78 protein-coding genes (1 of these 78 running past the window's edge) are annotated in these 115,343 nt (G+C 47.7%); 24 read left to right on the forward strand and 54 right to left on the reverse strand.

Going from position 1 to position 115,343, the window contains the following annotated elements:
- Positions 1 to 16 precede the first annotated feature (16 nt).
- The 6 genes from KCTCHS21_RS29410 to KCTCHS21_RS29435 all read right to left on the reverse strand — a co-directional run bounded on the left by KCTCHS21_RS29410 (position 17) and on the right by KCTCHS21_RS29435 (position 8,088).
- On the reverse strand, positions 17 to 388 hold the full coding sequence (locus KCTCHS21_RS29410; protein WP_157994151.1) for a sensory rhodopsin transducer: 372 nt from the start codon (positions 386 to 388) through the stop codon (positions 17 to 19).
- On the reverse strand, positions 378 to 2,534 hold the full coding sequence (locus tag KCTCHS21_RS29415; protein WP_130616041.1) for a hypothetical protein: 2,157 nt from the start codon (positions 2,532 to 2,534) through the stop codon (positions 378 to 380). The genes KCTCHS21_RS29410 and KCTCHS21_RS29415 overlap by 11 nt, the downstream gene beginning before the upstream one ends.
- Before the next feature lie 19 nt (positions 2,535 to 2,553).
- On the reverse strand, positions 2,554 to 4,503 hold the full coding sequence (locus tag KCTCHS21_RS29420; RefSeq protein WP_130616042.1) for a beta-galactosidase trimerization domain-containing protein: 1,950 nt from the start codon (positions 4,501 to 4,503) through the stop codon (positions 2,554 to 2,556).
- A gap of 29 nt (positions 4,504 to 4,532) precedes the next feature.
- Positions 4,533 to 5,411 (reverse strand): carbohydrate ABC transporter permease, encoded by an 879-nt coding sequence (locus KCTCHS21_RS29425; protein WP_130616043.1) that lies wholly within the window; start codon positions 5,409 to 5,411, stop codon positions 4,533 to 4,535.
- A gap of 16 nt (positions 5,412 to 5,427) precedes the next feature.
- Positions 5,428 to 6,321 (reverse strand): ABC transporter permease, encoded by an 894-nt coding sequence (locus tag KCTCHS21_RS29430; RefSeq protein WP_130616044.1) that lies wholly within the window; start codon positions 6,319 to 6,321, stop codon positions 5,428 to 5,430.
- A 93-nt stretch (positions 6,322 to 6,414) separates the two neighbouring features.
- Positions 6,415 to 8,088, reverse strand: a complete 1,674-nt coding sequence (locus KCTCHS21_RS29435; protein ID WP_130616045.1) for an extracellular solute-binding protein — start codon at positions 8,086 to 8,088, stop codon at positions 6,415 to 6,417.
- Positions 8,089 to 8,348: 260 nt separating this feature from the next.
- On the opposite strand from KCTCHS21_RS29435, the gene KCTCHS21_RS29440 reads away from it, so the two are divergent.
- Positions 8,349 to 10,592, forward strand: coding sequence for a helix-turn-helix domain-containing protein (locus KCTCHS21_RS29440; protein WP_130616046.1), 2,244 nt, complete (start codon positions 8,349 to 8,351; stop codon positions 10,590 to 10,592).
- 104 nt (positions 10,593 to 10,696) lie between these two features.
- Here the strand turns inward: KCTCHS21_RS29440 and KCTCHS21_RS29445 are convergent, their stop codons facing one another.
- The 5 genes from KCTCHS21_RS29445 to KCTCHS21_RS29465 all read right to left on the reverse strand — a co-directional run bounded on the left by KCTCHS21_RS29445 (position 10,697) and on the right by KCTCHS21_RS29465 (position 16,007).
- Positions 10,697 to 12,820: a putative phage tail protein gene (locus KCTCHS21_RS29445; RefSeq protein ID WP_130616047.1), complete on the reverse strand. Its 2,124-nt coding sequence runs from the start codon at positions 12,818 to 12,820 to the stop codon at positions 10,697 to 10,699.
- Positions 12,798 to 13,550 carry a twin-arginine translocase subunit TatC gene (gene tatC, locus KCTCHS21_RS29450; protein ID WP_130616048.1) on the reverse strand — a complete coding sequence of 251 codons (753 nt, stop codon included), beginning with the start codon at positions 13,548 to 13,550 and terminating at the stop codon, positions 12,798 to 12,800. The genes KCTCHS21_RS29445 and tatC overlap by 23 nt, the downstream gene beginning before the upstream one ends.
- Before the next feature lie 27 nt (positions 13,551 to 13,577).
- Positions 13,578 to 13,787 (reverse strand): twin-arginine translocase TatA/TatE family subunit, encoded by a 210-nt coding sequence (gene tatA, locus KCTCHS21_RS29455; protein WP_130616049.1) that lies wholly within the window; start codon positions 13,785 to 13,787, stop codon positions 13,578 to 13,580.
- A gap of 369 nt (positions 13,788 to 14,156) precedes the next feature.
- Positions 14,157 to 14,981, reverse strand: coding sequence for a sugar phosphate isomerase/epimerase family protein (locus KCTCHS21_RS29460; protein WP_130616050.1), 825 nt, complete (start codon positions 14,979 to 14,981; stop codon positions 14,157 to 14,159).
- A gap of 12 nt (positions 14,982 to 14,993) precedes the next feature.
- Positions 14,994 to 16,007 carry a Gfo/Idh/MocA family protein gene (locus KCTCHS21_RS29465; protein WP_130616051.1) on the reverse strand — a complete coding sequence of 338 codons (1,014 nt, stop codon included), beginning with the start codon at positions 16,005 to 16,007 and terminating at the stop codon, positions 14,994 to 14,996.
- A 157-nt stretch (positions 16,008 to 16,164) separates the two neighbouring features.
- On the opposite strand from KCTCHS21_RS29465, the gene KCTCHS21_RS29470 reads away from it, so the two are divergent.
- A complete protein-coding gene (locus KCTCHS21_RS29470) occupies positions 16,165 to 17,040 on the forward strand; it encodes a helix-turn-helix domain-containing protein (RefSeq protein WP_130616052.1) in 876 nt (291 codons plus the stop codon).
- Positions 17,041 to 17,115: 75 nt separating this feature from the next.
- Here KCTCHS21_RS29470 and KCTCHS21_RS29475 read toward each other — a convergent pair whose 3' ends face one another.
- A complete protein-coding gene (locus KCTCHS21_RS29475; RefSeq protein WP_130616053.1) occupies positions 17,116 to 18,087 on the reverse strand; it encodes an alpha/beta fold hydrolase in 972 nt (323 codons plus the stop codon).
- Between the two features lie 245 nt (positions 18,088 to 18,332).
- Here KCTCHS21_RS29475 and KCTCHS21_RS29480 point away from each other — a divergent pair, with 245 nt between their 5' ends.
- Positions 18,333 to 19,343: an ABC transporter substrate-binding protein gene (locus tag KCTCHS21_RS29480; protein ID WP_157994152.1), complete on the forward strand. Its 1,011-nt coding sequence runs from the start codon at positions 18,333 to 18,335 to the stop codon at positions 19,341 to 19,343.
- A gap of 179 nt (positions 19,344 to 19,522) precedes the next feature.
- Positions 19,523 to 21,028 carry a helix-turn-helix domain-containing protein gene (locus KCTCHS21_RS29485; RefSeq protein WP_162309405.1) on the forward strand — a complete coding sequence of 502 codons (1,506 nt, stop codon included), beginning with the start codon at positions 19,523 to 19,525 and terminating at the stop codon, positions 21,026 to 21,028.
- 113 nt (positions 21,029 to 21,141) lie between these two features.
- On the opposite strand, the gene KCTCHS21_RS29490 is transcribed toward KCTCHS21_RS29485, so the two are convergent.
- Complete coding sequence (locus KCTCHS21_RS29490; RefSeq protein WP_130616056.1) at positions 21,142 to 22,482, reverse strand: LLM class flavin-dependent oxidoreductase; 1,341 nt, start codon at positions 22,480 to 22,482, stop codon at positions 21,142 to 21,144.
- A 566-nt stretch (positions 22,483 to 23,048) separates the two neighbouring features.
- Between KCTCHS21_RS29490 and KCTCHS21_RS29495 the strand changes: the two genes are divergently transcribed.
- From KCTCHS21_RS29495 to KCTCHS21_RS29515, 5 genes are all read left to right on the forward strand, one after another.
- Entirely contained in the window at positions 23,049 to 24,329 is a 1,281-nt protein-coding gene (locus KCTCHS21_RS29495; RefSeq protein ID WP_130616788.1) for an ABC transporter substrate-binding protein, read from the forward strand.
- A 2-nt stretch (positions 24,330 to 24,331) separates the two neighbouring features.
- Positions 24,332 to 25,204: a carbohydrate ABC transporter permease gene (locus KCTCHS21_RS29500; RefSeq protein ID WP_179952652.1), complete on the forward strand. Its 873-nt coding sequence runs from the start codon at positions 24,332 to 24,334 to the stop codon at positions 25,202 to 25,204.
- A gap of 25 nt (positions 25,205 to 25,229) precedes the next feature.
- Positions 25,230 to 26,045 carry a carbohydrate ABC transporter permease gene (locus KCTCHS21_RS29505; protein WP_130616057.1) on the forward strand — a complete coding sequence of 272 codons (816 nt, stop codon included), beginning with the start codon at positions 25,230 to 25,232 and terminating at the stop codon, positions 26,043 to 26,045.
- Positions 26,046 to 26,714: 669 nt separating this feature from the next.
- Complete coding sequence (locus KCTCHS21_RS29510; RefSeq protein ID WP_232058002.1) at positions 26,715 to 27,263, forward strand: RNA polymerase sigma factor; 549 nt, start codon at positions 26,715 to 26,717, stop codon at positions 27,261 to 27,263.
- Positions 27,247 to 28,026, forward strand: coding sequence for a hypothetical protein (locus KCTCHS21_RS29515; protein WP_130616058.1), 780 nt, complete (start codon positions 27,247 to 27,249; stop codon positions 28,024 to 28,026). The genes KCTCHS21_RS29510 and KCTCHS21_RS29515 overlap by 17 nt, the downstream gene beginning before the upstream one ends.
- A gap of 126 nt (positions 28,027 to 28,152) precedes the next feature.
- Here the strand turns inward: KCTCHS21_RS29515 and KCTCHS21_RS29520 are convergent, their stop codons facing one another.
- The 3 genes from KCTCHS21_RS29520 to KCTCHS21_RS29530 all read right to left on the reverse strand — a co-directional run bounded on the left by KCTCHS21_RS29520 (position 28,153) and on the right by KCTCHS21_RS29530 (position 32,620).
- Positions 28,153 to 29,688: a histidine kinase N-terminal 7TM domain-containing diguanylate cyclase gene (locus KCTCHS21_RS29520; RefSeq protein WP_130616059.1), complete on the reverse strand. Its 1,536-nt coding sequence runs from the start codon at positions 29,686 to 29,688 to the stop codon at positions 28,153 to 28,155.
- Positions 29,689 to 29,771: 83 nt separating this feature from the next.
- On the reverse strand, positions 29,772 to 30,890 hold the full coding sequence (locus tag KCTCHS21_RS29525) for a response regulator (protein ID WP_130616060.1): 1,119 nt from the start codon (positions 30,888 to 30,890) through the stop codon (positions 29,772 to 29,774).
- A complete protein-coding gene (locus KCTCHS21_RS29530; protein WP_130616061.1) occupies positions 30,887 to 32,620 on the reverse strand; it encodes a sensor histidine kinase in 1,734 nt (577 codons plus the stop codon). Before KCTCHS21_RS29530 ends, KCTCHS21_RS29525 begins: the two co-directional genes overlap by 4 nt.
- Positions 32,621 to 32,825: 205 nt before the next feature.
- On the opposite strand from KCTCHS21_RS29530, the gene KCTCHS21_RS29535 reads away from it, so the two are divergent.
- Both KCTCHS21_RS29535 and KCTCHS21_RS29540 read left to right on the forward strand, forming a co-directional pair.
- Positions 32,826 to 33,194, forward strand: a complete 369-nt coding sequence (locus KCTCHS21_RS29535) for a DUF6864 domain-containing function (RefSeq protein WP_130616062.1) — start codon at positions 32,826 to 32,828, stop codon at positions 33,192 to 33,194.
- Positions 33,187 to 33,504: a hypothetical protein gene (locus KCTCHS21_RS29540; protein WP_130616063.1), complete on the forward strand. Its 318-nt coding sequence runs from the start codon at positions 33,187 to 33,189 to the stop codon at positions 33,502 to 33,504. Before KCTCHS21_RS29535 ends, KCTCHS21_RS29540 begins: the two co-directional genes overlap by 8 nt.
- A 99-nt stretch (positions 33,505 to 33,603) precedes the next feature.
- On the opposite strand, the gene KCTCHS21_RS29545 is transcribed toward KCTCHS21_RS29540, so the two are convergent.
- Entirely contained in the window at positions 33,604 to 35,106 is a 1,503-nt protein-coding gene (locus tag KCTCHS21_RS29545) for a malate:quinone oxidoreductase (RefSeq protein ID WP_130616064.1), read from the reverse strand.
- A gap of 321 nt (positions 35,107 to 35,427) precedes the next feature.
- Here KCTCHS21_RS29545 and KCTCHS21_RS29550 point away from each other — a divergent pair, with 321 nt between their 5' ends.
- Positions 35,428 to 35,892: an HAD family hydrolase gene (locus tag KCTCHS21_RS29550; RefSeq protein ID WP_130616065.1), complete on the forward strand. Its 465-nt coding sequence runs from the start codon at positions 35,428 to 35,430 to the stop codon at positions 35,890 to 35,892.
- A 90-nt stretch (positions 35,893 to 35,982) separates the two neighbouring features.
- Here the strand turns inward: KCTCHS21_RS29550 and KCTCHS21_RS29555 are convergent, their stop codons facing one another.
- A complete protein-coding gene (locus KCTCHS21_RS29555; protein ID WP_130616066.1) occupies positions 35,983 to 36,417 on the reverse strand; it encodes an Lrp/AsnC family transcriptional regulator in 435 nt (144 codons plus the stop codon).
- Positions 36,418 to 36,573: 156 nt separating this feature from the next.
- Between KCTCHS21_RS29555 and KCTCHS21_RS29560 the strand changes: the two genes are divergently transcribed.
- Positions 36,574 to 37,032 (forward strand): VOC family protein, encoded by a 459-nt coding sequence (locus tag KCTCHS21_RS29560; RefSeq protein ID WP_130616067.1) that lies wholly within the window; start codon positions 36,574 to 36,576, stop codon positions 37,030 to 37,032.
- A gap of 793 nt (positions 37,033 to 37,825) precedes the next feature.
- Here KCTCHS21_RS29560 and KCTCHS21_RS29565 read toward each other — a convergent pair.
- The 12 genes from KCTCHS21_RS29565 to KCTCHS21_RS29620 form a co-directional block, all read right to left on the reverse strand.
- Positions 37,826 to 39,280 (reverse strand): L-fucose/L-arabinose isomerase family protein, encoded by a 1,455-nt coding sequence (locus KCTCHS21_RS29565; protein WP_130616068.1) that lies wholly within the window; start codon positions 39,278 to 39,280, stop codon positions 37,826 to 37,828.
- Positions 39,281 to 39,323: 43 nt separating this feature from the next.
- The gene (locus tag KCTCHS21_RS29570; protein ID WP_130616069.1) at positions 39,324 to 41,891 is read right to left on the reverse strand and encodes a beta-mannosidase; all 2,568 of its coding nucleotides are present in this window, start codon (positions 41,889 to 41,891) and stop codon (positions 39,324 to 39,326) included.
- 91 nt (positions 41,892 to 41,982) lie between these two features.
- Positions 41,983 to 48,081 carry an Ig-like domain-containing protein gene (locus KCTCHS21_RS31530; RefSeq protein ID WP_130616070.1) on the reverse strand — a complete coding sequence of 2,033 codons (6,099 nt, stop codon included), beginning with the start codon at positions 48,079 to 48,081 and terminating at the stop codon, positions 41,983 to 41,985.
- A 32-nt stretch (positions 48,082 to 48,113) separates the two neighbouring features.
- Positions 48,114 to 49,703 (reverse strand): ABC transporter substrate-binding protein, encoded by a 1,590-nt coding sequence (locus KCTCHS21_RS29580; protein WP_130616071.1) that lies wholly within the window; start codon positions 49,701 to 49,703, stop codon positions 48,114 to 48,116.
- Between the two features lie 75 nt (positions 49,704 to 49,778).
- A complete protein-coding gene (locus tag KCTCHS21_RS29585; protein WP_197726493.1) occupies positions 49,779 to 50,540 on the reverse strand; it encodes a carbohydrate ABC transporter permease in 762 nt (253 codons plus the stop codon).
- Positions 50,541 to 50,698: 158 nt separating this feature from the next.
- Positions 50,699 to 51,589 (reverse strand): ABC transporter permease, encoded by an 891-nt coding sequence (locus KCTCHS21_RS29590; protein ID WP_232058003.1) that lies wholly within the window; start codon positions 51,587 to 51,589, stop codon positions 50,699 to 50,701.
- 212 nt (positions 51,590 to 51,801) lie between these two features.
- Complete coding sequence (locus tag KCTCHS21_RS29595) at positions 51,802 to 54,138, reverse strand: helix-turn-helix domain-containing protein (protein WP_130616074.1); 2,337 nt, start codon at positions 54,136 to 54,138, stop codon at positions 51,802 to 51,804.
- A gap of 103 nt (positions 54,139 to 54,241) precedes the next feature.
- Entirely contained in the window at positions 54,242 to 55,015 is a 774-nt protein-coding gene (locus KCTCHS21_RS29600) for a sugar phosphate isomerase/epimerase family protein (protein ID WP_130616075.1), read from the reverse strand.
- 17 nt (positions 55,016 to 55,032) lie between these two features.
- Entirely contained in the window at positions 55,033 to 57,489 is a 2,457-nt protein-coding gene (locus tag KCTCHS21_RS29605; RefSeq protein ID WP_145988999.1) for a hypothetical protein, read from the reverse strand.
- Complete coding sequence (locus KCTCHS21_RS29610) at positions 57,459 to 58,622, reverse strand: SGNH/GDSL hydrolase family protein (protein WP_130616077.1); 1,164 nt, start codon at positions 58,620 to 58,622, stop codon at positions 57,459 to 57,461. Before KCTCHS21_RS29610 ends, KCTCHS21_RS29605 begins: the two co-directional genes overlap by 31 nt.
- A 12-nt stretch (positions 58,623 to 58,634) precedes the next feature.
- On the reverse strand, positions 58,635 to 59,816 hold the full coding sequence (locus KCTCHS21_RS29615) for a Gfo/Idh/MocA family protein (RefSeq protein ID WP_232058004.1): 1,182 nt from the start codon (positions 59,814 to 59,816) through the stop codon (positions 58,635 to 58,637).
- Between the two features lie 353 nt (positions 59,817 to 60,169).
- Positions 60,170 to 63,199: an SGBP N-terminal domain-containing protein gene (locus tag KCTCHS21_RS29620; RefSeq protein ID WP_130616078.1), complete on the reverse strand. Its 3,030-nt coding sequence runs from the start codon at positions 63,197 to 63,199 to the stop codon at positions 60,170 to 60,172.
- A gap of 279 nt (positions 63,200 to 63,478) precedes the next feature.
- Here KCTCHS21_RS29620 and KCTCHS21_RS29625 point away from each other — a divergent pair, with 279 nt between their 5' ends.
- Genes KCTCHS21_RS29625 through KCTCHS21_RS29640 form a run of 4 tightly spaced genes read left to right on the forward strand, consistent with a single transcriptional unit; the run spans position 63,479 to position 67,475 of the window.
- Positions 63,479 to 64,963, forward strand: a complete 1,485-nt coding sequence (locus KCTCHS21_RS29625; protein WP_130616079.1) for a spore germination protein — start codon at positions 63,479 to 63,481, stop codon at positions 64,961 to 64,963.
- 9 nt (positions 64,964 to 64,972) lie between these two features.
- Positions 64,973 to 66,178 carry a Ger(x)C family spore germination protein gene (locus tag KCTCHS21_RS29630; protein ID WP_130616080.1) on the forward strand — a complete coding sequence of 402 codons (1,206 nt, stop codon included), beginning with the start codon at positions 64,973 to 64,975 and terminating at the stop codon, positions 66,176 to 66,178.
- Positions 66,175 to 67,275: a GerAB/ArcD/ProY family transporter gene (locus KCTCHS21_RS29635; protein WP_130616081.1), complete on the forward strand. Its 1,101-nt coding sequence runs from the start codon at positions 66,175 to 66,177 to the stop codon at positions 67,273 to 67,275. Before KCTCHS21_RS29630 ends, KCTCHS21_RS29635 begins: the two co-directional genes overlap by 4 nt.
- Positions 67,272 to 67,475 (forward strand): hypothetical protein, encoded by a 204-nt coding sequence (locus KCTCHS21_RS29640; RefSeq protein WP_130616082.1) that lies wholly within the window; start codon positions 67,272 to 67,274, stop codon positions 67,473 to 67,475. The genes KCTCHS21_RS29635 and KCTCHS21_RS29640 overlap by 4 nt, the downstream gene beginning before the upstream one ends.
- A 117-nt stretch (positions 67,476 to 67,592) precedes the next feature.
- Here the strand turns inward: KCTCHS21_RS29640 and KCTCHS21_RS29645 are convergent, their stop codons facing one another.
- From KCTCHS21_RS29645 to KCTCHS21_RS29670, 6 genes are all read right to left on the reverse strand, one after another.
- Positions 67,593 to 69,113, reverse strand: a complete 1,521-nt coding sequence (locus KCTCHS21_RS29645) for an ABC transporter substrate-binding protein (protein ID WP_162309406.1) — start codon at positions 69,111 to 69,113, stop codon at positions 67,593 to 67,595.
- Positions 69,114 to 69,252: 139 nt separating this feature from the next.
- The gene (locus KCTCHS21_RS29650; protein WP_130616084.1) at positions 69,253 to 70,452 is read right to left on the reverse strand and encodes an MFS transporter; all 1,200 of its coding nucleotides are present in this window, start codon (positions 70,450 to 70,452) and stop codon (positions 69,253 to 69,255) included.
- A gap of 33 nt (positions 70,453 to 70,485) precedes the next feature.
- Positions 70,486 to 71,616: a Gfo/Idh/MocA family protein gene (locus KCTCHS21_RS29655; protein ID WP_130616085.1), complete on the reverse strand. Its 1,131-nt coding sequence runs from the start codon at positions 71,614 to 71,616 to the stop codon at positions 70,486 to 70,488.
- A 29-nt stretch (positions 71,617 to 71,645) separates the two neighbouring features.
- On the reverse strand, positions 71,646 to 72,437 hold the full coding sequence (locus KCTCHS21_RS29660) for a sugar phosphate isomerase/epimerase family protein (protein WP_130616086.1): 792 nt from the start codon (positions 72,435 to 72,437) through the stop codon (positions 71,646 to 71,648).
- A 171-nt stretch (positions 72,438 to 72,608) separates the two neighbouring features.
- Positions 72,609 to 73,490: a carbohydrate ABC transporter permease gene (locus KCTCHS21_RS29665; RefSeq protein WP_130616087.1), complete on the reverse strand. Its 882-nt coding sequence runs from the start codon at positions 73,488 to 73,490 to the stop codon at positions 72,609 to 72,611.
- 15 nt (positions 73,491 to 73,505) lie between these two features.
- Positions 73,506 to 74,438: an ABC transporter permease gene (locus tag KCTCHS21_RS29670; RefSeq protein WP_232058005.1), complete on the reverse strand. Its 933-nt coding sequence runs from the start codon at positions 74,436 to 74,438 to the stop codon at positions 73,506 to 73,508.
- Between the two features lie 394 nt (positions 74,439 to 74,832).
- Between KCTCHS21_RS29670 and KCTCHS21_RS29675 the strand changes: the two genes are divergently transcribed.
- Positions 74,833 to 75,957, forward strand: coding sequence for an ROK family transcriptional regulator (locus tag KCTCHS21_RS29675; protein ID WP_130616088.1), 1,125 nt, complete (start codon positions 74,833 to 74,835; stop codon positions 75,955 to 75,957).
- A gap of 111 nt (positions 75,958 to 76,068) precedes the next feature.
- On the opposite strand, the gene KCTCHS21_RS29680 is transcribed toward KCTCHS21_RS29675, so the two are convergent.
- Genes KCTCHS21_RS29680 through KCTCHS21_RS29690 form a run of 3 tightly spaced genes read right to left on the reverse strand, consistent with a single transcriptional unit; the run spans position 76,069 to position 80,391 of the window.
- On the reverse strand, positions 76,069 to 76,986 hold the full coding sequence (locus KCTCHS21_RS29680) for an aldo/keto reductase (protein ID WP_130616089.1): 918 nt from the start codon (positions 76,984 to 76,986) through the stop codon (positions 76,069 to 76,071).
- 5 nt (positions 76,987 to 76,991) lie between these two features.
- On the reverse strand, positions 76,992 to 78,632 hold the full coding sequence (locus KCTCHS21_RS29685; protein WP_130616090.1) for a response regulator: 1,641 nt from the start codon (positions 78,630 to 78,632) through the stop codon (positions 76,992 to 76,994).
- Positions 78,604 to 80,391, reverse strand: coding sequence for a cache domain-containing sensor histidine kinase (locus KCTCHS21_RS29690; RefSeq protein WP_130616091.1), 1,788 nt, complete (start codon positions 80,389 to 80,391; stop codon positions 78,604 to 78,606). The genes KCTCHS21_RS29685 and KCTCHS21_RS29690 overlap by 29 nt, the downstream gene beginning before the upstream one ends.
- 203 nt (positions 80,392 to 80,594) lie before the next feature.
- Here KCTCHS21_RS29690 and KCTCHS21_RS29695 point away from each other — a divergent pair, with 203 nt between their 5' ends.
- The 4 genes from KCTCHS21_RS29695 to KCTCHS21_RS29710 all read left to right on the forward strand — a co-directional run bounded on the left by KCTCHS21_RS29695 (position 80,595) and on the right by KCTCHS21_RS29710 (position 84,927).
- Positions 80,595 to 82,022: an ABC transporter substrate-binding protein gene (locus KCTCHS21_RS29695; RefSeq protein WP_197726494.1), complete on the forward strand. Its 1,428-nt coding sequence runs from the start codon at positions 80,595 to 80,597 to the stop codon at positions 82,020 to 82,022.
- 114 nt (positions 82,023 to 82,136) lie between these two features.
- Positions 82,137 to 83,078, forward strand: coding sequence for a carbohydrate ABC transporter permease (locus tag KCTCHS21_RS29700; RefSeq protein ID WP_130616093.1), 942 nt, complete (start codon positions 82,137 to 82,139; stop codon positions 83,076 to 83,078).
- A 15-nt stretch (positions 83,079 to 83,093) separates the two neighbouring features.
- On the forward strand, positions 83,094 to 83,936 hold the full coding sequence (locus KCTCHS21_RS29705; protein WP_130616094.1) for a carbohydrate ABC transporter permease: 843 nt from the start codon (positions 83,094 to 83,096) through the stop codon (positions 83,934 to 83,936).
- 55 nt (positions 83,937 to 83,991) lie between these two features.
- Complete coding sequence (locus KCTCHS21_RS29710) at positions 83,992 to 84,927, forward strand: dihydrodipicolinate synthase family protein (protein WP_130616095.1); 936 nt, start codon at positions 83,992 to 83,994, stop codon at positions 84,925 to 84,927.
- 100 nt (positions 84,928 to 85,027) lie between these two features.
- On the opposite strand, the gene yidC is transcribed toward KCTCHS21_RS29710, so the two are convergent.
- The 6 genes from yidC to KCTCHS21_RS29740 all read right to left on the reverse strand — a co-directional run bounded on the left by yidC (position 85,028) and on the right by KCTCHS21_RS29740 (position 93,774).
- Complete coding sequence (gene yidC, locus KCTCHS21_RS29715; RefSeq protein WP_232058006.1) at positions 85,028 to 85,861, reverse strand: membrane protein insertase YidC; 834 nt, start codon at positions 85,859 to 85,861, stop codon at positions 85,028 to 85,030.
- Positions 85,862 to 86,633: 772 nt separating this feature from the next.
- The gene (locus tag KCTCHS21_RS29720) at positions 86,634 to 88,205 is read right to left on the reverse strand and encodes a response regulator transcription factor (protein ID WP_130616096.1); all 1,572 of its coding nucleotides are present in this window, start codon (positions 88,203 to 88,205) and stop codon (positions 86,634 to 86,636) included.
- Between the two features lie 2 nt (positions 88,206 to 88,207).
- The gene (locus KCTCHS21_RS29725; RefSeq protein WP_130616097.1) at positions 88,208 to 90,025 is read right to left on the reverse strand and encodes a sensor histidine kinase; all 1,818 of its coding nucleotides are present in this window, start codon (positions 90,023 to 90,025) and stop codon (positions 88,208 to 88,210) included.
- 168 nt (positions 90,026 to 90,193) lie between these two features.
- Positions 90,194 to 91,867 (reverse strand): extracellular solute-binding protein, encoded by a 1,674-nt coding sequence (locus tag KCTCHS21_RS29730; protein ID WP_157994153.1) that lies wholly within the window; start codon positions 91,865 to 91,867, stop codon positions 90,194 to 90,196.
- A gap of 86 nt (positions 91,868 to 91,953) precedes the next feature.
- A complete protein-coding gene (locus tag KCTCHS21_RS29735) occupies positions 91,954 to 92,838 on the reverse strand; it encodes a carbohydrate ABC transporter permease (protein ID WP_130616099.1) in 885 nt (294 codons plus the stop codon).
- A 15-nt stretch (positions 92,839 to 92,853) separates the two neighbouring features.
- Positions 92,854 to 93,774: an ABC transporter permease gene (locus KCTCHS21_RS29740; protein ID WP_130616100.1), complete on the reverse strand. Its 921-nt coding sequence runs from the start codon at positions 93,772 to 93,774 to the stop codon at positions 92,854 to 92,856.
- 147 nt (positions 93,775 to 93,921) lie between these two features.
- Here KCTCHS21_RS29740 and KCTCHS21_RS29745 point away from each other — a divergent pair, with 147 nt between their 5' ends.
- Both KCTCHS21_RS29745 and KCTCHS21_RS29750 read left to right on the forward strand, forming a co-directional pair.
- On the forward strand, positions 93,922 to 94,665 hold the full coding sequence (locus KCTCHS21_RS29745) for a glycoside hydrolase family 16 protein (protein ID WP_130616101.1): 744 nt from the start codon (positions 93,922 to 93,924) through the stop codon (positions 94,663 to 94,665).
- A 174-nt stretch (positions 94,666 to 94,839) separates the two neighbouring features.
- Complete coding sequence (locus KCTCHS21_RS29750) at positions 94,840 to 95,535, forward strand: response regulator transcription factor (RefSeq protein WP_130616102.1); 696 nt, start codon at positions 94,840 to 94,842, stop codon at positions 95,533 to 95,535.
- Positions 95,536 to 95,545: 10 nt separating this feature from the next.
- Here KCTCHS21_RS29750 and KCTCHS21_RS30995 read toward each other — a convergent pair whose 3' ends face one another.
- The 9 genes from KCTCHS21_RS30995 to KCTCHS21_RS29790 form a co-directional block, all read right to left on the reverse strand.
- Complete coding sequence (locus tag KCTCHS21_RS30995) at positions 95,546 to 95,707, reverse strand: hypothetical protein (RefSeq protein WP_157994154.1); 162 nt, start codon at positions 95,705 to 95,707, stop codon at positions 95,546 to 95,548.
- 89 nt (positions 95,708 to 95,796) lie between these two features.
- Positions 95,797 to 97,734, reverse strand: coding sequence for a sensor histidine kinase (locus tag KCTCHS21_RS29755; RefSeq protein ID WP_130616103.1), 1,938 nt, complete (start codon positions 97,732 to 97,734; stop codon positions 95,797 to 95,799).
- Between the two features lie 37 nt (positions 97,735 to 97,771).
- Positions 97,772 to 99,802 carry a sensor histidine kinase gene (locus tag KCTCHS21_RS29760; RefSeq protein WP_130616104.1) on the reverse strand — a complete coding sequence of 677 codons (2,031 nt, stop codon included), beginning with the start codon at positions 99,800 to 99,802 and terminating at the stop codon, positions 97,772 to 97,774.
- A 137-nt stretch (positions 99,803 to 99,939) separates the two neighbouring features.
- Positions 99,940 to 106,689: an SGBP N-terminal domain-containing protein gene (locus KCTCHS21_RS29765; RefSeq protein WP_130616105.1), complete on the reverse strand. Its 6,750-nt coding sequence runs from the start codon at positions 106,687 to 106,689 to the stop codon at positions 99,940 to 99,942.
- A 281-nt stretch (positions 106,690 to 106,970) separates the two neighbouring features.
- The gene (locus KCTCHS21_RS29770; protein WP_130616106.1) at positions 106,971 to 107,813 is read right to left on the reverse strand and encodes a DUF5666 domain-containing protein; all 843 of its coding nucleotides are present in this window, start codon (positions 107,811 to 107,813) and stop codon (positions 106,971 to 106,973) included.
- Positions 107,794 to 108,291: an RNA polymerase sigma factor gene (locus tag KCTCHS21_RS29775; RefSeq protein WP_130616107.1), complete on the reverse strand. Its 498-nt coding sequence runs from the start codon at positions 108,289 to 108,291 to the stop codon at positions 107,794 to 107,796. Before KCTCHS21_RS29775 ends, KCTCHS21_RS29770 begins: the two co-directional genes overlap by 20 nt.
- A 266-nt stretch (positions 108,292 to 108,557) precedes the next feature.
- Positions 108,558 to 109,151, reverse strand: a complete 594-nt coding sequence (locus tag KCTCHS21_RS29780) for a YdeI/OmpD-associated family protein (protein ID WP_130616108.1) — start codon at positions 109,149 to 109,151, stop codon at positions 108,558 to 108,560.
- A gap of 887 nt (positions 109,152 to 110,038) precedes the next feature.
- Positions 110,039 to 114,217 (reverse strand): hemoblobin-interacting domain-containing protein, encoded by a 4,179-nt coding sequence (locus tag KCTCHS21_RS29785; RefSeq protein ID WP_162309407.1) that lies wholly within the window; start codon positions 114,215 to 114,217, stop codon positions 110,039 to 110,041.
- Between the two features lie 143 nt (positions 114,218 to 114,360).
- Positions 114,361 to 115,343, reverse strand: partial view of a hypothetical protein gene (locus tag KCTCHS21_RS29790; protein ID WP_197726495.1) — the 3' portion only. The gene runs 352 nt beyond the window's last position; the window shows 983 of its 1,335 coding nt (coding positions 353-1,335); its start codon lies beyond the right edge, outside the window — the gene reads right to left on this strand; it ends in the stop codon at positions 114,361 to 114,363.

Raw genomic sequence — 115,343 nt, forward strand, 5'->3', positions numbered from 1 at the left:
TCTCTTCTCCTCCTGATTAGACGCTTAATCCCATTGTCGTATAGAAGGCCATATCAGATTGCCTCGTATCGAGTCGCCCGTATTGCACGACGACCGGCACGTTGCTCACTAATTTGACCGCGTACTGGGTTTCCTTCGGAACAACGTAGCCGCCCATATCCTCAGGGTTATCCAGCCGGTAGCACCGAACTCTACTAGCCTCAACGAGAGAAGGGGCTAACTTGATCGGATCGCGGTCCGAATAAAAGAGCGTCATCTCAATGCTAGCGAGATCGTCGTTCATATTGAGTACGATGATCGATTCATGTCCCTTGAGCAGTGATTCTCCAGGGGGCGGCAGCTCGCAGTCGGGAAATACCCACTGCAGCTTTCCATTACTATTTTCCATACCTTGCACTCTCCTCATCTGTCCGGCCCGTCAGCCCAAGCGATGCCCGCCAGCCTGGAAACTCATTGTCGATGACGCTTCTCACCTGATTGATCTTCCATTTCAGATGCTTCGCATCCGTCATATATTCCATGCTTGGCTCCCAACCGAGACGGGAATCCGCCTCAGCAAGAGGGATAACCGCTTGAGCGTTGGCGATCTCGCTCTCGGCCAGCGTCTCCATCTCTTCCAGAAGGGCAAGCGCTCTATCAGAATCCGGCTCTATCAACAGCCGTTGCTTGAGCAACCACCATTGCTTTGTATGAATCGCCGTTTGGACCGCATGCTCGATGAATTGGCCGATTCCTCTCATCCTCTGTACCTGCTCCCGCTTCTTCTCAGGAGTAAGCTCAATCGCCTGCTTCATTGCTTCGTTCCCTTGGATCATCAGCTCATGCATTCGTTGTAGGCTGGCGATCTCTACGGGATACCGTGAAGCTCCTAACGACTGCCTCGGAGTGTCTTCCGGCTTGTAAGTCGTAAAAATAATTTCGTTGCCGAACATCGCATGCCAGGCAGCCGGCATCTTCACCCCAATCTGAAAGACGAGCGGGTAGGAGGAACCGATTCGGAAAGGGCCGTACTGGTCCTCAATGGTCGGAATATAGTGCTTAATAGCTTCGCTCCAGCTCCGCCAAGCTTCCAGAACGTGACTAAGCGCTTCCCTGCTGAAGTCGCGAATGGCAATTGCTTCGAATATGTCTTGCCGCGAAGGGCTCGGGTGCCAATAGGTCCACTTGGCGATATCGCTGACGAAGGAAGGCCACCAGCCGTAGTGATGGCTCTCCATCAACCCTGACAGTCCCCAATCCTCATTCGCTTTAAGTAGCGCATCATGACGATTGGCCCATTGGTATGGCACGGGCTGATAGGGGATAACTCCGATATCCCAGGTGAGTCCACCCGTATTGCTCATCGCATAGAGCTTGATTCCTCTTTCCTTGGCGACCTTCGCCTCGCTGCTGAAATATTGGCCAGGTCCTTCGAAGGAAATCGTATAATCCACGCATACGTTTGTGACGTTCCCATGCTTGATTTGCTCGAACATCTCGAATGTCACGAGCACGGTAATATCATCTGGTATATCCCTCAGCAGCTTAAGGCGATCCTCCTCAGGAGCCCACCCCCAGTTGTAAGTCCAAAAAACAATGTCTGCCTCCCGGTTATGCTTGTGGACGACCTTCTTCAACAGATTCAGCCATTGCGGATAGTCTCGGCACGGCCACCAGCCAGGGCTCGGCTTGGTCTGAGGTTTGTCAGCCGGCCATTCCAGCCGGAGAATGCCCGTCGTATTGGGGTCCTTACTCGGAAATTCGCACGATTCGCCGACGAGAATGACGCCTTTAAAGCGCGGGCAAGCTTCGAAGATCTTGCCATAAACGTCGTCGTAATACTGCTCTGCATCATGCTCATCCGGATGCTTACGCGAGGTTAGATAGCTGTACACATAGACATCGAGACCATAGAGAGCAGCACGGTCGACCAAGTAATTGAAGTCCTGATAGCCCTCCGTCGTCCTGTCCACATCTTTGACGAACACCATAATTGCATCAAGCCCCGCATGAGCCATGGCGTTCAGATGTGCGTCCGGGTACCGATCTAGTCCCCAACCCGAGTGCGCCATTCGCGGTGAGAAAATCGGCTCCCTCTTCACCTCTTGAATAGAAAGGAAAGGCGCTTCCCGCAAGTTCATCAAGTCTTCTAAGTAATAGCTTCCTTGCCCGACTCCTCGCTCATCATTCCCGCAGACAAGAATTCGTTCCTCGGTAACGACAAGGCAATAGCTTCGGGGGAGCTCCAAAGCTTGCCCAGCTTCCGGAAGCTCTTCCTTCGTAGCGAGAACAATGACTCGATTCGTCGTTAACGTATATTCCCGAATATCTTTCACGATAAGAAGCCTTAACGACACATTCATGCTCGTGAGAAAATAATCCTGAAGATCTTGAGCGACGCTTCGGATCAGAGGGGTTGCCTCTACTCCGATCGCGATGCTCCATTCGCCGTCAATGACGACTTCATTCGGCAAGGCGACCGCTTCTGGATCCCGCCGATCGGGTTGGTGAACGACTTCCAGCCGTTTGCGAAACTCATAGTTTTTTTCCGTCATCTTCCCAAACCCCCTTCCTCTAGTACTCGATCGCGATCATTTGATGACATTCGATCGTAGGTACTTGATACCGAATGGCTGATCCATCCTGCTCGAACGGGATCTCCTCCAGCTGAGGAACTGTATAGATGCGGCGAACGGTTTCAGGCAATAGAAGCTGGACGTCGACCCGATGAATCGGCGTAATATCTTCGATAACCTCCTTGTCCTTCCCCCGCTTCACCGGGAAAGCGTACAAGAGATGATTCACGTAACGGGAATCCTTCTTCTGATGTTGAAGCGTCGCGATACCTTGTGCAGGCAGATTGGTGGAAAGGGTCTTTCCTTCTCCCAACAATCTGTCCAATGCATCCAACACCACTTCCTTCACGAACAAGCTTCCGTTTTCCGCGTAATCCTCGAATGCGTTCCAAGCCAAATAGATGCCGTTACCGCTTTCGATCATACCCGGCCCCGCATCATTGCGGCTGTTTGGGGTATGGGAGAAATAATAAGCGTGTAAGCCGCGGTTGAAATAAGGATCTTCCCGGTTACCCAGCTCCTTGCCGCCTTTTAACGATACCTTCTGACCCTGCGAATAGAACACGAACGAGCCATCCCCGAAGCTAGGCAACGGATAATGCGGCTTGTAGAAATCAGGCTTGTAGGAATTTACTCCGATCCACTCCACTCCAAGATCCAGAGCAAAAGCGTCACCCGCCGGGTTTAATCCGGACTCTCCCGTCGCGAATAACTTGCCGCCATTGTCCACGTAACGCTTTAACTTATCGCCAAGCGAATCCGCTATTCTAATCTTGTCGGGTAAAATAACGACTTTATAAGCTTGCAGATCTGATTCCGTATCTACGATGTCGAACAGAATGTTCCCTTCCTGAAGAATACGGTAAGCTCCCGTATCCGATAGACCCATCCGGTCTTGCTCCGGTCCGATCGACTCTAGCGCCAGCAGGGCGACGTCGGCGACGTTGTCCACGTCCGCGCACCAAGCCTCCTTGGCCTCCACTTCCTTGTAGGCCTCGCCCACCATTCGGTAAACGATGGGATCCATAATGCCATCTGGATGCAAGTGATCGCCTACGGAACAATGCGTTCCATGCGCAAGGGCCAGTGCCGCTTCGAAGCGAATGGCATTAGCATGCTTGTATCCGCCGAATTCGCCCCAATTCATATGAAAACGTCCGGTCATCCCGACGACTTTTTTGCCCAATTGTTGGAAGTACCTTGCCGATATCGGAAAATAATCGTAGCCCCAGCCGCCGGAAGGCAGCGATTCCACTTCGATATGGCCGTTCATCGCGACCATGTCCCGGCGGCCGCAACGGATTCCGCTGTTATGGAAAATATCGAGGCCGGGCTTGATCTTCCATGCCGTCTCGTTTAAGCGGCTCGTGTAATTCGCGTATACCCGTTCAGCCAAGTCCATCACATCGGTCTTGTTCAACGGATCCTTTCCTTCCCGCAGAAGCGTCGCTCTACAGACATGACAATAACAAGCTTTCGGAAACACGATATCCAGAAATAGCCCATCGGCGTCGTATTTAGAAACGACTTCCTCCGTCATCTGCAAAATATAATCCAAGTAAGGGGAATTGAAGCAGAAAACGTGAAGACCCGGCTGCGTGAATCCCGGATCCCAGAACGTATGGTCATTCTCGTCGCGGGCCAGCCACTCCGGATGCTCCAAAGCCAAGTTCTCACTGAGCCCGACATTGATATACACCGGAGTCTTGACGCCGATCTCATGCGCAGCCTCGATCATCTCGCCCAGGAGATCGAACTTTAATCCGGGGTGCTTGTTGAACTTTTCTGTATCGTAGTAGGCCCATCCGTGAAAACATTTTGCGAACACGTTAATCGAATCGACCCGACCGAGCTGAAGCATCTCCTGAAATTGCCCCTTAGAGAATTGCTCCCCGATCGGAACAGAGCCGTGGTTATGAAAATCGAGATGTATTTGTCTGAATTGCATGTTCCTTCTCCACCTATTCGTCGATTTTTTTATTCTTTAACGCTCCCCATCACGATGCCCTGCATGAAATACTTCTGCAGGAAGGGATACAAGAGGAGCACGGGCAAGGCGCCCAAGAAAATTTGCGCCGCTTTCACAGTCCGGTCCGAAATATGCTTTAACGCCTCCGTATTAAGATCCGTTATTCCGGAGAAGCTTTTCTGAATGACGATGGTCTGCAAGTAGCTCTGCAACGGATAACGCTCCGGCGAATTCATGTAGATCAGTCCATCAAACCAACTGTTCCAATGTCCGACCGACGACAACAGTAGAATTGTCGCGATCGCCGGAACGGAGAGAGGGAGATAGATCCGGAACAAAGTCACGAAATGCCCCGCCCCGTCTATAAAAGCCGCTTCCTCCAATTCCTTCGGCAATCCCCTGAAAAAGTTCAGCAGCAAGATCGCGCTGAATACCGGAACGGCTCCCGGCAGGACAAGCGCCCAGATCGAATCCAGCAAGCCCGTCGTCCGGACGACCATATACGTCGGGATTAGACCTCCACCGAACAGCATAGTGAACACGAATATCCAAGCATAGACTGTCCGCGATTTGAATTTATGCGCCTCCTTGGACAGAGGATAAGCTAGTAAGACCGTAAGCAGAATATTGATCGAGACGCCGATCGCAACCCGTTGCAAAGTAATCACAATTGATTTGATAAAAGCAGCCTGCTCCAACACGTACTCGTAAGACATTGTGTTAAAGCCAACCGGCCACAACCGGACGACCCCCGCGGAAGCCGCGGCATTCGAGCTCAGTGACAGCGCAAGAACGTGAATAATGGGAAGCACACAAGAAATCGCGATTAATCCGAGAAAAGCATAGTTGAATATTTGGAAACCTATTCTCCAGCCAGATTCCCGCACGTCCGTTCCCTCCTTCCTAGAAAATGCGGTATTTAGCGAAACGGTAGGCCATGTAGTAGGCTACGGCAATCAAGATAAAAGAAACGATCGAATTGAATAGACCGATTGCAGTGGCAGGTCCGAATTGCGCGCTGATCAAGCCCATTCGGTAGACAAAAGTATCGATGATGTCTCCGCTCGCGTAGACTTGCGGGTTGTAGAGTACAAACACTTGGTCGAAGCCTGCATTTAGAACACTCGCTAGACTGAGCGTAGCCAGTAAGATGATGATTGGCCTCATTCCGGGCAACGAAACGTGCCAGGTTTGGCGCAAGCGATTGGCACCGTCCACTACAGCCGCTTCGTATAGCGCCGGATTTACGCTGGTCAAGGCTGCTAGATAGAGGATGGTGCTGAACCCAACTTCTTTCCAGGCATTGGTAGCGACTAGGACATAAGGAAACCAATTGTTGTTACCCAGAAAATAAATCGGCTCGAAGCCGAGCATTTTCACGATTTCATTCACTATCCCCACGGAGGGAGACAAAATATCGACCAACACACCACCCAAGATCGTCCATGACAAGAAGTGGGGTAAATAAATCAACGTCTGAATCGAGCGCTTCACGAATTTCCGCGCAATTTCGTTCAGCAGCAAAGCGATCGTAAGTGGAAAGACGAGACCAGTCACGATTTTCATCAAAGCGATATAGACCGTGTTCTGCAATACCTTGTAGGTATCGGGCAAGCTCATAACGTATTTGAAATTGCCCCAGCCTATCCATTCGGAGCCTGTAATCCCTTTGGCGGGAATAAATTTCTGAAAGGCAATGACGATCCCAGCCATCGGGCCGTAGTTAAAAAGCAGGACGAGAACCAGACTCGGCAAGATCATCAGATGCAGCGGCCAGTTCGCCAGTTTTTTGGACATCGTCCGTTCACCTCCGCTAACTTAAAAATGGCATCGCGAAACAAGGGGGCAAGAAGCACAAGGGATTCTCCCCCCTTATTCCGGTCTATCCGTTTATTTCTTCTTTAAATACCATTCATTTGCATCGGCCAACATTTCTTTGCCGCCAAGCTCCAGCCATTGCTTCGCAAAATTATCGAACTCGTCCGGCGAAGAATGTCCGAGGATAATCTTAGTGAAAGCCTCCATCTGCAGCTTAGTCAGAACCGGCCCCTTCTGGACCATCGATTCCAGCGGCGAAGTCGTAAACTCATCATTCACATAAAGATCATTGTCTCGATAATAATTGGATACCGACATCGACCCTCCATCATCGAATATCCGGCCCCAACCCCAATTGGTAAGATCTCCTTCTTTGAACTTCTGAACCCTCTCGTACACGCCTTTATTCTCGGGGTTTAGCTTAGAAGTATCACCCGTCTTGAGAGCATCAATAATCTGCAAGCTTGCATCGCTGTTCTTGAATGCTTTATAAGCAGCAATATTATTGAGAAGCCAGACCTGGTTGCCGCCATCAGGGGATGTATTAAACTTCTCATGGACCTCTGTAGATAAATTCTCATAGAACGTTTTGTCCCAGAAGTTAAGCATTTTAACAACTGCTTCAGGATGTTTAACTTCCTTCTTCACTACCCAATAGCCTAAGACGCCTAAGGCCGTCTGGGACTTAGCAGGCTTGTCGTCGATCGACATAATCGGAAATGCTTTCCAATCGACAGTAGGGTCTTTGTCTACGCCAGCTTGCATCGGGTAGAGCGGACCATAGTAGGGATAGAACATAATCCCGACCTTGCCGTTAGCTACCGTCTCGAATACTTTGGTAATATCCTTCGCTCCGAATTCAGGGTCGATCTGCTTTCCTTTAAACATTTTCTGCAGCGTAGCTAGGGCGGTTTTCATTTCCGGTTGAATCAATCCGGAAGTCAGCTTACCCTCGCCATCCTTAATCAAAATGCCCGGATAGGCGTGGAAGCTGTTGAAGAATCCGTTCATCAGAGTAAAGTCTTTGTCTATCGCCAAACCGTAAGTGTCTGGCTTGCCATTCTTATCCGGATCTTGCGTGGCGAATGCCTCGCTGATCTTCAAGAGGTCTTCCATCGTCTTCGGCTCAGGAAGATTAAGCGCCTTGAGCCAATCAGCACGGATATAAACCATTGGCACGCCTTCCCTGCTTGGATTCGTAAAAGGAATAGCCATCAGCTTGCCATCAATGGTTGCTGATTCTATCGCCCCTGTCCCCTCTTCGGTCAGTAGGCTTTTGACTCTATCGGAAGCATGTTCATTATAAGCATCGGTCAGATCAGCAAGCATGCCGGCTTCGGCAAGCTGCTTGAACTGCGTTGCGCTTACCCGGAAGAAATCCGGAATATCGCCGGAAGCGATCGTCAAATTCAATTTCTGCTCCCATTGACTGACATCTACTGCCCATAAGGTTTTCACTTTAATGCCGTATTCCTCTTCATAAGCTCGCGTCCAGACGTTGTTCTCCATAGAGTCCCCGTCCGCGAACTTGACAGTGGATTCCACCGTTCTTACCGTCGTCAACGTAATCGGCGGATCGTACTTCCCATCCTGGGCCGGCTTCTTCGATTCCCCGGTCTGAGATGCTGTTTCAGAGCTGGTAGCGGAAGGTTGCGTTTCTTTCCCCCCGTTATTGTTGCAAGCCGTCAATACCAATAAAATCGCCGCGAGCGTGAAACCGATCAAACGTCGTTTCCCTTTTTTCACTTCAGATTCCCCCTGTATCGATAATGACCGTTCGGAATTGCGAGTGTTCCCGGCGGTACCATCCGGGCACAACTTAATTATAGGGGAGCGCTTTCATAACTTAATAGAAGCAATACCCGTACTCTTATTCCCATAAGGGCATTAGTTCAGCTTTGCGATCAGCAAAGATCGTCTAAGGAATAAATGTACGGTTAATGTGGGTTCGCATGGAACAAGAAACGGATTATAATGGGATTACCCATCAATGAGGAGCGTGGAAGATGATTACTTATTGGCAATCTAAACGAAACTCCTTCTTCTTCAAGCTTCTATTAAGCTTTGCAATTATCGTCCTGATTTCCTTCATCTTTAATCTGGTCTCATTTAATTTCTTTCAGAACACCCTTCGGACGGAAATCATCAAGTACAACAAACTCAACTTAAGCAACTCCGTCAATAATTACGAGAAGCAATTCCGGTTGCTCGACAATATTGCATCCAATTTGTTCTTCGGCGCCAATATCCCCTTGCTCAAAAATAATCGTTCCAATTTCACCGCTATGAACGACCTGACCAGCGAGATCAAGACGATTTTGGGCAACTACAACAATCTAAACGTGGACAACCTTTTCTTCTATAACGACAGTTATTCCTTCATTATCGAGAAGGGGGGAATAGCGGAAATTTCCGATATGTTCGAACAACACTACATCAGCCCTACCTACAACACCGAGTTCTGGAAAAATCAGATTAAGGAAGAATATCACATGAGAATTTTTCCAGCGGCCCAGTTCGAGAAACAAACTATTAATGGAACGATCGAGCCTGCGGGTCTCTACTTCCCCGTCATCGTCAAAAATAAGCTTCAGAGAAACAGCTATATCGCTGCCTTTATCGATGCTAACAAGATCTACGCCAACTCGCACTTCGCGGATAACGATCTCTTCTATATCGAGAACGGAGACGGAACCCGATTTTTTGGAAACCTAGATATTAAAGCGCTTTCAGAGTTTCGGATCTCAGGGGATGGAGAAGCTTACGATTCTAATAATAACAATTACTACTTCTATCAGAAAGGAGAGAGCTCCCAGCTGACCTATGTCAGCGTCACCCCCAACCAGCAGATCGCCTCCACGGTATCCCGCTTAAGTTGGTTGCTGTTGTTCTTATTCGCCTTATCTCTGGTGGTCAGTCTGATTATTTCCATCCTGTTCAGCCTCCGGTTCAAGCTTCCGGTGCAACGCATGCTGGAATCATTGCAGAAAATGAATCCCAACTTCAGCGTCAACAGCACAATCCGGGAATATATCCAGATCGGGGACAAGCTGAAGTCAATCATCGTCTCCAACGAGAAGATCAACCAGGATTTGCAGATGAAGGATTCCCTATTAAAGACGTACAGCTACTGGAATAAGGTTAAGAACATTCCCTTGGAGCATCAGGAAATGCAAAATCTGATCGATAACACCAAGCCGTTCTACTTCGTAATGTACCAGCTCCAGCCTGTGCGCGGTGCTCAGTCGCTCCCTGCTGAAGAGACGACGAAGGCGCATTTCGCGGAGATTCTCAATTCCGCCATCCTGTCGCGCTTTAAACAATCCGAGACGCTGCAGATCGAGAAGGATCTGATTGTGTCCATTATTTTCGACGACGATCCAGCTCCTAATCAAGATTTACTATCCGCGACTTTGCAGGATCTTGTCAAGCTATTCGACGATCACGGCGGGTTCTATGTCACCATTGCCGCCAATCCGCAGCTGAGAAATCACGGCGACTTCACAATCGCCTACGAGGAAACACTGCAAATGATCCACGAGCGCAAGCTTAACCCGAGAACGCAGCTCATTACCGAATCGGATGGGGACACTCGCATCCTCCCGGTTCCTCCGTCCGAGCTTAAGAAGCTATCCGCTCATGCGGAAGCAGGAAATACAACCGAAATGATGCAAATCATTCATCGAATGCTTCAACGTCTTAGTAAAAAAGGCAGAGCGTTGGAATACAAGAAGATGGCGAATGACATCCTTGCCGAAATCTTAATGGTGCTGATGTCGCAGAAAATTGATGTAGGAGATTTGCTATCCGAGCTTGCCCCTTATGAACAGCTGAAGGAAATCACGACGGAAGAGCAGTACTATTCTTTCTATAATGAATTAATCGAGGGGGCCGTCGCCTTAATCAACGACAAAAAAGCCGACAAAGATCCGATTGTCGACTACGTGCTAGCTTATATGGAGCGTCACAGCGGAGAAGATATTAGCCAGGAGGATATCGCCGGCAAACTCAATATTTCAATCGGTTATATGGGCAAATATATCAAGAACAAAACCGGCAAAACGTTTAATGAGTACCTTGAGGAAATTCGTATTAGCAAAGCCAAGCTAATTCTGACCGAAACCGATGACAAAATCCATGAGGTTGCGAACAAAGTCGGTTATCAGAACGCGAATTCCTTTACACGGATGTTCAAGCGAATCACCGGGGCTACCCCCGGTGAATACCGCTTGGGAAAACGAGCGGAGTAGAAGGTCGGCTGCCGGTTCCGACTCGGGATACATTCTGGTTGTGCAAGAAACCGCCATGGGGAGGAGCCCATAGCGGTTTCTTTTGCTTTAGTACAATTCGTCCTTTAATTACCGGTCAGAATCCTTTTTTCAAGCCAGTCTTGGTTTAGAACGTTCGACTTGCCATTCGTAATCCGATGCCAACCAACAACCATATACTTGTTCGGAGCCGTACCTGCTTGTACGGGGGAGCCTGCTATTGCGACATCGCCAATCTTCCACCCCGACTGCGCGGGCAAAGCTGCGAAGGTTACCGCTTGTTCACCTGACCTCCGACCGCTGACGACTATACTGTCCGCGATAGTGGAAGCTGCCGATGCATCTACTCGATTACCTTCCATGTGTAGATATTCTAATACGGCAGGCGCTCCGTATTCGCCAAGGTAAATACCTTGATCGGTCGTCCCACTTCCTCCACCTATTTCATTGAAGGCTAGCGTCACTCCGCCCTGCGTTCCGGACACATGAATACCTTCCGTCTGCGGATAAACGGTAGATCCCTGAAGATTGCAAATCGTATTGGACTTAATCGACGTATTAGAAACTTTTCCCGTTGCCCCCAGTCCGACGCAAATCCCTTTGCTAAAGCCGTTGACCAAATTATCTGAGATCGTCGTATCGAACAGCGAAGCCCCCGCGGCGGCGCACACTAGCACGGCGATATTGGAAGACCTGTCCGTACAGTACAGTTGATTGCCTGTGACCGTTATGCGATCCCCTCTGCCATGATGCATGTTCAGAAATATGGCCGTCTTAGGAAAAGCCATTCCGGGATTTAGAATTTGACCGGGAAGAATCTGTACTCGGTTATTGCCGATCAGAACGTCTGATAAGCCTAGATCAATTGGCGCAATACTGAACAGCCCCACCCCGAACCACGAGACGTTAAAGGAATTTCCGGTTACGGTGATCCCTCTGGACGGCGTCTTCTGGTTACCAGTGATCCATAGGCCTTGCGAGTAATTGTTGACCATATTGTTCACAAAATAATTCTCGGACCCATGAAGCTCGGCCGCAACCACCGGGCCAGCGACGCCCGTGGAAACCGTAGGGTGATCGAACACGCAGTCATGAACGTTGATGACGTCTCCCCACATGTAGATCGAGGAGTGATCGCTGCTGTCGATCCCGTTATTGTAAAATCTGCAGGAGCTAATCTCTACGTTACGACTGTGCGTAGCGGGAGCTTCTTGCTGTCCCGTCGCTATGCATGTCACGCCGGGAGAATTGATAAATTCGCAATTCGTAATTTTGGAATCGTACAACCTGGCATCGACACCGGAAGTGGCCACGGTACCGGAGATAAATATACCCGCGCAGTTGACGGCGCTATAAGTGCCGCTGCCTCTGCTGGGGCTAATCTTATTGTTTGCCCCGTTGATGTCGAAGGTAATTCCTTCAACATACAGGTTATTGATAACGGTGTTTCCGGCAATGAGATTATAATATTTCGGGCTGGCGTCGGTAGATTCGTTATTCTTGAGCTTCAATATCGTCCGCCCAATGCCTGACCCCACCAAATTCATCTTATCCTTCGCGATCAGCGAGCAGACCGAGGCTCCACCAGCCAGCGCGATCGATTGCGACAATGTTAGTAAATAGGTCCCTTCTGGAAAAAAGAGAGGGCTTCCAGAGTCGATTGCCGCTTGGATGGAAGCCGTATCGTCGTTCGCGCCGTCCGCCAGCGCTCCGAACGAGAGCGGAGTCAACCGTTCCTCGTTCAGACGAACTAAACAGCCGGTTCCCTTCGGGTTAGTCTCGCCTGTTCTATTCAGGAAACCCCGCAGACCGGATACCTTTCCGTTCCAAGGAACGGTCGGCGATATGATGCTACCACCATTGTGGGCCGATTTGCTGCGGTTTTTGTCCACATAATAGATGCCTCCCCCGATCGTTTTATTGGGATGATAGCTGCCTATGATGAAGGTCTGACCGTTGTCTAGCGAATTGAGCTTAAGAGATTGAATATCCGCAACGCTGCTCAGATATTCAGGATCGGCAGATTTCTTATTAGCGGCAACCATTCGTGGGCCGCTCAGCAACAAGCTACCAGTAGCTACAACCGCCCCCATGCTGCCCATCGCGGCCAGAAACTTTCTCCGGCTAAATGGGGACGAGGAAGCGACCTTCCCCTGATCTACTTCCATTCCTTTTATTTCCTGCCCATTACTTTCCTTGGAATGATTCATGTGCTTTTCCTCCTATTGGTCTGTAATATCGCTTTTGCATAGCTGAGGACAACAAGACGCTTACTTCGAACAAAATAAGTAACGGAGCAAGCACGAGTAAATTGGAGATCAAGTCCGGCGGTGCAACCATCGTGGACAAGATAACCATTAAGAGATAGCAATATCGTCGCCATTTTCTCAGTAGCTCCGGAGTCACTATACCGATCGCCGTCAGAAACGCGATGACGACGGGCATCTGAAATAAGAGTGTGCATGGTATGACGATGTTGAACATGAACGAGAAGTATTGTAGGACTCCATAGGTTTCCTGAAGCCCCATTCTCTCGTTTAAGCCGGTAAGAAATGCGGTAGATAGCGGGAAAACCAAGAAATAAGCGAAGCAGCTTCCCAGTGCCATAAGCGCTACCGACAATGGAATGAATTTAAGCGTCGCCCGCTGCTCTGTTTCCGTCAATCCAGGCTTGGTGAACTGCCATAGCTGGTACAGCACATAAGGACACGTAACCGCCAAGGCGAACAGCAACGCGAATTGCATGTATACCTGAATGCCGTCCCACGGGGAAAGCGCATGCCATTCTAGCCCAACGGCGGGCGGTACTCCTTTTAGATAGGAGATCACGGGAACGGCTAACGACAAACCACCAGCAATCGCAACGACTAGAACGACGGAGATTCGGATGACCCGCTTCCGTAGTTCAGTAAGATGGGCGACCAACGTCATGTCAGGCATCCGCGTAGACCCCCTCTTTCATTCGGCTTAAGTGGACTTGCCGTTCGTTTCCGACTCTGTAACTGAGCCCTTCGGCAGCTCTACCGGGCCATCGCCCATGATATCCTTGGCTCCATTCTTGAATTCCCTCAGCGTTCTTCCGAATGCCTTACCAAGCTCAGGCAGCTTGCTTGGGCCGAACAACAATAGCCCTACCAGTACGATTAGCAATATCCCTACAGTTCCAGGTGCGTGCATATGATCCTCTCCTTTACCCTATTTTGAATCCGCTTTCATTTTGACGTTTGAAGCGTTCTTCTTTTTACACTTGCCCTCTTACCTTCCTTGTACGCTTCCTCCCCCTCTTAGCATTCTAATAAGTCGGTCGGTATTCCGGATGCTTCAGAGCTTTTCCATCTTCGTACACCTCGATTATATAGACCTCCTTTTTCTCCTCGAAAGACGCAATAATCGTACTTGTATTCCCTTCGCGACATTTGGCCCGATTTAGATCGGTTTTGGAATAAATGTTTGTTTAATGCGTGCGGAACCGGTCCATATCGCGCAAAAAACCGCCGGAGCTAGCGCCCCGACGGTTCAATACGCTTTGAATATGGAGATTTGTGCCTAATCTGCTTGCATCCACAGCTTCAAATCATTCGTCGTCCTTAGAATGTCTTGTCGCTGCTCCTCGCCCGAGATTTCTCGTTCAATAATGTATTCGCCCGCGAATCCGATTTCCTTAAGCTTGCGCATGAACGCAGGGTAGTTAACATTCCCCTCGCCGGCGCGAACTTCTTCGCCCAGTCGGTCGCCATCTACGGGATACAATCCATCCTTCACGTGGATATTGCGCACGTAAGAGCCGAAAGTGTCCAGTGCGTCGATTGGGTTTCCCTTGCCGTACAATATCAAATTCGCTGGATCCAGGTTAATGCCCAGATTAGACAAACCTAGCCGCTGAATGGTGCGAAGCAGTACGATCGGCGTTTCCTGACCAGTCTCGAACCAGAAGCCGATCCCTTTGCTCTCGCAGTACTCTGCGACTTCGCGTATCGCGGCGACGACTGCCGGATATTCCGGGTCCGTCAGGTTCTCCGGGATGAATCCGCAGTGGGTAATGATCGCAGGCGCACCGATCCACTCCGCGAAATCCGCCCATCCCTTCAGCACCTCGACCCGTTCCTCGCGATAAGCCTCGGGGACCAGACCCAGCGTGACGGGTCCTTCCGTGAAATTCCATACTGCTGGCCCAGGAACGCCTGCCCATACCGCACAGATGCGGACGTTCGCCTCTCTTGCATCCCTAACTACTCGTTCGGCCACTTCTGGCGTGCACAGCTCGCGGTCCCAGCAGCAAAGCTGGCAGACAGGAAAGCCGTAATCGCTCACGACTTGAAACATGTTCCCTTTAACACTTACGTCGAGCATATGAATGACTCCGATTTCCATGTTTACATCCTCCTATCGATCACCGATTTGCACGAATTGTCCACCCTCGCTGGAGGAGCGCCGCTCAGCTTCGACGATCCGTAGCGCGAGAAGAGAAGCCTCGGGCGGCGATGTCGCGATAGCTTCTCCTGAGATCAAGCGTTCCGCGAAATACTTAATTTCCCGATATACGCCAAGATCCCCCGCATGCTCATAAACCCATGAAGCCCCCTCTGCCGGATAGACGGTTAACTGGCCGTACTTAAATACAAGCGTCGCTTTATCCAGATGAACGCGATAGCTCATCTCGAACGGGACTTCTCCCGGTAGCGATAGATCCCCTTGCGCTTGAATGATTTTCCCGTCCGGGTACCGAAAATGTGCAGACACGATATCGTAGTTTTCACTACATAGGGCCGATACCGCTTCCGGCTCTCCGAATAGCCAGTTAATCATGTCTACATCGTGAATATGTAGATCCACAAGAGCACCTCCACTCTTGTCTACTTGAAGCATCCAATTTTCGTAGGACCAACCAGGCTCGTTGCCGCCCCTATAGAAATTAGCAGCCTTTACTTTGCCGAATTCGCCGCTATCTACCACGCTCTTGAGATACTCGTATTCCGGCCAGAAGCGCAGGCAGTGCCCGATCATCAAGCTTTTCCCCGTCGCCGCGGCAGCCTCAACCATGGACGCTCCCCTGTCCGAATCCAGTGCGATTGGCTTCTCACACAAGACATGAAGACCCTTGTTCAACGATCGGATCGTAAATGTATCATGTAGAAAAGTAGGCAGCGTAATATCTACCATATCCATCTCTTCCTTATAAAAAAGCTCCGCGTCCGTATACGTATTAATCTTGGACAAGTCATACTCCGGATTCAATTCGATAAGATTGCTCTCTTGGGTAGCCCCATTGAACTTCCGCTCATCGATATCGAAGACAGCTACCAGCTTAATCGGAAATCCCTCGCGCTCCAATCGTGCGTAGACGTCCAAGTGTGTTCGTCCCATCGACCCCAAACCAACTAATCCTACCTTTATCATCGTACTGTCATCTCCCTATTCGAAATGTCTTCTGACAGCACCATCATATCGTTTCATTCCTTCTCTTGATTTAGATAATGAGTCGCTTTATTTGTACTTCTATTTGCATTATCGGATGGATTATTTATACTTTATTTAGAGCGGAGGGAAGCGAAGAATGGAGTTCGTACCTTACAGACTGAACGAGCGGATCGTCGTCAACAACATCTATACCTGCTATTATTTTGAATTTTCCAATCGAGAACGCTATAACGGGGAAAGCCACGACTTCTGGGAAATCGTCTACGTGGATAAAGGCGAGGTGAACGCGAATACCGAATCGGGCTACTACCGACTAAATCAGGGCAATATTCTCATTCATAGTCCGAACGAGTACCATCAGCTGGAGAATACCGGCAGTAAACCCCCAAATCTTTTCATTGTTACGTTCGGGTGCGACAATGAGGCGATGAGATTTTTCGACGAACATAAGCTGTTTCAAATCGGACAGGCCGAGCACGCGGTGCTGGCGCAATTGATGAAGGAGAGCCAGAACGCCTTCGGACTGAATCTGTTCCCGATTACTCCTAGGTCGGAAGCATCGTTCGCTGCAGAGCAGCTATTCAAAATCTACTTGGAACAGCTGCTGATCCTGATCATTCGCAAGGAGCAAACCGAACTACCGTATACGGCACCTTTATCGATGACAAAGGAAAACCAAAGCGCGCGTCTAAGCCAGCTAATTCTCGAATATCTCGAGCGGAATCTGACTAACAAAGTCACGCTGGACGACTTATGCACACAATTCAACATGAGCAGGACGCAGATGAACATCCTATTCAAGCGCACAGTCGGCGTCGGGATTATTACTTATTTCAACCAATCGAAAATCGATCACGCCAAAAAATACATCCGCGAAGAGATCTACAATCTAACGGAAATCTCGGATCTACTCGGCTACAGCAGCGTTCATTACTTCTCCCGACACTTCAAGAAAACGGTCGGCATGACGCCGTCGGAATATGCCAGAACGATTAAAGCGCGTAACGAGTGAGCGGTGCCCCAAAACATAAATAAAGCGTTGGTCCAGGAACTAATCCTGAGCCAACGCTTTTCTTATAAAAGTTGCTTATTTCTTAGCCAAGGCCAAGATTTCATCTGTAACAAGATCAGGACGATATTGATGAACATAATGCTCGGTATCCTTAATGACTAATTGCTTCGCTTGCAAGGACCAGGAAGTAAACTCCTTTTCAGATTTGTTCCAAACTTCATCGGTAACCCCTAAATAGTCGGATGTCAGCACGGTAAGCGGGAAAGGGAAGGGCTTTTTATTATCCAATACAACCTTCGCATTAGCACGAGATTGACGTAGCTCGTCATCTATATTGGCATTTTTAAGCTTAAGCAATGAGGCTGTCAAATCAATCTTCTTCAGGTCATCGGGCACGAACTCCAAGCCATTGCGAGCTGCGCGTGCGCCTTCGATAACAGCGTCGGTGTTAAAAAGCATCCGAATCACGCCTGTTTTGATGAGCAACTGATTCACAAAGCCCCCACTTATTGGCGGCTCAGCATCATTATAGTAATATTCTGGACTACCGCTATCAATCGTAACGATGCCTTGTACCTCATCCGGGTATTTCTGTGCAAATCGGAGCACTTCCAGTGATCCTAACGAATGTGACACCAACACGTAAGGAGGCTTCTGACCAGCTGCTTGCAGCACTTCGTGAATTTCATTCGTTATCGTATCGATATCACGCTTCTTGTCCGTTGTATCGCTGTACCCGTAGCCAAACCGATCATAAACTGCGAATTTAACGTGTGGGGCTAGTTTGTCATACAGTGGGGAAAAATCTACATAAGGGTTAGCTGTGCCCCACCCCGAAGCCAATACAACCGTTACATCCCCTTGTCCTCCGGTATATAAATGCATCTTTTTCCCCTCTATATCATACAGCTTTCCACTAGGGGTATAAGCTTTCAGATCCTTCCGAACGCTCACCTGCTCATATATCGCTCCTGCCCCCAGAAGAACAAGAACAGCCAGTAATCCGAAAATAACTATCTTCAATAATCTTTTACGCCATTTTTTCATCTATTACACTCCCCTTTTAAGTTATCAGATACACTCTTGGTGTCTCCTTCATTATAAATGCTCAATCTTATTTCCGATCAAACAGTATCTTAATTCTAGCTTAATTATATATTTTGACCGTAAGCAGCTTTATAAATAAGGCTTAATTTTCTATACCATATGGCTTAATACGACATGGAATGAGGGAAATGGATTTGCTATCATTGATAATGGTTATCATTCACAATCGAAAAGAGGAATTGGATATGCGTCAACAAAGTAATAAATTATGGGCTACAGTGGCTCTTGTCATGGTTTTTGTTTTATTGTCCGCTTGTGGAAAATCAAACTCTTCGCCTTTGGCTTCGGAATCAGCATCCCCATCACAGACCGCTGTAGAATCACCATCCGGAGCTTCGGAAGAAGCGTCTACTAGAGTGTACAAAGACAGTACAGGCCGAGAAGTAACGATCCCGACCCATCCTCAAAGGGTAATCACGTCTCAGTATTTGCCGCAAATGCTGGCTGCTGGCTTAAAGCCGATCGGAGCCGCGACTCATTTACTTAACAACTTCACTGCTGTTAAAGATCAGCTAACCGGCATCGAGGATGTTGGTCAGGCTAATGAGATGAATCTAGAGAAGGCGTTAACCTTGAACCCCGATTTAATTATTGCAACGGAGTGGAATGAGGACAAGCTTGATCAGCTAAGCAAAATAGCTCCTACAGTCATCGTCAAATGGGAAGGTAAGGACCCGTTCCAGCACTTTACGGATGTTGCAGATATTCTGGGCAGAAGCGATGAAGCGCAGCAGTGGATTCAAGCCTATGATAAGAAGGGCGAGGAAGCCCGGGCTAAATTGAAAGACTATGTAAAAGAAGGAGAAACCTTTGGAGTTGTCGTCATCGGAGGCTATGAGAAAGGACAGCTTAGAGTCTATGGTACTGGCAATGTAGGGTATACTTTGTTCCAAACTCTTCAATTTCCGATGACAGACTTCGTGAAAACCGAGTGGAACAAGGGCGATAACAACCAGGGGCTAGCTATCTCCTTGGAAAAGCTGCCGGAGTACGCTTCCGCTGATCGGTTGTTCGTCGTTAAGTTCGACAATGATCCGGAATTTCTAAAGCAGGTAGAAGATAGCCGCCTGTGGAGTGACCTTCCTGCTGTTAAGAATAACAAAGTTTACGTCGTTGACGCTTCATTATGGTTCTCCTATGATATTATGTCCTTTGAAGCACAATTGAATGACGCCGTCAGAATGCTTGCGAAATAAAGATCTAAACAAAATGATGCAGAGGAGTTCTTCAACAATCGTTGGGGAACTTCTTTTCTACGATTAGAAAGTCTACACTTCTATGTGTTAAGGGGGATGATATGATGTTCGACTCTATATCAACGCGACTGACGAACATATTCCTCTGGGCGGATACTTCGTTATTGACATGTGAAGCTTTGTCTGAAATTTTAGAGATCACTCATAGCCGTCATTTGCTTGTCGTGTGCCGTGATGGCTCGGGCTTATTATGGGCGGGCGGAATGGAGTATGAGCTGGAGCTTGGTAAATGCTTTATTTTCAAGCCGGATACGGCTCTGCAGATTAGCAATGCCTCAGAGTATCCTTTAAGTGCATATTTGTTGGAATTCAATGCTTTGACACTGTCGGCAAATCGTGGTCAGCCTTCCCCATTGCTTGAGGGAGGAGAATTTCGCGTCATTCCATTTACAAGATTAATCGACCTGGCCCGTTCCTTGTATGAGAACAAAGAGGTAGAAGGGGAGGCGGGTGAGTACGGAAACCATGCGCTTTTTCAGGAAATCGTGCATCTGGTATGGCAATCGGAAATGAAGGACAAGGATGACGATGCCACGCAGTCAGTCAAACGAACGATTGAATATATGAAAGAGTCTTATACGCTTGATTTGACGCATAGCCAGTTGGCGGAGATGGCGGGACTGTCTCTGCGGCATTATTCTCGGTTATTTCTCAAGCTGACGGGGAAAAGCCCGATTGAATTTCTGATTGAGCAGAGATTGAATCGAGCTAGACAGCTTCTGCTCACTTCCCGAGACACGATTCAGGAAATTGCCGGAAGTGTCGGTTTTCGCGACCCTTTTCATTTTAGCCGTAGCTTCAAGAAGCATATGAACGTTTCCCCTCGGCTTTATATTCATCTAAGGAAAAATAATATCCGTGTCATCTCCATGCAATTTCTAGGGGAAATGCTGACCTTGGGGATTAAGCCGGTTGGGGCGCCTGGATTATTACTTCAAGGCGGTTTTTTGGGCGAAAAAGTGGATGGGATCCAAGAGGTCTCGCCTTCTGTCATCAATCCAGAGATGGACAGACTTGAGGCATTAAAGCCAGATGCTATTCTCACCTTTGACGGTCATCATTACGAGAGCTATTCGAGAATCGCGCCGACGCTCAGTGTGCCTTGGTCACTCCCTTGGTTTGAAAGGTTTCGTAGGTTGGCAGAATGGATTGGCAAAAGTGAAGAGGCGGAACATTGGATATCGGCTTATTATCGACAAGTAGAGGAAGTTAAGGAGCAGCTCATGCAGCGCCTTGTGGGACAACCGACCGTATCTTTCTTCTGGAGTAGAGGACTTCCACAAACCTTGCAGGTTTATTATGATATGGCGGTTTTCTATCGTGATCTTGGAATGAAGGCGCCGCCCTCCGTGAGCCGTATTCAAGGGCTTGAAGGGCATCCATTCAAGGCCAATATTCCTGTGGAGGAAATAGCTGATTATGCAGGAGACCATCTTTTCATTGTCGTATCGAGAGATCAGGACTCTCTCCGAGCCATGCAACAGCTGGAAAACACCAAGGAATGGAAGAGCCTCCCTGCAGTCCAGAAAAGGCAGGTCTATCAGGTATCGGACGATTGGTTGATGGAAGACCCCATTTCTCGGCTGGGGCAGCTGCGGAGTGCGGTACAATTCATGAAGCCTTGATTGGCATTTTATATAGATGGGGCTTTCCCACCAAGTTTTTTAGTCTTGATAGGAAAGCCCCTACGTATGTTCATACCGCCATTAAGACGTCGCGATTTACCTACTTACCGATTTTACCGCTGTGCGGCAGGATGGGGCGGGCGTGACAGCTCCAGATGCTCCCTGAGCGTACGTCCGGTATATTCTGTACGGAACAAGCCGCGGCGTTGCAGCTCGGGCACTACTAGATCGACGAACTCTTCCAGACCGCCGGGCATGTACGGCGGCATAATATTGAAGCCATCCGCAGCTCCCTGCCGGAACCAATCTTCTAGCTGATCGGCAATCTGGACCGGTGTCCCTTTGATTTCCCGATGTCCACGGGCACCGGCGATACGCTTGTATAATTGGCGGATCGTCAGCCCCTCGCGCTCCGCCAAATCCTTCAGTAAGGTGAACCGGCTTTTTACACCGTTAACCTGCTCCAGCTCGGGCAATTTCGGCAAAGGGCCATCGACTGGGTATGGAGATAGATCGAAGCTGATTAAGGTTGAGAGAAGCCTAACCCCCGCCTCCTGTGGAATCAGCTCCTCCAGCTCCTTCTGCTTCTCGTCCGCTTCGGCCTCCGTCCTTCCGATAATCGGGAATACGCCCGGCATAATCTTAAGATCATCCGGCGAACGCCCGTGCTTAACTACGCGCCCCTTAATATCAGAATAGAACAGCTGTGCCTCTTCTAGCGTTTGCCACGCCGCGAAAATCACATCAGCCGTTCGTGCCGCCAGCTCCTTGCCGGGCTCCGATCCGCCGGCCTGAATAATGACCGGGAAGCCTTGAACTGGACGTGGCAGATGAAGAGGACCACGAACAGAGAACCACTTTCCCTTATGGTGCAAGGTATGGAGCTTACTGCTGTCCGCGAATCGCGCTTCGTCCTTATCAACGACAAAAGCGTCGTCCTCCCAGCTGTTCCATAACCCTTTTACAACATTAAGAAACTCTTCGGCCCGCTCGTAGCGCAGCGCATGTAACAAATGCGCATCGGAGTGGAAATTCATCGCCTCTGCCTGATCGGCTGAAGTGACAACGTTCCATGCGGCGCGGCCTTGGCTTAAGTGATCGAGAGAGCCGAACTTTCTAGCAATATGAAACGGTTCGTTATAGGTAGTCGAAGCCGTAGCGGCCAAGCCAATATGCTTCGTAACCGCCGCCAAGGCAGACAGCAATGTAATAGGCTCGGGCCGAATAGGTACGGTTTGGGCTGCCGCTTCGGGAAAGCTTTCCGCGAAAGCATAATTGTCCGCAAAAAACAGCATATCGAACTTGCCTCGTTCTGCGGTTTGCGCTAGCTTATGATAGTAATCGAAGCTCATTAGCTCCGATGAAGCCGTGCTTGGATATCGCCATGCCGCAAGGTGGTGCCCCTGCGGGGCAAGAAACAATCCTAGTTTTATCTGTTTTTCCTTCTCGCTCATTTGTAGCTACCTCCTTGTATCCGCATGCTCTATGAATGCCGTCGCCATTCATGATCAAATAGAAATAACGGCCGCCCGGCCTGTTGAATTCGCGAATAGAAGGAATACTGCTTTGCACACACCCCATCTTAATAACCAATTCAGGGTATGTCAATAGAAATTATGTGTTTTATTCCAAGTTTGGCAATGAAAGCAGCGCTTCTCCATTGACACACCTTCCCCATCATGCTAATATTTGGTACATCAAAATCCGATATGTTTAATCGGATTATCGACCGGTCCACCGGAGAACTACACATAGCCGATTTACTCGGCAGCCACCGCATGGCTAAATGCGTAGTTGGAGCCGTCGAACAGTTTCATTCTCACCGCCCGGAAGAAAAATAGCTGGTATCTGTATATTGCCCCGTTTGCCCGGATCATTTTAAATTCTTAAATTGATCTGTTATTTTTCATGCGCCGTATCAAGATTGGGCGTTATTCGCCGTGAACGAACGGCGTCAGCCGTTTATGCTTGCAAAAGGCCTTATGACATAAATTGAATTTTTGGAGGAAGTAACGTGTCTATTAAATCAAGCTTGAAAATAATCATCTCTTCTTTACTTGTATTAGCTTTACTGACGGCCTGCGGCAATTCATCCGAGAAGGCGTCCACCGAGCCTTCTGTTTCAACTCAGCCAGAATCACCAAAGGTTAAGCTCAATTTCATTCACTTCCGCGGTGAGGATGTTAAAGCCTTCGACAAGCTCATTAAGAAGTTTGAAAACGATAATCCGAATATTACCGTAGAGATGCAAGCTTTCCCTTCGGATCAATATAATACTGTCCTTCAACCAAAGCTGCTCGATGGCTCTTCAGCCGATGTATTCGCCGTATTCCCCGGCTCTCAGTACGAAGCGGTAGCCAAAGCTGGGCTTTTTGCCGATCTGACCGGAGCTCCGCTTCTCAGCAACTATGTGCCATCTCTCATTGAGGCAGGCCAGAAGGATGGCAAGCAATTAGCTGTTCCTTATCTTCTCGTCTACAACATTCCAATCTATAATGTGAAGCTGTTCGAAAAGTATAATTTAACGCCTGCCAAGGATTGGGAAGGCTTCCTCGCGCTTTGCGAGAAATTTAAGCAAGAAGGCATTATCCCGATCGCTTTCGCAGGAGCCGGTATGGGACCTGCTCAGTTCATGAATTCGATGGTCATGAACAACGCACCAGACCCACAAATCTTCGACAAGCTGGATGCGGGTGAGACGAAGCTGACGGACGAATGGTGGGTCAAAACGTTAACCCAATTCAAAGAGCTGAATGACAAGGGATACTTCCAGAAAGATGCTGTCGGCACGAAGGATGAAGGGGCTTCCGCCTTGTTTATCCAAGAAAAAGCAGCCATTCTGGCAACCGGCTCTTTCCAGCTGGTGCAGAACAAACAGCAAAATCCGCAATTAGAGCAAAAGCTACTCGCCCCTATTACCGTACCTGCAGAATCCGCAGTATTCGAGGGCATCCATACAACATCATTCCTGCTCGGTGTTAACGCAAAGTCGAAGCATCCAGATGAAGCTAAAAAGTTCCTTGAATTCCTTAGCGGTAAAGAAGAGGCCGGTCAATATGCTAACGAAACCGGGCAAAGCTCGACCGTCAGTAATGTCCTATATGACAACGAGCTTCTGAAGAGTATTACGGATGAATGGACTCAGAAGAAAACACGATTTAATCCTCGTTACACCATTAAGAACGGCGATGTTCAAAGCGCAGTGCTAGGATCTATCCAAGCCGTTTTGGGCGGAAAATCACCTGAAAAGGCCGCCAGCGAAGCACAAGCCATCGTTGAGCAACAGACTGGAAATAAGTAACGATGCGAAGGTATAAGCGGTTAATTATCTTTTTTGTACCGGGGACTCTCTTATATTTGGGGTTGTTCATTTACCCGTCCTTGACTGGCTTACTCCATTCTTTTACCGATTGGGACGGCTTATCGCCGTCCTATCGTTATATCGGTTTGGACAATTATAGGACATTATCGGAAAATATCGTGTTTAGTAAGTCGCTAGGCAACAATATGAAATTCATGCTTGCCGTCGTGCTGGTGCAAACCGTTGTTTCACTCATACTGGCTTTACGGCTATCCAAGGAGACGAAGACGAGCATCGTGCTTCGCTCCTTGTATTTCGTGCCTACGGTCATCTCTTCGGTTGCCGTAGGCTTCATCTGGACGTTCGTATACGATCCTACACTTGGTGTTATTAATCAGGCGCTGGAGCAATCAGGCTTCGGCAACCTTACGCAAAACTGGCTAGGCGACATTAATCTCGCTATTTTCTCCATCGCGCTCGTGCAGGCATGGGCACATATCGGACAGATGGTCATTCTTTTCGTCGCAGGGCTACAGGCAATCCCGACAGAGCTAATCGAATCGGCAAAGCTGGACGGCGGTTCTCGCTGGCAAGTGTTCACCCGCATCACTTGGCCACTACTAGCTCCCGCTGCAGCAATCGTTGTCGCCTTCACTACAATTCAATCGCTTAAGGCGTTCGACCTGGTGTTCACAATGACTGGCGGCGGTCCGAATTATGCGACGGAAATTTTATCTACGTTTATTTACAGCACGGCATTCTCTAGCTATAAGTTTGGTTTGGCTTCAGCAGCCTCTGTGCTTTTCTTAGCATTGATCTCGCTGATCACCTTCCTACAGTTCCGCATTCTTCGGACGGATCGGATTTCTTACTAACATGGCTCACAAAGGAAGTGCCCTCATGTTGCTGAAGCTGCTCAAATGGCTGCTTCTAATCGGTTTCGCGCTTGTCGTGCTCATACCGCTAATGCTCGTTGTATTTACGGCGTTCAAGTCAACGCCGCAATTTTATGCTAACCCAATCGGATTTCCGACTAAGCTTTTTACAGGTAACTTTCGCACGCTGTTCGAAGAGCAGCCAATTTGGCGTTATGCTAGAAATAGCGTTCTAGTAACCGTCTCCACTGTTTTTTTTGAATTATTATTAGCCAGTATGATCGCTTATGGCATCATTCGCTCAGGCCGGGTTTTCGGAAAAGGCATGTACGCGCTATTCGCAGTCGGGCTGATGATCCCTTCTCAGGTAAGCATCATCCCGATCTATTCTCTGCTGCACAAGTTGGGATGGACGAATAGCATAGCCGGGCTGGTCGCGGTTACGGTATCGGTACTGATGCCGTTATCTGTCTTCATGCTTGGCGGATTTATGCGGACGTTACCTAAAGAAATTATGGAGGCAGGCTCCATCGACGGACTTGGAGAGTGGGGCATATTGCTAAGAATCGCGTTGCCGCTATCCGCTCCCTATCTAGCAGCAACGTCAGCCTTCCTATTCGTCATTGTATGGAACGATCTCCTGTTCCCTATGCTACTGGTCAATACCAAGGAGAAAATGACGTTACCGATCGCGATGCTCCAATTCAGGGGCGAATTCGTAGCCAACTATCCCATGCTTATGACGGGTGTGCTGGTCACTTCGATCCCGATGATCGTCCTATACGTGTTTCTCCAGCGCTTCTTCATTTCCGGCGCATTGGCTGGGTCGCTGAAAGGCTGATCGCGTTCTGTGGGAGTGTACAGAGCAATAGCTATAAATTTTATGGTTACCGCTCCCGGTGACGTGTGATTTGGGGCATTAACTATAGAATGTATGGTTACTACTCACTGCGGCGTGTGATTTGGGGAATTAACTATAGAATGTATGGTTAATGCTCACTGCGGCGTGTGATTTGGGGAATTAACTATAGAATGTATGGCTAATGCTCACTGTGACGCGTGGTCTGGGGAATTAACTATAGAATGTATGGTTACTACTCACTGCGGCGTGTGATTTGGGGAATTAACTATAGAATGTATGGTTAATGCTCACTGTGACGCGTTGATGGAGGTATTAACTATAGAATGTATGGTTAATGCTCTCTGTGACTCGTTGTTGGAGGCATTAACTATAGAATGTATGGTTAATGCACAATTGAAAAAGTCGTTGTTATGTTGCTTCACGCAAACATAGCAACGACTTTTTTCCTATATATGGTATTAGAGCTTCACCAGCAGTTAGGCATTTAGTACAATTACCGCTAGGACGACGTATTCCCATACACCATACACCATCCGCACACATCACCTTACTTACTACTAGCTATTTTTCAAAAAATGTAAATGAGAGCCTGCTAGAAATGAACCGCAAGCCCACCTATCTTGTCTATTCTTTAGGAGGTGATCACCGTTGGGCTATGATTACTTGAAACACGCCGAATTCATTGACGCCGCAACGCTGGAATCGCTAATGAGCGAATACGGCCAGGAAGTATGGAACTATGCCTATTTGATCTGCCGCAGCCGCAGTATAGCAGACGATATCGCGCAGGACGTATTTCTAAAGGCATACCGCCACTTTACCTCGTTCCGTGGAGAGTCATCCGTGAAAACTTGGCTACTCCGAATTACGCGCAACCTAAGCTACAACTACAGAAATTCAGCATTTTTCCGAAAAGCGCTATTGCTCGATCGTATCATCCCTAGCGGACATCATCGATCTGCTGAGCAAGCGTTCCTTGACGATGAAGCTACCAACGAAGTTTGGCGTCAGGTGTTCAGTCTGCCTGCCAAACATAGAGAGATTTTACTCCTTCATGCGAGGCATCAACTGTCGCTAGGCGAGATCGCCTCGTTACTTGGCATCCCCGAAGGAACCGCTAAGTCGAGATTGTTCGGTGCTCGTCAGAAATTATCAAGGCTACTGAAGGAGGAAAAAACCCATGAACAGTTTATCTAATCCCGACTGGTACGACGCTTTGAAGGACGACCAGCCACTACGAACCCGTACTTTCACGGAGGAACTGGCCACTGACATTTATACGAAGGCGTTGGCTTCACCTGCCCGGAAAACCTTTTTCTTTCACAAGCGGAGGATACTTGGAGCAGCGATAATTGCCGTTGCCGCATGCATGGTCTTCCTGTTCACTAACACGCTTGAATCGAACGTTGCCCCAGCCTCTCCACCTAAAATCGGGTCAGAAGCCGGCCCGCTTGATCCGCAAATCCGTGACACATTGATAAATTCTCGCCTCATCCGGGAAGGAAAGAAAGAAATTCTGTTGGAGAAACGCATCAACGGCAACCATGTATTGATCTATTCCGCACCCCCCGCTTCTGCGGAGAGTGCATCCTTGATTATCGACATTTTGAAATGGACAGATTACGGCGATGATCACTCTGTCGGTACCGGTCTAGATGGCTGGTCTCAGGCCTACAGCGGTCAAGGAGAGGACAAAGCTTCCATGATGCCTGGGGTAACATGGGGGGGTGAAATTGGATACGGTGACCTTAAACTGTTTAACGGGAATATTACCGAATCTAATATATCTGGCATCCGAGTTGTCGACGGGTCCGGCAAGCAATGGGATGCACACATCTTTCCGAGTTCAGACGGCTCACGTTATTGGTTCGTCGATATTGCTGAACTGGTTAAAAACTATAAAATCGAAGCCCTCGACGCACAAGGAGCCGTGCTCTCCTCTTTCTCTCCTAATTTCTGATAGTGGGGCAAGCTCCGCAGTTCCTTCACTAATCTTCCCACACAATAAACCGTGTACCGCCATCCTCAGGACGGCGGTACACGGTTTATCGAGCGACAAGGGATCATAGAACATGCGACCCACCACCTAATCACCCGCGAGAGTCGTTTTGTTTCTCCCGTTATGCTTAGAAGCATACAAACACATATCAGCTTCATGATACCAGCCCTCGAGCGTCATATCGGAATCCAAAAGCTCTGCTACACCAATACTGATCGTATAGGCGATTTCATAAGCCGGATCAGCTGATTGCACCGTTTCTTGTTGCACGCGTAGACGCAGACGTTCCGCTATTTCGTAGGCCGCTTCGCCGTTAAATCCCGGGAGGATGATCGCGAATTCTTCACCGCCAATCCTTCCAGCCACACCTGTCCCCTCAATTACTTCCTCCAATAGTTGAGCAAAACACTTAAGCACACGGTCACCTGCCAAGTGCCCAAAGCGATCATTAATCTTCTTAAAATCATCTAAATCCATTAGGAGCAAGCTTATGGGCTCTTTGACTGAACGGGAATTCTTCATTCTTTGATCCAAGAGATCCAGAAAGTGTTGCCGATTGTACAGCTGTGTTAATCCATCCCTTGCTGCTTTTTTTATTAGTTGGTTCTCATATAATTTACGTTCGGTAATATCAGAAATGATTAGAAGAGAACCGGTACGTTTGTGACGCACTTGAAGCGGAATCAAGCGGAATGCATGCTGTCTCCCACAGCTTTCCACCTCAATCTCTCCTTGTTCCTTAGCTTCATAGAAGACCTTTAGGGAAGGGTGCCCCTTCAGCAGAGGCGGCAGGAAAGTACCTACCAATTTAACTTCCCCCCATAAACGCTCGGTGATCGGGAGAGCTGCCGGATTCGCATCGATAATTATATCTTGATCATCAACTATCAAGATTCCCTCTGTCATATGCTCAAGCACTTTTTCTTTAGCTAGTGGACGGACTTGCAGAAATTTATGCATGAATAAGGCATAGAAAAGCAGGAAACCTGTCGGCAGCATCGATACCGAGACACTAATCTTCCAACCGATAAAGTCGCCCGCATTAGTAAAGACATAAGGGGACAGAGTAGCCAGCATCAATAAGATGTGCTGCATTCTGTTGATTTTCGGTACTTTTCTGATATTGATTAACAGCATCCCAAGTCCCCAAAGACCCATGAAATGGTGAAACAATAGGAACATAAAGCCGAAATTAGTTCGTTCTATTTTGATACGCTCAGTCTGCCCGAAAGCCTCTAGAGTAACCGATTCTCTTATTAAGTGCAGCTGTGAATCTGCGAACAGCAAGATCCAATAAGTCACTATAATGATACTTAAAATAACAATCCGTCGGAAGACAACCTTAGAGCTAGTCCCGATAAAGGACATGATCATTCCTAGCAGCATAATTGGAGAGGAGTATAGAGGAATCTGTTGTATATTACGCCATAACAGTTTGTCCTCTAAGCTGCTTGCATGAAGCTCTAATAGGCTGGCCATTGCTTGAATGGACAACAGGGCTACCATTAACATGAAAAAGATTGATTCCGGAGATTTACGATAGCGAAATGCATAGAGAAATAAAAACAAAAAAACAATGCAGCTTACCAAGATAGAAAACGAATAGCTGTCTTGTAAAATCATCACTTAGCCTCTTATCTTCCGGTTGGAGGATTTGGTCTATATATGAACAATTAAGTTTAAACATTTGGATATCGACTCGCGCTCTATGACTGATATTGTTCATATAACTGATGAATACGCGACGAAGGCTGCAAACCCAGCTCTTGAAGAAGCAATTGGGTGTAGTGCTCATAATAGTTATGAAGCGATTGTTGGTCTCCCATGGCTCCATATATATTTAGTAGCAGCAGAGTTGACTCTTCTTCAAATTCGTTGCGTGCTACCATTTTTCTCGCAATTTGTGCGCCTTCTCTATATCGCTTCATAGTCAGCAGCCAATTCGTAAGACGCTTCGCGTAGGAATCGTACATGATGGCCAACCGCTCACGTTCAGCAGCTACCCATGCATAAGATTTATCCTCGAATAGCTGGCCTGCAAACTGTTTCTCTAGAGCTATTGCAGCCACTTCATTTGCCGTATTAATATCGGATAATTCCTCCACAGCCTGCTCAAACTGAATAAAATCTACTTCTACTTGCTCCAAGTCTAACCGATACTGTTCCTGCGCTGATATGACCATTTCCTTGACCCCATGCAGAGACAAAGCTTTTCTAAGCTGATACACAGCTGTATTGAGATATATTTCGGCGTTTTTAAGCGGCATCTGCGGAAAAATTTCTTCCAAGATTCGGGCTTTGGTTACACTCCGATCTCGATTAACGAGCAAATATGCGAATAGCTCCATACTTTTTTTGGATATCCATTTAACTGCGCCTGTTTGCTTGCTGCTAACATCGAAGCCACCCAGTCCCCGAACGGTAAGTCGATTACTTTTGAGATTGCTAGCTTCATCAGAAGATCGGCTGCGTCTACTAGCAGCGCGAATAATTGTCTGGGTCAACCGTATTCTGGAAATCGGCTTAACCATATAGTCCAATGGATAAACATCATATGCATTAATCGCAAATTCTGAATGGGAGGTAGTGAACACGATATCCAGATCAGCCCGTACCGAACGCAAACTGCGGGCTAGCTCTAATCCATCGTCCTCAGCAATTTTAATGTCTAAGAATGCAAGATCCACATCCCTATCCCGAACGAAGTCCAGTGCTTCCGCAGCACTCTGGTAGCTTCCCACAAGCTCCACGTCTTCCATATTCGATAGCAGCCGCTTCATGGCGAGGAGCATGCCAGGCTCATCGTCAACTATGAGAACTTTCATTGCTCTCCTCCGCCTCTCACGGTGAAGTGAAATACACTTCCTTGCCCTACTTCACTTTCCACCCATAGACTCCCGCCGCTTAGTTGTACAAACTGCCGACTGACAAGTAGCCCCAGTCCGGTCCCTTTTTCCCCCAAAGTACCCGCTAATGAGTGAAGCTGCTTCTGCTCAAATAGCTCTCGAACCTGCTCTGCTTCCATACCTACCCCATTATCACGAACAGAGACGATAACCATGTCGCCGGAAAACTGTGCATACACTTGGATTAAACCGCCTAATCCAGTAAATTTAATGGCGTTGGATAACAAATTCCGAATGATTAACCCAAGTGCTTCCCGGTCAGCATACACTCGAGTGCCTAGGGCAACAGAATTGTTTACACTAATATGCTTCGCTTCACTATTAATGTGTAGCATATGACAGCATTCCTCTATAACCTCTGATAACTCCAATACCTGTGGACGAAGTGTCATGTCTTCCCGTTGGCTGCGGAACCACTCTAACAAATTATTAGTCATCCCAAGTGAATAACGAATCTGTTCGCCTAGCGTTTCAATGATTGCTCTATGATCAGGATCGAAACGATCTCTGTCTTCCTCTAATAATTCAACCAGCTGAAACTGCAGCGCCAAGGGACTACGGATATCATGCGACACTATTGTAAACAACTGATCCTTTAACTTGTTGAGATGTGCTATCTGCTCCAGATGCCTTTCTTTCTCTGTAATATCAACAATAAGGGAAATGCTACCTTGTCCTTGCTTACGCAATATACGTAACGGATATACGCTCACACTGTATATCTTTCTTTCACCATCTAGCCAGGTATCAATTTCTACACGTCCCTGTTGCATAGAGCTGCACAAGTTATGCCATTCTGGCCAAGGCTCCAATAGCTCAGACATATTTCGACCATTAATAACTGTAGAGCCCATCTTTGAAAACCACTGAGAAGCCTGTTTATTACTGTCAATGATCTTTCCTGAAGCGTTAGCTATCACAATACTTTCTTGAAGCGTATCGAGAACAATATTCCTAGCAATCGGAACAGTAGAAAAAAACTTAATTCGAAGTGTAATGACTAGCATTATCGTCCCTATAAATCCGCAATACACCGACAACGGAAGCATCCAGGACGACCATTGGGGATTCGTGAATTTTACAATCTCTAGAATAATAGGAAATGAGCTCAGAAACAGTACCCACAGTCCCGGCGTGCGAAAATCGTTACGAATATTCCATATATACTGAAATAGAAAATAAAAGCATACTGCCAAAGCACTATAACAAGTAATGGAGAAAGCGGCTGAATAGACGGTCCTCGTCCCAATTAAAACGCCGTTATGGAGCTCAATCATGCGATAAATCATATGTAGCTCTGGATCTAACCACGAGAGCATTGACCAAAGGGCAAATCCCGTAAACAGCATAATCTTCCATCGGGGCTTTAATAATCTGTCGCGACCGATTAACTGATAAGTGAAAAGGATAAAGAAAGGCACCATTAGATTAAGCGCTGTTGTCTGAATATTACGAAAAAACAACTTTTCCATTAATAATAAGCTGTTTTTCTCCATAATGACACCGCTAGAGTAAACAATCCGGCACACGATCACGCCGATAAGATAACTTACTCCACGTTCTCTTCTAAATCCATATACAGAGAATAAGATGATGCCCATCATGAGCAACGAAGCAATCATAAAGATAAGCTCTATAGTGGCATTCATGACAGATTCCTTTAGGTTTGACGTAAGAAGATAACTAGCTTTATTTCGTTCCTCTCAATATAGTATACGAAATTTTAGGGGTGCAAGGCGTAATATTCCATATTTCGACAAATAAAAATATCCGGTATTGTCATGAAACGATCACCACGTTCGTAAAATAGAAAAAAAGCTCGTACGGATGATAGTCTGCATTGGGGGGATGTACATGAAAATAACGTCCGGTGGATTCGAAGTTGTTTATCACGGTAGAGTATTCTCCTATGGGATGAGCCCGATCGAAATCACATTATCCGAAGAGAATGATCCTTTGACGTTCGTATTCTGTATTGAACACGAGCCGGAACGGGATGACTTCACGACGGACATCCGCCTTGTCCGACACAATGAGGTCCGAATTGCATGCATCAACTTTCCAAGAGGCAAACCTACCGGCAACCAGGACATGATCCATCTCGGGGTTCTAAACAACCGCAAACTGTCTCTACGTTACGAGGTGACCATCAATTTCGATTTGACAGCTTGGTTGCTGAACTTTACATTTTTCGCGGGGGAAGGAGTCTCGGATAATGAATAAAATCGAAATCCAAGACCAAGACCCTAAAGTCGCCAGTAAGATCATCGCAGCGAACGCGGAGAGCGAGAAACGCAAAGCCGAGCTCGGTTTCCTCGGTAAGTTCTTCGGCTCGGGGGACTACGTCCGCTTATACATCGTAGGCACGATTGCTCTCGGCATTCTCCTCATCGCGCTGGTCTATACTCTAACTCCAGACAAGTTCCGTTCGGCTGATTTCGGATTAAAGGAATTGTGGTCACTGGTGCTTCCCATCGAAATGACGATTATCGGATACTTGATAGGATCACGATCGAAGGAAACCGGTGGTTAAATCTCGCCTGATACGCACACTAAGGTACTTTAAAAATCAAAAGGAAGCATAAGTTTGCTAAGCAGCAAATCATGCTTCCTTTAAATTACGGATTATCGGTTATACTAGTACGGCTTGTTTTTCACCCGATAAGCCAAGCGTCTGAGCCGTTGAAGTATGAATTTCTTGGATAAGCTCTGGGTTTTTTAACAATGACACGCCGTAAGAAGGAATCATTTCTTTAATTTTCGGTTCCCACTCTTTAATATGTTGAGGGAAGCATTTCTTAATGACTTCTAGCATGACGTGAACAGCAGTAGAAGCACCCGGAGAAGCACCGAGCAATGCTGCTATTGAGCCATCCGCTGCACTAATAACTTCCGTACCAAATTGAAGCGTTCCTTTGCCGGCATCCGTGTCTTTGATTACTTGTACACGTTGACCTGCTACAACCAAATCCCAATCATCGATGCTTGCGTTGGGGATAAATTCACGTAGCTCCTCCAAGCGCTTTTCTTTCGATAACATCACCTGCTGAATCAGGTATTTGGTCAATGACATGTTTTTGGCGCCTGCAGCCAACATAGTTACGACATTATTCGGCTTTACAGAAGTAATCAAATCAAACATAGAGCCGGATTTGAGAAACTTAGGTGAGAAGCCAGCAAAAGGGCCAAATAGCAACGATTTTTTATTGTCGATAAATCTTGTATCAAGATGCGGCACGGACATTGGAGGAGCGCCAACCTTAGCTTTTCCATACACCTTTGCATGATGCTGCTCGACAATATCCGGATTATTGCACACCATGAATATCCCGCTTACCGGGAATCCTCCAAGACGCTTTCCTTCAGGAATACCCGATTTTTGCAGCAAATGTACGCTTCCGCCTCCGCCTCCGATAAAGACGAATTTGGCAGTATGGCGTTCAACGTTACCACTATCGACATTTCGTACTTTTAGTTGCCACGAGCCATCGCTAGTACGTTTAATATTATCAACACTTTGCTTATATTTTATATCAACGTTTTTACTCTTTAAGTGGTCAAACAGCATGCGCGTTAAAGCACCAAAATTGACGTCTGTTCCAGAGTCTATTTTGGTTGCTGCAATAGCCTCATTCAATGGACGATCTTGCATAATAAGCGGGATCCATTCCATCAGCTTCTCAGGATCATCTGAGAACTCCATCCCTTGAAACAGTGGATTGTTTGACAAGGCTTCAAAACGCTTCTTCAGAAAAGCGACATTTTGTTCCCCTTGTACCATACTCATATGAGGCAATGGCATAATAAAATCCTGCGGATTATTTACCAGCTTGCTGTTTACAAGATAAGACCAGAACTGCATGGATAGCTGAAACTGTTCATTTATATTTATAGCTTTACTAATATCTATAGATCCGTCTGGTTTTTCGACGGTGTAGTTAAGCTCGCACAGTGCCGCATGCCCAGTTCCTGCATTATTCCATTCGTTGGAGCTTTCCTCGCCTGCATTTTCCAGCTTTTCAAACACTTTAATTTCCCAGTCCGGTACTAATTCCTTCAGAAGTGTCCCCAATGTCGCACTCATGATTCCGGCACCAATCAAGATAACATCTGTTTTAGTTTGTCCGTTGCTCATTTTTACCGTCCTTATTCCCTACGTTTTGCAGAAAGGATGTAGACGATCCTGCTTAGGCGCCACAGCAAGCCAGAGCGCGACCTTGTCACACATCTTTTCTGGATCAATTATTACCCTATCACTTAGTGTATCACTATTAATAATAGATTAAAATATTTATTACTATTATATGATAGTTATTAGTTACCAGTGCATCTAATACTTAGCTTTCCGCAATATAAAATGGCCGATTCCATAAACTTGGCGTGGAGTATAGATGGCATTCTAAGTTCTTTAAGTGGTACATTTACAAACAACATGTTTATTGAGAGGAGTAACACAATGCAAATAAATATTCCTGGACGAGAAAGCCTTACACTTACTCACCTCGTTCTAGATTTTAATGGAACAATTGCTCTAGACGGGCTGATTCTTCCGAGTGTCAGAGAAAAGCTTGAAGAGCTTAACCCATTATTAAAAATTCATGTATTAACTGCTGACAGTAATGGGAGTGCGGCTACAGAATGTGAAGGTTTTCCCGTAGAGCTGCATGTTATTGGTAAAGATAATCAGCGGGAGGAAAAGCGGAAGTTTATTAGCCAGCTTGAACAAGGCGTTGCTGTTATTGGCAACGGTGTGAATGATGAGCTCATGTTTCGAGAAGCTGATCTTTCGATTGCAGTAATTGGAAAAGAAGGCTGTGCAACGGTAACGTTAATGTCTAGTGATATAGTCGTGACAGACATAATTGACGGATTAGACTTGTTAATCAATCATCATCGTCTTATTCCTACACTTAGAAATTAAATAAAGACCGATCCGTTCCGTCATGAAGAATGACGGATCAGACCGACCCGAATCAACACATCTCTAAAGCACCTTATATTCGCTTCGTTATTAGAGCAAAATTCTGTTTTCCAATATATTTTTCATACTGATATGAGACTTTGATGGTCCGAACTTTATAAGTGTATCTTGAAATTCAGCGAGCTCCTCAATAGAGGCGGTTTGTACCTTAATGAGATAATTATATTCTCCACTAATGCGAAATAAATCAGTTACTTCCCTAGCCTGTTTACAAAAATCGGTAATTTCTTGGCAATGCTCTGTTTTTAATAGAATAAACGTGGTCGTGCCTCGATTCATATCCCGTAAATTAAAAATGGTGTTATACCCGGAAATGATATTTTTCTCTTCCAGCTTAATCATTCTTTCTTTAACGGATGGTTGCGACATCGAAACCTCTTTGCTGATTTGAGAAACGGACATTCTTGCATTGTATTGAAGTAAAGCCATAATCTTTTTATCAATCTCATCCATAAGATGTTCCATATCAAGAGCCTCCTAACCTTATTTATAAAATAAACCAATTTAACTAAAATACCTTTTATTATGCAAGCATACTACTATAAAGCACTTATCTCTTGTATATATCTCATATTTTAATGCAATTATAATAAATATAAATGAGATAAGGGAGCGATATAGATGAGCGTTAAAGGTCTCTCGCATGTAGCGATCCAAGCAAAAGATTATAAAGCAACTATTACATTTTACATTGAGGTTTTAGGGTTCAAGCTAGGTCATCATTGGAGTTTACCATCCTTTCAAATTAAAGAAGCTTCCATGCTCATTTCACCTGACCAAAGAACCTGCATTGAGATCTTTGATAACGATGCCGTCATCCCCGCCCAGGGGAAGAAGGCATTGTCTGAAGAAGATGTAGCTCACGGAGCTTTATTACATTTCGCCTTCTATGTGGATAATGTAGATGAAATATTTCAAAAAGCCCTTGCTCATGGAGCAAGGGCTTTTGTACAACCGGATTACCTTTCTCTTGGCGAGCCGCCTCTTCTAGTAAAAAATGCTATCATCCACAGTCCCAATGGGGAAATTATCGAATTTATTGAAGATGTTGATTTTGATATGTCTACTAACACTATGTAAATTAAGCCGATGTTCGTGTTCCTAGGGTCGGAATTTTGTCTCTAGCTTCCTTCAGATTCCACCTAACGATGGACACCCTTGCTCTTGGCTAGTGGTTGGCAACTACAAGCCCCCACAGCGGACTTTCACCACCTAGTTAATCGCCATGCATGGCATACTGAAAATGGGGCTATCCCATAAGTGAGCTTATGGGATAGCCCCTGCTTTGACCTCGTTGCTCGAAATATTCGAACAACACCACTTAATCGCGCCTCTTCCGGTCCTCGTTGCTCGATATATTCGAACAACACCACTCAATCGTGCCTCTTCCGGTCCTCGTTGCTCGAAATATTCGAACAACACCATTCAATCGCGCCTCTTCCGGACCTCGTTGCTCGAAATATTCGAACAACACCACTCAATCGTGCCTCTTCCGGTCCTCGTTACTCGAAATATTCGAACAACACCACTCAATCGTGCCTCTTCCGGACCTCGTTGCTCGAAATATTCGAACAACACCATTCATAGTGCCTCTTCCGGTCCTCGTTGCTCAAAATATTCGAACAACACCACTCAATCGTGCCTCTTCCGGACCTCGTTGCTCGAAAATATTCGAACAACACCACTCAATCGTGCCTCTTCCGGTCCTCGTTGCTCGAAATATTCGAACAACACCACTTAATCGTGCCTCTTCCGGACCTCATTGCTCGAAATATTCGAACAACACCACTCAATCGTGCTGGGTCATGCCCTGCTAGAGTTGTAATTCCCTCTCCAACGGTCGGTGTCTTGTTACTTATGGAGGCTATTTCCGCTATGTTCCGATGACCATTTCCAGCTCCATGCCAAGCACGTTGGCCAATCGCTCGATTTGTTTTCCCGTATGGCCAACGCCCAATGCAAAATGGTGGGTAGGTCCGGCTGCGCACCATCTCTCGATAAAGTCAGCGACACTGCAATTGAAGCTGCAACGGGTATTGGTATTGCCGGTTTGCGGAATTTCGCCTTTGATCGATTCGCCTTCGGCAGCAATCATCTTGTAACGGCCATCCGCGGTCTGGGAGATTCCCAGCAAGGTAACTGGCCCCGCTTGGATGCTGAATTCCACGCCGATGCCGGAGCCGCTTTTGCCGTGGAACAAATCCAACCCTCGAATGATCGGACGGCTGTCGCTGATCTTGACGTTATGCGGGCCGTCATGCCCAACGAGTACGATCTCGTCCACGAAATCGCAAGGATGCAGCTCGGCGAAGGAACCCCCGGCGTCTAACCGATCCATAATCAGCATGGCCGCGCAAGTCTTAAGATCCGCTTCTCCCGCGAGTGGAATCCCCTTGCCGGTGAGGAGCGAATTTCCTAGGACCATGTTCGAGCCGATCCGTTCGTATTCATTGTTATCCAGCCCGCGATAGTAATAAGCAAGACCAGTCAAACCGTTCTCCATTATCAGCTTGTCGAGTCCGACTGCCACCTTGGCCGACCATTCCAAGTCCTCATGCTTGATCGGCCGTGTCACCGGATCGATGAACGGGTCGGCGATTGTGAATACGCTCTTGATTTCTTCTATTTTATCCGCGATCTCGCTAACCTTCGCGTCATTCACTAGCTTGGCAAGGTCGCACATCTCCAACATTTGGACATGGGAGCCGAAGGCAGCCGTGAACGCTGTCGGATCGGAATTCATATCGTACATGCCTTCGTAGGTATGGCCCAAATAGCCGATCCGCGCGTACTTAAACGCCCGCCGGGCATTCGCGACCTGGCACCACGATTTCAATTCGCGGACTACTCGCGGATCTTCATGTAGCGTCCCCACGATCATGCCAGCCGCCGGCTTTCCGGCGCGAACGAGCACCCCGCTGATCTCAGGCAACGAGCAGATATTATCATTCGCCAACTGCATATATGTCGTCGTGTTCCGGTAATCCAACCGTTTGAGCGGTTGCAAGGCGACCAAGACGGTAGGCACTCCGAGGTTCATAATGGCAGTTGCAGCCGATGACGACGTGACGTACGTACTCAGATTACAGAATAAGAAGTCTACATCTTGGGCTCTCAGCCGAGCGGCCGCTGCGAACGATTTGTCCACGTTATCTACAAAACCCGCCGATACGATCTCCACGTCGTAGCCGCTAAGCATCTTCTCGAACTCACGACCGTAACCCTCGAGTTCCTCCCGCAACCCCGGAAATTGTCCCCAATACGGCTCGTGACCAACCGTTATAACGCCAATGCGAGCTTTAGCCCTTGTAAACAATGGTATACTCATTTCCACTTCCACCTTTTCGCGATTAGTGCTATTGATTGTCAATCTAATTCCAACTGATCAGTTCGATCTCCCCGTTGCCCCCGGCACCGGCACTAGCCCCCGTAGCCAATCTTCGATAATCGATCGTTCTGCGCTCGTCTGGCAACAGATCGAAGTAATTGTCTGAGAAAACATACTCGCCGTGGAGCAAGACGGCTTTGGCATATCGATCCGCAGTAATGATTAGGCGGCCTCCTTCGGTCCCTTCCTGCCGAGACTCAATGCGTACGCCGGAAGCTTCAAGCTCCATGTCCGCCGGAATACCCGTAAAATAAACGCATCGATCCTCGCCGAACGGACCCGAGATATCCATTACCAGCAAGTGAGAGTCGTCCAACAGCGCGTCCAATTCCTCCAATGGCACCGTCTCAATGGCGGAAGATGTTCCTCCCCCTACCCCGAAGCTGAACTCCCGACTCCACCGAGAAGCATCGTCGGCTTTGCCGTCCAGCTTCAACACTCGCAGTCTTGCCGTCCCCAGAATTGCTTCAGGCTTGTCGTTGCATACCCAGAATGTATACCCGCCTTCCTTTTCCTGCCGATCGATCGAAGCGATAACCGGACGGGCGGCTTTCTTGAACCCGTAATAACCGCCCTTCGGATACCCGTAATAATCGACGAGGCTCCATCCGCTCGCCGGCCAGCAATCGTTAAACATCCAGAACAGAATGCCGCCCGTATAAGGCCGGTTGCGTCTGTACGCCTCGAGGACGAGGCGGGTAATCTCATGTTGAGCGTAGGACATGTGCCTAATCTTCTCGACCGTCGAGACGGCCGGAGGCATCAGCTTATCGGCAAGCGTCTCAAGCGCGCGGAAGAGCGTAAAGTCGACTAGCCCGGGATGGTTCTTCGTATGATACTCTAGCATGTCGAATGAAGGATCGTTCAGATCCTCCTCGCTCATGAACCGCCTCAGCGTATGAATCTCCGGCGTGCCGAACATTGGAAACTCCGGGCAGAACCGGCTGAGCAAGCCTGCGAAGTAAGCTCGGTAATCCCGCATGTCCGTATGGCGCAAGTAGTCGAAAATATCGAACAACGCACCGGTGTAATGCGCGGTGCCGATCGTGAATGAATTATTCTTGTTGCCGCCGAAAGGGCTCGTCGGCAAGAACGAACGGGACGGATCGAGCTCTGCGCACAGCCTGCCCGTAATCCGCTCGGCAATCGCCCGTCCGGGGTAGTCCGGATCATCTTCGCCGTCGAACATGCCGTTCTCGTTGTCGCCGTTCCACATGATCAGGCTCGGGCGGCTGCGAAGCGAACGGATGACGCCTTCGGCCTCTACGGCCAACGAAGCAGCCCATTCCCCGTCTTCTTCGGGATACGTACCGCATGCCATCATGAAATCTTGGAAGACGAGAATCCCTAGCTTGTCGCACCCGTCCCAGAAGGGCTCCGGCTCGTAGATACCCCCGCCCCAGCAGCGAAGCATCGTCATATCGGCATCCCGGGCGAGACGAAGAAGATTCTCGTAATGCGAATCCGGGATACGCGACGGAAAGGGATCGCTCGGCACCCAATTGGCTCCTTTGCAGTAGATGGGGACGCCGTTCACCAATAGCGTGAACCCGCTTCCGGGCCGCTCCCCGTTCATGTCCCACTCCGCGCTTCGAGCTCTCAACTCCTCGGTCGTACGCGCCTCGGCGCTCCCGGGCTTATCCGGAAGCTGCTCGATTCGCGCCGTGCGAACGCCGAATGAGCACTCCCGCTCGTCGACGATTCCCGTTTCTCCGTAAAGCTTCGCGACCGCCTTATACAACGGCTGGCCGCCGTATCCCGCGGGCCACCAGAGCTCGGGTTCGGCCAAGTCCGCCGTCAGCTCCAGCTTGTTCCCGAGCAGCTTGCGCGACGCCTCCCATACGATGCGGCCGGAAGGATCGAGGATGGCAGCCTCGACTCTGAGCGGCTGCCCGTCATGCCGGATCGTCTCCAATGCGAAGCCGATGGCCGCTCCCCTTCCGTCGATCGCCTTCGTATGGACATAGAGATCTTCGATCGCCGCGACGTCTTCGAAGACGAGCCGGACAGGACGCCAGATGCCATAGCTGACGAGACGTCCGACCCAATCCCATCCGAACGTGCACTGCATTCGCCGCACGTAGAGGCGTTCGCTCGTGAATGCCGCTCCGCGACCGCTGTAGGGCTTATTCTCGACTCCTTCCGCGATGGTACGGAACCGGACTTCTAGCTCGTTCGTACCCTTCCGCAGCAATCCCGATACGTCGAAGCGGTAGCGGACGAACATGTTGTCCGTCCGCGCTACCCGCGTCCCGTTCAGATATACGTCCGCGAAAGTATCCAGCCCCTCGAATTCCAGCACCATGCGCCCCGCGTCCAAGCGTTCAACCTCGAATTCGCGGGAATACGTCCATCGCCAATGCTCGACCCATGCGCAATCTTCCGCCTGCTTGCGATAACCCGGGTCCGCGATACATCCCGCCGCGAGTAAATCCTGATGCACGTGTCCGGGCACGCGAGCATCGATATCGATGCTCGTCGGACCGCCCTCGGGTCGTTCGCCTTCGCCCTTTAACTTCCAATATCCATTCAACATTATCGTTCGTTTCATCGTCGTTGTCCCTTCTTTGGTTCGTGCCGCCAACCGGTAACGGTAACGGCTAAAGTTACGGTTGCTGTATCGTTAAAGCTACCACCAGCGCTTACGGCAATTGAAAGACGACCGTCTGATCCGTCGCGGTATCCTTCTGAATATTCGCGAGCGCCGTACCGTAGGTCATGCCGAACGTATAGGACGCCGGCAGCAGTTCCTTGCGAATCTCTCCATTAGCCGTGGCGCCGATCGTCTTCCAAGCACCTCCCGAATACACTTTGGCGATGCCTCCGTCGACCGGCGCTCCTTGCGCGTCCTTCAACTGGATAAGAATGCTTGCCGTTTGGAAGACGACCGCCGGATCTTCTCCGACGTCCCACGCTTGCTGGTTGTAAACGCCCTCGTAAGTCATGCCGAACGTATAAGACCCCGCGAACACTTCCTTGCTTAATTCGCCGCTGCCGGTCGTGCCGATCGTCTGCCAGCTGCCGCCTACGTATGCTTTTGCGGTTCCGCCGGACAAATCGTTCCCTAGACTGTCCTTCAACCAGATGTTCGCCTTGACGGTCTGGAAGACGACCGTAGCGTTCGACGCCGTATGCTGCGTCGCTTGTTTTGTTACCCCTTGATAGGTCACGGAGAAAACATAACTTCTTTCCGGTAGCGACTTGGTCGCCTTGCCAGAGGCGTCCGTCGTCCCCAAGTCCTTCCAAGCCCCGTCGTAATATTTGACCGTTCCGCCGCTTAGCGGATTACCCGCGCTGTCCTTCAATTCAACGACCGTGGAGGTCGCTGAGAGCGCAAAGCTCGCGCTTTGCGCCGTTTCTTCGTTGCCCGCCTTGTCGATCGATTTGTAAAGCACCGCGTAAGAACCTTGCTTATCGAATACCAATGCGTTCGTATAGGGAGTCCAAGTCGTCCCATTATCCCGGCTGTAAGAAACCTGCTGAACGCCGGATACCCCGTCGGTTGCCGTCAACTCAAGCGTGACCGGGCCGATGTAAGTTCCGCCCGGACCGTCCGGAGACGACGGACCGAAGACGGCAGCGGTTACGGGAGCGGTAGCGTCCACGTAGACGGTCGCCGATTGCGCAGCACCTCCCGGATTGGTCGCGGTGATAACGGCTACGCCTTCGCCGACGGCAGTGACCGTTCCGCCGGCATCCACCGTCGCGACCGCCGGATTGCCGGAGCTCCAAACGACGCTCTTGTTCGTCGCATTACCCGGCAATACCGTCGCTTCCAACGTTTCGCTTTGCCCGATCGGAAGAGTAATCTCGCTTTTGTTTAGTGTAATGCTCGTTACGCCGTAACTCACCTCGCGAACCTCTATGTCGTCAACGTAGAAATCCTGCAAATCGCCTAACTGCTCGGTATATAGGTACACCCTCGTATCGGTGACGACCCCGGCATCCTGAATTTCGTAATAACCTTGAGCCTGAACCCAACCGCCGTAACCGAGAGCCGTGCTGCTGAATAAAATCTTCTGCTGCACGACGCCGTCCAGCTTATATTGAATGCATATCCGAAGCAGCGCCGGGCTGGCCGGCGCGGCATCCAGCTTGCCCCAGGCCGAGTAATAATAAAGCTTGCCTTTTTCGATCGTCGTAGGCAGGAATACCGCTCCGTACCGGTTGTTGCCGGTCTTGGTCACCCTCAGCGATTGCGCGCCATTCCGATGCTCGGCGGCGTTAAGAGTAAGCGTCGCGCTCGAACCGTAATACGCCGAAGGCACCGCGCCGCCTTCCATGCCGGAATCGACGATCAGGTTGCTTCCGAGTAACTCGTTGGACGGAAAACCCTGTCTGAGAGCTACCGTGACCTCGGTCGTCGCCGTGTGTCCGCCATCCAGAGACATGGCCGAGACACGTGCCGTCCCCGTGCTTTTCCCGTAGACGATGCCGTTGTTGTCGACGGTCGCCACAGCCGGATTATCCGAATGCCAGATGACTTCCTTGTTAATGACGCCGGTTGCCGGCTGGAAAGTCGGCACGAGCGTCAACGTTTTCCCGTAATAGACCGTCGCCGCGGCGTCCATACTTAAGCCCGTAGCGCTTATCCATGCCGGACTCGCCGAGTAGGAGATCGGTCTGACTTCGACGTCGTCGACGTAATAGTCATGACGGTTAGCGTCGACCTCGGTATAGACGTATAAGTATACGTCGGTGACGGTGCCCGTCTCCGCGATCGCGTAGTTCCCCTGAACTTGAGTCCACGACTGATTGCTTAAACCCGCGCTGGTGAAAATAATGAGCTGCTTAATCGTTCCGTCAACCCTGTACTGCAAGCCTACCCGCAACGGCTCGGTCAGCGTGGGGGCCGTAGCGAGCTTCGCCCAAACCGAATAGCGGTATTCCTGACCCGGAACGACGCCGTTTAATTTGAACATCGCGCTGCTGTACCTTCCGATTTTGGCGACCTTCAAAGACTGGTGACCGCTATGGGCCTGCGATATATCCAATCCGAGCACGGTATTGGTCGTTTGCGCTTGAATCACGTTTCCTTCCATCCCCGGATCGACAACGAGATTATCCCCGATGATCGGCAACGCGACGGCCGTATCCATGTGCACGGAATCGATCACGAAAGTTCCAGTCTCTAACGTCGGAACGACCTTGATCCGCCGGATCGTTCCCGTCCAACCGGCCGCGTTCGTCGCGTCGAACACGTATTCGCGGAATAACGGTTCGTTCGGCAGGATGTACGACGACAGTTTTTTCATCTCGTTCCACGAGGAATCTCCCTCTGTCTGATAGTAGACCCGGGCCTCGTTGCCGGCAGTCTCGTTGCGAAGCTTCACTCGAACGCGTTTCACGGACGAGGCGGCCAGATTTAATCCGTCCGGCGATTCGATCGCCGGCGCGACTCCTCCCGATACGCCCAAGGAACTTCCGCTGAATACGCCGCCTAATACCGCGCCGCCCGCGATCTGCCCGTTTGCCGTCCAGCCGTCCGCGAATTCGAAGTCCCAGATCTTTCCGGCCGGATAAATTTCGATTTTCCGCACCGTCTCGTCCCAGCTTACGGTCGCTCCGAAAGCATCATGGACGTAAGAGAGCGGGACAAGAACCGTTCCGTTCGCAAGCAGCGTAGGCGCATGCTCGAGCGTAAGCGGTTGACCGTCCTTATGGGCCGTGGCGCTGCCGACCGTCAAGTCGTATAGGGCACTTCCCTTCAAGGCGATGAACTTCTGCGCCGCGGCGTCCCATTCGGATTTGACGCCCAACTGGAGCCAAATATCCTTAATGGGAACCATGACGACCCCATCTTGAACGAGAGGTGGCTGGCTTAACGTTCTCCGCTTGCCGTCCACATACAGCTTTATCTCCATAGAATCGTTCGCGACGGCGCGAATGTAATCGATGTCGACCGTTCCCAAGGCCGATACCGGGTCGATCCGGATTTGCCGGATGTTGCCTACCCAGCTTTTGTTTCGCCACATCTCCACGTAATAATCGGTATACCCGTCGTCTTGCGGATTAACGAAGAAACCCATCGCTTTCGTCTCGTTCCAATCCCCGTCGAGCTCCGTCGTGAAGAAAACTCTGCCTTCGATATCGTTGGCGTTATTCTTCATGCGGATCTTGAGATAGGGAGCATCCTCCGCTTTGATCCCAAGGTGGTCGCCGGAGACGATCCCCGGATCCGTGTTGTTGAAGACGGCCGTCAAGCTGCCTCCCGAGACGCCAACGGAATCTACCTCCCTCAGCGCGGTCCACCCTTCCTCGTCGCCGGCGGTATTGAACTCCCACGACGCAACGAAGTTGTCCGACACGGCTGGCGGCGTCAAAGTTCGGTTAGGGACGACTCTGCCCGCCGGATACAGAACGCCGATTCTATCCTTCTGCGCCTGCGTCGGCACGATATCGTCGTGAGCTGCGGAGCCCGCGAAGACGTCGCGGATCGCGTCCACGTACCCGAATCCGGCCAGTCCGGCAGGCATGAGGAAGTGGCCTTCCCCGAATTCGTTCCAGTTGTCTAGCATGACGAGCTTCTTGCCAAGGTTACCCGCGGACAACGAAGGGATATACGTATCCTTCGTCCACTGCGCGAGTGACTGGAATTCCGACGGCGACGCGTAATACCCGAAGTGGAGTCCCCAAGCGGTGTCGTCCCGGCCCATACTCAATCCAGGGATAACATCCAGTTCCCCGAATCCGTTCTCCAACGTCAGCTTAAGCTTCTGATAATCCGGATGTCCGCCGAACGAACCCCACGAATAGGCGTACACCGCATCGAAGCCTGCTGATCTGCGATTGATTAGATCTTGAGCGTTCGTACCGTTGTACACGTTCAGAATGATCAGGTCATCAAATCCGACCGCAATCGCCGCGTTCCGCAGATAATCGATATCGGCCTTAGCTCCTGCGATGGAACCCGATAGTTTAACGAATTGATCGTAATGGTAGATCGTGAATACCGGCTTGTTGTCGATCTTCAAGTACCGGGGATCCTTGAAGTAATATTCGACCCAATAGGGGACCAGATTGTTACGGAAATCATTGCTGTCGGCCGCTTTGGAGTTCAAGTTCTCCCACATAATCGCGAAATCTACTTGATCGCTATACTCCGAATTGAAGTAACCGTCGTGTAGGGCGGAAGACAGGAAGGGATCCTTGACCGGGGCGTTCTCGCCGCCGATCGGCCTGAACCAGCAGGAAATCTGGAAGCCGATGCCGTGCTCGGCCTGCCATTTGGTCTCCCAATCCGCCGTCTCCGGATTTCCTTCGTCGTAGAATCCGAGCAACGGCGTACGATCGGGATACGGATTGATCATATCCCAGCCCAAGTGATGACCTTCGCGCCACATCGGGCAGCTCTGAACGCCGACGAGCTTGTCTCCGGTGCTTACTTTTACTGGCGGCGGGACGTAGTCGGAGGGCAAAGGCGTATCCGCGAAAGCGAGAACGTCGTCCAGCCACATCGTGCCTTTGTCGGCGGCGGAAGTTGAGAAGCGGATGCCGTCCACGGAAGAGATACCAGAAGCCAGCACGACATTGTCCGCGCTCAGCTTGCCGTTAATATAAATGTCTGCCCGGGAAGAAGCCAATCTTAGCTTCACCTTGAGGCTGTACCATAGATTTTCCCGGTAATCGTATAGCTCGACCGAATTACCCGCCGTGTCGACGTAAGCCAGCTTCCCGTTCGTCGTGACCAGCTTTAACGCGGTTCCGGTCCCGCTTTTCAGTTCCGCGGCGAGTCCGTTCTTCTTGACGGGTACGTAAAATTTATACTCCGCGGTCACGTCTCCCGAGAGCGGAGCGAAGCTCTTCGACAGCCCCATGGCTCCCGTGGCGTTCGCGGCGTCCATCTTAAAGCTGTAGATGTCCGGCTTGGGAGACATGACGTAATACCGGGTGCTCCCGTTTACTTGCTCGGACATCTGCTCGACCTTGATAGTGCCGCCCGACGGGCTCGACGTCCAATCCTGGGGCACGGCGCCGTTCGCGACCGATAGCAGCCTTTCGTTGACGGCATAGCCCTTATAAATTTTGAGAGGTGTGAAATAAAAATCCCCCGTAGAGGCTACCCCCGTCGTCAGTTCAAATCGATTCAATGCGTCGACCGAATTTTTGAAAGACTGCGCCGCAGCTTTCTTGACGCCGTTAATATACACGTCCGCCTTGCCGGCGGCCATGTCCGCGATTACTTTCACGCCGTATTCCGTGTTAGACGCGTAAGCCTGCAACGTAACCTTTCCTCCGCCGGACGTCTCCAGCACGAGATCGCTACCGCTCGTGGCGATGCTGACGCCCGCGGTATCTCCGTCGAGCAGTTGCCACTTCAGGCCATCTATAATCGTTAACGGCTTAAAGCGGTATTCCATCGTGATGGTACCCTCGGTCTGCTCGGGGAACTTACGGCTCATCGATACGGGAAGAACCTGACTCGTATCGCTCACTTTCAGCGTATCCGCATACAGGCTGACGAGCGCGCCGCCGGCGGAGCGAACGTCCCAGCCGGAAGGCCGGCTCTCGCCGGGGACCAGATTGGAGAAAAACGTGAAGTCCTCGTCCACTAGATAAGAGGTTCCCGCGGGAGCGCTTTCACTATCGGCGAGAACGGTACGGGAATAAACTACGATCATAAATGCGCATAAAACCATCGAAATGCTTAAAACGGTCCATCCAAATTTGATCTTGAACATATCAATCGGATTCCCCTTCGCACCGGAATTATGAACGTTTGAAAAAAACGGCGACCCCACTACTACGTAGCAGAGCCGTCGGATCGATCTGATTAGCTATTAGCCGTTTTCCAAGCGTCGAATTGTTTTTGGGCTTCTGCCAGAATCTTGTCCATACCGGCATCGTCCAACCGTTTTTGCAGACCCGTGTAATATTTCTCGAAGTCGGGCATGGAACCCGTCGTCAGAATCGGATTCGCTTCCTTCTGAATAGCGCTCACTTGCGCGATCTCGTTCTTTACAGGCTCTGGATTAAAGATGAAGCCGAGAATTCCCGATGCTTTGCCGTTCTCGTTGTTCTTCCTCATTGCTTCCAGCGCGGCCGTGGAGTTCCAATTGGAATCCCATTGATCCCATAGAGGTCCAAGCCAGTTGTGCCAGATCGCCCACGTTTGTTCCGAGCCGCTCTTAGCTTCGATTGTCGGATTGCCGTCTTTCACCGTTCCGGATTTTACCGTGTAGTTCTTTCCTTCGACGCCATAAGCCAGCGTGTTCAACAAGTACTTGTCGCCCCAGATCTCGTTGAGCAACATCATCGCTCTTTCCGGATTTTTGGACGTGGCGCTGATGGCCGAAGCGGCCGAAGTCATCGAATTCGTCGAGATGGTCGGATAACCGGACAACGTTTCTACCGTCGGGAACCCGTAAGTCGCGGTCGACTTCGAACCATCCTCGGTATAACCGCCGGAATCACGCATGACGGCGTATTTGCCCGATTTGGCTTCGGCAAGGTAGTCCGTCTTGATGGCCGCATCCTTGGCGATGTAACCCTTCTTGTAGAAGTCGTTGATCGTTTGGTAGTTTGCCTTGTTCTGGGCGACGCCCAGAATCTTGACGATCTTGCCATCCTGCTCGCTATAAGAAATCCCCGGGGAAACCGTCGTATAGTCGTATAAGGTAACCCCAGAAGCCGTCCCATTTGCGGTAGCTAAAAGAGGAATCATATCGGGCTCGTTCTTCTTGATCTCGGCTAGGAAGGGTTCCAGATCCTGAATGCTCTTGACGCTCTTATAATCGAACTGATACTTCTCGACCATATCTTTCTTGAATACATGGGCGCCAGCCGGAGAGTACGGAGTCTGCGCCGGAATCGCCATAATCTTCCCGTTGTAGGTCACTGCTTTCCACGCGCGGGGATCGACCTTGGCCAGAATGTTCTGTCCATACTTCTGAAGCAGTTCGTCCAGCGGCAATAAAGCGCCCTTCTGCACGTTATCGCTGATCCGATTAGTCGCGAAAGTCGAGAAAACCAGATCGTAAGGCTCGCCCGCTGCCGAAATCAGCTTCATTTTGTCTTCCCAGCCGGCATTGTCGATCAGATTGAGTTGTAATTCAGCATTCAACTTCTCCTTGATAATCTTGTTCGCTTCCGCCAATACCGCATCCTGATCCTTCATGTTGTCGATCGGCTTCGGCATGTACCAGCTGAGCTTGACGAAATCCTTCGTTTCGCTACCTGAATCCTCCGGAGATGCGGTCTGCGAGGCTTGAGATGCCGGTTGCGACGACTCGGGGTTGCCACTCGGACTGGATGCTGCATTCTCCTTCGAATTACAACCGCTTACGATGAACATTGCTGCTAGCATTGCGGACGTTCCTGACAAGAGCCACTTCTTTGATGTTTTCGTCTTTACACGACTCACTTGGATTGCCTCCCTTTTATTTGCATTTCATCTATAATTAGCATCCATAAGCTGGTAAGTCTTATGGAGTAATTATCATCCTTTAACAGAGCCAACCGTCAAGCCTTGTACGAAATATTTTTGAAACAGTGGGAATACGAGCAGCATAGGACCCGCGGCAAGAATGCACATCGCCATTCGCGCGCTGAGGGAAGGCACGAGCATTCCTGGCTTGACCAGTCCGTATTCGATGGCTTCCGCCGAATTCAAGTACTCCATGTTCTTCAAGACGCGGATGAGCAAGTATTGCAGCTTCATCAGGTTGTCGTGTTCGACGTAGAGCAAGGTTAGCCACCAGTCGTTCCAATATTGAAGGGCGAAGAACAGGCCCAACGTCGCGAGCGCCGGTTTGGAAATCGGAAGGACGATCTGCGCGAAAATTCTCAGTTCGCCCGCTCCGTCGATTTTGGCGGATTCGATGACCGCTTCCGGAATCGTCTGCAGGAACCCCTTCATCAGCATGACGAACCATCCGCTAATTAGATAAGGCAAGATAAGCGCTAGCGCGGTGTTCTTCAATCCCAGCCACTTAACCATCAGAATATAAGAGGGAACCATCCCTCCGTGGAAAAGCATCGTGAAGAAAATGAAGAAGGCGAGGAACGACCGGAAGCGGTAATCCTTGCGTGAGATGGCATACGCATAGGAAGTCGTCACCCACATTCCGACGATCGATCCGACGACGGTCGTCGCTATTGTCACGAAATAGGATTGAAGCAACGTCTGCGGACTGTGCAGGATAACCCGGTAGGCATCCCAGGTGAAATTCTTCGGGATTATGGAATACCCGAATCTCACAATATCGTTCTCGCTCTGAAAGGAAGTTCCGATAATGACCAGGAACGGAAATACGCAGACCGCGCAAAGAGCGATGAAGATAAAGTGGATAATCAGCTTCCCGACGGGCAGCGGTCTTCTTGCGAGTGACGTCGAGTAATCTTTCATGGTTTGGCCCCTTAGAAGAGAGAGTTTTCCGGATTTATTTTCTTGACGATGGTATTCGTAACGAGAACCAGGCAGAATCCGACGATCGATTGGAAGAACCCCGCCGCCGATGCCATCCCGATATCGCCCAAATCGATCAGCGAGCGGTAGACGAACGTGTCGATAACATCCGTTGTGCTATAAAGCAACGACGAGTTCAGCGTTACGTTGTAGAACAGTCCGAAGTCGCTGTAGCAGATGCTGCCGATCTGCAGGATGACTAGCATGATAATGATCGGCTTGATCATCGGCACTGAAATGGAGAACGCCTGCCGGATCTTGCTAGCTCCGTCGATCTTAGCTGCATCGTAATATTCCGAGTCGATGCCCATCAGCGCCGCGTAATAGATAACGGAGCTGTAACCGAGACCTTTCCATACCGCCGCTATCACGATAATGTAAGGCCAGTATTTCGGATCGCTGTACCACAGGATCGGCTCTTCGCCCAAGGAGACCAGGAAGCGATTGATGACGCCGTATTCCATATCGAACAACGAGCGAAACGCGAATCCGGCCACGACCCAAGAGATGAAATAAGGAATGAACAGAATCGTTTGATACGCTCTCACGAATCGCCGGCTCAACTCGTACAGAAGCAATGCGACCACCACCGAGAGCGTCGTGCCGAGTACGATAAAGGTCATGTTGTAGAGAATCGTATTCCGCAATACCCGATAGAGCACGTCTCCGTTAAAGAGGAAACCGAAGTTGTCGAACCCGACCCAAGGGCTGTTCCATATCCCCAAGTTGTACCGGTATGACTTGAAGGGCAGCAGCAACCCGTAGAGCGGTAAATAATTGAAAACAATGATGAGCAGAAATCCCGGCAGCGCCAACATCGACAGCCCCGCGTTCTTTTTCATAATCCTGATCATGCGTCCTGCACTTCCTTTTCGTGTTGCGTTTCGTTCTACCCCAACTTTAGGTGCGGAAGGCGGAACTGTATATTTTAAAAACGGTCTTTTCCTTCAAAAACACGCATTTGCCGCCTGAAATCGGAGCTTAAACGAAAAAACAGAGCCCCGGCGGTTATCGCCGGAAGCTCTGGGTCTCGAATGATATCTTTGCAGCGTTATTAATTAATCTTGTTTACGTTCCTTTGCAGGGCATATTCCTTCGGCGTTACCTTGTACTTCTTCTTGAACAGGCTGAAGAAGTAGGTTTCGTTCGTAAACCCAACCTTCTGAACGACCTCGTAGACGCTCAGATCCTCTTGGATAAGAAGCTCCGCGGCTTTGGTCAGCCGCACCCCGTTGATCATATCCGGGATCGACAGATTCGTCGCCTCCTTGTAAATTTTGCTCAGGCTCCGGGAAGAAATCTTCATCATGGATGCGATCGAAGGCATGCTTAAGGATAAGTCCTGATAATTATTATGAATATATTCCGTTACCGCGTCTACGACGAAAGAGTTGAGCGTATCCGTATTCTCGGCCGGTTCCTTGTTAATAGAATCCTGAAGTCCGCCCCTTATGATCCGATGGATCTCGGCCATCGTCTCCTTCTCAAGAATGCGGCGGCCAATAGAGGCGATCTGGAGCGAAGGCGCAGCGGGTATTTTCGCATCTTCCAACGCTTCGATCGCCGTATTGACCAGTCTAATGATCGAGACCAAGGCATTGTGATAATTCAGCGTCTCCATTTCCCCGAACAGATTCGCAAGCACTTCCTTCATGGCGGCGACATTGCCCGACTTGATCGTCTCCACTAGCCATTCTTCCAATTCCTTCGAATAACCAGATTTTTTACTTTCGGCGTTTTTGCGAATGCGCGCGTACGTAATGATGGAGCCATGCCCGAGATGCAGCCGATACATGGCTTGATCTAACGTCTGATTGTATAGAGAATGCAACCCGCTAAGCGTATCTGTCTTGTCGCTGATCGAAGCCGTGAAAGTAACTTTGAAAAATCGGGAGAAGTTTTCCTGCGCCTCGGTAAGTAGAGTAACAAGCTCCGAGGGATAAGCGCCGTCTTGCTCCGGAAGACTCACGATCAGCAGCACATGATCCTCCTTCATATCGATTCCTTCGTTCGGATACGTTCGGGCTACGATCTCTGAGGCGATGTTGAGCAGCGCGAACCGGAACATCTCCTTATCCTTGGCGCTGAAGGCTTGCTGGAACTCCTTATAATTATCGATTTTCAACATACATACCGCATACGAAGCCTCCGGAGACAAAGAAATTCGCATCTCTTTGAATAAAACCAGAAGCTCGTCCCTAGAAATCGTAAAGCGCTCGTCGAGCAGCCGACTCAGCCAATAATGCCTCATCACGTCCTTGTTGTCGTGCTTCTCCTTATAGAACAGTTCGAGCTCTTCCATCGATTGCCGATAGACGTTATTCAAATACGAGATCTCGTCGATGACTTCGTTCTCCCCCGCTCCGCGAGGTCTATCTCGCCTGATCGCATTCACGAGGTTGCCGAACGGCCGATAAATCCTGCGGGAGATCAGAATCGAGATGAAGAATGCCAGAATCAAGGCAATCAGCGTGATGACAATAATACTGGTTCGTAGACTCGCGATATATCGATACACTTCGAGGATGGGCTGCGTCTTCAGCAACGTCATCCCGGCGCTCTCGACGCTCGAATAGGTGACTAAATAGGGGGTTCCGCCGTGCTTGCTTTCAAAAAATCCGTCAGCGCCCGCATCCTGATGGGTAGCCTTATAGTCCGCTAGATCGGACTTCAACCACTGCATCATCCCATTGTCACTCGTTCCGTCGGCCAAATACTCACCGGATTGGTCCAAGAGGAAGATATTGTCGCCTTTGCGCTTGTCGATCATATTAATCAGCCGGATGTTGTCGAGCAACCACTCCGACCTGACGTTGATGACGATAACGCCTTCGGGCTTCAGACCGTCCGTCGAAGTTTCGTACATCATATAAGAAAACACATGCTCGGGCTTCGACTCTCTGTTCACCAACTTCCCGATGTTGCGGAAGATCGGCTTCATCTTCGGCGGTAGCTGTTCCGAATGGTACATAGTATCTAGTAACTGATCTTCGAAGAACACGGGACTTCCCGCATTGTAAGTCTGGTCCAAGTTCCGGTTGTAGATCGTTATGGAATGAATGTACGGATTAGTCGAAGTTATTGAGCTCGTTACTTTATTCAAGCGAGTGGCCACGTCGACCATATTCTCCTGCGTTGCATACATCACTGCGCCTACGTCGCTGTTCAAATAGAGAGATTTGCACAAGCTGCTGATCGTATCGTCCATGAACGCCATATTGTATTTCACTTGGAAAAGGATTTTCTGATTGGAGGCATACTCATTCTTCACCAGTAGTTTCTGGGTGTTGATATAGACGACCGCCGACAGCGCGGTGATGATGAGCAGGATTGCGATGCTGATCCAGAGTACCATCTTGGCATAGTAAGCTTTGATCCCGAATCGCTTCATTCGGTTGTCCTCCTCCAATTCGTCGCGGCGTTAGCTAGAAGCTTCCGCCGCCTTGTATGCACAATGCCGAAGAGACTGGCATTAGCCAGTCCCTCGTACGATCTTATTCCGATATGGCCTCCAACTGATCGGCCAGCGCGTGCAGGTTGTCCAAGCTGATCCTCACGCTGTCGAGCGCTTCGCCCTCGCAAATATCTTGTTCCACGACATACCATTCCACGCCGTTCCTCTCTCCCCATAGGAGCAGGGGCTCGAAGTCGATTATTCCCGTACCGATCTCGGCATAGGTCCTGCGCTCGTCGCCAGTCATATCCTTCAAGTGCATCGTAGGCATTCGGCCGCTGTAGGGCGTTAGGAATACCACAGGATCATAGCCTGCTTTTTTTACCCAGTATACATCAATTTCCGCCAGCACGGCATTATCCAACACCGGTTCTATAAGATAACTCAGAGCATCCCTGCCGCGAACGCTCGTATCGAACTCGAAGGCATGGTTGTGGAATGCGACCGTGAAGCCCTCGGACCTCAACTCGGCAGCCGCCGCGTTCAGTTCCTCCCGCAACCTTACGTAGCCTTGCTCGTTGCGCCATTCATGAGGCACAGACGGACAGATCAGACGATTTGTGCCTAGTAGTCTCGCTTCGGCCATGACGCCCTCCGTATCTGATCGCAATCGTTCTACCGAGACATGCATGCCTGCCGTTTTCAGCCCGGTCTCCCTCAGCACTTCGGCAATCTCCTCCGGGGCATGGCCATGAAGGCCAGCCGTTTCCACCCCGGCCCATCCCATGCGGCCAAGCGTTCTCAGCGTTGCGGGAAAATCACTCTCGCATTCCTTGCGTAGCGTATATAATTGAACGGCGAATTTGTGCTTCAATTCGACTCCCCCTCGGTTCACCATGTGACTTCCATCTCTCCGCTAATATTCGAGATGACCAACCTGTCGCCGAATACGCAATCTTCCAAATTGAGATATACATTATCGGCTCTTACTTCTACTTCTCCCGCGATCAAGCTGGCTAACGGCGGGTAGATCGTGACCTTTGCCTCGCGCAGACCGGTAACGTGGATGAACCGTACCGTAACTTTCCTAGGCGTAGGATTCGGCATGTATTCCCGGCAGAAGACGGTTGTCGTCTCCCGCTGATCGACGAAGACGCGGCACTCGTCGTGGAACGTCCGATCCAACGAATAGGCGGCTTCGCCTTGTCCTGCTCTGATCGTCTGACCGGCGATCACCGGAACCCCGTCGGGAAAGCGCATGCTCAAGGCAACCGAAGTATCCTGCCGCCCTCCCGTGAAGTAAAAGCCGTTGTCGTGTCGAGAGACGAACAGAAGAGCCGGCTTATTCGTTTCTTCATGCTTGATCTGGTTCAGCTCGTATCCGAATTCAGCGAGCAACAGCCGGACTAGAATCGAGATGTCCGAATAGGCATCCGGTTGCCGTACGGGCAGCTGCGTCACTTCCCCGCCTTCGAATGGCAGTGACCCCCGCACCCAGCCGACTTTGCCGCCGTTCCACTCCGGCAATTCCCTTGTCAAAGCAAGGATTCGAACTTGATTATCCCGACTCGCTGTCGCACATACTTTCGTGGCCCAATCGTCTGCATCGGCTAGAATCTCATTCAGCACGCCCCCTCCAATCAGCGGATCGTGCTTGAATATCCTGGAGGCAGCGGCATCGCCGCGGATCGTGTCCGGCTGTAACGTGGAAGCAAGCTCCAATTCTCCCTCAAGACCGCTATCCTGCCGGATGTTGAGCAGTTCTTGCCACTGCGGATCGGTAACCGCCCCGTAGATAATCGCCCTGCCGCCTTCCCGCACGAAGGCTTCCAGAAGCCGCGCATTCGCTCCTATTAATCCGGAAGCCGGAACGAATAAGATCGTTTCCCGCAGCTTGCCCTTACCTTCCCCCGTCATTGCCGCGAACTCATCCGTGCTCAGTACGGTATTCAGAGGCAAACCCTGATTGACCGCATTACGCACGAACCACTCTTCGAAGAAAATCGTGTTCGCTTCGTTCTCCGATGCCGCGACAGCCTCGTGATATTCCTTGAACGGATACAACCAGGTCAGAATGCCCGCTTGATCGGGGAAGTCTTGAATCGCTCTGCGCAGGTGGGGGATAATCTCCGCCGGACAATCCGGGTTCAACTCACCCTTCTCCGTATCGATCGTCAACAGCTCGATGATTCCCGGGTTTTCAAGCTCACCTTCGCCGTTCATCCGGGCGACGGTCAACGGACAATAGATGTCGTGCGGCTCCCGATCGTAGAGATCCCACCAAGGATTCTGCCAGAACCATGGGTCGTTCGGATAGAAGCGATAAGGGTACGTCTCTCCGGGCAGAACCGCGATTCTGGACATGTGCGAGGCGATCTCCAGACCGAAGTCGAAGTTGAGGGCACCCCATGGCGAATTCGGCGGCGGAAACTCGATGTATTTTCTCCGGTACAGCTCCGCAAGCGGAATGAAATCTTTGGCGATATCCATTCCCGTCCCGAAGTTGGTGCCGCGCACCTCCGTACGGTACCCTGGGCATTCCCGTTTGAAATGCTCCCAGAATGACAACGTTTTGCCCGTCAGCTCTTCGTAATTCGCCAGCGGCATTGAGGTTCCGTCGTAATTCGCTCCCAAGTACGTCCAAGGAAAATACGAGAAACCGAAGCCGTTCGAGAACCAAATATAATCGAAGCCGAGCTCCGGCAGGAAACTGGCGCATTGTCGTCCCAGAAATTCTCCGAAAGGCGTGCCTTCGGATATGCCATCCGGATAAGCCGCATAAGCGGTCTGATCCCCGTTCAACTTGGACCATGTGCAGATCACGGTGTAATCCGCCTTCAGCGCGACTTCTTTGCCGCCCAGCTCCGCATGGTTGATCTCCAGATGATGCTTGTATTTAAAATCCGAATAAGCGAATTCTGGGCCGGCGTCGAACGTCGCACCGACTTCCATCCGGATACTGAATTTCTCTTCGGCGATCCGCTTAAACGCGGCTACGATGAACCGGAGGTCAGCGTAGGTGATCGAACACGCATCGGACCGATAAAGCTTGGCTACGCGTGGATCGTTCTTATCGGTATGTCCGAATTTATCCTCGTTCGCGAAGCCGATATAGCGTCCCCATTCGATCTCGCGCTCCCAGTTTCCGTCCCAGACGAGAATCTCGCTGCCGTCGGCCACCCATAGGAGCATCGAGCAACCGTCGGCCATGCCGATCAGCGGCATCCATTGCCGAATCGCCTCCTCGCATACCGCTTCGATGGCGGATGGTTCCATACTCGTAAAAGGCTTCAAACTCATTTCCAGCGTTACTCGATTTAGTCGCTTACTCGATTTTGCTCGTCCCATTTCCCGTCGTCCCTTCTCGTTCGTTGTTCGATGACGGCATTCAGCAGTTCGGCAATGACGGGCCGAAGCGTCGTCGCTATGCGGGCATAGCCCAGATCGGATGGGTGTATGCCGTCCGTCGTGCAATCTTGGGGATCCTCGCCCAGCAGCAACGCGCCGTCGAAGAAATGAACGTTGAGATCTCCCGCGGCTCGTTGCCGATCAACCTCTTCCCGCTGAATCCGCTTGCGCTCCTCCCTGCGAGAAACCAGTTCTCCGTCGAATGCCTCTCTCGCCAAACGTATTTGCGATAGCACTAGAATCGGAACGTCGGGATGACGATCGCGGTAGATCCGGATAAATTCGGGCAACGACTCGCGGAGTCGCTCTGTACTCGGCGTATTGGCTTCATAATCCAGAATCAGCAATCCGGGCGCCTCGATCTGACTGATCAAATGGGCGAGCTCCGGCTCCCCTTGCGCGTTGCCGGAGAATCCTAGATTCACGAATTCCAGCGGAAACATTCGGCTTAGAATGTTGGGGTAAGCCATGCCTGGCCTTGTCGCGCATGCACCGTGCGTAATCGAAGTTCCGTAGAGGAGTACCTTCTTATCGACGGGGAAACCCGGGAAAGCCGCGATCTCCGAAGAGGGAGCGACGCCGATGTGCAGTTCTGCTACTCCTTGATATAAGGGAAGATTCAACGTAATTTCGCGCATCTCCCGCGTAAGCGAATCGAACAGTACGGATTCATACTCCTCTTGGGTAAAGTCGAACCGAGAAGTATTGATATACTTCTGGTTTCCGATCGCACCGATATAACAATCCACGCCACATTGGCCGGTAGCCGCCATCTGATACATGCTATATTTGTCCGCTAGCTTCACCCGCACGTATAGATTTGGGGAATCCGTCCGAAAACGGACTTGCACGCCGGTCGTATTATTCGCCAATCGATCCACTTCTGGCCGAATCTCATGGCTAGGATGTACGGGCAACCTACGGTAGACGCCATCCCGATCCAGCCACGGCAAGCCCGTCACGCGAAACGGCGCTTCGAGCGCCGACACCCATTTCAAGTCCGACTCCGAATTTCCGCCTATCTTCAAGTTTGGGTCTGCTTGATTCTCGTCTTTGCGATCCACTCCGCTCATTCTATCACTCCCCTACTTGATGGCATCCATCATCATGCTGAATATAGCGAGATCCTGCAGGTAATCTTCCGGCGTCGTCTTGGGACGCATTCCGGTTGCGGCTACTTGATGAAAATACTCGAGCTCGCACGTATAAGCGTCCTTGTAAGTCGGGCGTATGACCGTCTCCTCCAAGGCATCCCCGATTGTCTCCCTAATCCGCAGAGTTGTCGGCAATTGCCGCAAGTATGGCGTATCGTATTGAACGAGAACCGATTTGCGCTCCCCGTACACCTCGATATGAGCATCAAAACGTCCTTGCTGATCTACGCCGGTCTCGAAGACGGCGTTATAACCATCGAACTCCAGAATCGCGGTTTTGAATCTACCGCCGTGCGAGGAAGCGACCGCCTTCACGCTTTTGGGTACTCCGAGCATCTCCCGCATCGCGGAGATGTCATGGCTGTTCAAGCCTAACAACAGGCCGTACGCGTCATAAGTCTCGGGGGCCTGATCGCCGATGGCTTCCCTCATGAGACGGGCATTCCTCGTCTTGCGATCCTGGACGGCTTCAGCCGGGATATCGTCGAATCGGTATACGCGGGTACCCGATTGGCCTGTGAAGTAAGCGTTCGGACCGATAATGTCCCGCACCCGCGCATAATTGATCGGCCCCATCGTCCGGACTTCTTCCAGTGCACGAAGATAAGCTGGCGCGAACCGCCTCATATAGCCGACCATCACTTGGGAGTTAGAGGCATCTCGCGCTCCGATAATCGCACGGGCTTCCTCTTCGGTCACGCACATCGGCTTCTCGACGAATACGTGAATGTTTCTTTGCAATGCCGCCACTGTACAATCGGTATGGTATTCCATATTATTCAGTACGAAAACGGCATCCAGCTCGGACTGCTCGAGCATCTCCGTGACGTTCGAATACAGGTTCGTGACCCGGTACTTCTCTCCCATCTTCGCAAGCAGCTTTGGTGAAATATCGCAGAACGCAACCATCTCGTAAAGCTCCGGCAGCGATTCTAGAATGGGCAAATGGATGATCTGGGCAACCTCTCCTACACCGATAACGCCGACTTTCAACTTCTTCATCTTTGTCTCCCCTTTAATCGCTTTCCTTCGAGCACGACGCGCTAATCGGTAACGCCGAGCATCGTCTCGCAACTTAAATCTACGTGTCGCATCCGGCCGTGTACACTTCAAATTATGTAGATTTCTTCGATAATTGGCTTCCCGATATAGAATTTAGGGCTAATGCAAGAATCGAGTAGGCCCATGCGCAATTGCATGGGCCTCTCACAGATCCGACATGCGGGTCGACTCATCCGGCTCCTCCAGTGATTATCCCCTTTGGGGATGAAGTTCTCTTTAAATCTCAAGCAGACTATGATGGACACCCTTGCTCTTGGCTAGTGGTTGGCAACTACAAACCCCCCAAGTGGACTTTCACCACCTAGTTAATCGCCATGCATGCACGCCACACTTAAAAGAGGCAAACCAATTGGTTTGCCCCTCCTACGAATAGAATATTTGGATTTGGACGGTGTCTGCTATGACTAAGATTTAAGCTGGTCAAACAAAGCTTTAATGTCCGGATTCAAACTTAGCGCGCGCATAATGATACTCAAAGCTTCCGCCCTAGTTGAAGACTCGTTCGGAGCGAAGGTACCCGCAGCGCGGCCTTCAATAATGCCGGCAGATGCTGCCGTCTGAATCTCATCTGAATTCCAATAACCGACTACGTCATTGAATGACGCCGTTTGATGCTTTTCAACACCCTTGAAATCTACGATGCGACTTATGATGGCAATGATTTCAGCACGCGTAATAGCATGACTCGGTCTGAACGTATCGTCTCCATAACCCGTTATTATTCCGTTGGACGCTAGTGCTACAATTGCTTGACTAGCCCAATGATCCTTCACGTCCTTCAGCACCAGCGAGCTGCTCGCAGGTTCGATGTGGAACACTTTAGCTATTATTGCAGCAAACTCTGCACGTGTAATAGAAGCATCAGGACGGAAAGTTCCGTCTTTATATCCGGTTAAGAATCCTAATGTGACGAAAAGATCGATATTCGCTTTACTCCAATGCTCGTTAACATCAGGGAATACGTCCCTAACAGGCTCCGTTTGCGCTTGCTCCACTTTGCCTTTCAAATAGGCTTCGATTTTAGCTTGATCTACTACCGATTTGAAAATAGAAGTCGCAGGCGGTAAAGTAGGCTTCGGCTCGGTTGGCGTAACCAGAGGCGGATTGTACCCTCCGGAAGGTGCGCTTTCCGCTATCGTAACCGTCACTACGTAGTCTTGCTTGTTACCATCTGCAGCGTAAACCGAATACGTTACAGGATTCGTAAAGTCTTGCGTAGTAACGCCGCTTACTTGATTCTGAAGTCCAACCTTCACATCTGCGCCAGTAGTCGTAAAAATAGGTGCCAATTGGGTCACATCTGTACCAAAAGGTACAGTTATCGATACTGTATGAGTAGTCTGATTAACGACTCCGTTACTCTCCGGGCTCGTTAGTTTGAAAGAGGTAAGCTCCTTCGCAGGATTCAAGCCCTTATTAATAATCAGGTTATAAGGGATAACCTGATTATCAGAATCTACCGCATGGATGGCCGGAGATAGACTTAGATCCGATACCGTTACACCCGATTGTTGAACGACACCATTGATTTTAAGATGATCACCTGTTGTCACGAATGTAGCCTTAGCCGCGCTTAGATCCGTTCCATACGGAACATCAAGTGTAATCGTGCGTTGGACTAGATCGATCACTCCGGTCGCCAATACGGGAGAGATGAGGTCAAAAGACTTTAATTGATTGGCTACGACTACCGTGACCACATAATCTTGCTTGTTACCATCGGCAGCGTAAACCGAATACGTTACCGGATTCGTAAAGTCTTGCGTAGTAACGCCGCTGACTTGATCCTGAAGTCCAACCTTCACTTCTGCGCCTGTACTCGTAAAGACAGGTGCCAATTGGGTCACATCAGTTCCAAAGGGGACAGTTACCGATACTGTATGAGTAGTCTGATTAACGACTCCGTTACTCTCCGGGCTCGTTAACTTGAAAGAAGTAAGCTCCTTCGCGGGATTCAAACCTCTATTAACTATTAGAGTATAAGTGATGGCATTATTCTCAGAGTCTACCGCATGGATGATCGGAGACAGACTTAAATCCGATGCCGTGACACCCGATTGTTGAACAATACCATTGATTTTAAGATGATCACCTGTTGTCACGAATGTAGCCTTAGCTGCACTTAGATCCGTTCCATACTGGACATCAAGTGTAATCGTGCGTTGGACTGGATCGATCACTCCGGTTGCGTGTACGGGAGAGATGAGGTCGTAAGAAGTTAGTTGATTGGCTAAGACTACTTTGACTACATAATTCTGTGTCAGCCCGTTCTCAGCAAATACAGTGTACGTTACTGGGCTTGTAAAATCGTCAATCGTTTGGCCCGAACTTTGGACACTGGTTCCAATTTTTATAGATTGACCATTTGTCGTGAACGTTGCGATTTGATTGAGCCTTGAACTTCCGGTAGGCAATACAACAGTTATTGTATGCGTATCTTCATTCACAGTACCCTGTATACCAGCAACGGCATAAGTCAGCATTGCTTTGGTTGAGCTTACATCTGCAGCTGCAGCTTGTACCTTCACAGTATAGGATTGAGTGCCGCCGGCTTCATCACGAACGGTAAAGACAACATCCGATGTAAAATTTAATACGGCTTCTCCGCTAACTTGCTGTACATCATTCACATAAACCCCGGTACCCGTGGACGTAAAAACTGGCGCCAAAGATGTCAAGTTTGTACCGAAGGGAACTGTAAGAGCGATCGTATGGTTTGTCTCATCAATAATTCCGACAGAAGAGAGCGAAGCCAACCCGAAATAAGTGATTTCTTTGGCCGTACTGAGCTCTTTTTGGATATTAACGGTAACTCTATAGTCTCGTGTACTGCCATCCAAAGCCTCAACCATATAAATCAGTGGCTGCGTAAAATCCTGAGCGCTATTACCGCTTACTTGAACAACATCATTCACCTTAACTTTTGCCATCATTTCATCTGTAGTAAACGTGGGCTTCAACGCAGTCACATCCGTACCTTTTGGAACGGTAAGAAAGATCGCATAGGCTTCATCGTCGATAAAGCCCGTCACGGCAGGATTGGACAAATTAAACGACAGTATGGACTTTAAGTTGCTAGGACCGATAGTTACCGTAACTGTATAGACTTGTATACTTCGGTCTTCGGCAACGACCGTTAATGTTTGGGGACTCGAATAATTTGTCCGAGTAACATTACTAGTATGATCAAGAACGGACGCACCTTCGGAAACTGTAAAGATTTCATGCATATTATCAACGGCGGATCGGAAAGGAACGACGACATTGATCTTATGGTTCACGTTATCGATGACACCAGGATTCCCCTCTACGGAAAAAGAAAGAAACTCCTTCGATGAGCTTTCGACTTTCGCAAAAATAACTTGAGGAAATACATTTAGAAATAAACTAAAAACTAGCGCTACTGACGCGGCTTTCTTGAATGCTTTAAACAATATTGTTAGCCTCCTGCTTCATTTTGTAGATCATAGATGTCATATGCTCCACACCTCTTGTATCTATTTCTACAAATTTCGACAAAACCCTCTTTGAGCGTTGATAGCTCAAGATAGTTAAGGGACTATATTAGAGGAGGAATATTTCTTGATAAAGAAGAATCGTCCGCTGTTGCGGGCTTTTTCCTTTTTCTGAATCATTTCTGCCAAATCGAAGGGGTATGGTAGGAGAAGGGAGTGGGGATAACTGGGTCATATCCCCTATTCGGAGGTATAGCCATGTCCGATCATTCCCGTTCATCATTCGGCAACCCCGATGTAGACGAGCCTAATGACTTTGTTCGCGAGCTAATCGAGGCCGTCGGACATCCACCAGACTTTAACCATCATCCCTTTGCGCTGGGTGAGAATTCAATAGGGCACTGTTTGTTCATTGAAACATTGGTCGATACCGACAGAATCGAGAACCTAATTCTTCGTTTTATCGCGGAAGGCTGGCTACCTGATGCATTGGCCAATGAGCCGGATAAGCTGGAAGCTTGGAAGGGGAAGCTTCCCAATGTGAAAACGGCGGTAGCCGACGATATTCATGCATGCATTCAAGGCTTACTAGATGGGAGATGCCTTCTCATCATGCCGGGAGTCGAATGGGCGTTGATGCTGGATGTAGGTAAAACTTATCATCGTCCTGTAGATGAGCCGAAAACCGAAACGACCGTTCGTGGGTCACATGAAGCGTACAACGAAGATATGAATACGAACATTGGTTTACTACGCAAAAGAATTCGTACTCGTCAATTACGATTTGAGGAAATGAAGCTGGGCACCGCAACAGAAACTAAAGTGGTCATCGCTTATATGCAGGATCTAGCCTCGTCAGACACAGTTGAAGAGTTTCGCAAACGACTTCGTTCTATACAATCCGATGGGATTATAGATTGCAGTTATGTCGAGCAATGGATTGAAGATAAAACCCTGCTGCCGTTTCCCATGATCCAGAAAACCGAGCGTCCCGACGTAACCTCCTCTCATCTTTTAGAGGGAAGAGTCATTGTGTTAGTTGACGGTAGCCCCTATGCATTAATAGGTCCCATCACCTTCTGGCAGTTTTTCTCGTCACCGGAGGATTATTTTCAACGGGCGGATATCGCCACCTTAATGCTCTGGATTCGGTTTCTCGCCTTTGTGCTAGCTGTATTCGTTCCAGCTTTATATATTGCCGTAACGTTATATCAACAAGCTTTAATCCCCCCTATGCTATTGGTTAGCTTGTCCTCGCAGAAGGAGGGAGTGCCTTTCCCATCCTATGTAGAGGCGTTTCTAATGACTATTATTTTTGAGGTGCTTCGTGAGGCTGGGTTACGAATGCCTAGAGTCGCAGGTCAGGCCATATCCATCGTCGGAGCTCTTGTGTTAGGGGAGGCAGCGGTTCAGGCAGGCCTTGTTTCAGCAGCGATGGTCATCGTCGTCGCCATTACGGCCATTTCTAACTTTGTCGCTCCCTATTACAACTTCGGACTGTCACAGCGTTTCTTGCAATACGCCTTTATGCTGCTTGCCGGGTTTATGGGGTTGTTCGGCATCTTGTGCGGCTTTCTGCTCACAGTCGTACATCTTGCTTCTTTAAAATCGTTTGGCGTCCCTTATCTAGCACCCGTAGCCCCTGTGTATATCTCGGATTGGAAAGACATTCTGATACGGATACCTCGGCCGAAGCAGAGAACATATCCTCGGATGAGCAAGCCACGTCGAAGAAAAAGGTGACACCACAAGATGAAAGTCAACAATTGGCTCAGGAAGACAAGTCGGTGGCTCATCCTTTTGTCCTGCCTGTATTTGACGGGATGCTGGGATATGGTAGAAGTAAATCAGCTTGCTATCGTTAACTTTATCGGTGTGGATCGAGATCCCGAATCGGGAAAGTATAGTGTGTATTTTCAGATTGTTAATCCGTCAGGCTTAGCTGCCCAGAAATCCCCGGGGACAATTGCCCCTATCTATACCTACCGTATTGATACGACTAATACCATGGACCCGATGAACAAGATGCTTGATTTGATTCCACGAAAGCCGTTCTTTGATCATTATCAGGCGTTGGTAGTGACGGAAAGAATGGCGAGGTGGGGACTGGTGGAGCAGCTCAATTTTTTGGAAAAACAGCCTGATCGCAGATCGACGATCAACCTGATCGTAACCGATTCGTCAATTGAGGACATTATGCAAACCTACCTACCTCTGGAGAAAATGTCGGGCAGGGCGATTCGCTCTATTATTAACAATCAGGCAGCATTTTCGGGAAAAGCGAGCAAAAAATCGATGGTAAAAAGTCTGGTCGACAACCTCGAAAACACAGGCTTGACCGCACATCCACTCATCAGTTTGGCAAGTAAGGACGTCACCTCTTCCGCAACCCGCTATCAGAAAATCGATGCTAATAAAGGCAACTTTATACTGAAGGGTGGAGCTTTATTCAAGCAGGGCATAATGATCGGTAAGCTGACTTCTGACGAAATGCCCTGGTTTAATCTGATGAGCGGAGACATTGACGTCTTGATCCAGTCGCTTACCGTTAACGGCAAGGGTGTTGAAATCCGCTCGGATAAATTGGAGGTTCGAAAGAAGCTGGTGATGCAAGATGGGCGTCCTGTCTTAAAGCTCCATGTCGAGGCAGGATTGCATATAACGGGCAACAATCAGAGCGAAAAGCTGACGGGTGATAATTTGGATCAAATTACCTCAGCCTTTAACCGCCAAGTGTCTGAGCAATCCGAAGAGTTCTTTGAGAAGGGGAAACAGCACGGCTGGGATGTGGCTGGCATTGAAGATACGATTAACCGCAAGCGTGGCCAGGAATGGAAAACAGCGAAGCAAGACAAAAATCAGTGGCGGTTGACGAAGCTCGAGATTACGGTTAGTAGTACGATTAAAACCGTGGGCATCACGATCGACCCCTATGTGGATAAAAAGGAACAGCCATGATTAAGGAACGTATTAGCGGATGGCAGTTTTTCTTATTGACCTTGAACTATGCGGTTGGAACGGCCTTATTCGTCAGGCCGGGAGGTATGATATCCGCAGCGAAGCAAGATGGCTGGATGATTCCACTCTTCTCCGGTGGATTTGCCCTTATAGTCGTCTTTCTTTGGATCGCTTTGGCCAAAGCAAATCCAGAAAGCAGCCTAGTTCAGATTTGTCTCAAAGCCGGAGGGAAAACGGTTGGCGGTTTGTTCGCGTTACTGTATATTTGGTATTTCGTACAAACCTCCAGTTGGGTAACGCGCAATCTGGGTGATTTCATGAAGACTATCCTGATGCACAATACGCCGATTTCCGTGTTTCATATTATGATTCTGGCCGTCGCAGGTTACGCTGTAATTAAAGGAATCGAGACGATAGCAAGAATCAGCGAGTTTTTGACGCCGTTTATCGTTTTCGTCCTCATTGTCATTTACCTCCTGACTTTGACGGAGTGGAACTGGATGCGTTTTGAACCGCCTTTCCAAGCAAAGGCGATGGAGATCGTGGAGGCGTCGCTCCCGATTATCGGCTTTCCCTTCTTGGAGTGCATTGCTCTGCTTATGCTTGTACCTAATGTCACTAGTGGCCTCAAATCCGGCTTATTGCTTGGTTTTATCACGGCAACTTCATTGCTAACCGGCATTGTATTCATTACGATCGGCGTATTGGGGGTAACACGAACATCGCATTTCATGTATCCCTTGTACATCATTGTTCAGGAGCTGCAGGTGGCAGAATTTATCGAGCATGTGGAATCGACGATCGTTATCGTTTGGTTAATCTGGATTTTCCTGAAGCTCTGTATTGCGTATTATTGCGCCGTCGCTGGGATTTGCGAGCTGTTCCAGGTGAAGGATAGAACTTGGATTACCGTTCCGTTATTATTGTTAATCGCCGGGCTAGCGCTAACGATTCATGAGAATGTTGTGGAAAACGTCAATTGGGACAAAGAGTACATCTTCAAATATTCCTGCCTATACGGAATTATTGTGCCAGCGCTTCTGCTACTTGTGACACGCTGGCGGAAGAAACACAAAGGCAAGGGGGAAACTTCTTGAATGGTTTTATCGTGTTCTTTGTCTTAGTATTCAGCGTTATTGTCGTATATCTGATACGCGGTAAAAGACCCGTACGAGAAATTGTGATTTTCACCGTGCTGTCACTGCTAGGGGCTACGGTCTGGATTAGTATTTTTACTAATAACAAGTTCAATCCCGACCGCTTGATTGGTTCGACTATAGATTGGATTGGATTATAGACAGGGCGTGTATTGACCGGCATTCAGTCGGAGGGAACGCCACGTTCTCGAATTGTATGCAAAAGAAAGACCGCGCAGGAGATAGAACTCTGCACAGTCTTCTTATTAAATAGAAGCTTATTTCGTTTTGTTCGCGGCCCAATCGTCTAATTGCTTCTGCTTCTCTGCGATGACTTTATCGATGCCTGCTTTTTTCAATGCCTCATTAAACTTCGACAAGTAAGCGGTCGGATCCAACGTGCCCGTCTCAAGCGCCATCGTATATTGCTGAATGACGTTCTGGATAGCCGCTAATTCTGTCTTGACCGGCTCCGGATTGTACATAAAGCCTAGAGCTGCTGACTTCTGGGCTCCTTTATTAAATTCGTCCATCTGCTGCCAGATATCTGGACTGTCTGTTGCCCAAGGGTAGGCAAGTAGCTGATTACCGAACATCCAGCCTTGTCTGAGGTTGTATCCGCTACTCTTACCATCTGTTCCACTTGGGAAATCAATTGTGCCGTTCTCTTTAACTTCATAGTGCTTACCCTCGATGCCCCAGTGCAAGAGGTTAATGATTTGCTTGTCCGAGTACAACAGGTTGAGGAACATCATCGCACGTTCAGGATCCTTCGAGTTCGCAGTAATAGCGAGCATCGCATTCGTTACTGATAGCGTATTCATTTTTGCGGAAGCAAGCTTGACCTGTGTCAATTCTTTGCCCGTCCAGTTGCCGGTTTGCGTTGTAATACCTGGTTTGCCTTTATTCGGTGTCGCGAATCCAATATTAGCTTTAATATAATCCCGACCTGTCTGGGTTGATGTCGAAATGTCTTTCGGGATATATCCGGTCATAAACCATTTGCGCAAAGTCGTAACGAATTTAAGATATTCTTCGCTCTCGTACAGGTTGACTACTTTCAGGTTTTCCGTATCAGTAAGTACACCGATCATATCGCCGAGAGGGTCTATTGTCGTCATTAGCAGCGGGTACGCGATAGAGCCGCCACCAGAGGCTTTGCCGAGCAAGTTAATTTCGGGATGCTTTTCTTTAATCGCCTTGAAGATCGGCTCCATATCCTCCAGCGACTTCACTTCGCTAACGTCAAGATTGCTTTCCTTCAATAGATCTGTACGCATCAAAATCGTTGGATAGGATGCAAAATCTCTAATACTCGGAATACCATACGTTTTTCCATTGATCTTCGATGCTGAGAGTACATCGGGATCAAATGCAGCAATAATGTCCTTACCGTAGGATTGCAGCATCTCGTCTAGCGGACGAAGCTTCTTCTGTGCAACCTCAGAAATGTACTGATTTTCACCAGTAAAAATCAAATCAATCGGCTCGTTGCCTGAGAACATCAGCACTTTCTGTTGGGTCCATGCGGCTGATTCAATCCTTCTCAGCTTAACCGTTGCGTTAATCTTTTCCTTTGTGATCTTGCTAATTTCTTTCTCGATAAGGCCCAAATCAGTCTGATCCGGTCCCCAGAAGGCAAGCGTGATTTCGTAAGGCTTAAGCTCGCTCTCGCCTGTCCCTTTCGGCGACGCACTGCTTTCGTTCCCTTTGGAACCACCTGAGCTTGAGCAGCCGCTTAGAACTAGAGTTGCAGCCAAGAAAAGGACCAACATCGTGTTAACCGTTTTTGTGAACATAGTGAATGACCTCCAATGGATTTCCATATTTAGCGGATAATACCCTTTAAAGAATGGAGAATAACTATACAGCTTTTAATGCTGCGGAGGGTGATGGAAGCTTCAAAGCGACTGAAGACTTCCATCATCCCCCCGCGATTCACAATACGGAGTCGGGCTGTTTTCTCTGTCTCAACCACATAGCTAGAAATCCGAGAACGCCTGCCACGGATATGACAGCGCAGATCTCATACATGACCTTAGGTCCTAAGTGCTCGAACATCCAACCGCCGAACAAGCCGGCGACAATGCCCGATATGCCGCCCCAGGTCAGCGCGTAAATCGCTTGGCCTGTCGCTCTGTATTCTGGTGGAATCAGATGCGCAGATAGGGCCGTGCCGACGTAATAATAACCGCCGAACGTAATACAGTGCAGAATTTGAATGAAAATAATATGAACTGGACCGCCCACCATCGACATTAATAACCATCGAATAACGAACAAGATACTGATGAGCACTAGACAGCCAAGCATCATTCTCGTCGATTTTTTCAAGTAGCGATCGAACAACAAAAATACAGGTATTTCGAAAATGGCTGATAAGAAAACGGACCAGCCGATGAGTTGATTGGAACCGCCCAAATTAGAAATATACAATGAAACGAATGTTTGGTTAATCGAGTTTGGAATCGATATTAATACCCCAAGGATAACGAAAACGAAGAACACTTTGCTTGAAAGCATAACCTTCCAGTAGCTTTGTCTTTCCATCTTGGGTTTTGTCGTCACTCTTCCCCTAGGCAGGCGGACAGTGAACAATAAGGAAACAATCATCATAACGCCGTATAGTATCCATAGATTAAGTAAGCCAATCTCGGTTAGAACCAAGCCAGCTAGTACTGCGATAATTGCCCAGCCTAGCGAGCCCCAAAGGCGAAATGCTCCGAACTTATGCTTCGTGTTCTCGATGGCGTTCAGAATCAAGCTGTTACTCTGCGAGAACGTGGGACTGTTGAAGAAGAAGAATAAGAGCATTACGGCGAAAATGACAACGTAGTCCCGGATCTGAAACACGATAACAGTCGCTATCAAGTTGCCGACAAGCAGAATAATCAGAATTCGTTTAACATTTTGTAGCCTGTCGCTCCAATATCCCCAGAAAGGATTCGCGAAGATCGATATGAAAGGACCACCCGCCATGATCATGCCGATCTCTACCTTGGTAAGTCCGATCTCCTGAAAATAGAGTGGAAAGAAGGAGGTCAGAATCGCTATCGTACCGTATAGAAAAAAATTGAAGCGCTTAAGCGTTGACAAGGATTTTTCATTAACTTCGCCGGATGTAACAGCCGTAGCCATCGGATGGAAGTCCCTCCTTCGTTACGGGCATCTTTATAATTTTATTGCGGTCGATTTGGAATGCTCGATGATCTCTTCTCGGCTCACTTCTCTCCCCAATCGGTCGGACAAGTAAATCCCTTCGCTAATGAGCATCGTCTGCAAAGCAATATGTGCGCTAGGAAGTAGCTCCACTCTTCCCTGCAATGCAGCTATCCAGTGATGCTGGGACGATTGGTAAGCATCGTAATTCGGCTTCAAGTGATTCCAACGTCCGTCCATCTCATCCAGATTAACGGTTGCGTTCATATCCATATCGCATACCGTAGTGTGGAAGCTGAATGGTGCCAATATCGTTTGGTCCGAATAAGCAGGCAATTTCACTCCACCCTTGTTACCGACGATCGAGCAGCCTTCAATACTACCGAGATGAATGCTCCAAGCTTCATAGATGTCCAACGTTGCTCCGCCTTCGAATTTAACGAGACCTAAGCCTAGCTCCTCTACATCGAAAACAGCTTGCCCCGCGCGGGTTGCATCCATATCCATCTCTCTATAGCCCTTGCCTGATACGCGTTCCACCTTAGGTGTGTCCAGCAAATACAGCATTTGCGCGATATGGTATACGCCCATGTCGATCAGAGCGCCCCCCGCAGCGATTTCTTTGTTTAGGAATGCCGGTGTACCGTAGCCGTCTACAAATGGACGTCCCCGACGACGATGTCCCGTCGCTCGTGCATGATACAGCTTACCGAGCATGCCTCCATCAACAAGTGCTTTCGCGGCTTTCGTTTCCTTGCGGTATAGCGTGCCAAGCTGAACGTGGAGCTTCTTACCGTAAGACTTAGCAGCTTCGATCATGGTTACGCCGTCGCTATATGTACCTGCGATCGGCTTCTCGCAGTAAACGTCTTTGCCAGCTTGGAAGGCAGCAATCGTCACTGGTGAGTGCAAGTTATTATGAAGACACACATCGACGGCTTCAATATCGTCGCGCTTCAGCATTTCATTGAAATCCGAGTAAACATTCGGAATGTTATATTGCTCGGCTACCCGACTAGCTTCTTGTTCATTGACGTCGCAGATAGCGACGATCTCGACATTCTCGATGTTAGCGTAATTTCTCAAGTGAGCCTTGCCTATTAAACCGGCTCCTACAATTCCGATCCGTATGGTTCTTCCCATCCCATTCATCCCCCTGATTATGCTTATGTTTATTTCAAATTAGTTAATATGCGTTTCACAGAAGCGATTGCCCAATCCATCTCCAAGTATTGATTGGCTGGTGAGTTGTACTCGATGCCCCAGTATCCGTCATAACCAACATCCAGCAACGTCTTAACTAACTCCTCAGCTTTGCTAGAGGCTACGGTTTTGCCGTCGAAGTGCGTATGATAAACCCACGGAGCGACGAGGCTGTCTCCGATTTCTTCATCTACATCCCAACGTCCCATATGGAGCAGAATGCCGAAGCTTGGATGATTGACAGCTTCCGCAACCTTTTTCAGATAATGCGGATTTTTTGCGGTTCCCATGTGATTTTCAGGTCCGACAATCAGCCCCAGATCGGCCGCTATTTGGCTAAGCTCTTGGAACTTCTTTACCGTGTATTCGAACTGCTCCTCCGTCTCAGGAACGGAGCTTTTATCTCCCGTGTCGATGCGCACCGAGGTAGCTCCGAGCGTATCTGAAATTTTCAAGTAAGCGACAGCGTTGTTGAAGAGCAGCTTCCGCTTATCTGGATCCTCATCCCACATGTGGGCGCCGTCTACTGCAATGTTGACGACCTTCATTTCCTTCTCATCAATAGCTTCGCGAAGCTTGGTAATATAGGCCTCATCAGGCAAAGAGAAAATATCGTCGCGTACTCCTATGAAAGCGCCATTCCACAAATCTACCGTATCCAGACGATACCTGTATTTCGAAGACTCTAGATACCCGAACGTATCCATCTTTCCTTCTTTCATTGTGTTGAAGAATGAAAAACCGCCGATGCTGATTTTCACGTTAACGCCTCCCAGTTTCAGTAAAAGATCATGTTGTTCGTTCATGTTGTTCGTTCATGTTGTATGTTCATGCTGCTCGTTCTTGTCCTCAGGTGCATTCGCCCTGTCCGCATCACCCCCTCTCCATTCAGAAAAGCTATGTCGATCGCGGTACTTCAGATTAGCTTTGACTTAGCCTTTAATTGCACCAACTGTTAATCCCTTGACGAAAAACCTTTGGAAAAACGGATAAGCGATGAGGATCGGTAGTGAGCCGATAACCGCAATTGCGACCCGCACCCCTTGCGTTGGTATAACGTCTCCGTCTACTCGGGTCGAGTAATCGACGTTATCAAGCAAGTATTGGACGTTTAGCAGAATCGTATTAAGCAGCACCTGGATGCTGTACAATCTATTGTCCGAAATATAGATCAGCCCATTGAACCAGTCATTCCAATAGTTGATCACCTGGAACAAACCAACCGTCGCTAAGACGGGAAGGGACAGTGGCAGCACCATTTGCATAAAGATTCTAAATTCCCCTGCACCATCTATGTGCGCCGATTCCAGAATAGCTCCGGGTACCGACACCGAGAAGAACGTTCGCAGTAGAATAACGTAGAAGGCACTGACCAGCAGACCCGGAACAATTAGCGCGAGAAGCGTATTATCGATATTGAATACGTTTGCATAAATCAGATAGGTTGGAACCAATCCACCATTGAAGAGCATTGTGAAGAAAACGAAGAAGGAGAAGAAGCGGCGTGCAGGCAATTCTTTCTTGGATAGCGGATAAGCCAGTAGTGTCATCAGAATTAGACTGACAACCGTTCCGACGACAGTAATGAATACCGAAATCCCGTAAGCATTGAAAATATCGGTAGATTTCTCAAAAATAAATCGGTAGCTCTCCAGGCTGAATTCACTTGGAAAGAACGTGTACCCTTCCCGAATAATCGTGTTCTCGTCTGTGAATGATGCCGATACGAGAAGCAGAAATGGAATGAGGCAGAACGCTGCAATAAGCACGAAGATGACATGGATGACGCTTTGTTCCAACGTGTTTCTTCTCAATGGATTTGTGCCCCCTTAGAACAAAGAGTTGTCTGGATTTATTTTTTTAACTACATAGTTGGAGAAAATGATTAGCACAAATCCGACGACGGACTGGTAGAATCCAGCAGCAGAGGCCATCCCAATGTCTCCGTTCTTAAGCAGCGCGCGGTACACATAGGTGTCCAAGACGTTAGTCGTTGGAAGAAGCGGTCCCGAATCCATCGGAACTTGATAGAACAGGCCGAAATCTGCGTAAAATATTCTTCCGATCTGCAGCAAAGTCATGATTACGATGATAGGTGTTAGCGATGGGAGTGTAATATGCCAAATTTGTTTGAACTTCCCGGCACCATCTATCGTTGCTGCCTCGTAAAACTCGTGATCGATCCCGACAACCGCGGCGAAATAAATAATGCATAAGTATCCGACGGTATGCCATACTTTCACGATCGTCAGAATGATCGGCCAGTACTTGGGCTCCGTATACCACATGATTGGATCCACTCCGAACAAGGGCAGAATAGAGTTGTTTACGAACCCCGTCTCCATGCTTAGCAACGAGAACACTAAGTATCCGATAATAACCGTCGAGATCAGGTAGGGCAGCAGAATCGCGCTTTGGTAAAATCGGCGCATGAAGCGGCCTTTCAATTCATTGAGCATAATGGCCAGCACGACCGATAAAACCAAATTCAAGACAATAAACCCGGCGTTATACAATATCGTGTTTCTCGTGATGATGTAAGCTTCCGATGTTTTGAACAAATATTCGAAATTCCGGAATCCGATCCAATCCCCACCGAAGACGCCCTTAGAGAAATCAACCTCCTTGAAAGCGATTACAACTCCGGCCATTGGAATGTAGTTATTGATTAACAAATAAGTAATTCCAGGGAGGAGCATTAAGTACAGTACTCTGTATTTTCTTATATTTCGAAATGCTGCTAGGTTCAACCAAGTCGTCATAGCGATACCCTTCCCCTCTGTGTAATGACTTCAGGATGCCTCGTGAATGTTTCCCTTTTATTCTGAGCCACAGACTTTTTTATTGTCGTAATCCAGAAAGGATTCCCTATGATGGCACTTCGCGTTCGACTAATCCCTCCCCTATTCAATTAATTCTTCCAGCGGAAAAACTAATTAAACGTGCCTATTTGCTTTTTCCATCGATTTGTGATCATTATATTAACATTACTTGCCCCTTGTCAACGAATTATTTTAATATTTACCAGTTTATAAATGACGAGCTATAAGGGGCAAGTTCGAGGCGTTGACAGCCCATAGTGCCATTATCTATAATCGCAGTGACACAACTTTTGCAATATTATCCAATATAATTCAAGGATATGGAGAGTATAAAATGATTAAAATCGGAAATCAGCAAATGCTAAGGGAGATCAATATTTCTACACTACTTCATACGGTTTTAGAGCATGGACCGATCTCTCGAGTCGAACTATCCCGCAAAACCAAGCTCAGTCCGACAACCGTATCGGTACTCATAGAAGACATGATTCGTGAGCAGTACGTTCATGAGATAGGGATGTCTGGCAGCGGAGTCGGCCGTAAAATGACGCTTCTTAGCATCCGCGCGGATGGCGGATATGTCATCGGTGTCGATCTGTCCATTTCGCCGGCACACTGCGTTCTTCTGAACTTGAATGGGGAGCTCATCGGCAGCCAGAATCTTAAATCAGTATTCGGCGAGGAGCAATTTCGGACCGATTTGGTTCAATCTATTCAATCCTTTATCGAACAGCATCAGATTCCGATGAAGTCAATTAAACGCATTGGTATTTCCCTACCGGGAAGACTTGACGATACGCAGAGCGTTGTCATCATGTCCCGCTATTTACAGCTTAATGATTTTCCTTTACGAAAAGTGCTGGAAGAGGCGCTCTCCATTCCGGTTCTTCTGACGAACGATCTGGACGCAGCCGGTTTCGCAGAGCGGTTTAGCGGAGCAGCCAAAGGGGATCATACGATCATATTCCTGATGCTTGGGTACGGAACAGGCGCCGGACTTGTCTTAAACGGTGAGATTTACCATGGATCCAGCGGTGCGGCTGGAAGAATTTCATCTTTCGCTCCTTACACCACGCCTCTTCTCTCAGAACGGTTAAAGAGAGATTTTCCCGATAGATTTGAAGCCTTGACTCCAGAAGAAACGATTCAAACCTATGTTGATTTAGCTTTATCCGGTGTTCAACCCTTCACCGAGCAGGTCAATCTCATGATTGAAGAGCTGGCCGACTATTGTGGTAAAATACTACAAATAATAAATCCACAGAAAATGATACTGGGCGGCTGGATTACCGATAACAAATCGTTTCTCGATAAGTTAATTGCCTCCATTCACGCCAAAGAAAGCTCTCCTTATGGGGCTACTCCGATTGTCGTTTTCCATTGGAAAAAATACGGAGCAGCTAAGGGCGCAGCTATGCTTGGTCTGCATGAAATCTTTAAGCGCATAACAGTGCAATAATCGTCTCTATACCACCAGTAAATATACGTAATAATACAAACTAATAAATAAGGAAGAACCCCGCACTTTCCGTGGCTCTCCCTTGCTTATTTCAACTATTTCAATCAGTTCTTATGGAAGAATATTTCCAGCTGCAGTATAAATTTGATACCATTCTTCTCTGCTAAGCGTAATTTCGCTCGCTTTCGCCATTTCTGCGACACGCTGGGCATTCGTACTACCAAGAACCGGCTGCATTTGTGCCGGATGTCGGAGTACCCATGCGATCGCGATTGCCGCGCTCGTAACCGATTTTTCTTCTGACAAGCGGTTCAGCACAGCGTTAAGCTCGGGATACGCTTCATCATTGAGGAACGTCCCAGCAAAAAATCCATATTGAAGCGGAGACCACGTCTGGATCGTGATCTCTTTCAGTCGGCAATAATCCAGAATACCTCCGTCTCTGTTAATTGCGGCTTGATCCAGCATGTTAACATGCAAACCTGCATCCACCATACCAGAGAAGGCAGGACCGAATTGCAGTTGATTGACGATCAACTGTTGATTCAAGCTTTTGTTTAACAGCTCGATCTGCATGGGGTTCTGATTGCTTACGCCAAAAAAACGCACCTTGCCTTCATGCTGCAGCTGATCGAAGGCTGAGGCCACCTCTTCCGGTTCCACCAAAGTATCCGGCCTATGAAGAATAAGCATGTCCAAATAGTCTGTATTCAGACGCTTCAAAATGCCATCAACGGAAGTGACAATATGTTCCTTAGAAAAATCGAAACTGCCGCTTCTTATCCCGCATTTGGACTGGATAAACATTTGCTCCCGAACACTCGGCCTCATCTCAACGGCCTCGGCAAACAATTCCTCGGATTTCCCGTTCCCATAAATATCAGCATGATCGAATAGATTGATTCCGGATTCAAGCGCGGTACCGATCAAATGACTAGCATCCTTCAATTCCATTTCGGCAATACGCATACAACCAAGTGAGAGTACGGATGTTCTAAGATTGCTTGTTCCAATATTCATTTGTCTCATGATGATCATTTCCCTTCAGGATTGTGTTTGTTTCTATACTCTTGAGGCGTTTCTCCCGTGTACTTCTTAAATGAATAACTGAAATAATGCGCATTCTCATAACCTAATTCTTTGGAAATTTCCAACACCTTCAGTTTTGTATGCTTTAGGCTTTTTTTGGCGGCATTCATCTTCGTTTCAATGATAAATTCATTGATCGTATTATTCGTCTCACGTTTGAATACAGCGCAAATGTAAGTGGGCGACATGAACACTTCATTCGCAATTTCGGCTAGCGAAATATTGTCTGCATAATGCTCATTTACGTAATGCTTGATCCGGTCGACGAGAGAAAGATGCTTCCGACTGTACTTGAAGCTATAATAGTCGGTTACGCCGAACAGCATCTTGCTCGCATGGGTTTTGATTTCCGTTAAGCTTTCCGCTTTCATTATGGCTTGCAATGATGCGACGTAGCTGGCGTTAATGTCGCCAACTTCCCCTTCCGTTTTGCATATTTCACGGTATGCGTTAATGACAAGCTCTAGAAAGAGCCCTCTGCTATACGCTTGCGAAAAATTCTGAGCAAGTGCAAGCAAACGATAATATTCTTCTAAGGTGTCGCTGACTTTACCGCACTCTCCCATTTTGATTTGGGCAAGGATCAGCTCCTGTAATTCCTTTAATCTGGCATTGTCATGAATATCGTTAATGGCGTCCATAGAGTTGGTATCGATAATATCATTGATATGAATGATAGAGTTGTTGCCGGTATAAAACTTATATCCAATCGCATGACAGGCGCAATCGTACGAAAGACTGGCGGTATGCATGTTGACACAATTCCCGATTCCGATCGACAGTGTAATCCCTTCAAAATCATGGAGCAGCTGCTCTATACCTTCGAAGATCGGCGTCATTTTCTCTGTCCTGCAAAATTCTCCGCTCAAAATAATGACAAACTCGTTATCCCTTGTCGTAAAACAAATCCCTGCTTGCCAATGATTTAAGAGCTGTTCGATCAAGTTCTTAATGGAAAAATTATAAAACTGTATACGTTCGACACCCTTGTTTTTGATCTGATTCTCATATTCGTCCATTTTGGCGACTGCAACAACGATGTCTTGGTGAATCGTAAACGGGAGATCGAAATAGTGAATTCTTTCCTCGAGCTCATCTTCACTTTGCGTCCAATTCAAGACAAGTTGGTTCAGAAATTTGTCCCGCATTAGCGATAGGTTTTCTGAAAGCTGCTTTGTGAGCCGTTTCATCACCTGATCTCGTTGAAATTCCATTTCGATAGCATCGTGTACTTTCTTGAGAACAGAAATGACTTCCTTCAGCTGAATCGGCTTCAGAATGTACCCGGCAGCCTTCACGCTCAGTGCCATTCTGGCGTAATCAAAATCCTGCACACCGCTGATTAACACGATTTTCGTCTGTAATTCTTTCTCTTGCAATTGAATGGCAACCTCTAAGCCGTTATAGAAAGGCATTTGGATGTCCGTAATCAAAATATCGGGTTGCAGCTCCAAACAAAGCTCAAGCGCCTCCTTTCCATTACTTGCAACCCCAACAACCTTCATATCAAGCTCGTTCCAAGGAATTGCATCGCCTAATGTTTCCGTTACCATGAAATCATCGTCTGCTAGAACTATCGTTATCATCTGTTTCCTCCATGCTGTAATACGTAGGAATCGTCACCTCCACGGTGATTCCTTCGATTTGGTTGCGTAGGTATCGAATGCCGTATCCTTCCCCGAACGTGTTCTGAAGACGTTGATGCACGTTCTTAATCGCGAAGGAATGTTCTTTCTCGCAGTTTGAAGTCAGCAAACGATTGAGATCATCGACATCGGCCCCTACACCGTTATCAATAATGGAGATGACAATTTTGTCCGCTATTCGACTCGCTGTGATTAGGATTTCAAGCTCGCCAATTTTTTGATGGAAACCGTGAATAATCGAGTTCTCAACAAGAGGCTGAATAACGAGCTTTACAATCTTGAATGCGCGAAGCTCGCGCGGAATTTGAATCGAATACCGTAACTTCGGACCGAAACGCGACGATTGAATTTCCAAATAACTGTTGGTGTGGCTGATTTCTTCTTCCAGTGTAATAATTTCGCGCCCCTTGCTTAGCGAATACCGGTAAAAATTAGCGAGCGAATTAATCATTCTGCAAATAACGGGCGCATTGTATTTGATCGCATACATATTGATTGAATCCAAGGTGTTATATAAAAAGTGAGGATTTATTTGGGCTTGCAGCACTTTAAGCTCTGCATCTTTCGCATGTAGCTCGGCTCTTTGCTTGTTCAAATCACTGACGTACAGCTTCTCGATCAAGTCTTTGATTTGGCCAATCATCTGCTTATATTGCAAAATTAAATAACCGAACTCGTCTTTCTTGTTATAGGTAATATCGATATCAAAGTTATTCCCGCGTACGTTACGCATCGATTTAACGAGCTTCGTTATCGGGCTGGAAATGTTGCGCGAAAGGAAGAAAGCGGCTAAAAGCGCCGTTGTCATGCATAACAAGAGCAGAAGAACGACATTCCGCGTCAACTGAGTCTGATCAGAGTTAACCTCGCTCAAGTTCGTAATATTTACGATTTTCCAATCGATATTATCTAACGTTTTAACCGTTACGATGGCTTTTCCCTTGTTCAAATCCATAATTTGCGCCGTGTCGGCACCTTTCTGCAATGATTGGAGAAGGCTGACTTCGGCTTTAGTGACGGTGTCGCTGCTCATCAAGATTTGATTGTTTGGATCCATAATGCATATTTTGCTTTCCTTGGATGGTCTGTAATTGGACAGAACATCGATGAAGCTTGCTTTCTCCAATTCGATGGTCAGCAAGGCTGCGTAATCGTAGCGATCGGCATTCTTTAAGCTGAACATGCGGCGCGAGAGGATTACATGATCTTGATCCGGACTGGCATACACCGCCATATTTTTCGTGCCTATGTTGTGATACCATGGTTCATGTTCGACCTGAGAAATATCTTGCACCTTCGATGATATGTCATATTTATGATATTCTGGTCGGTTTATGAAATAAAGCTTGGGCACAATAGCCGAATGGGAAGTTACGTAATAATTGGACAAATAATAACTGTCTAGCGCGCGATCCACTTTGATAATTTGCGTGACGTTATCCGACAAATCATCCGAAGGGCTTTCGCCCAAAACCTCCTGAATCATGGGATTGAAAGAAATCAATGTGGTCAGCTCATAGGCAAATTCTAACCGCTCCTGTACGTTTAACCGGGCGGAGTCCAGATTTTTTTCGATCAACTCGTTCATTTTCTTATTAATAATGTTGGTGGAGCCTATATAGACAACGATTGTAATAATGACGGATGGAATGAGAATCGAGGCCAGGAAGTATAACACCAGTCGTTTGCGAATGTTCATATAACCTGGTACAAAGCTCCTTTCTCAAAGGTTTATAAGTCACACACAGTATATCAACAAAAACAAAACCGCAACAAGATAGCGCATACATTTGCATAACATTTCGAACTTTTTACCTTAAGTTATTTAATTTCTTATCCTTTTTATTCTTGCTAACATAATGCTTGCAAGCGCTTAACAAAATGATTAGAGGGGGATTCACTTTGAGGCCGAACCTTGTAAAACCGATTTACCGCGCAGGACTAGCCAGTCTTTTCTCCGTGGCGCTCATTGCTAGCACCGGGTGCGGAGGAAATAACAATTCATCGCCAAGCCATACAGCGAACAGCAGCTCACCAGCTGCTCCCAGCGTCAAAATGGAGACCGTACGTGTCTGGACAAACGATGCCTCATACAAGCCAGTATTGGAGCCTCTCGTCGAGAAGTATAATCAAGGCCAAGGCTTGATAGACGGCATCAATATCGAGTACAAATTGTTCGGAAGCAATTACGACGATGTATTGAAGGTTGCGCTGGCCGCCGGTCAGGCTCCCGAGCTGTATAAATTTGTCGGCACCGTGAAGGAGCCTTTTATTAACTCGCAATGGATGGTTCCGATTGACGATTTACCCGGCGGACCGGAATTTCTGAAAACTTATCAAGATATTCTGATCAAAGGATATAACACGTTCAATGGCAAATCGTACAGCGTTCCTTACAAAGTGCTGACGACTAAGTTCATGTATAACAAGGAGTTGCTGGAAAAATCCGGATTCACTACTCCGCCGGAAACATGGGACGATGTCGTGGCGTATGCGAAGAAAATTACCGCAGACAATAAAGGCAATGCATACGGGTATGGGGTACATCTGAAAGATTCCGCTGCTTCGGGCAAATGGTATTTTGCCTCTCAATTTGCTAGCTCTGTCGGTCATATGGGATATGATTTCACGAAAGGCAGATACTCATTTATCGATCTCAAAGAAAACATCAGCAAAATTCTTGAAATGAAGGCAGACGGCAGTATTTTCCCTGGCGGAGAAGGCATGGACAACGATGCACTGATGGCTCAATTCTCCACAGGAAGAATTGCCATGCTGCCGGGCGTCAACTGGGATGTCTCTAACTTCGAAAATTTCAAAAAAGAAGTTGGATCCACCTTCGAGCTCGGTGTAATCAATACGCCTGTTATCGATACAGCGAACAGACATAAGAACTATGCTCAGATTGCCGATGTCCTCTGCGTTGGACCAAGTGCGAAGAAAATGCCAGAGAAGTCGATGAAAGTATATGAATTGTTCCACAGCGACGAAGTGTTGAAAGCGATTCAAAGCGACGAAATTGATTTTGTTGCTAGACAAGATATTCAAGCGCAAAAGCCAACCAGCTTCAAAAAAGCCGGAACAGCAGAATTCGGTGATACGTCGAATTCCTACTTCACCATGACTCCACCGGATGGCGGTATCAAGATCGAGGGACAGCCTTATCAAAATACGATTATTAACCTGATTGCTGGCTCGACGAAAGTCGATGTCGCCAAGGTACTGACGGATCTGGACAATCGCTACAACACGGCGCTTGATAAAGCCATCAAAGACGGCCTTGATATGACCTTGTACATCGACAAGGACTGGAATACGAAGTCCAACTGACCCTAACACGAAGAGGATGGGCCTACGAAATTCGATAGGCTTATTCCTCTCCGCCGTGAAGGATCTACCGTATCCATAGGCGACATTTTACAGCAGAAGGAAGGCATCGAATGTATGATTGTTGTGAAACGCAAAAACGCATCAGTCCCTAACATAAACCCGAATCGAAAGGATACGTTGCAATCCTACCTCATGCTGGCTCCAATGCTCATTGGATTCGCGTTGTTTACTATCTATCCGATGATGTGGCTAATCAGGTGGTCCTGGTTTGACTATAACGGAATCTCATCGGCCAAATTTATAGGATTCGAAAACTACGTGAGAGCATTTACGCGCGATACTCAATACTGGGATTCATTATGGAATACGGGATTTATCGTCGTTATGAAATTCGTGATTGAAATTCCGCTTGCCCTATTCCTTGCTATCGTGCTGAACAGCAAGAAAAAAATCAATTCGTTTTTCCGGACTATATTTTTCTCACCTACCATCGTAAGTACGGCCATCATCGGCATCGTGTTTTATTTGATGTTTGAACCGTTCCTTGGTGCCGTGAATCAATTGCTTAAATCCTTTAATGTCATTGACACGTCGATCAATTGGTTCGGCAATAAGTGGCTCGCCGATATCGTCATCGTTATCGCAAGCGTATGGAAAGGCTTTGGCGTTAACATGATTTTCTTCTTAATGGGACTGCAGAATATCCCACAAGACATCTACGAATGTGCGGATATCGACGGGGTAACCAGGTGGCAACGATTTACGAGGATTACACTGCCTATGCTTTCTTCCACCGGCAAAGTGATCATGATGCTCTTTATCGTCAATAGCATCAAGATGTCGGATCTAGTATTGGTGTTGACCAATGGGCAACCAGGCGGTACAACCGAAGTCGTCATGTCCTATACATTCAAATATTTCTTCTCATACGGAGCTGCCGACTCGATCAGCCAATATGGCTACTCTTCCGCTCTTGCTGTGATCACCGCAATTATACTTTCTATCGTGGTTGGACTGTATCTGTGGGTGACACGTAAAGTCGGCGATCATTACTAGTGAAGGTGATTCTGAATGAAAACTAAAAAAGTGACCGAAGCGATTGGGCTATATGTTTTTCTTACCCTGCTGGCGGCAATCGTCATCTTCCCGATATTTTACGTGGTGATCAGCTCGATGAAGAATACGGCGAGTATCTTAACGTCGACGTCCTTTTTTCCTAAGCAGATGACGTTGGACAATTATGTCAAGGCATGGAACCTGTCCAATTTTAAGGTATACGTGTGGAACAGCATCTATATGTGTACGTTCATCGTTTTTGGGACGATCGTCACATCGATTACTTCGGGCTATGTTTTTTCTCGCGGCAGATTTAAGGGAAAAGGTCCATTGCTTGCGCTCATTACCTTTTCCATGTTCATTTCGGCAGGCAGCTTGTATCTATATCCCCAATTGAATATTGCGAAAATACTGCATATTAACAATTCACTATGGGGAGTCATTATCATCTATATCTTCGGCATCAATGTGACGAATCTATATCTAGCCAAAGGCTTTATTGACGGGATTCCCAAAGAAATCGACGAAGCGGCCAAGATGGACGGCTGTAGTTTTTTCAGAATCTTTTACAACATTATATTCCCGCTAACGAAGCCGCTTATCGCGACAGTCGGATTGCTCGCGTTCATGAATTCATGGAACGATTACTTGCTTCCGATGGTGTTTACGTTAGGAAATCCTGATATGCAACCGCTAGTGGTCGGGATCGTCTCGATGAAAAGCTCCGGTGAATCCGTGACGTCGTGGGACTTGATGATGGCAGGCACCGTGTTGTCCGTTATTCCGATGCTGATCGTATTCATTTCGTTGAACAAATATTTTGTGGCCGGGCTCACGAGTGGCGCCATCAAAGGATAAGCTTATTGACTATTTCCATACCCAACAAAAAACATAAACATTAGGAGCGATTAATATGCAAACAAAACAATCAGATCTCATCACCGGCGTTCTCCCGGCATTAGTTACACCACTGGATATTGAAGGAAACGTTAAGACGGAACTGGCACCTGATTTGGTCGATCTGTATGTCCGTCAACAGGCAGATGGATTGTATATGCTAGGATGGACCGGGGAAGGCGAATATTTGTCCGTCGAGAAAAGAAAACAATGGACTGAGGCCGTTTTGGCTGCAGCAAAAGGGAAACTGCCGATCTTCGTTCACGTGGGCTATAATAGCAACCTGCAGGATTCGATTGATTTGGCTGCCCACGCCGCTGAGCATGGAGCCTATGCCGTTGCGTCTGTCGGGATTTCTGAATCGGCTACTTTGCAAGACAATGTACAATACTTCAAACGCATTTCCGAGGCTGCTCCCCAAATTCCGTTCTATATTTACTGGGTAGCAATGGGGAAAACATTAACGGGTGGGCAAGAAATCGAACCTAACAAGCTGCTAGATGCGATGGATGAGGTTCCTACTTTCCGCGGCATTAAATTTACCGATAACAACTTCTACTACTTGGAACGCTTTAAAAAATACCGCCCGGACATCAACATCTTAACGGGTGCCGATCAGCTAGCCGTATGCTCGCAGCTTATGGGTGCGGATGGAAACATCGGCGCATTGCAAGCCGTTACCTGCTATCATCATAAAGCCATCATGGAAAAGACGAATGCGGGTCTCTACGAAGAAGCGAGAGAGCTGCAATATCGCGCGAATGAAGTGGCCGAAGCCTTCCTCAAGCCTGAAATAGGCAATTTACCGGGAATCAAGCTTCTGCTGGAGCAAATCTTCCATATTCCTGTTGGATACTGCTCGTCGACTGGACCGTTCGAAGGCGTCTATCATACTTCGGAATCCGCCAAAGAGCTGATCGAAGTATTCCAAAAGAACATATTAGTAAAATAAGCTACCGAAATTCCGGCGAAGATCGTCACCATATAAAATGCAGCTCGTATCCGGTAGGATGCGGGCTGCATTTTTTGTACTTTCACTTTATATAAATCTTCTACTCCGTTAAGGAGGTTTTTACTTGCTGCTGCTTTGGCTTCGCGTACATTTTATTGAGTATAATCGTTTGCACGATAATGAATATACCGCCAACCGCCCAATATAACGGCAATGCAGCCGGCATTGCAAAAGAAAACACACCCATCATAATCGGGGACAACAATCCGATGAAAGCCAATTGGTTATTCTGATTTTGCTGATACTGCGACGAAATGGATTGCGACACGCGGAACTGGACGTAATAAATCGCAGCGGCAATAAGCGGCAAAATCATATCCGTTTTCCCCAAGCTAAACCACAGAAAATCGTGAGCTGCGATCTCTGGGGTACGACGAATGGCGTAATAAAATGCGAGAGTAATCGGCCATTGGAGAAGCATCGGCAAACATCCCATGTTTAAGGGATTATATTGGTGCTTCTGGTAGATCTGCATCATCTCTACTTGCTGATTCCTTTTTGCTTCCGCGCTAACGTCGTTCTTATATTTCTCCTTAAGGGCGTTTAATTCCGGCTGGAGGATGGCCATCTTTTCTTTCATGCCTATTTGCTTCTTCGTTTGGTTCAGCATCAGCGGCATAATCGCAAATCTGATGATTAATGTCATCAGCACGATCGATAATCCATAATCTCCGTCAAACGCATTCGCGAAAAATTTGATCAGGAACGAGAAAGGGTAAATAAAATAGTGGTTAAATATCCCTGGAGAATCGGCATAAATCGGATTTGATGGAGCTGCTGTCGAGCACCCGCTAATCAGAATTACCGGAACAACCCCGATCAACATGACGAGAATAGGCTTCGCCCACTTTTGGGGCATTAGTATCTTTTTCACAGTTGTCCTCCCTAATTGAATAATTAAATATCAATTTGTGGAAGGACCATTGGCGTCTTCATCAGGCGCCTCTTTTCGTCTAGTGGTACGTGCTATCCATCGCTGGATACCGTTGGGCTGCGGCTGTCTGTCAGACACAAACAAAGTTGAACCCGCGGTAGCAATATCTTGACTCCAGCGTATATCTTGTATAGAAAAATTAGTGTAAGGAAGAAACAATATGGAAGAAATGAGACCTAACGAAAGTGCCACTTGAACCAAGTCAAAAAAATACTCCACTCAAGTTCACCTCCATTTGAGCCATTTTGTACACACTAGGATTATTGAGTTTTTTCCTCAAGTACTTAAGACAAGCATACAAAATACGTACTGCTTCATTAATAATACCACAAAATGGATATTATAGGTTAACAGGAGGCTAACGAATTCCGCAACTCTTATTTGATCTAAATGTAATGATTTTGCATTGTAAAGAACCCCACAAACCTTATATCCAGCAAAGTAGCACCGTTCCTCCTCTAAATGACTCAATAACGCCACTGCAGTTCGTTAGCACAAATAAGAAGCCATTTTATCGACAATAAGCACGATACAATTCGTTAGCCTCCACATACGTCTCCCTGCTGGATGTAGAAAGGGAGACGGGAAATGAGATGAAGGAGTCGGTGATACTCGAAGGTTCGGAGGGGACTCAGCATAGGGTGGTGATTTTAGGGCGTACAAAAAAGAGCCCCTACAATAGGGCTCCCGAATACCTAAATAATCCCCCGAATCATAGCGCAATGTCGTGGTATTTCCCTTCTCGTTCATACTTCCGCCGCATCAGCTGCCGGTACTCTGTGGGCTGCATGTCCATCACTTCCCGGAATGCCCGGGTAAAGCTTTTATAGCTTTCATACCCTACCATAGCAGCTACCTCGACGATTTTATGCTCGGTTTCCGCCAGCAGTCGCCGGGCTTTATCCAGGCGCACATCGCGTAGATACTCTGCAAAGCCTTTGCCGATATTCTTCTTAAACAGGTTTGAAAAATAGGCATAATTAAGTGACACATGGTTGGATACCATCGCCAAGTCCAGCGGCTTATGATAGCTTTCGTGTATAAAGCGGATAGCTTCGTTCACGTCCTGAGTGTTGCGATAGCTACACTTATATTCATAATAAAACTGGTTCAGCCGAAGCAGTTGCTGTTGCAGCGCTTGAATATAATCGCGGATGCCCGGGTAATCGAAAAGATTACGCAAGCATTCTATATCCAACGCCTCTTCCCCCATGTAGGGGCGGATAACACGCTCATATTCCTCCAGCATCTGTACCATGGCACGACAAAGCTGCTGTGTGTAGCGAATGTGGTACCGTTGCAGCACATCCTTATGGAACATCATTGATATTCCTTGAGTGATTTCGCTGCTGTTTTTGGCGCCAATTAACTGAAAAAGGGCATATAACTCCTCATGCGGAAGCTGCCACTGCTGCTCCAGCCGCTCAATATGCGTAGGCAGAATGCAGCGCTTATCTGGAAACAGGTAGCTGTGGCGGTATAGCTCCAATACTTGTGTATAGCTGTCCGGCAGCCCCTTTAATCCTTGCTGCGGATCGGTCATCGCAGTAATGGCATCAATCTGTCCGGCCTGGAGTGCAGCGGGCAAAGCACCTGCATCAACATCCGCATCAACGGCAAGGATCAGGTGCGGGCCGTGCTGCAGGCATATGCACCCCCGCCTGCCATATACGCTATAGGCAATGGATTCCATGCTATGGGCACTGCTCGCCCCAGGTTGATTAATCCATAGCTTCTCCCGCAGCAGGCATAGGCGGTAGTTGCCCCACAGCTCTGGATTTTGCTGCTGGGTCTGATGAACCCACGCCTCATCGTTCGTCGCACCCTGCATATACATGCACAGCTCTTTCCGATCTGTCTCCCGGGCACGCCGGGATATATGCTTCATATTGCGCGAAAGCGTCTGCCGTGTTTTTATTTCTTGCCATACATGCTCTACCGCGGTTTGCAGATCCTCCTGCTTCACCGGCTTGAGTAAATATCCTTTTGCCCCAAGCCCAATGGCTTTTTGGGCATAGGCAAAATCGCTATAGCCGCTAATAATCAGGTAATCGACCTTAATGCGCTCTTCTTTGGTGATCGCCATTAGTGCTAGGCCATCCATTTCCGGCATCCTGATATCGGTAATCACCAGCTGAATGCTGGTCTGACGCAATATTTGCAACGCCTCAATCCCATTGGCGGCACAGTAAATGCTGTCAGGCTGCAGAGAAAATTGGCTCAGCATAGCCTGCAAGCCATCCCGTATGTGCTTTTGGTCGTCCACAATCAGAATGTTGAACATACCTACCACCCTCCAAGATTCACATTTTCCCAAGGCAAGCGTATGGTTACACAGGTATAGGAGCCCTGCTCACTGTCAATCCAGAGTCCGCAGCCTTCACCATAGTGAAGCTGAAGACGTTTACGCACATTTTCTAAGCCTAACCCGGATTTGCTTGTGACTATCGGAGAATTCGAGTCGCCCCGCAGCACAGCCTGCAGACTAGTTAACATCTGCGGGTCAACGCCCACGCCATTATCACGTATCTCTATTAATAGCATGCTGTCATCCTCCACCATTACGGTGATTTGGATGTTCACACTGTCGCCCAAGGGCGCAGCATGATGAACCGCATTTTCAACGATGGGCTGCATACACATTTTGGGAATGGCATAGCGGAGCACCTCTTGAGGGAGATCGGCCGTCAAGACAATGCTACCACCTTCCATAAAGTTAATGAATTGAATATAGCTCTGTATGTTAGCAAGCTCCTCACTAAGGGCAACGGTATCACTACGCCACTTCATGCTGTAGCGCAGCAACGAACCTAATGACACCAGTGCATCGGCGATAGCAGGCTGCCGCTGAACAACCGCCTTCATACGGATTGATTCCAGTGCGTTATACAAAAAGTGCGAGTTGATCTGCGAATGCAGTGAGTGCAATTGCGCGTTTTTAGCAATCAGCTGCTTATCGACGACCTGCGTCATCAACTGTTTGACCTCGTCTAGCATTTTGTTGTAGTTGACGGCTACCTCGTCGATTTCATCGCCTCTTTCGTGATCACCCAGACCGGTATCAATCTTCGCATCCAGCTGACCTCTTCGTACCTTGCGCATAGAAAATAACACACTGTCCAACCGACGGAAAATGCGCCGGGTAGTATGCGATAAAAGCAGCATGATTAGGAGCAGCACACCCAATGTAATCGCTACCACAAATACATACCAGCTGCGCGGCCCCTTCATTAGTGCCTGATGAGAGGCGATATCCACCACATAAGCGTTCAGTGGGGCAATATAGCGGTAAAGCGCGTAGTAAGTATGGTCTCCTACATTGACTTTAATAGGGCTTTTTTGCTGCAGCACATCCAATTGCTCATGAATACTGCCAAAGATATCTTTCAAATCCTCCCCGGCATTCCGAGAAAACATATGCTTAGGATTGTAAACATATCGGGTCGGATTCGTTCCGTCCATCACTACACTAAAGAAATCTCCCCCAGTCTCCTCCAGCAGGTTGCTGAAAAATACACTGTGCTTAGCGCGAACTTCCATAATACTGGGGCGTTTGTGCTGCTGACCTGGAAGTCGTACTAACCGATAGTAGGAAAGCGTATGCTCACCATTCTTAAAAGCAAACAAGCGGTATGCCGCGCCGCCTTCATCACGGAGTGTTACCCAGTAATCCTGCGGCTTAAATTTGTCATAATGATAGATTTCGGGCCAAATTTCATACAGGTTCGGGTTATCGACATAAAAGCTGAGCTCACTTATCATCTCGTGACTTTGGATGATATTATGCATCTGCTCAAATTGGTTTTGCTTAAATTTCACCAGGCGCAGGCCATCCTCGCGCATATTGGTGTGAATAAAATCCACAAATGCCTTTTGAGTGAGCGCAGTAGAGGAAGCGTTTTCAATCGTATCCATTCTGCTGCGTAGCTTTTCGGCTAGCCGTGAAACATGACTGCTGCCGGTGGTCATAGCGTCCTTGTACAGCTGTTTCTCCTGAATGCGGATAAACAAAAAGGATACTACAATGGCAGGGATAGCAATCACAATACTAAAGGCGAAAAACAGCTTATGGGATATGCGAGAATTACGGTAAAGCTTTCTCATTTTATTAAGTAAATACTTCAATTAAGTACACTCCCCACCTCTGTAATATACCATATATTACAACCTCCGAGGTAGATTAGTAGGTGCTATGACTGCTGATAGAAACACGAAAGCGAGCAATACCGGCCACCATTTCGGTGACCGGTAGCAATGATTATAAGGGCATTGTTACTCCGCCATTTTGGCTTTTCGTACATTCAGCTCAGCTTGTCGGTATTCCATCACCTTGTCAAAGCCGTACTTCGCGCGACGGGTAAGGAAGCTCTCAAAGGTTTTGTCAAAGGCAGCTTCAGTTTTGGCGGTAATAAGCTCAGGCAGCACTTCCTCCCAGCTTTGGGAAATACGCGCCCAGGATACTGCCGCATCAGAATCACCCTGCGGATCTAAGCCCTTGTAAATACCACTGTCAATATCAGCCTGACGGTTCGCAAAGTCCTCCATTTGCTTAATAACAGGGGCTTTCTCTGGTCTCCACTGGTTAATAATTACGGGGTTTCTCACCATCCAGTAGGTATCCATAATGCCATATTCCTTTTCCAGCTTCTCAATATTAGTTTTGAATAGCTCTACCATTTCAGCCTTCAACTGCGGCTTATCATCGACCATTTCCCAGGTTTCGCCTTGCTTGCCAAGGAATAGATCCCTTTGGCCTTCTTCGCTAGACAGATATGTCAAAAAGCGGATTGCACGTTCAGGATTTTTGGTGGATTTACTGATCATAGTAACCATCCAGCCATCCATATTACCGGGGAATAGCTTAGCGTTATCTCCTTTGCTGTTCCTCGGCCCGTCCACTGCAATGTAGTTAGAATCCGGGTTTGCACTAGCAGCCAGCAGAGGGTTAACAGCCGTCATGCCCGTCCACTCACGAATCATCATAAAATAACGAGCGTTGTTCGTTTTTTCCTCTACTTGAGTGTCAGAATCGACTAGGAAATCTACATTAATAAGCCCGCGCTCGTAGGCAGTACGTAACGTTTTCAGCCAATTAATATAATCCGGATCTGTGGTGCGATCGTATACCTTGCCGTCTTTCTCCGACGGAACAGCCAGCAGGTTTTGTAGGTACTCGCTCATCCCGTAAGGTACATTCCCCTGGGCAAATAAAGGACTGATATTCTGGCCCTTATACTTGGAATACTTATCCTTTAGCAATTGTAGTGCGTTTAGGAAGCCCTCCGGAGTAGTTAAGTCCGGTCTCCCCATCTCCTCATACAGATCTTTTCTCACTAAAAAGGTTTGGTTGGCAGCCGTCATACCCGTTTCATGCATCAGGTTGGGGCTGTATGAATCATTAGGTACGCCATAGGTATTGCCATTATCTTGCCGATACCACTTCAATGTACCGTCGCCCGCTACCTTGAAGAAGTAGGGATCATACTTTTCCGCCAATTCATTCAAAGCATACACATGGTCGCCTTCCCATAGCTTTTTGACAGCGTTTTCCCAAGAGCCCATAGTAATCAAGTCCGGCAGCTTGTTGGAGGTCATCATCAGAGTCATTTGCTCGTTAGCATCACCGGAAGGTACCTCAATCTTGACGTTGACACCTGTTTTTTCCGTTACATACTGGGAAGCCAAGCTTTTCCCCCAGCTATGGCCATACCAAGATGCACCTACAAACCAGGATAATTCAACAGGGCTGGTATCCAGCTGCCATGCAGCTTTATCCGGGTTAGGCGTAGATTCCCCAGATGGGACCTCGGACTGCTGCGTACTGGCTGGTGTACTGGAGGTCGGTTTACTTTCATTTGACTTAGACCCGGCACACGCGGTCATGCTCAGCACTAGAATGACTGTCAAAACTAGAGCTATACCTTGCTTAATGTGATTACGTTTCATTGCACGAATCATCCCTTCATTACTTTGGTTTTTTGTATATATACCATACACCTCTCTACACGACAGCTTAGAAAGGCATATGACAATTACCCCTTAATCGCACCAATCATGACACCCTTGACCAGATAGCGCTGAATAAAGGGATAGAACACTAGAATAGGTAAGGTCGCCACCATCATGGATGCAAACTTTATCGAGTTACCTGGCAGCTTTGCACCGAACTGAGCCATCGCTTGCTGCTGCATGAAAGTCATGGAGTTTTCTGCAATGATTTTGAATAGCATAGTTTGCAGCGGCAGCTTGTCCTGCGTATGGATATACAGCACACCCTGATAATAATCATTCCAATGATATACGGCTGAAAATAATGATATGGTAGCAAGCACCGCCATGCTGTTGGGCAGTACGATTTTGAACAGGACACCATAATCCGAAGCTCCGTCTACCTTCGCGGATTCCTCAAGGCTGTCGGGGATAGTCCTATAGAAGCTCATGAAAATGACCATATTGAAAAAAGTGTACATAGCAGGAATGATGAATACTAAGAAATTATCGTATAGGCCCAGCTTAGTCATTAGGATAAACGTAGGAATTAGTCCGCCTGAGAACAGCATTGTAATCAAAGCGATTTTTAGATACAGCTTGCGACCAATGAGATTCGACTTGCTCATTCCGTAAGCCACAATAGCGGTAAACAATACATGCACCGCTGTCCCTATCACTGTCCGCATAGTCGTAATATAAAAGCCGTTCATCAAGCTTTTATTGTTAAACACGACATTGTAGCTATCTAGCGATATAGCCTTTGGAAACCAGTTGACCGTACCCAATAAGGCATGCTGCGGCGCATTAAGCGAGTTTACGAATACAAACCACATCGGGTACAGCGTTATAAAGCAAACAGCGAGCATCAGCACGGTATTTCCGACATCAAACACTCCGATGCGCCGAAACCTTCTGCGTTTTTTCATAAATCTGCCCTCCCCTTAAAAAATGCTATCGCCAGTCAGTTTTTTTGAAGTGTAATTGGCCAAAAACAACAGCCCTAGTGCTACTATTGATCGGGCAAACAGGACGGCTGTAGAGAAGGAATGGCGCCCAGATACCAAGCCCATATTGTAGATATACAAATCTAGGCTTTCAGCCATTCTCATGTTCATGTTGTTCTTCAACATAAAGATCTGTTCAAAGTTGCTGCCTAGCATTCCACTGACAGCGAGGATAAACAAAATGGCGATAGTAGGGCGTATGCTCTGAACGGTAATATGCCACATTCGCTGCCATCGGTTTGCGCCATCCAGCTCCGCCGCTTCGTATAGCCCCGGATCAATGCCAGATACTGCAGCTATGTAGATGATGGCACTCCAGCCGGTTTCTTTGAGCGTATCGGAGAAAAAGGTAATCCACCAGAAGTACTTAGGGTCGCTATTAAACAAAATTTCGCTTTGCTGGAGCCCCAGTGCCATGCCCAACTGGTTGATCACACCGCCCTCGCCCAGCCAGTTAAGCATAATGCCGCCAAAGATCGTCCAAGCAATAAAGTGCGGCAGGTACGAGATGGTTTGAACGGTACGCTTAAATTTAATGCTCCGTATTTCATTGAGCATTAAGGCAAATAAAATAGGAATGGGAAAGCCCAATACTAGCTTGATGGTGCTCATCCCAAGAGTATTGCGAATAGAGCGCCAGAAACGGTCATCCGTAATAAAATCCTGAAAGTGTTTCAGCCCCACAAAGGGTGATTCCAGCATGGGCTTAGCAATGCTGTAGTCCATAAATGCAATAATGAGCCAAAACATGGGGAGATAACAAAAGATCACCATCCAGATAATCCCGGGGATTACCATGCTTTGTATTTGCCATTGCTTAAGAAACATCTTCATTTGTCCTGTTTTGTACTGGAACATATTGTCTGCCCCCTTCCCCTTTATCGTATGAAAATACGCATGGGAAAAAAAGGCCACGATTATTGACCCTATCCCATTTTTATAGATTTGCCTCACCCAACGCTAAAATTAAGTATGCTGTGAATAAATGAAAGGAGTGTGCAAGGGATGAATAAGCTTTTATGGCAGCAGAATTTTTTAGATAGAAATACCGACTTGAGTGCATGGAACATTCGCGTTGGCAACGACTTGATTGATAGCAATGGCAATGCCATATGCCCAGGTTGGGGGAATGGGGAGCAGCAGTTTTATACGGGGAATTCTAGCAACCTGTATATTAATGAATCCGGCCTAAATCTTTGTGCGAACCGTGAAACCATTGAAGCAGACGGACGTCGCTTTGCATATACATCGGCCCGTTTGGACACCAAGGACCATCTCTCTTTCTGCTACGGTAAGCTAGTCGTGCGTGCGAAGCTGCCTGTAGGACAGGGATTATGGCCCGCCATCTGGCTACTTCCACAGCAAGACACTTATGGCACCTGGCCCGCCTCCGGTGAAATAGATATTATGGAAGCCAAAGGCCGCCTGCCCCAGCAAATATCCGGTACGCTACACTACGGTAAGGATATGGAAAATAAATTTACCGATGAGTTCTCCTATCAGCTTGAAAACGGGACGATTAACCAATTCCGCGATTATGCGTTGGAATGGGACTCCAGCTCCATCCGTTGGCTGGTAGATGGACATTGCTACGCCGAGCAGCGCCTGCAGCCGGGCATCATGCCCTTCGATCAGCCTTTTTATCTGGTGCTCAACCTTGCCATAGGCGGCTGGTATGATAATGTATCGGTAGATGAAGCTGCGCTGCCTGCGGTAATGACGGTTTCAGGCATATGGCTGTATGAGTAGTTGATAGAGTAGGCAGGGCATACGAGGAATAGGCAATAGGGAAAATGGAAACGACCAGACGTAGCTTATGCTACTCCGGTCGTTTTTCCTATCTATCTACTCAAAAAATTGATAAAGTAAAGATAGTCTTGTATTAAACTGAGTGTTAGGCCTTATAGAAGGGGAAAAGGAATCATGGCGACTACCATCTTAACTGTAGATGATGATGTTCATTTACAAGAAATGCTCCAGCTGTTTCTTAATGCTGAAGGATTTCTTGTCCACCAAGCTTTCAACGGGGAGCAATGCATTCGCTTTCTCAAAGACCAGCAGCCAGATTTGATCCTGTTAGATATCCAAATGCCAGATATCGATGGTATTACCTTGTGTCGAGAAATTAGACCTCTTTATAATCTCCCCATCCTGTTTCTAACGGGAAACTCTCAGCAGGAGGAAATGTTAAACTCCCTGCAGGCTGGCGGTGATGATTTTATTACCAAGCCTTACAACCATATAGAATTAGTGGCCAGAATTCATTCCCACCTCCGTTGGGGTAAGCTGCTTAATCAGACAAAACGGTCTATAAATAAGCTCAGCTTTCCAGGGTTGGAGATTGATCTGGACCGCTTAACTGTCATTGTAAACGATCATCCCGTTACTCTCATGGCTAAAGAGCTTCATTTACTACTCACACTCGTTCAAAATCCTAAGAGAGTCTATCATCCCAGACAGCTCTACGATTTAATTTGGAACGACATTGCAGGCTACTCCTCTAGTCTGATCAAAGTACATATCCATAAGCTGCGTAAGAAAATTGAGGCCAACCCGCTAGAGCCGCGATATATTCAAACAGTAAAAGGATTTGGATACAAATTTGAGATAAGAGAGTAAATTCCCCTACCTATTCCACCCAAATAGTGACGACATTATATTTTGCTAGACTAACTACCATTGTCTCCGTTAATTTATGTCCCGCTTTCAGCAAGAGAAATCCTTGTCCCGTATAAATATCCTGTGCCACCGTTTTTCCAATTACAAACTTGGTTACGATCATCTTTTGCACCTCTATACCCCCTCTAACCTAAGCTAAAGCAAAGTATAATTTTCCGAGGTTAACTGGGGGTAAATTATAAAAGTTTCTCACCATCTGCATCACTCTGTAACCATTAATGGCAAGCTAACATAGTACCGGCTGCCTTGCCCTAGCTCGTTATCCGCCCATAGTTCTCCGCCATGCCGCTCGACAATTTCTTTGGCAGCCGCAAGACCTGCTAAGCGCTGCTCAGTCTCTTCGCCATCGCCACTGTCACCCACCATAATCCTGACCGTTTTATGCTGATGACTCGCTTGCAGTGTAATCATTCCACCCAGCGGAGTACAGGCACAAGCATTTTCCACTAGATTCTGCACAACTCTTCGCATCAATAAGGGCTCCAGAAGCACATCAGCATCGCAATCAGGGGAGCTAATAAGCACCTCACAGCGATGTCCTCTCTCTTCTATATCTGCAGCAAGTCCAGTAAATATATCTTCAATCCATTCCATGAATATTACCATTTGCAAGGCATCCTGCTCGTTATGATCATGGCTTAAATCTAGGAAGCCATCCACATGATGGTTGATGTCCTGTAATTTATCGAATGCTCTAGCAAGCAGCCCCTCTTGCTGCTCTGGCTCCATTTCAGTCTGCTTCATAATAAGCTCGATGCTCTCTTGGACATGATTCAGCGGGCTTCGTACTTCCTGAGAAATATTAGATAACAATTCCATACGCTTAGCCTCCGTAATAATGAGCTCATCATTTTTCCGTCTTAGACTCTCCTTCTGAGCGTCAACAGTTTCCTTCAAGTCCACGTTCCATTTGGCCAAGGTTTCCACTAGAATGAGCTGTGCTTGTTCGTTATCCTTTTGTATACGACTGAGCTGCTTAGCGACTACTATAGCCGTGATGATAAATTCGCCTAGTGAACCGAATTGTATGGCGTAATGGGTAAAAAATGTATCCGTTAAAACTCCATAAGACAGTAAGGTACTGGGAACCACAATTGCTAGAAAAGCCGGTATTTTGGCAAGAGCCAAATATTTCGCCATCCGATTTCCCTTCCACGCGCACCCTATAATAACTGCGATCATTAAGACGATGATTACCATCTTAAATTGCGCTACATAAGGCGCTATGCCCAGCGGATACATACTAACAATCGCAATTAAAACCAAGGGACACACCCAAATCATGCAACGAAGCAATCCGTCTATCTTCGGCGCATAGGAGGCTGGGGACATTATATTTCTTAAGAACAAGCAGCCAAACCAAACGCTCAGAACAAAATAAAATTCATAGGCCACTGCCGGTGTGTCAAAAAGAATCGTTCGTCCGACTTTCTCTGTTATAGGACCAGTACCTGAATATATCCCCGCCAATCCATTCCAAACATAGTTAGCCACGCTATAAAACAAAATATATAAAGAGTAGTAAAAGAAGGCGCGATTCTTAGTTGAGATATAAAGTGCAAACAAACAGATAACAATAATGAGCATTGCTCCAAAATATAATCCCAGCGTGAGAAATTCAATGTGCGTGGATTTATACAAGGTCGACTGCTCTGCTAACTGCAACGGAATTATCATTGTATCCGGTGTTTCACTGCGTATATATAAGGTAGAAACTTTTCCTTGAGGAAGCTGGACGGCAAAGGTCGGAATATTACGCTGTAGTGCGGTTACTTGGTTAAGTCCATACACCTCTACCTTGTTCATCAATGGATTTTTCAAGCTTATTTCCCATTTAACCTTTGCCGAATCATTACGAATAGAAACACGCACCCAATAAACGGCTGCTTCGTATCCAAAGGAGGATTTGCCGTGTGCGGTTTGAAAGCTTTTATCCATACTGGAAGAAGACACGTCACTATACGACCAATTCCCTTTGAAATCTGCTAAAACTTCGATATAAGGGTTTAAGGAATAAGTATGGAGACTGTCCACCAGATTAAGCGTTTTGTTCTTATCAGACGCATGAGCTGTTACTGTGAAAGCAACAAGGAATAGGCATATTATATTTAGTATACTTACATATCGTAACATTCGCATGCGGCTCTCCCTTCTCCCTCGCTAATCTGGAACAGAGCTAATCCTCGGCTAGCGGTACGGTGAAATAAAACCGAGAGCCGACCTCAAGCTCGCTTTCCACCCAAATTTCGCCGCCGGAGCGTTCAACAATTCCCTTAGCAATATCTAAGCCCAACCCACTACCCTGAGCTTCCCCAGCCTTATAATGCCTGCGAAAAATATGATCCAGATGCTCTTGCGCAATACCTTGCCCTGTATCTTGAACCATAATAATACCGATTTTTTGTCCTAAAGCTGCTTTAAGCGTTATTGTCCCGCCCCTAGGCGTAAATTTACATGCATTACTAACCAAATTCGCTATTGCTCGTTGTAGCAAACGGGGATCGATGACTATCCTCGCTTCGAGATTAGCGGTTTCCACAATAACATCACAATGTAACCCCATATACTCAATTTCTATGGCAAGCTCTTCAAAAACAGCGGTCATATATTCATGGAAAACAACGCTCTGCAGAGCCTGCCTTTCCTGCAAGCCTTGCTGGCGGCTCAACTGCAAAAAATCATCTATAAAACGATTAACATCGATAACTTTATCGTATACATTGCCTAATATTTTTGCCTGCTGCTCAGGCTGTTTCACTATTTTCTGCATAAGCGCTTGAATGCCGCCTTGTACATAATTGAGCGGACTACGAATATCATGGGAGATATTTTGCAGAAGCCGTGTACGCGACTGTTGAGCAGCAATGAGCTCGTTGTTCGTCACCTTCAGGCTTACAGTTTGATCTTCTACTGTTTTCTGCAAAGCCTCGTTCCAATTCTCCAGCCTAACTACGACATCATTCTGAGCTTTAGCTTGGCTTTTCTGCAATCTTGAAACGTGCTCATACAAAACAAGTGACATAATGAGGAATTCAGTTGCCGATCCGAATTGCATACCAAAGTGCGTCAGTACATTGTCAGGAAGCAATCCAAATGATAGCAGTATACTGGGGCCTCCAATGATCAGCAGCGGCAAAATAGCGATAGAAAGATACTTCGCTAAGCTATTTCCTTTCCACGCACAGCCAATAATGACGACCGGCACCATAAAATTAATTAACATTTTAAACCAGATCAAATACGGGGCAATTCCAAAGGAATAAAAGAAGAACACACCGACAACCATTACGGCACAAATAATAATCATCCACCGACAGAAAAAATCCATTAAGGGGAAGTAATTTTGCGGAACCAATATTTTTCTAATCGCCAGAAACCCGAAGCCTACACTCATAATGAAGAAAAAATCATACGTATTGGCCGGACCACTCAGCATAAGGCTTCTCTCCATATGCTCCGTTAAAAATCCGGATTGGAAAATTGGGCGTGCCAGCCCGTTCCAGACAAACTGCGCTAAGCTAAAACAAAAAATATAGAGAATATAATAGAGATAGGACGGGTTGCGAAAAGTAATATAAATGGAGAACATATACACGATAATGAGCAGAATCATACCGTAATACAAACCATATAATAAGGATTCAATACTTACAGATTCATAAGTAGTCGACTGTTCTGCTATACGCAAGGGTATGATCATCGATCCCCATGTTTCACAATGAATATATAGAGTAGCAGCCTGTCCAGGAGGTAGGTTAATTGCATAGGTGGGATACTGTCGTTTTAGGTCTGTATAGGGGGTTGAGCCTTGTATACTGGGAGCAAAAACCTGTATTTTATCCATTAGGGGGTTTATCAAGCTTATCTCCCATTGCTCGCTAGTAGATTGATTTTCTACTTTAAGTCGAATCCAATAGGAGGACGCAGCGTAACCAAAAGCTGACTTGCCGTTAGCAGGCTGGAATTTGCTCTGAAGCTCCGTCGTTTGTATATCAGTAAGCGACCATTCACGGTTACTGTCTGGCAGGACGTCCATATGCTCGTTAACGATATATGTAAGTGCATTGTCCGATAAAAGTAATGGCTCTGAATAACTTGTTGCTTGTTCCTTTGCCATTACATTCGTTGAGCCCATAAGAGCAGTCAATGTCAGGAGAATAATAATGGCTATAGCAAGCTTGTAGCCATCACTCTTGTATGCTCGCATGCTGGATCTCCTTTCACCTGTTACATTAAAGAGGCACACTGAAATTATACACTTTTCGCTAATATTCTTTATACAATATCAATTAAAAATAGGCCGCTCTCATCAAGAGATTACGGCCTATTCATCATCTTATGCCTCTATTCCTTAAGCTCTAACACTCTTAATAGAACGGTTATAACTTCGGCTCTAGTAGCCACGGAGTTTGGTGCAAAATGATTGCCCGCTTGACCCTTCACAATCCCCAGCTTAACCGCAGCAGCTATTTCAGCCTTTGCCCATTGCGGTATGCTTGCTTGATCGTCAAAGGTTAATAAGTCTTTAGTTGGATCAACCTCAATACCATAAATGATGTTTATCGTTCTGGCCAACATTACCGTCATCTCGGCACGAGTAACTTTCCGATCCGGCTGGAAGCTCCCATCTCCATAGCCACTTACTATACCCAGTTTCACTAGCTGAGCAATTGCATTTTTAGCCCATGAACCAATATTATCCTTATCATTAAAGGAAGGTTCTTCGCTTTTCTCCTGTTTGAGGTTCAAAGCTCGGAAAAGCATAACCGAAAATTCAGCCCGGGTAATTGATTTATTCGGTTGGAACGTTCCATCGGGATAACCAGTTGCTAAACCTTTAGCCACAGCTTGGTCAATGCTTGTAGCTGCCCAATGTCCTTGTACATCTGAGAAAACAATTTTTGGACTCTCTGGCTGTGTTGTTGTTGGCTCCTCCAGAGGGTCCGGATTGTTAGTCGGCACTGTAACCACAGGAGGATTACCACCACCGCCTGGGTTGCTTGGTAATGTAGGAGCAAGGGTCACAGTAATTAGATAGATCTGCTGTATCCCGTTTTGTGCTGTTACAGTATAACTGACGGAACCATTAGAAAAGTCCACAGTTGCTCCAGAAGCAGGGCTTACCGTTGCATTCGTAGATACCGTCACTGTCGGCGCTAAGGTTGCCAAGTCGGCTCCATGCGACACTTCAATCACGACCGTATGCGTCGCTGGATCAATCGTGGCTACTCTTGTTTGCGCTACTAGCGCGAAGCTCACAATATTTTTCGCTCCGCTTAGAGGCGCTGGCTCTATACTTACCGTTACATTCCATACTTGCGTATCTCCGTTTTCGGCCTTCACCGTGTAACCTACCGCTCCTCCACTGAAATCTACGGTCGCCCCCGATACTGGGCTTACCGTTGCATTCGCAGATACCGTCACTGTCGGCGCTAAGGTTGCCAAGTTCGTTCCATGCGACACTTCAATTGCGATCGTATGTGTCGCTGGATCAATCGTTGCCGCTCCTGTTTGCGCTGCTAACGCAAAACCCACAATTTCCTTCGCTCCGCTCAAAGGCGCTTGCGCTTTACTTACGGTTACGGTCCATACTTGCGTATCACCGTTTTCGGCCTTCACCGTGTAGCTCACCGCTCCTCCGCTGAAATCTACGGTCGCACCCGAAACTGGGCTTACCGTTGCATTCGCAGATACCGTCACTGTCGGCGTTAAGGTTGCCAAGTTCGTTCCGTGCGCCACTTCAATTGCGACCGTATGTGTCGCTGGATCAATCGTTGCCACTCCTGTTTGCGCTGCTAGCGCAAAGCCCACAATTTCCTTCGCTCCGCTTAGGGGTGCTGGCGCTTTGCTTACCGTTACGGTCCATACTTGCGTATCACCGTTTTCGGCCTTCACCGTGTAGCTCACAGCTCCACCACTGAAATCCACGGTCGCTCCCGACACTGGGCTTACCGTTGCATTCGCAGATACCGTCACTGTCGGCGCTAAGCTTGCCAAGTTCGTTCCGTGCGCTACTTCAATCGCGACCATATGTGTAGCTGGATCAATCGTAGCTACCCCTGTTTGCGCTACTAGCGCAAAGCTTACAATATCCTTCGCTCCGCTCAAAGGCGCTGGCGCTTTGCTTACCGTTACGGTCCATACTTGCGTATCGCCGTTTTCGGCCTTCACCGTGTAGCTCACCGCTCCACCGCTAAAATCCACGGTCGCTCCCGATACTGGGCTTACCGTTGCATTCGCAGATACCGTCACTGTCGGCGCTAAGGTCGACAGGTTCGTTCCATGCGACACCTCAATTGCGACCGTATGTGTCGCTGGATCAATTGTTGCCGCTCCTGTTTGCTCTGCTAGCGCGAAGCTCACAATATTTTTCGCTCCGCTTAGGGGCGCTGGCGCTTTACTTACCGTTACGGTCCAAACCTGCGTATCACCGTTTTCGGCCTTCACTGTATAGCTTACCGCTCCACCGCTGAAATCCACGGCCGCACCCGAAACTGGGCTTACCGTTGCATTCGCAGATACCGTCACTGTCGGCGCTAAGGTTGCCAAGTTCGTTCCGTGCGCTACTTCAATCGCGACCGTGTGCGTTGCTGGATCAATCGTTGCCGCTCCTGTTTGCGCTGCTAGCGCGAAGCTCACAATATTTTTCGCTCCGCTTAGGGGCGCTGGCGCTTTACTTACCGTTACGGTCCAAACCTGCGTATCACCGTTTTCGGCCTTCACTGTATAGCTTACCGCTCCACCGCTGAAATCCACGGCCGCACCCGAAACTGGGCTTACCGTTGCATTCGCAGATACCGTCACTGTCGGCGCTAAGGTTGCCAAGTCGGTTCCATGCGACACTTCAATCACGACCGTATGCGTCGCTGGATCAATCGTTGCCGCTCCTGTTTGCGCTGCTAGCGCGAAACCCACAATTTCCTTCGCTCCGCTTAGGGGCTCCGATGCCTCATTTACCGTTACCGTATAATTTTTGATCGTCGTCCCGTCTTCCGCTGTAACCTTATAGATGACTGAGGAGTTAAAATTATTCGCCGTTACACCACTCGTCTGCGGAGTCGACCCTACATTAACAACCGATGCTTGAGCGCTAGTGAAGGTTGCAACTAACGCATTTTTACTCGTTCCATAGGGAACGGTCAAGGCAATCGCTGTTCCGCTGATTGTGCCCGTCACTGCTGGTGACAGTCCTTCGAAGCTAAAGGATGTCATATCAGCATAGTTACTTTTATTACGGGTAACCGTGATCTTGTAAGTTTTCGTCGTTGTGCCATCCTGAGCTGTTACAACTACATTAATAACATTCGAACCGGTATTTAGAGCAAGAGGTGCACTACTTTGGCCGCTAACAACCGTTGTCGCAGTGCCGCTGTTAACGCTCACCGTTACAGTCGCATTAGCATTCGTAACGGTAGGTGTAACGGTGACGCTAGAATAACTATTCGCTGCAGTGGATGTATAGGCAATCGTATTAACATTAAATGTTGGACTAAAAGCACCTGAGGACAGGCTTAAGCCAGACAGTGTCGCTACTGTACTTGCTGCACGCGTCGCTGTAATCGTATAGCTCTTCATCGTACCGTCTTGTGCAGTTACTGTAACGACAATGCTATTACTTCCTACATTAAGGGGAAGCGCCGTACTATTACTGCCACTAGCTACGACAATATCTGATCCTCCGTTTACGTTGACCTTCACCGTCGCTAAGGAATCGGCTACAGTCGGCTTAACCGTAATAGAAGTCGTTGTATTGGCAATAGTAGGAACCGTATAAGCTATCGTTCCAGCCGCAAATGTTGGACTGAGAGTACCGCCAGTTGTTGTTAATGCGCTTAAATTAGCATTAGCGCTACCTGCTGCGCGTGTTACAATCACTTTGTAAATTTTCGTATTCGTCCCATCCTGTGAAGTGACCTCAACTGTGATGGTATTCGCTGTACCTGCCACCAGTGCAATGCTTACGCTTGCCTGACCACTGACAACGCTAACTCCGTTCACCTTAACTGTGGAGCCAGCGTTACTAACAAAAGGAGTCACGTTAAGAGCCGAAACGCTGTACGCAACACTCGCTGTATAGTCCGTTGTGGCTTCCATGTAATTCGGACTCAGTGTTCCAGAGGACAGGGAAAGTAAGCTCAAGCCTGCAGCTGATGGATCAGAACGCACAACATTCAATGCGTAATCTCTGCTGCCAAATCCGGTCGAGCTAGTAATCGTAACCGTGACAGAATTATTGCCAGCTACAAGATTAGTTCCTCCTGTTACGGACACGATGTCACCCGGGTTGAGTGTCGTTCCCGTCACCGTGACACTATGAGCATCACTTTCAACAATAGCCGTATAGGATGAAGTTACATTATCCACATTCGGAGACACCGGGGCGATTGTCCCCGAATTTGATGTTACCGTAAGTCCTGTAAGCCATAGAGGCGTTATTCCGCGAAGATAGGGAGTCGTTGTCCCATTGACGATATTCCATACTGTGTTAAAATCCCATGTATTATAGCTCGAACTAAGCTTCATATTCGTGGCTGCTGTTCCAGTTATTCCAGTAGTACTCCCTGAACCAACCCCAATGCTCATCCCTGAAGTCGTCGTATTCCAATAGCTGTTAGTAAAAGTTCCACTCGTCTTAGTACCTACCAATCCGCCAGCTGCGCTACCTCCTGTCACCTTGCCTGTTGCGTAGCTGTTTTTATAGGTTCCTGATTGGGTCTTGCCGATCAAACCACCTGCTGATGCATTAACTGCGCTCACTCGTCCCGTTGCGTAAGAATTAGAAATCTTTCCGGAGTAGTTATCACTACCTACAAGTCCCCCCACCAAACTAGAGCCTTGAACTTTGCCCTCAGCATAGCTTGTGTCTACTGTACCACCCTCATTTAGGCCGATTAAACCTCCGACTGAATTGCCACTGCCTGTAACATTAGCAATAGAACCACTCAATGACACCGTTCCATTTGTTACATATCCGATCAAACCACCCACACTATTTTGACCCGAAGCAGTACCAGAAACAGAAACATTAGTTATAGTACTTGAGCTGTGCCAACCTACTAACAAGCCTACATTATCTCTACCGGTGACCGCCGCCTGGACAATTTTTAAATTGGACACATTGCCTATATAAATATATTGAAACAAACCGACTATATCTTCATCCGGCCGCTGAATGGTTAGCCCGGTTATACTGTGCCCGTTCCCGTTCAGAGTGCCTTCAAAATAGATTGGCTCCCAGCCTTTCCCTCCGTTTGCTGAGGCGTAAGAGGACAAATCGATATCAGCAGTTAGCTTAAATACCTTCTGATAATCATTCCGAACTTCATTGAGCTGATCAGCGGTAGCAATTAAATAGGGGGATGCTATTGTTCCCTCTCCCCCGGCGAACCTACTGCGAACGACTGTAAGGGTATACGTCTTCTGGGTTCCATCCGATGCAGTTACAATAACCTTGCAGAGGTTGTTTCCAACGACTAGATTGCTGCATCCAGTGACTGTATAGGTTGCATCAGCATGATGTGTTGTCGCTGTAACATTCGCATTAGTGCTGCTATTCGGTACAATTACCGTATAGTCATTTGTGCTACTAGTGAATTCCGCCACGGGTACCCCGTTCACTTGCAAATCCGATAGCTGCGCATCTGACGACAACGCGGCCGAAGCCAGCTTATGTATATGTAACGTATAAACTTGATTTCTGTCATTGCCATCGCTTACTGTAAGCGTTACGGTATTATTGCCTGTAACAAGCGTAGCGCCACCAACAATATTTACAGTTGCACTAGCATTTGCTGATGGAGCCGTAATCATCACTGACGTAGCCGCACTCGTCACACTAATATCATATTGCTTAATAGCCGAATTGAAGGTTGGCGACAGGGTGCCGCTTATCCCTGCATTAGGGGAAACGACCAAATTGGTCAACCACAAAGGCGCGTTATCCTTTAGATAAGGATAGCTTGTTCCCGTTGCTCCGGCCCAGGTTCCATTGAAATTCCAGCCTGCAAAGCTGGTTGATTGCTGCATGCTCGCAGTCGTTAATGCGTTGACACCCGAATTATCAGAGCTCCAGCCGTAGCTACGAGGATTACTTAATGCGGATTCATTATAGAATGAACGGGTAACAGTGGAACCGTAGCTATACCCACCGAAACCACCCAGAATATTGTTTCCAAAAACTTGGCCAGCTGAATAGCTGTTAGAGATCGTTAATCCATATAAATAGCCAATTAAGCCACCGACTGTTCCTGCTCCGCTAACGGAACCAAGCGAATAACTATCCTGAACAGCACCCGAATACCCCTGCCCCAGTAATCCACCAGCATTATTTTGGTCACTAACGACATTGCCGGATGCGTAGCTGCGCTTAATGCTTCCAGAATGTGAATTACCAATAAGCCCTCCCACATTGGAACCTGCTGCATGAACATCTCCTTCTGCATAGTTATCTGAGAATTGTCCATTGCTGCCACTATAATAGCCTATTAAACCGCCGACATTATCTGCACTTCCGTATACAGACGCCAAAGAACCAGTATGAGTGACAGTTGAGCTCTCCAGTTTGCCAACTAGCCCTCCTACCTCCTGATTCCCTTGGACATGTCCAGATGTATATACTTGCGTCAGCGTAGCAGATACCGCTTTACCTGCTAAAATTCCAGTAGTTGAGCTTCCTTTTACATCAGCATGAGTGAGCTTCACATTTACGATTTTACCCGTAAAAATCATACCAAACAGTCCCACGTTATCATCATTGCCGCGATTAATGTACAAGCCTGTAATTTGATGTCCGTCACCATCCAATGAGCCAGAGAAATATCCCTCGATCGGCTTCCAGCCTTTCCCTCCATCGGATGCAGCATACGCTGACAAATCAATATCTGAAACTAGCTTATAGTTGGCATTTACTTTAGCTCTAACTTCATTTAGCTGGTCCGCATTTGCAATCAGGTAAGGTGAAGCGACCGTTCCATCCCCTCCATCGAATTCTGTGCTAGCCGAGACAGATGAATAGGGATACGATGCTCCCACAATGATTCCTATAAGCAATAAAATAAAGCTCCGATATAATTTTTTACCTATCTTTGTTTTCATTTTAACCCTCCATTTAGCACTTGAGCTTCGACAGCATCTTAAGCACTGGATATTATTCTTAAGCTAGCTCATCGTAAACCTCCAAGGTTAAACTGGGGTAAACAGGCAAAAAAATACTTGAATAATAGCTGTTGTTGTCGAAAATAGCCCCTGATAAGTTCGATAAATAACGCAAAAAGACTCCCCAAAATGAAATTTTCAGGAGTCTTTTTGCTATTTGTATTGATCGCTGAAGCTCCACCTTTCTTAGTGCGGATAGAGCAAGTGATGCCGAATGTATGTTATTTTTGCGGAGCCATGTTGTTGTAGATGCGCGTTGCAGTCACTTTTCCCGTGCCTACATCCTCTGTCGTAAATCCAGATACGAAATTGCCAACCTTAAATTCTTTTTGCAGCAGCGCTTCAGATGGTTTAGCAGCAGTCGGGCCTGAGATGCCTAATTCAGTTTCTGATGTTACGGTTACCCACAAGCCGCCAACCTTAAAGCTTTTGCCATCTGCGCTTACTTCCGTAATCTCGCCCTCGATATTAACTGCAGCTTTCCCCTTAATAGGTGGGTTCGTGATATTATCCTTCTGTGGAGCTATGTTGTTGTAGATAACATCTGCAGTCACCTTGCCGGAGCCGACATCTTGAGAGGTATAGCCGGACACGATATTGCCAACCTTAAACTCTTTCTGTAGCAACTCTTCCGATGGCTTCGATGCTGTCGGTTCTTTACTGCCCAGCGCCGTTTTATCTGTTACTGTCACCCACAGGTCACCAACCTTAAAGCTTTTGCCATCCGCACTCACTTCGGTGATGACACCATCAATATTGACTGCCACTTTACCGACAATAGGAGGCTTCGTTACAATTGCCGAAGGTTGGGGTGTAGTACCCGGCGCATTCTGGTTCATTGTGAAAATGCTGACCGATAATAACGCACACGCTGCAATGCCGACTGTCCAACCTGTTAACGTTCTTTTTTTAGTGTTTTCCATTTTTAATTTCCCCTTTTGGTTGTTATTATTTATTTGTGTTGTCTTTTCCATTTCCAGCATCAGCTTCTGGTACGTTGCCTCTTTAAAATCCTCACTTATTTTCACACGGGACATCGCGGATTTATAAACAGATTTCTTCATCCTCCATGCCTCCAATCTTCTCTTTTAAGATGAAGCGTCCTCTTGCAAGCCATGTTCCTACTGTTGCGGGCTTGGACTGCATAATAACTGCAATTTCCTGAATAGAATATCCCTCATAGTAGTGCAGATGAATCGGAATTCGATACTTCTTGTCCAAGGCCAGTACGGCCTGCAGGACCCCATTTTCTTCTTTTGGGAGGTAGCTTAGGTCTTCGGGAACAGGATTTCTGCTCTTGAACCAGCCGGTTTTAAGCATATTTTTACTTTTATTAATTGTTAATCGAATCAGCCAAGCTTTTTCATGTTCACTGCTTTCAAATACAGGGCGTTTTTGCAAATAGGTAAGGAATACTTCCTGTGTCACTTCTTCTGCGTCAGCTATATTTTTCAAATATGCAAAGGCAATTTTGATCATGCTTTGTGAATATAGATCCAAGGCCCTTCGTACAGATTCATTGAGCTCATATGAATTGTACACCTCAGCACCTCCTTTCACTTTTAATACAACTGAGAGCTCATCTATTTTTCAATGCAGCCAATATTTTTTTAGCATGCGGTTATTTCCAATAAAGTAAACGTTCCACTAGAAGGGATAGTGCTTAGCTATTGATATAGACGCGAAAAAGCCCGCAAATTGCTGCACGAGCAATGGTACGGGCTTTTTCATTTTACATACATTGAATTTAATCAGAAAAAAATAACATTATTTCGATGGTTTAGCTTGCTTTGGCAGGCATACAAACCCTAATCATTTAATCCCTTTCCATCGAGAATTTGCTGCATGCTTTTTTGGACTCTGGATTCTCGGGTTTTGGATTGTTTGGGTGCGGAAAAATAAAGAATGTAAGCTCTTTGTCGTCCCGGCGTCAATGCTTCAAAAGCAGTTTTCAAAGCGGGGATTTCATCGAATTTATTTTGCAGCTCTACAGGGATTTCGAATTCTGTATTCTTTACAAAATCCACTTGCAGCCCCGCTTTTTCAACTTCAATAGCTTCATGAATATAGGCTTTCAAGATGGATTCCAGTTCAACTATTTCTTGAACGTTAGTAAACCGAATCTGGCGCGCCGCCTGTACATTTTCCGTTTGTTGAATTAGAATCCCCTGGGGATCCTTTAACAGAGCACCTTTGTGGAACAGAAGCGCACAATATTCTTTAAACCCATGGATTAAAACGATATTTTTCTTCTCAAAAGTGTAACAAGGATGCATCCACTTAAATTCCTCGGTCAGTTCACAGTCGAGAACTATATTTCTTAACTTCTCATAGTGTTCCTTCCACTTTTTAGATTTACTTATAAATTCATCAGCCTTAGCATTTATCCTACTATCTGTCATCAAGGAACGCTCCTCTTACTCTTCATCGCTTATTGCGTATCTGCGTCTCATAGGTTCAATTGTACTGCTTTTTTATGGATTGTACAGTTTGCGTAATACCGGCTTATTTATCTAATTCAAAACAATCGTACTTCTTGCTTGGCGGGCGCTTTTGCTAGTTAGCCGTCTGTTCCAGAACGGAACAGATGCCTAACGAACTCAGCAACTCTTATTTGATCTAAAAGTAATGATTTTATATTGTAACGAACTCCACAAACCTTATCTGCAGCAAAGTAGCTCCGTTCCTCCTCTGAATGACTCAATAACGCCACTGCAGTTCGTTAGCTCAAAAAAGTAGTCATTTTATCGACAATAAGCACGATACAGTTCGTTAGCTTCGACATACATCTCCCTGTTGGGTGAGAAGATGGGAAATGGACATGGTGAAACTTATCCACGCTGAATAACTTCAAAACATTCTACTTCGATAAAAATGATCAGGCGCAGAGGCCTATTGTGTAGCTAGTACGATCATAAACATCGTTAATACGTCTTTGGTGGCGCCCCTACTAGCTATTAACGATGAAAAACATTCTACTTCGACGAAAATGATCAGGCGCAGTAGCCTATTGTGTAACAAGTACGATCATAAACATCGCTATTGCGTCTTTGGAGGCCCCCCTACTAGCTATTAACGATGAAAAACATTCTACTCAAGCGAAATACATCGTACCCCTCTTGTCACAAGAGTGCGGGGTGCTGGCATTTTGGGGTACTTTATTTGTCTCTTAGCAACCAGTGCGTATTGAAATAGGGTACTAGTTATATACTCTCTGATAGGTCAAGAAAAACCGTCAAGGAATCATCTGATGCCCTGACGGTTTTCTTGAGTTAATTGATACCAAAGCCTACCTTTGCTCGCTTTTCAGTGCCTTGGCTCTCAGTAGAATCGCTACAGCCTCGGCTCTTGTTGCATGATCTTGAGGAGCAAATCGATTATCGCCTTTCCCTTTTACGATGCCTGCTTCCTTCACGTAAGCCACGCTGCCCTTGGCCCACGAGGTAATATCCTCGTCATCGGCGAAGCCCGATGCAGCAGCATTCGCATCGCTCGATTTACCCAGAGCTTTGGCGATCATTACCGCCATCTCCGCGCGCGTAATCTCTGCATTCGGATGGAAGCTACCGTCACCATAACCCGTAATAATACCCTCACGTACTGCAAGAGAAACTGCTGTCTGCGCCCAAACTCCAATCTTTGCCGAATCCGAGAAGGTCAGCTCTGCTCCTTTTCCCTGCAGCTTCAGCGTCTTCACCAGCATGACAGCAAATTCAGCGCGCGTAACGGTATGATTCGGCTTAAATAGACCACCCGGATACCCGGTGATGATTCCATCGCTTATCGCCTGCTTAATATTAGCTTCAGCCCAGTGCCCGGCTATATCGCTTAATTTCAAGTCCGCATCAGTCGATGGCTCTTTCGTCGGTACTTCCGAGCTTTGGCCGACGGCGAATACCGCATACTTCGTAAAATGATTTACCTCTACGACTATACGATTACCATTTACTACGCCACCGACTTCCATCCAATGCTTTTTCACTTCATCATAATAGAATACCGATGCTTTCTGGTCACCCTTCAAGCTTGTTGGATCGAATGCAAAAGTCAGCGTTACCGGCTGCTTGAAGTTCTCCGAGAAGTTTTTAAGAATCTCAAAAATTGGGCTGACAAGAACTTCTTTATCCGTGAGCAGACTTTGTGTGTCCAAAAGCTTGTCTATCGTTATTATCAAATCCTTGGCCGAAGCATCTGCCGGTATGAATACCTTAACTTCATTTTGCAAGCTTACCTCGCCTGCTTTGCCTGTCGGAACTGTTAACTTACCATCAGTCGATGTAACGGGATTGTTACTTGCTGCTGGTGCGCCGCCGCCTATTACGACATTACCGCCTGGCACTTCAGCCTGTACATCGCGCGTCACCGTGACTTTATAGGTATTGCTACTACTGCCGTCCTCTGCCGTCACTTTAATCTGAATCAGATTAGAACCAACCAACAAATCATTCGCGCTATAAGCATATACGTTATCCGTGACTGAGGTTTCAGTAGCACCTATAACCGTGAGCGCTTGGTTGGGATTCCCTTTGGTTACGGAGAAGCCGACACTTGCCACAGCGTTGGCTACATTCACACTATACTCAAGCTGCGATGATACGAATGTCAACGAGCCTTGATTTACAGTCAGGTTGGATAGCAACGCATCGTCGCTAATAATAACGTTTGAAATCAATATATCCTGACGGATAATCGCGTCGCTATAGTTCGTTGCCTTAACTGTGAGCGTATGACTGCCCGCAGACAACACACCGGCGTTAAACGTAATCTTCCCCACATAGACGGTATAAGAATTCGCCGACAGCGTCGTCGCTCCGTCTTGGATTTCCGTTATTGATCCGCGCCATGCCGGGTCATCCGGGAAGGTGACATCGATCTCACTCTCCGTATCATTAGTCGTCGTGTCTGCCGCTAATGCCGGATGCTTCAACACTATCATCTGGGTAACCGTCGCATCCGAATAATTAGGTGCCAGCACTCTAATCGTATGATTGCCTAATGCCAATGCGCCCGCTTTAAAAATGATTTTCCCCGCTACAATGCTATATCTCGAGATTGGCAGCGTAGTCGCTCCGTCCTTCACCGCTGTAATCTCATCACGCCAAGCCCCGTCATCCGGGAACGTAATTTCGATTACATTAGCCGGATCATTGTTTGTAGTGTCCGCCGATAACACAGGTGAAGGGATGAGCGTAACGGTCTGATTCACGATTGCGTCTGCATAATCAGTTGCTGTTATTGTGATCGTATGATTGCCTTCCGTCAGGACACCTGCATAAATCGTGAGCTTCCCCTCGGTGACTGAATAATTCGTTATTGCCGTCGCTCCGTCCTTCACACTCGTAATCGCTCCACGCCAAGTGGCATCATCCGGGAACGAGATATCGATCGGATGCCCAACATCGTTATTTGTTGTATCCGCGGTTAAGATAGGCTTTTTCAGATAAACAGTCAAGCCCACCGTTGCGTCTTTATATCGTGCTGGTGTCGACACTTTAATCGTATGGCTGCCTAATCCTAGCACACCGGGATTAAAGGTAATTTTCCCTGCGCTGACCGTGTACGTCCCCGGGGCAAGCGTATCTGCTCCATCCTTCACTGCCGTAATATCACTGCGCCATGCAGCCAAGTCCGGAAAGGTAACAATGACAGGACTTACCGTGTTGTTATTCGTTAAATCTGCCGTTAACGTAGGCGGAGTCAGAAGAAACTTCTTAACCTCGGGCTTAAGGTTGTAAGCAGCATCGTTGCTTACAGATGAAGTCGCAATATAGGGGATACCGTTCTCAACGTACACGGAAGAATATGATGCCCCTTTTTCTGTGATTCCCGTAGCGCCAACATAAATCCACTGGTCTCCGACAAGCTTCTTCACCGTGGTCTTACCGTTGCTTCCTACATACGCCAAATAGAGTGTTCCTTCTGAGATATGGAAGGAGTAAGCCGACCCATTACTTATCGAGCCACCCTCGTCTACCATCTTCCAAACGTTTCCGACGCGCTTTTTCACTGCGATTGTCATTCCGGTTCGACCGCTAATAATATCAACATAAGCGACATAGGGGATACCGTCCTTTATGAATAATGTCGTCAGCTCAGGTTTATCATTTGAAAATTTCCCCAAGTCAGACCAGCTGTTGCTTTCCTGATCAAATTTCTTAACCCAGCCTGAAGGCGTGAATGCCCACATATGACCCGGAATTAAATACGGAAACTCGTTCCGATACGCTACGTAGGGGATACCGCCTTCAATCGTCAAGGAAATCTGCGAAACCGCATCCTGCGAAAAACCGACGTTGCCCAACGAGTCCCAGCTGTTCTTATTCTTATTGTAGACCTTTACCGTCAATTTATTGCCATTTGCCTTATCCGAATAAGCGATATACGGAGTATTGTTGTGAATCGCTAAGGAGAACGTACCTGTGCCATCCAACTGGGTTTGCACACTATTTCCGACGTCTATAGACGACCAGCTGTTTCCATCATATTTTTTGATATGCAGCTGAAAATCACTGTATTCGAAATAGCTCACGTACAAGTTACCGCCAGAAACGGTCGAGGAAAGCCCTCCCGCCATCCCTGTAGAAAGCCCGCCGCCGTCTATCGATACCCAACTGCTTCCATTATATTTTTTCACAAAAATTCTATTTCCGATCTGATAATCGATATAGGCCAAATAAGGGGTTCCGTTAAGCATGCTCATGGAAATACCCCCCGGAGAAAATCCAGTCGATATTCCACGCTCGCCCACATACTCCCAGCTGCCGAGATCATTCTCTAGCACATCGACTGCAATTGGCCTGTTGAGAACTACCCCTTGACCATTGGCAAGCGCCCCAGGTTGAATCAGCAATTGGTTGTCGGTCCCCATTAGTGGGTTTTTAAAGGTAATTTGAAGTTTACTTGTATCTGTTTCTGATAAAGGTGTTCCCCACGGTGAGAATATTACATTGCTGACGGTATCCTCCGGATCAAGCTCGCGAAAATCCGAATCATCCGTTCTTTTCACCCTAATCTTGCTCTTTAAGTCAGCAATCGTGCCTACCTGTGTCTCCTTAACAGAAAAGAGAATGGAAACCGTCTTATTATCATCGCTAGTAGATGTTGACCATACAGTATCGAGCTCAGCTTCAGGGTCAATGAGCATATAACACGCGGTATATAATTTGAATACTGCGGCAAACTCGGCGCTTACGCATTGAACTCCCTCCAAGGTAGAACCATCCTGCATTGTATATACTCTGGAGGTTATTTTTTTGCTATTAGTCTCGTAATCATTGCCATATCCGATGATTCTCGTCCCTTCAAATTTGCAATATGACCCTTCCATGCCGCACACAGACCAACGGGATTCCGCCGATGCATGCGGCGTAGCCGGAGATGAAATAGATAATACAGAGAATAATGTAAATCCAGCTAGAATCATGGAAAGCTTAATCAATATAGTCTTCTTTAATTTTTGTAGTAGCATACTAAGTTGTACCCCTCTCATAATCAAGCAGCACCATTTATTATAAATACCGCGAATAAAAGAATAATAAAAGAAATGCGCACAAAAAAGCTCAAATCCCCGCTGTATAAGGCTTCCGGGGACTTGAGCGACTTGAGATTTTTTTATTCGTGTAACTTAATACCATGCCATTTCTCTAGATGCTCCGCGTGGGTACGAAGATAGCTGTGCGGTCCGAAGAAGCGATCGTAATAATCAAGATCGAGATGATGCGATTGCAAATACATGAGGCTGTAAACGGACGGGATCGTTGCCGGGAATTTCCCGAACGTGTCATAAATGTATTGCGCCTGTAGCGCGACAAGCTGGCGGAACCGTTCGTCATAAACCTGAGCGCTTGAACGTACTTTAGCGCTATCCTTCCACGGACCCGGCGTTTCCGCATTAAAGGGCCCTCCTGGACCAAACTTGCGGTCGGCGTATGCGTCGATCGCAGCGCGCATATCTGGGAAATGCGGCGGCGTATAGGAAGTAAATACCCCTTCCAATCCAGTCGCGTTCGGCAACGACCACCTCTCATCTTGGTCATAGCGGAAACCAAGACCCGGCACTTCCGGGTTGCCGCTAGCGCCAAGCACCGTCAGCCGGTCCATCCCGTCGTACATCCAACCTCCGAGGCCAATTGCTTGCTGCATTAGCATTCCGGCGTATGTGGATGTGGCTAGTTCCGCGCTCAGTTCCGCGATTGAATATTGTTCAAGAAACGTGAGCGGAATCGGATTGTCCAGGTCCACCAAGTCTGCGAATTCCTCGATGCCCGGGATAGGCCTGCCATTCACATCGTCGAATATATGGAGACCGTTCTGAGCATAAAAGCATAGATTTGCGATCGTGTGCTGCGCCAGATCCCCCACTGGGAAAACAACGAAGCTTCCAGGCTTGTTCGCTACCCAAGAATTATGGCCTTCCATGTAGGGCTCGTAATTCGGAATGTTCAGCCTTGTATCGGACAGCTTGCGGATGTTACCGCGCAAGCCCTTAAGAATATCAATAAGCTTCTGCTTACCGTCACTTCCAGATGTAACATCCGGCGGCGTATCTTTCGTTGAATAGAAATAAGTACCGGTGTCATCTGTGAAAAAGAAGT

Source organism: Cohnella abietis, assembly GCF_004295585.1.
GTDB classification, from domain to species: Bacteria; Bacillota; Bacilli; order Paenibacillales; family Paenibacillaceae; genus Cohnella; species Cohnella abietis.

Excerpts from the sequence above, each read along its gene's own strand:
- KCTCHS21_RS29410 (WP_157994151.1), bottom strand. The coding sequence starts at position 388 with ATGGAAAATAGTAATGGAAAGCTGCAGTGGGTATTTCCCGACTGCGAG.
- KCTCHS21_RS29415 (WP_130616041.1), bottom strand. The coding sequence starts at position 2,534 with ATGACGGAAAAAAACTATGAGTTTCGCAAACGGCTGGAAGTCGTTCAC.
- KCTCHS21_RS29420 (WP_130616042.1), bottom strand. The coding sequence starts at position 4,503 with ATGCAATTCAGACAAATACATCTCGATTTTCATAACCACGGCTCTGTT.
- KCTCHS21_RS29430 (WP_130616044.1), bottom strand. The coding sequence starts at position 6,321 with ATGTCCAAAAAACTGGCGAACTGGCCGCTGCATCTGATGATCTTGCCG.
- KCTCHS21_RS29440 (WP_130616046.1), top strand. The coding sequence starts at position 8,349 with ATGATTACTTATTGGCAATCTAAACGAAACTCCTTCTTCTTCAAGCTT.
- KCTCHS21_RS29445 (WP_130616047.1), bottom strand. The coding sequence starts at position 12,820 with ATGAATCATTCCAAGGAAAGTAATGGGCAGGAAATAAAAGGAATGGAA.
- tatC (WP_130616048.1), bottom strand. The coding sequence starts at position 13,550 with ATGCCTGACATGACGTTGGTCGCCCATCTTACTGAACTACGGAAGCGG.
- tatA (WP_130616049.1), bottom strand. The coding sequence starts at position 13,787 with ATGCACGCACCTGGAACTGTAGGGATATTGCTAATCGTACTGGTAGGG.
- KCTCHS21_RS29460 (WP_130616050.1), bottom strand. The coding sequence starts at position 14,981 with ATGGAAATCGGAGTCATTCATATGCTCGACGTAAGTGTTAAAGGGAAC.
- KCTCHS21_RS29465 (WP_130616051.1), bottom strand. The coding sequence starts at position 16,007 with ATGATAAAGGTAGGATTAGTTGGTTTGGGGTCGATGGGACGAACACAC.
- KCTCHS21_RS29470 (WP_130616052.1), top strand. The coding sequence starts at position 16,165 with ATGGAGTTCGTACCTTACAGACTGAACGAGCGGATCGTCGTCAACAAC.
- KCTCHS21_RS29475 (WP_130616053.1), bottom strand. The coding sequence starts at position 18,087 with ATGAAAAAATGGCGTAAAAGATTATTGAAGATAGTTATTTTCGGATTA.
- KCTCHS21_RS29480 (WP_157994152.1), top strand. The coding sequence starts at position 18,333 with ATGCGTCAACAAAGTAATAAATTATGGGCTACAGTGGCTCTTGTCATG.
- KCTCHS21_RS29490 (WP_130616056.1), bottom strand. The coding sequence starts at position 22,482 with ATGAGCGAGAAGGAAAAACAGATAAAACTAGGATTGTTTCTTGCCCCG.
- KCTCHS21_RS29500 (WP_179952652.1), top strand. The coding sequence starts at position 24,332 with ATGCGAAGGTATAAGCGGTTAATTATCTTTTTTGTACCGGGGACTCTC.
- KCTCHS21_RS29505 (WP_130616057.1), top strand. The coding sequence starts at position 25,230 with ATGTTGCTGAAGCTGCTCAAATGGCTGCTTCTAATCGGTTTCGCGCTT.
- KCTCHS21_RS29515 (WP_130616058.1), top strand. The coding sequence starts at position 27,247 with ATGAACAGTTTATCTAATCCCGACTGGTACGACGCTTTGAAGGACGAC.
- KCTCHS21_RS29520 (WP_130616059.1), bottom strand. The coding sequence starts at position 29,688 with ATGATTTTACAAGACAGCTATTCGTTTTCTATCTTGGTAAGCTGCATT.
- KCTCHS21_RS29525 (WP_130616060.1), bottom strand. The coding sequence starts at position 30,890 with ATGAAAGTTCTCATAGTTGACGATGAGCCTGGCATGCTCCTCGCCATG.
- KCTCHS21_RS29530 (WP_130616061.1), bottom strand. The coding sequence starts at position 32,620 with ATGAATGCCACTATAGAGCTTATCTTTATGATTGCTTCGTTGCTCATG.
- KCTCHS21_RS29535 (WP_130616062.1), top strand. The coding sequence starts at position 32,826 with ATGAAAATAACGTCCGGTGGATTCGAAGTTGTTTATCACGGTAGAGTA.
- KCTCHS21_RS29540 (WP_130616063.1), top strand. The coding sequence starts at position 33,187 with ATGAATAAAATCGAAATCCAAGACCAAGACCCTAAAGTCGCCAGTAAG.
- KCTCHS21_RS29545 (WP_130616064.1), bottom strand. The coding sequence starts at position 35,106 with ATGAGCAACGGACAAACTAAAACAGATGTTATCTTGATTGGTGCCGGA.
- KCTCHS21_RS29550 (WP_130616065.1), top strand. The coding sequence starts at position 35,428 with ATGCAAATAAATATTCCTGGACGAGAAAGCCTTACACTTACTCACCTC.
- KCTCHS21_RS29555 (WP_130616066.1), bottom strand. The coding sequence starts at position 36,417 with ATGGAACATCTTATGGATGAGATTGATAAAAAGATTATGGCTTTACTT.
- KCTCHS21_RS29560 (WP_130616067.1), top strand. The coding sequence starts at position 36,574 with ATGAGCGTTAAAGGTCTCTCGCATGTAGCGATCCAAGCAAAAGATTAT.
- KCTCHS21_RS29565 (WP_130616068.1), bottom strand. The coding sequence starts at position 39,280 with ATGAGTATACCATTGTTTACAAGGGCTAAAGCTCGCATTGGCGTTATA.
- KCTCHS21_RS29570 (WP_130616069.1), bottom strand. The coding sequence starts at position 41,891 with ATGAAACGAACGATAATGTTGAATGGATATTGGAAGTTAAAGGGCGAA.
- KCTCHS21_RS29590 (WP_232058003.1), bottom strand. The coding sequence starts at position 51,589 with ATGAAAAAGAACGCGGGGCTGTCGATGTTGGCGCTGCCGGGATTTCTG.
- KCTCHS21_RS29595 (WP_130616074.1), bottom strand. The coding sequence starts at position 54,138 with ATGAAGCGATTCGGGATCAAAGCTTACTATGCCAAGATGGTACTCTGG.
- KCTCHS21_RS29605 (WP_145988999.1), bottom strand. The coding sequence starts at position 57,489 with ATGGGACGAGCAAAATCGAGTAAGCGACTAAATCGAGTAACGCTGGAA.
- KCTCHS21_RS29610 (WP_130616077.1), bottom strand. The coding sequence starts at position 58,622 with ATGAGCGGAGTGGATCGCAAAGACGAGAATCAAGCAGACCCAAACTTG.
- KCTCHS21_RS29625 (WP_130616079.1), top strand. The coding sequence starts at position 63,479 with ATGTCCGATCATTCCCGTTCATCATTCGGCAACCCCGATGTAGACGAG.
- KCTCHS21_RS29630 (WP_130616080.1), top strand. The coding sequence starts at position 64,973 with ATGAAAGTCAACAATTGGCTCAGGAAGACAAGTCGGTGGCTCATCCTT.
- KCTCHS21_RS29635 (WP_130616081.1), top strand. The coding sequence starts at position 66,175 with ATGATTAAGGAACGTATTAGCGGATGGCAGTTTTTCTTATTGACCTTG.
- KCTCHS21_RS29645 (WP_162309406.1), bottom strand. The coding sequence starts at position 69,113 with ATGTTCACAAAAACGGTTAACACGATGTTGGTCCTTTTCTTGGCTGCA.
- KCTCHS21_RS29650 (WP_130616084.1), bottom strand. The coding sequence starts at position 70,452 with ATGGCTACGGCTGTTACATCCGGCGAAGTTAATGAAAAATCCTTGTCA.
- KCTCHS21_RS29655 (WP_130616085.1), bottom strand. The coding sequence starts at position 71,616 with ATGGGAAGAACCATACGGATCGGAATTGTAGGAGCCGGTTTAATAGGC.
- KCTCHS21_RS29670 (WP_232058005.1), bottom strand. The coding sequence starts at position 74,438 with ATGACGACTTGGTTGAACCTAGCAGCATTTCGAAATATAAGAAAATAC.
- KCTCHS21_RS29675 (WP_130616088.1), top strand. The coding sequence starts at position 74,833 with ATGATTAAAATCGGAAATCAGCAAATGCTAAGGGAGATCAATATTTCT.
- KCTCHS21_RS29680 (WP_130616089.1), bottom strand. The coding sequence starts at position 76,986 with ATGAGACAAATGAATATTGGAACAAGCAATCTTAGAACATCCGTACTC.
- KCTCHS21_RS29685 (WP_130616090.1), bottom strand. The coding sequence starts at position 78,632 with ATGATAACGATAGTTCTAGCAGACGATGATTTCATGGTAACGGAAACA.
- KCTCHS21_RS29690 (WP_130616091.1), bottom strand. The coding sequence starts at position 80,391 with ATGAACATTCGCAAACGACTGGTGTTATACTTCCTGGCCTCGATTCTC.
- KCTCHS21_RS29700 (WP_130616093.1), top strand. The coding sequence starts at position 82,137 with ATGATTGTTGTGAAACGCAAAAACGCATCAGTCCCTAACATAAACCCG.
- KCTCHS21_RS29705 (WP_130616094.1), top strand. The coding sequence starts at position 83,094 with ATGAAAACTAAAAAAGTGACCGAAGCGATTGGGCTATATGTTTTTCTT.
- KCTCHS21_RS29710 (WP_130616095.1), top strand. The coding sequence starts at position 83,992 with ATGCAAACAAAACAATCAGATCTCATCACCGGCGTTCTCCCGGCATTA.
- KCTCHS21_RS29720 (WP_130616096.1), bottom strand. The coding sequence starts at position 88,205 with ATGTTCAACATTCTGATTGTGGACGACCAAAAGCACATACGGGATGGC.
- KCTCHS21_RS29725 (WP_130616097.1), bottom strand. The coding sequence starts at position 90,025 with ATGAGAAAGCTTTACCGTAATTCTCGCATATCCCATAAGCTGTTTTTC.
- KCTCHS21_RS29730 (WP_157994153.1), bottom strand. The coding sequence starts at position 91,867 with ATGAAACGTAATCACATTAAGCAAGGTATAGCTCTAGTTTTGACAGTC.
- KCTCHS21_RS29735 (WP_130616099.1), bottom strand. The coding sequence starts at position 92,838 with ATGAAAAAACGCAGAAGGTTTCGGCGCATCGGAGTGTTTGATGTCGGA.
- KCTCHS21_RS29740 (WP_130616100.1), bottom strand. The coding sequence starts at position 93,774 with ATGTTCCAGTACAAAACAGGACAAATGAAGATGTTTCTTAAGCAATGG.
- KCTCHS21_RS29745 (WP_130616101.1), top strand. The coding sequence starts at position 93,922 with ATGAATAAGCTTTTATGGCAGCAGAATTTTTTAGATAGAAATACCGAC.
- KCTCHS21_RS29750 (WP_130616102.1), top strand. The coding sequence starts at position 94,840 with ATGGCGACTACCATCTTAACTGTAGATGATGATGTTCATTTACAAGAA.
- KCTCHS21_RS29755 (WP_130616103.1), bottom strand. The coding sequence starts at position 97,734 with ATGCGAATGTTACGATATGTAAGTATACTAAATATAATATGCCTATTC.
- KCTCHS21_RS29760 (WP_130616104.1), bottom strand. The coding sequence starts at position 99,802 with ATGCGAGCATACAAGAGTGATGGCTACAAGCTTGCTATAGCCATTATT.
- KCTCHS21_RS29765 (WP_130616105.1), bottom strand. The coding sequence starts at position 106,689 with ATGAAAACAAAGATAGGTAAAAAATTATATCGGAGCTTTATTTTATTG.
- KCTCHS21_RS29770 (WP_130616106.1), bottom strand. The coding sequence starts at position 107,813 with ATGAAGAAATCTGTTTATAAATCCGCGATGTCCCGTGTGAAAATAAGT.
- KCTCHS21_RS29780 (WP_130616108.1), bottom strand. The coding sequence starts at position 109,151 with ATGACAGATAGTAGGATAAATGCTAAGGCTGATGAATTTATAAGTAAA.
- KCTCHS21_RS29785 (WP_162309407.1), bottom strand. The coding sequence starts at position 114,217 with ATGCTACTACAAAAATTAAAGAAGACTATATTGATTAAGCTTTCCATG.